Origin of the sequence: Streptococcus ovuberis, from assembly GCF_012396585.1 — a bacterium.
Taxonomy (GTDB): Bacteria; Bacillota; Bacilli; order Lactobacillales; family Streptococcaceae; genus Streptococcus; species Streptococcus ovuberis.
Window position 1 is genome coordinate 1 of the sequence record NZ_JAAXPR010000009.1, and the last position, 82355, is coordinate 82355.

Annotated in this window: 88 protein-coding genes, 2 tRNA genes, 1 other RNA gene, 4 pseudogenes and 1 riboswitch; of the genes and pseudogenes, 86 read left to right on the top strand and 9 right to left on the bottom strand. The window is 44.7% G+C overall.

Features of this window, described 5'->3' with window-relative positions; genetic code table 11:
- The first annotated feature begins 329 nt into the window (after positions 1 to 329).
- From HF992_RS05955 to HF992_RS06135, 38 genes and pseudogenes are all read left to right on the top strand, one after another.
- A complete protein-coding gene (locus tag HF992_RS05955; RefSeq protein ID WP_168549148.1) occupies positions 330 to 1688 on the top strand; it encodes a cobyrinic acid a,c-diamide synthase CobB in 1359 nt (452 codons plus the stop codon).
- A gap of 1 nt (position 1689) precedes the next feature.
- Positions 1690 to 2646: an adenosylcobinamide-phosphate synthase CbiB gene (cbiB, locus tag HF992_RS05960; RefSeq protein WP_168549149.1), complete on the top strand. Its 957-nt coding sequence runs from the start codon at positions 1690 to 1692 to the stop codon at positions 2644 to 2646.
- Positions 2646 to 3344 carry a cobalt-precorrin-8 methylmutase gene (locus tag HF992_RS05965; RefSeq protein WP_168549150.1) on the top strand — a complete coding sequence of 233 codons (699 nt, stop codon included), beginning with the start codon at positions 2646 to 2648 and terminating at the stop codon, positions 3342 to 3344. Before cbiB ends, HF992_RS05965 begins: the two co-directional genes overlap by 1 nt.
- Positions 3344 to 4027 carry a cobalt-precorrin-8 methylmutase gene (locus tag HF992_RS05970; RefSeq protein WP_168549151.1) on the top strand — a complete coding sequence of 228 codons (684 nt, stop codon included), beginning with the start codon at positions 3344 to 3346 and terminating at the stop codon, positions 4025 to 4027. The genes HF992_RS05965 and HF992_RS05970 overlap by 1 nt, the downstream gene beginning before the upstream one ends.
- Before the next feature lie 22 nt (positions 4028 to 4049).
- A complete protein-coding gene (gene cbiD, locus HF992_RS05975; protein ID WP_168549152.1) occupies positions 4050 to 5174 on the top strand; it encodes a cobalt-precorrin-5B (C(1))-methyltransferase CbiD in 1125 nt (374 codons plus the stop codon).
- Positions 5165 to 5779 (top strand): cobalt-precorrin-7 (C(5))-methyltransferase, encoded by a 615-nt coding sequence (locus HF992_RS05980; protein WP_168549153.1) that lies wholly within the window; start codon positions 5165 to 5167, stop codon positions 5777 to 5779. The genes cbiD and HF992_RS05980 overlap by 10 nt, the downstream gene beginning before the upstream one ends.
- The gene (locus tag HF992_RS05985; RefSeq protein ID WP_168549154.1) at positions 5769 to 6332 is read left to right on the top strand and encodes a decarboxylating cobalt-precorrin-6B (C(15))-methyltransferase; all 564 of its coding nucleotides are present in this window, start codon (positions 5769 to 5771) and stop codon (positions 6330 to 6332) included. The genes HF992_RS05980 and HF992_RS05985 overlap by 11 nt, the downstream gene beginning before the upstream one ends.
- A gap of 12 nt (positions 6333 to 6344) precedes the next feature.
- Entirely contained in the window at positions 6345 to 7118 is a 774-nt protein-coding gene (locus HF992_RS05990; RefSeq protein WP_168549155.1) for a cobalt-precorrin-4 methyltransferase, read from the top strand.
- Positions 7108 to 8166: a cobalt-precorrin 5A hydrolase gene (locus HF992_RS05995; RefSeq protein WP_168549156.1), complete on the top strand. Its 1059-nt coding sequence runs from the start codon at positions 7108 to 7110 to the stop codon at positions 8164 to 8166. Before HF992_RS05990 ends, HF992_RS05995 begins: the two co-directional genes overlap by 11 nt.
- Before the next feature lie 221 nt (positions 8167 to 8387).
- Positions 8388 to 9113, top strand: coding sequence for a precorrin-3B C(17)-methyltransferase (gene cobJ / locus HF992_RS06000; protein ID WP_168549157.1), 726 nt, complete (start codon positions 8388 to 8390; stop codon positions 9111 to 9113).
- A complete protein-coding gene (cobK, locus tag HF992_RS06005) occupies positions 9110 to 9856 on the top strand; it encodes a precorrin-6A reductase (protein ID WP_168549158.1) in 747 nt (248 codons plus the stop codon). The genes cobJ and cobK overlap by 4 nt, the downstream gene beginning before the upstream one ends.
- Before the next feature lie 18 nt (positions 9857 to 9874).
- Complete coding sequence (gene cobA, locus HF992_RS06010) at positions 9875 to 11323, top strand: uroporphyrinogen-III C-methyltransferase (RefSeq protein WP_168549159.1); 1449 nt, start codon at positions 9875 to 9877, stop codon at positions 11321 to 11323.
- Positions 11324 to 11327: 4 nt separating this feature from the next.
- The gene (locus HF992_RS06015; RefSeq protein WP_168549160.1) at positions 11328 to 12095 is read left to right on the top strand and encodes a sirohydrochlorin cobaltochelatase; all 768 of its coding nucleotides are present in this window, start codon (positions 11328 to 11330) and stop codon (positions 12093 to 12095) included.
- A 9-nt stretch (positions 12096 to 12104) separates the two neighbouring features.
- On the top strand, positions 12105 to 12800 hold the full coding sequence (locus HF992_RS06020; protein ID WP_168549161.1) for a cobalt-factor II C(20)-methyltransferase: 696 nt from the start codon (positions 12105 to 12107) through the stop codon (positions 12798 to 12800).
- Between the two features lie 10 nt (positions 12801 to 12810).
- On the top strand, positions 12811 to 13533 hold the full coding sequence (locus HF992_RS06025) for an energy-coupling factor ABC transporter permease (RefSeq protein ID WP_168549162.1): 723 nt from the start codon (positions 12811 to 12813) through the stop codon (positions 13531 to 13533).
- Positions 13530 to 13814 carry an energy-coupling factor ABC transporter substrate-binding protein gene (locus HF992_RS06030; protein WP_168549163.1) on the top strand — a complete coding sequence of 95 codons (285 nt, stop codon included), beginning with the start codon at positions 13530 to 13532 and terminating at the stop codon, positions 13812 to 13814. The genes HF992_RS06025 and HF992_RS06030 overlap by 4 nt, the downstream gene beginning before the upstream one ends.
- A complete protein-coding gene (gene cbiQ, locus HF992_RS06035; RefSeq protein ID WP_168549164.1) occupies positions 13801 to 14466 on the top strand; it encodes a cobalt ECF transporter T component CbiQ in 666 nt (221 codons plus the stop codon). The genes HF992_RS06030 and cbiQ overlap by 14 nt, the downstream gene beginning before the upstream one ends.
- 9 nt (positions 14467 to 14475) lie before the next feature.
- Positions 14476 to 15315: an energy-coupling factor ABC transporter ATP-binding protein gene (locus HF992_RS06040; RefSeq protein ID WP_168549165.1), complete on the top strand. Its 840-nt coding sequence runs from the start codon at positions 14476 to 14478 to the stop codon at positions 15313 to 15315.
- Positions 15278 to 16774 (top strand): cobyric acid synthase, encoded by a 1497-nt coding sequence (locus tag HF992_RS06045; protein WP_168549166.1) that lies wholly within the window; start codon positions 15278 to 15280, stop codon positions 16772 to 16774. The genes HF992_RS06040 and HF992_RS06045 overlap by 38 nt, the downstream gene beginning before the upstream one ends.
- Before the next feature lie 10 nt (positions 16775 to 16784).
- Complete coding sequence (locus HF992_RS06050) at positions 16785 to 17375, top strand: cob(I)yrinic acid a,c-diamide adenosyltransferase (protein WP_168549167.1); 591 nt, start codon at positions 16785 to 16787, stop codon at positions 17373 to 17375.
- A 1-nt stretch (position 17376) separates the two neighbouring features.
- On the top strand, positions 17377 to 17808 hold the full coding sequence (locus tag HF992_RS06055) for a precorrin-2 dehydrogenase/sirohydrochlorin ferrochelatase family protein (protein WP_168549168.1): 432 nt from the start codon (positions 17377 to 17379) through the stop codon (positions 17806 to 17808).
- 12 nt (positions 17809 to 17820) lie between these two features.
- The gene (hemA, locus tag HF992_RS06060; RefSeq protein WP_168549169.1) at positions 17821 to 19080 is read left to right on the top strand and encodes a glutamyl-tRNA reductase; all 1260 of its coding nucleotides are present in this window, start codon (positions 17821 to 17823) and stop codon (positions 19078 to 19080) included.
- Positions 19067 to 19975: a hydroxymethylbilane synthase gene (hemC, locus tag HF992_RS06065; RefSeq protein ID WP_168549170.1), complete on the top strand. Its 909-nt coding sequence runs from the start codon at positions 19067 to 19069 to the stop codon at positions 19973 to 19975. Before hemA ends, hemC begins: the two co-directional genes overlap by 14 nt.
- On the top strand, positions 19972 to 20682 hold the full coding sequence (locus tag HF992_RS06070) for a uroporphyrinogen-III synthase (RefSeq protein WP_168549171.1): 711 nt from the start codon (positions 19972 to 19974) through the stop codon (positions 20680 to 20682). Before hemC ends, HF992_RS06070 begins: the two co-directional genes overlap by 4 nt.
- Before the next feature lie 3 nt (positions 20683 to 20685).
- Positions 20686 to 21663: a porphobilinogen synthase gene (gene hemB, locus HF992_RS06075; RefSeq protein ID WP_168549172.1), complete on the top strand. Its 978-nt coding sequence runs from the start codon at positions 20686 to 20688 to the stop codon at positions 21661 to 21663.
- Positions 21660 to 22946 (top strand): glutamate-1-semialdehyde 2,1-aminomutase, encoded by a 1287-nt coding sequence (gene hemL / locus HF992_RS06080; protein WP_168549173.1) that lies wholly within the window; start codon positions 21660 to 21662, stop codon positions 22944 to 22946. The genes hemB and hemL overlap by 4 nt, the downstream gene beginning before the upstream one ends.
- Positions 22939 to 23523 (top strand): bifunctional adenosylcobinamide kinase/adenosylcobinamide-phosphate guanylyltransferase, encoded by a 585-nt coding sequence (gene cobU, locus HF992_RS06085; protein WP_168549174.1) that lies wholly within the window; start codon positions 22939 to 22941, stop codon positions 23521 to 23523. Before hemL ends, cobU begins: the two co-directional genes overlap by 8 nt.
- Entirely contained in the window at positions 23520 to 24239 is a 720-nt protein-coding gene (gene cobS / locus HF992_RS06090; RefSeq protein WP_168549175.1) for an adenosylcobinamide-GDP ribazoletransferase, read from the top strand. The genes cobU and cobS overlap by 4 nt, the downstream gene beginning before the upstream one ends.
- Entirely contained in the window at positions 24236 to 24829 is a 594-nt protein-coding gene (locus HF992_RS06095; protein WP_168549176.1) for a histidine phosphatase family protein, read from the top strand. The genes cobS and HF992_RS06095 overlap by 4 nt, the downstream gene beginning before the upstream one ends.
- 706 nt (positions 24830 to 25535) lie before the next feature.
- A complete protein-coding gene (locus HF992_RS06100) occupies positions 25536 to 26651 on the top strand; it encodes an NADH-dependent flavin oxidoreductase (RefSeq protein ID WP_168549177.1) in 1116 nt (371 codons plus the stop codon).
- 13 nt (positions 26652 to 26664) lie between these two features.
- The gene (nikA, locus tag HF992_RS06105) at positions 26665 to 28278 is read left to right on the top strand and encodes a nickel ABC transporter substrate-binding protein (RefSeq protein WP_168549178.1); all 1614 of its coding nucleotides are present in this window, start codon (positions 26665 to 26667) and stop codon (positions 28276 to 28278) included.
- Positions 28279 to 28483: 205 nt separating this feature from the next.
- Positions 28484 to 29434 (top strand): ABC transporter permease, encoded by a 951-nt coding sequence (locus HF992_RS06110; RefSeq protein WP_168549179.1) that lies wholly within the window; start codon positions 28484 to 28486, stop codon positions 29432 to 29434.
- Positions 29427 to 30233: an ABC transporter permease gene (locus HF992_RS06115; protein WP_168549180.1), complete on the top strand. Its 807-nt coding sequence runs from the start codon at positions 29427 to 29429 to the stop codon at positions 30231 to 30233. Before HF992_RS06110 ends, HF992_RS06115 begins: the two co-directional genes overlap by 8 nt.
- Positions 30221 to 31000, top strand: coding sequence for an ATP-binding cassette domain-containing protein (locus tag HF992_RS06120; protein ID WP_168549229.1), 780 nt, complete (start codon positions 30221 to 30223; stop codon positions 30998 to 31000). Before HF992_RS06115 ends, HF992_RS06120 begins: the two co-directional genes overlap by 13 nt.
- Positions 30997 to 31779, top strand: coding sequence for an ABC transporter ATP-binding protein (locus HF992_RS06125; protein ID WP_168549181.1), 783 nt, complete (start codon positions 30997 to 30999; stop codon positions 31777 to 31779). The genes HF992_RS06120 and HF992_RS06125 overlap by 4 nt, the downstream gene beginning before the upstream one ends.
- Positions 31776 to 32378, top strand: a complete 603-nt coding sequence (locus HF992_RS06130) for a flavin reductase family protein (RefSeq protein WP_168549182.1) — start codon at positions 31776 to 31778, stop codon at positions 32376 to 32378. Before HF992_RS06125 ends, HF992_RS06130 begins: the two co-directional genes overlap by 4 nt.
- 139 nt (positions 32379 to 32517) lie before the next feature.
- Positions 32518 to 32808 (top strand): hypothetical protein, encoded by a 291-nt coding sequence (locus HF992_RS11995; protein ID WP_246201250.1) that lies wholly within the window; start codon positions 32518 to 32520, stop codon positions 32806 to 32808.
- A gap of 18 nt (positions 32809 to 32826) precedes the next feature.
- A pseudogene (locus tag HF992_RS06135) lies at positions 32827 to 33459 on the top strand (site-specific integrase); the annotation flags it as partial.
- A gap of 135 nt (positions 33460 to 33594) precedes the next feature.
- On the opposite strand, the gene HF992_RS06140 reads toward HF992_RS06135, so the two are convergent.
- On the bottom strand, positions 33595 to 33807 hold the full coding sequence (locus HF992_RS06140) for a hypothetical protein (RefSeq protein WP_246201252.1): 213 nt from the start codon (positions 33805 to 33807) through the stop codon (positions 33595 to 33597).
- A gap of 203 nt (positions 33808 to 34010) precedes the next feature.
- Positions 34011 to 35564 carry a glutamine-hydrolyzing GMP synthase gene (gene guaA / locus HF992_RS06145; protein ID WP_168549183.1) on the bottom strand — a complete coding sequence of 518 codons (1554 nt, stop codon included), beginning with the start codon at positions 35562 to 35564 and terminating at the stop codon, positions 34011 to 34013.
- 1030 nt (positions 35565 to 36594) lie between these two features.
- Between guaA and HF992_RS06150 the strand changes: the two genes are divergently transcribed.
- The 7 genes from HF992_RS06150 to HF992_RS06180 are packed head-to-tail and all read left to right on the top strand — an operon-like array spanning position 36595 to position 40939.
- Complete coding sequence (locus HF992_RS06150; protein ID WP_168549184.1) at positions 36595 to 37293, top strand: GntR family transcriptional regulator; 699 nt, start codon at positions 36595 to 36597, stop codon at positions 37291 to 37293.
- Between the two features lie 20 nt (positions 37294 to 37313).
- A complete protein-coding gene (locus tag HF992_RS06155; protein WP_168549230.1) occupies positions 37314 to 37967 on the top strand; it encodes a uracil-DNA glycosylase in 654 nt (217 codons plus the stop codon).
- A gap of 2 nt (positions 37968 to 37969) precedes the next feature.
- Entirely contained in the window at positions 37970 to 38443 is a 474-nt protein-coding gene (locus HF992_RS06160) for an NUDIX hydrolase (protein ID WP_168549185.1), read from the top strand.
- A 17-nt stretch (positions 38444 to 38460) separates the two neighbouring features.
- Positions 38461 to 39036, top strand: a complete 576-nt coding sequence (locus tag HF992_RS06165; protein ID WP_168549186.1) for a 2'-5' RNA ligase family protein — start codon at positions 38461 to 38463, stop codon at positions 39034 to 39036.
- A complete protein-coding gene (rarD, locus tag HF992_RS06170) occupies positions 39033 to 39947 on the top strand; it encodes an EamA family transporter RarD (RefSeq protein ID WP_168549187.1) in 915 nt (304 codons plus the stop codon). Before HF992_RS06165 ends, rarD begins: the two co-directional genes overlap by 4 nt.
- 1 nt (position 39948) lies before the next feature.
- The gene (locus HF992_RS06175; protein ID WP_168549188.1) at positions 39949 to 40302 is read left to right on the top strand and encodes a MazG nucleotide pyrophosphohydrolase domain-containing protein; all 354 of its coding nucleotides are present in this window, start codon (positions 39949 to 39951) and stop codon (positions 40300 to 40302) included.
- A complete protein-coding gene (locus HF992_RS06180; RefSeq protein WP_168549189.1) occupies positions 40283 to 40939 on the top strand; it encodes a glucosaminidase domain-containing protein in 657 nt (218 codons plus the stop codon). The genes HF992_RS06175 and HF992_RS06180 overlap by 20 nt, the downstream gene beginning before the upstream one ends.
- Positions 40940 to 41221: 282 nt before the next feature.
- Here the strand turns inward: HF992_RS06180 and plsY are convergent, their stop codons facing one another.
- Positions 41222 to 41857: a glycerol-3-phosphate 1-O-acyltransferase PlsY gene (gene plsY / locus HF992_RS06185; RefSeq protein WP_168549190.1), complete on the bottom strand. Its 636-nt coding sequence runs from the start codon at positions 41855 to 41857 to the stop codon at positions 41222 to 41224.
- A 104-nt stretch (positions 41858 to 41961) separates the two neighbouring features.
- Between plsY and parE the strand changes: the two genes are divergently transcribed.
- The 12 genes from parE to rpsA all read left to right on the top strand — a co-directional run bounded on the left by parE (position 41962) and on the right by rpsA (position 52228).
- A complete protein-coding gene (gene parE / locus HF992_RS06190; protein ID WP_168549191.1) occupies positions 41962 to 43905 on the top strand; it encodes a DNA topoisomerase IV subunit B in 1944 nt (647 codons plus the stop codon).
- Positions 43906 to 44050: 145 nt separating this feature from the next.
- Complete coding sequence (gene fic, locus HF992_RS06195; RefSeq protein WP_168549192.1) at positions 44051 to 44653, top strand: protein adenylyltransferase Fic; 603 nt, start codon at positions 44051 to 44053, stop codon at positions 44651 to 44653.
- Between the two features lie 10 nt (positions 44654 to 44663).
- Positions 44664 to 45065 carry a YkvA family protein gene (locus tag HF992_RS06200; RefSeq protein WP_168549193.1) on the top strand — a complete coding sequence of 134 codons (402 nt, stop codon included), beginning with the start codon at positions 44664 to 44666 and terminating at the stop codon, positions 45063 to 45065.
- Positions 45044 to 45694, top strand: a complete 651-nt coding sequence (locus tag HF992_RS06205) for a hypothetical protein (RefSeq protein WP_168549194.1) — start codon at positions 45044 to 45046, stop codon at positions 45692 to 45694. Before HF992_RS06200 ends, HF992_RS06205 begins: the two co-directional genes overlap by 22 nt.
- Before the next feature lie 57 nt (positions 45695 to 45751).
- Positions 45752 to 48217: a DNA topoisomerase IV subunit A gene (gene parC, locus HF992_RS06210; RefSeq protein ID WP_168549195.1), complete on the top strand. Its 2466-nt coding sequence runs from the start codon at positions 45752 to 45754 to the stop codon at positions 48215 to 48217.
- Entirely contained in the window at positions 48214 to 48651 is a 438-nt protein-coding gene (locus tag HF992_RS06215) for a GNAT family N-acetyltransferase (protein ID WP_168549196.1), read from the top strand. The genes parC and HF992_RS06215 overlap by 4 nt, the downstream gene beginning before the upstream one ends.
- 61 nt (positions 48652 to 48712) lie before the next feature.
- Positions 48713 to 49162 (top strand): rhodanese-like domain-containing protein, encoded by a 450-nt coding sequence (locus HF992_RS06220; protein WP_168549197.1) that lies wholly within the window; start codon positions 48713 to 48715, stop codon positions 49160 to 49162.
- A gap of 55 nt (positions 49163 to 49217) precedes the next feature.
- Entirely contained in the window at positions 49218 to 50246 is a 1029-nt protein-coding gene (locus HF992_RS06225) for a branched-chain amino acid aminotransferase (RefSeq protein WP_168549198.1), read from the top strand.
- Between the two features lie 76 nt (positions 50247 to 50322).
- Positions 50323 to 50556: a DUF2969 domain-containing protein gene (locus HF992_RS06230; protein WP_168549199.1), complete on the top strand. Its 234-nt coding sequence runs from the start codon at positions 50323 to 50325 to the stop codon at positions 50554 to 50556.
- Between the two features lie 51 nt (positions 50557 to 50607).
- Positions 50608 to 50688: transfer RNA gene (locus HF992_RS06235), tRNA-Tyr, on the top strand.
- Between the two features lie 147 nt (positions 50689 to 50835).
- Positions 50836 to 50907 (top strand) — tRNA-Gln (locus HF992_RS06240).
- A gap of 121 nt (positions 50908 to 51028) precedes the next feature.
- Complete coding sequence (rpsA, locus tag HF992_RS06245; RefSeq protein WP_168549200.1) at positions 51029 to 52228, top strand: 30S ribosomal protein S1; 1200 nt, start codon at positions 51029 to 51031, stop codon at positions 52226 to 52228.
- Positions 52229 to 52808: 580 nt separating this feature from the next.
- Here the strand turns inward: rpsA and HF992_RS06250 are convergent.
- From HF992_RS06250 to HF992_RS06260, 3 genes are read right to left on the bottom strand one after another with little or no spacing between them, the layout of a single operon-like run.
- Complete coding sequence (locus tag HF992_RS06250) at positions 52809 to 53570, bottom strand: ABC transporter permease (RefSeq protein WP_168549201.1); 762 nt, start codon at positions 53568 to 53570, stop codon at positions 52809 to 52811.
- Positions 53571 to 53579: 9 nt separating this feature from the next.
- Positions 53580 to 54281: an ABC transporter ATP-binding protein gene (locus tag HF992_RS06255; RefSeq protein ID WP_168549202.1), complete on the bottom strand. Its 702-nt coding sequence runs from the start codon at positions 54279 to 54281 to the stop codon at positions 53580 to 53582.
- A gap of 1 nt (position 54282) precedes the next feature.
- Positions 54283 to 54648 (bottom strand): GntR family transcriptional regulator, encoded by a 366-nt coding sequence (locus tag HF992_RS06260; protein WP_168549203.1) that lies wholly within the window; start codon positions 54646 to 54648, stop codon positions 54283 to 54285.
- Between the two features lie 145 nt (positions 54649 to 54793).
- Between HF992_RS06260 and lepA the strand changes: the two genes are divergently transcribed.
- The 4 genes from lepA (at position 54794) to HF992_RS06280 (ending at position 58800) form a co-directional block, all read left to right on the top strand.
- Entirely contained in the window at positions 54794 to 56629 is a 1836-nt protein-coding gene (lepA, locus tag HF992_RS06265) for a translation elongation factor 4 (RefSeq protein ID WP_168549204.1), read from the top strand.
- 610 nt (positions 56630 to 57239) lie between these two features.
- Entirely contained in the window at positions 57240 to 57641 is a 402-nt protein-coding gene (locus HF992_RS06270; RefSeq protein WP_168549205.1) for a hotdog domain-containing protein, read from the top strand.
- Positions 57638 to 58270 carry a Maf family protein gene (locus HF992_RS06275; protein ID WP_168549206.1) on the top strand — a complete coding sequence of 211 codons (633 nt, stop codon included), beginning with the start codon at positions 57638 to 57640 and terminating at the stop codon, positions 58268 to 58270. The genes HF992_RS06270 and HF992_RS06275 overlap by 4 nt, the downstream gene beginning before the upstream one ends.
- A gap of 20 nt (positions 58271 to 58290) precedes the next feature.
- Complete coding sequence (locus HF992_RS06280; protein ID WP_168549231.1) at positions 58291 to 58800, top strand: YkgJ family cysteine cluster protein; 510 nt, start codon at positions 58291 to 58293, stop codon at positions 58798 to 58800.
- Positions 58801 to 59069: 269 nt separating this feature from the next.
- Here the strand turns inward: HF992_RS06280 and HF992_RS06285 are convergent, their stop codons facing one another.
- Positions 59070 to 59921, bottom strand: a complete 852-nt coding sequence (locus tag HF992_RS06285) for a metallophosphoesterase (protein ID WP_168549207.1) — start codon at positions 59919 to 59921, stop codon at positions 59070 to 59072.
- A gap of 159 nt (positions 59922 to 60080) precedes the next feature.
- Here HF992_RS06285 and HF992_RS12370 point away from each other — a divergent pair.
- From HF992_RS12370 to imm47, 10 genes and pseudogenes are all read left to right on the top strand, one after another.
- Positions 60081 to 60483, top strand: a pseudogene (locus HF992_RS12370) (SMI1/KNR4 family protein).
- Positions 60484 to 60869: 386 nt separating this feature from the next.
- Positions 60870 to 61688, top strand: coding sequence for a hypothetical protein (locus tag HF992_RS06300; protein ID WP_168549209.1), 819 nt, complete (start codon positions 60870 to 60872; stop codon positions 61686 to 61688).
- Entirely contained in the window at positions 61685 to 62056 is a 372-nt protein-coding gene (locus HF992_RS06305; RefSeq protein ID WP_343032957.1) for an AHH domain-containing protein, read from the top strand. Before HF992_RS06300 ends, HF992_RS06305 begins: the two co-directional genes overlap by 4 nt.
- Before the next feature lie 13 nt (positions 62057 to 62069).
- Positions 62070 to 62510 carry a DUF4274 domain-containing protein gene (locus tag HF992_RS06310; RefSeq protein WP_168549210.1) on the top strand — a complete coding sequence of 147 codons (441 nt, stop codon included), beginning with the start codon at positions 62070 to 62072 and terminating at the stop codon, positions 62508 to 62510.
- A 191-nt stretch (positions 62511 to 62701) separates the two neighbouring features.
- Positions 62702 to 63142: a hypothetical protein gene (locus HF992_RS06315; RefSeq protein ID WP_246201253.1), complete on the top strand. Its 441-nt coding sequence runs from the start codon at positions 62702 to 62704 to the stop codon at positions 63140 to 63142.
- Positions 63094 to 63243: an HYD1 signature containing ADP-ribosyltransferase family protein gene (locus HF992_RS12375; protein WP_425505593.1), complete on the top strand. Its 150-nt coding sequence runs from the start codon at positions 63094 to 63096 to the stop codon at positions 63241 to 63243. Before HF992_RS06315 ends, HF992_RS12375 begins: the two co-directional genes overlap by 49 nt.
- A gap of 11 nt (positions 63244 to 63254) precedes the next feature.
- Positions 63255 to 63539, top strand: a complete 285-nt coding sequence (locus HF992_RS06325; RefSeq protein WP_168549211.1) for a DUF6881 domain-containing protein — start codon at positions 63255 to 63257, stop codon at positions 63537 to 63539.
- A gap of 10 nt (positions 63540 to 63549) precedes the next feature.
- Positions 63550 to 64719 carry a polymorphic toxin type 15 domain-containing protein gene (locus tag HF992_RS12210; RefSeq protein WP_210729430.1) on the top strand — a complete coding sequence of 390 codons (1170 nt, stop codon included), beginning with the start codon at positions 63550 to 63552 and terminating at the stop codon, positions 64717 to 64719.
- Positions 64720 to 64729: 10 nt separating this feature from the next.
- A complete protein-coding gene (locus tag HF992_RS06340; protein WP_168549212.1) occupies positions 64730 to 65275 on the top strand; it encodes a T6SS immunity protein Tdi1 domain-containing protein in 546 nt (181 codons plus the stop codon).
- Positions 65276 to 65373: 98 nt separating this feature from the next.
- Positions 65374 to 66153 (top strand): annotated as a pseudogene (gene imm47, locus HF992_RS12010) (Imm47 family immunity protein).
- 43 nt (positions 66154 to 66196) lie between these two features.
- Here the strand turns inward: imm47 and HF992_RS06355 are convergent.
- Positions 66197 to 66574 (bottom strand): annotated as a pseudogene (locus tag HF992_RS06355) (S24 family peptidase); the annotation flags it as partial.
- A gap of 144 nt (positions 66575 to 66718) precedes the next feature.
- On the opposite strand from HF992_RS06355, the gene HF992_RS06360 reads away from it, so the two are divergent.
- The 3 genes from HF992_RS06360 to HF992_RS06370 all read left to right on the top strand — a co-directional run bounded on the left by HF992_RS06360 (position 66719) and on the right by HF992_RS06370 (position 69668).
- Positions 66719 to 67405: a YjjG family noncanonical pyrimidine nucleotidase gene (locus HF992_RS06360; RefSeq protein WP_168549215.1), complete on the top strand. Its 687-nt coding sequence runs from the start codon at positions 66719 to 66721 to the stop codon at positions 67403 to 67405.
- A 144-nt stretch (positions 67406 to 67549) separates the two neighbouring features.
- Positions 67550 to 69331, top strand: a complete 1782-nt coding sequence (gene uvrC / locus HF992_RS06365; protein WP_168549216.1) for an excinuclease ABC subunit UvrC — start codon at positions 67550 to 67552, stop codon at positions 69329 to 69331.
- Positions 69332 to 69440: 109 nt separating this feature from the next.
- On the top strand, positions 69441 to 69668 hold the full coding sequence (locus HF992_RS06370; protein ID WP_168549217.1) for a GyrI-like domain-containing protein: 228 nt from the start codon (positions 69441 to 69443) through the stop codon (positions 69666 to 69668).
- 95 nt (positions 69669 to 69763) lie between these two features.
- Here HF992_RS06370 and HF992_RS06375 read toward each other — a convergent pair whose 3' ends face one another.
- Positions 69764 to 70354 carry a TVP38/TMEM64 family protein gene (locus HF992_RS06375; RefSeq protein WP_168549218.1) on the bottom strand — a complete coding sequence of 197 codons (591 nt, stop codon included), beginning with the start codon at positions 70352 to 70354 and terminating at the stop codon, positions 69764 to 69766.
- Between the two features lie 74 nt (positions 70355 to 70428).
- Between HF992_RS06375 and ssrA the strand changes: the two genes are divergently transcribed.
- The 12 genes from ssrA to HF992_RS06435 form a co-directional block, all read left to right on the top strand.
- Positions 70429 to 70775: a transfer-messenger RNA gene (gene ssrA, locus HF992_RS06380) on the top strand.
- Between the two features lie 372 nt (positions 70776 to 71147).
- Positions 71148 to 71296, bottom strand: a riboswitch (adenosylcobalamin (AdoCbl) riboswitch).
- A gap of 571 nt (positions 71297 to 71867) precedes the next feature.
- Positions 71868 to 73001, top strand: coding sequence for a 1-propanol dehydrogenase PduQ (locus HF992_RS06385; RefSeq protein WP_168549219.1), 1134 nt, complete (start codon positions 71868 to 71870; stop codon positions 72999 to 73001).
- Between the two features lie 87 nt (positions 73002 to 73088).
- The gene (locus HF992_RS06390; protein ID WP_343032958.1) at positions 73089 to 73433 is read left to right on the top strand and encodes a BMC domain-containing protein; all 345 of its coding nucleotides are present in this window, start codon (positions 73089 to 73091) and stop codon (positions 73431 to 73433) included.
- Positions 73434 to 73457: 24 nt separating this feature from the next.
- Positions 73458 to 74033, top strand: a complete 576-nt coding sequence (locus HF992_RS06395; RefSeq protein ID WP_168549220.1) for an ANTAR domain-containing response regulator — start codon at positions 73458 to 73460, stop codon at positions 74031 to 74033.
- On the top strand, positions 74023 to 75459 hold the full coding sequence (locus tag HF992_RS06400) for a histidine kinase N-terminal domain-containing protein (RefSeq protein ID WP_168549221.1): 1437 nt from the start codon (positions 74023 to 74025) through the stop codon (positions 75457 to 75459). The genes HF992_RS06395 and HF992_RS06400 overlap by 11 nt, the downstream gene beginning before the upstream one ends.
- Positions 75460 to 75577: 118 nt before the next feature.
- Positions 75578 to 77011, top strand: coding sequence for an ethanolamine ammonia-lyase reactivating factor EutA (eutA, locus tag HF992_RS06405; protein ID WP_168549222.1), 1434 nt, complete (start codon positions 75578 to 75580; stop codon positions 77009 to 77011).
- Positions 77012 to 77034: 23 nt separating this feature from the next.
- On the top strand, positions 77035 to 78405 hold the full coding sequence (locus tag HF992_RS06410) for an ethanolamine ammonia-lyase subunit EutB (RefSeq protein WP_168549223.1): 1371 nt from the start codon (positions 77035 to 77037) through the stop codon (positions 78403 to 78405).
- Between the two features lie 16 nt (positions 78406 to 78421).
- A complete protein-coding gene (gene eutC / locus HF992_RS06415) occupies positions 78422 to 79351 on the top strand; it encodes an ethanolamine ammonia-lyase subunit EutC (protein WP_168549224.1) in 930 nt (309 codons plus the stop codon).
- A gap of 15 nt (positions 79352 to 79366) precedes the next feature.
- Positions 79367 to 80020, top strand: coding sequence for an ethanolamine utilization microcompartment protein EutL (gene eutL / locus HF992_RS06420; RefSeq protein WP_168549225.1), 654 nt, complete (start codon positions 79367 to 79369; stop codon positions 80018 to 80020).
- A 20-nt stretch (positions 80021 to 80040) separates the two neighbouring features.
- Positions 80041 to 80583, top strand: a complete 543-nt coding sequence (locus HF992_RS06425; protein ID WP_168549226.1) for a BMC domain-containing protein — start codon at positions 80041 to 80043, stop codon at positions 80581 to 80583.
- 17 nt (positions 80584 to 80600) lie between these two features.
- The gene (locus tag HF992_RS06430) at positions 80601 to 82082 is read left to right on the top strand and encodes an acetaldehyde dehydrogenase (acetylating) (RefSeq protein WP_168549227.1); all 1482 of its coding nucleotides are present in this window, start codon (positions 80601 to 80603) and stop codon (positions 82080 to 82082) included.
- Between the two features lie 50 nt (positions 82083 to 82132).
- On the top strand, positions 82133 to 82355 hold a 223-nt coding region (locus tag HF992_RS06435; protein WP_168549228.1), incomplete at its 3' end, for a BMC domain-containing protein.

The following is an 82355-nucleotide window of genomic DNA, read 5'->3' on the forward strand; positions in this document are numbered from 1 at the left end:
TGCCTTTTGTAGTATAATGGTTTTGCATCTCAGAGTTCCTTTTAATGTGTTTGTGGTGAACTACATTATATCTCTCTGAGATGTTTTTGCATACTCTCAACTGGCTAACTTCATTTTAGAACTTTCTTTTTGTAACTGATTTCAAAAAAATGTAACTGATTTCAAAAAAAGACTTGACCCAAAAAATGACAAGTAGTATAATATGTTTATCAAGATGCGAATCATTTTTACACAACGATGTGTCTAGTTATCAGTGAGCAACGGGGCTACAAAAAGCTATCTTTTTGTAGCCCTTTTTCTATCCAATTAAGTGATAATGGAGGTTAGAGATGAAACGGTTTATGCTGGCTGGGGTATCTAGCGGTGTGGGCAAGACGACAGTCACCTTAGGGGTGTTGAAAGCTCTCTCTAAAATGGGCTACCGTGTCCAGCCCTACAAGGTTGGTCCTGATTACATTGATACAGCCTATCACAGTCGGATTACCAAGCGTCCCTCACGTAATCTTGATAGTTTTATGATCCCTCATCAGGAGGCTTTAGCTTGGTCTTATGCGAAATGGCAAGAGGATGCTGATGTCGCTGTTGTCGAAGGGGTCATGGGATTATTTGATGGTTTGGGCACGGACAAGGATTGTGCATCTTCGGCTTTTATTGCCAAGCAGTTGGATATTCCTGTCGTGCTGGTTATTGATGGCAAGGCGACGTCGACATCTGCTGCAGCTATAGTGCACGGGTTTGCAACGTTTGACCCAGAAGTGACCATTGCTGGTGTGATCGTCAATCGTGTCGCTTCTGAGCAGCACTATGAATTGATTAAGGGGGCTATTGAGCGCTATACCTCTGTTGAGGTGCTCGGCTATTTTCCTAAGAATATCGCTGTGGAGCTGCCTTCACGGCACTTGGGTTTAATTCCTGACGTTGAGCTGGCTGGTTTGGATCAGAGTTTTGAGCAGTTGGGCGAGATGGCTTTGGCGCATGTGCGGCTGGAGCGTTTGTTGGAGAAGGTGGAGGCCCCACGTCTCTTGCAGGATAGCCCCTTTGAGGTGAAGAATGATACCCCCTTGCGCTTGGGTTATGCGCTAGATGAGGCTTTTCATTTTTATTATGAAGATAATCTGGATTTGTTGCGAGAAGCAGGGGTGACCTTGGTGCCTTTTAGTCCTCTGGCAGACCAGCAACTACCAGATGCAGATGCCTACTATTTTGGCGGAGGGTTTCCAGAGATGTATGCGGAGGCTTTGATGGCTAATCAGGCTTTTCGTCAGTCAGTTTTAGAAGCCCACGAGGCAGGCAAGCCTATTTATGCTGAATGTGGTGGGTTGATGTATCTTGGAGAGGCTCTGGAGACTGCTGATGGGGTCTATGAGATGGTTGGGATTTTTGAAGGGAAAAGTGTGATGACGCCACGTTTGAAACGGTTTGGTTACTGTGAGGCCAAGACGCAGGTGCCGAGCTTGTTTGGTCCCAGTGGAACAAGGGTCAGAGGGCATGAGTTTCACCATTCTGTCTTTGAGACTTCAGAACCAACAGTATTGGACCTGCATAAGGAGCGAGATGGGCAAGTCGTTTCACAGTGGGCAGGGGGCTATCAAAAGGGACGTACTTTTGCGAGCTATCTACATGTTCACCTCTACCAGAACCAAGACCTCTTGTCCAATTGGTTAGACTATATTCGTGAGGCGACTTGATATGGTGGTGTTAGCAGTGATTTTAGCGGTCTTGCTGGATTGGATCTTAGGTGATCCATACCACTGGCCGCATCCTGTCAAATGGATGGGGAATTACATCTCTTTTTGTCTTCGCTATCGGGCCAAGCGCCCCGTAACAGCCTATCTGTTCGGAGGATTGCTGTGGGTAACGACGGTTGGTTTGACAGTTGGTGTGGTTACTGCTGGGCTTTATTTGGCCCAACAGGTTCACGTTGTGCTCTACTGGGTGGTCTGGATTTACTTGGCCTATGCTAGTTTGGCGGGGCGTAGCTTGGCTGTTGAGGCTGTCAAGGTCTATCGAACGCTCCAAGAGGGGAGTCTCGAAGATGCTCGTTACCAGGTTAGTATGATTGTGGGAAGGGATACAACTTCTTTAAATCGAGAAGAGATTGCCAAAGCCACGATTGAAACGGTGGCTGAGAACACCAGTGATGGGGTCATTGGTCCCTTACTTTGTCTCTTTCTGGGTGGACCCGTTCTAGCCATGGGTTACAAGGCCGTCAATACCCTGGATTCTATGGTGGGTTATCGAACGGAAAAGTACCGCTATATTGGCTTTGTTTCAGCCAAGATGGACGATTTGGCGAACCTGCTCCCGGCTCGCTTGACCTGGGGCTGCCTTGTCTTGGCTAGTCACATGTTGCAGCTGGATGGGCGGTCAGCCCTGCGTATTGGCTGGCGGGACCGTTACCAGCATGCCAGTCCCAATAGTGCTTTTTCAGAAGCTGTGGTTGCAGGAGCTTTAGGCATCCGGCTTGGAGGGGCTCATGTCTACCATGGGGAGTTGATTGACAAACCTACGATTGGCGATCGGTTGCGGGCGGTTGTGCCCCAAGATATTTTGACCACAGTGTCCTTGCTCTACATGAGTACGACAGTTGCCCTGCTACTTGGTCTTTTGAGTTATATCAGTTTAAACATGATAGGAGTTATCTGATGTCATATATTCAAAATCCATCCTCTATTGAGGAAAAAAGTTTTCAAATTATCCAGTCTGTGATTGACGAGGAACATGCTGGTTATGTCTTTCAAACAGAGATGGAAGAGTCCATCATCAAACGTGCTATTCATACGTCAGGAGACTTTGATTACCTCTACACCATGCGATTTACCCATGAGGTGAATGACCGTATTTTAGAGGTTTTGTCGCAAAAAGGAACCTTGATTGTTGACTCTTCCATTTCCTTAAACGGCATTAACAAGCGTGTGCTGGATCAGATGGGGGTTCGCTATGAGTGCTTCATCAACCATGAAGAGGTGGTTCAGTTGGCGAAGGATAAGCAAATTACCCGAGCGATGGCTGCGGTTGAGTATGCCGCACGTTTGGAAGGTCCTAAGGTCTTTGCCTTTGGCGGTGCGCCGACAGCCCTGTCCTACCTGTTAGAATTGATTGAGGCAGGGCAAGCCACTGCTGATGCCATTATTGGTGTACCTGTTGGCTTTATCAATGTTGAAGAGTCTAAGGAAGCCTTGCTTGACTCACCTGTCCCTGCTATTGCTACCCTTGGTCGTAAGGGAGGGAGCACCATTGTTGTGGCGATTGTCAATGCTATTATCTACCAAATGAAAACCGTCGTAACGGATGATTATGTGCGTTATTCGACACCGACAGCGACAGAAGGAGGAAAAGGGTAATGTCTTATCTCAAGCAAGCACATCAGATTGAGGCAGCCAGTTTTGCTAAAATTCAAGAGATTATCGATCAGGAGCACCCGGATATCCGTTTTTCAGACCCTTTTGAAGAAGCAGTGCTCAAGCGGGTGGTGTTTACCAGTGCGGATTTTGATTACCTCTACAATATTAAATTTTCCAATGACGCTATCGCCCATATCATTCATGTTTTAACTCATCAGGGAACGATTTTTACAGATACAACCATGGTCTTGGGGGGCTTTAATAAAACCTTGCTGGATCAGCGTGGGGTCAAGTACCGTTGCTTGGTCAATGAGCCTGAAGTGTTCAAGGAAGCCAAAGAAAAAGGGATCACCCGTTCCATGGCGGCGGTTGAGTATGCTGCTAAGGTTGAGGGACCAAAGCTCTTTGTCTTTGGTAATGCACCGACATCAATTTTTAAGGTATTGGATATGGTTGAGGCTGGTCAGCTAAAACCTGATGCTGTGATTGGTGTTCCAGTTGGATTTGTGGGGGCAGCAGAGTCTAAATTGCAACTGCATGAGAGTGAGATCCCAGCGATTTCAGCTCTAGGACGTAAAGGCGGCAGTACCATTGCGGCGGCAATTGTCAATGCCATCCTATATCAGCTGAAGGACGAGACCCAAGATTACCAACGCTACAGTGTACCAACGTCAGCTGACTAAGCATTAAGAAAGGTGTGGTGAGATGGAAGAATACGTCTATGTCAATGGCAAAAAACTTCGGCGGGGCTACACAACAGGGACCTGTGCGACAGCAGCTAGCGTTGCTGCGGTCAGTATGATTTTGAACCAGGAGCTGGAGGAGAGAATTACTGTCCGGACAGCTTCAGGCGTGACAGTTACCATGACGGTTCACGCCCCTTCTTTCGATGGTCTGACAGCGACGGCTGCGATTCAAAAAGATGGTGGTGATGATGCGGATGCGACGCATGGGATTTTAATCTATGCCACAGTAACCCTTTTGCCTGATCAAACAGAGATTGAGATTGATGGGGGTCAAGGAGTTGGCCGAGTGACCCAGAAAGGGCTGGCCAACCCAGTCGGTATGGCAGCTATTAACCCGACTCCGAGAAAGATGATTGCCCAATCGGTTCGAGAACTAATCGGTCCAGAATGTGGGGCAAAAGTGTTGATTTTTGTGCCAGAAGGGGAAGAAATCGCCAAGCTGACCTACAACTCTCGGCTAGGTATTCTGGGGGGGATTTCCATTTTGGGCACGACCGGCATCGTTAATCCCATGTCAGAAGATGCTTGGAAGGCAGCCATTACCGTTGAGTTGAGCATGCTGCGAAACAATGGGCACAGCTCGGTCATTCTGGCACCTGGTAACTACGGTGAGGCCTTTGCCACCGAACAGCTGGGGATTCCTAAAGCGCATATCGTGAACATGAGTAACTTTGTCGGTCATGTGCTCAAAGAAGTTCAGCGACTAGGCTTTACTAAGGTCTTGATGGTCGGGCATATGGGAAAATTGGTCAAGGTAGCTGCAGGCACCATGTCCACCCATAGCAAGGATTCGGATGGACGCATCGAAACCCTAGTGGCCAATCTAGCCCTCATGGGAGCGCCGCTAGACATGCTTCAGCAAGTGGATGCTTGTATCACGACCGAGGCAGCAGCGGTCATTATCAAGGATTACGGCTATGAAGGGGTTTATCAGGTTCTGGCGGATAAAATCAAGATGAAGACAGAACGCTTGCTCAAATTTAAAAAACCAGCGGTCACCATTGAGGTGGTTCTGTTCGGTTCGGAGGATGGCTATCTCGCCTCTACGAAACCGCTGGAGGAGATTAAGGAGGAATGGACATGATTCATGTGGTCGGCATTGGTCCTGGAGATGCTCGTTTTTGCTTGGTGGGCCAAGAGGCCATTTGTGCGCAGGCAGACGTCGTCTTAGGCAGCGAGCGACATTTGGAGGTTTTACCAGCTGCCTATCGAGACAAGGGGAAGGTTGCCCCGAAAAAATTAGCAGAGCTGGATCAACTCTTGCGTTGCTATCCAGAAGAGACTCAGATTGTTTATCTGGTGTCAGGAGACCCCTTGATCTACGGTCTAGGTAAGTGGTTGTCTGAAAAATTCCCAGGTCGGGTAGCGATTCAACCAGGCATTAGTGCCATGCAATACCTGGCTAGCAAGGTCTGTCTACCAATGAATGACGCTTATTTGACTAGCAGCCATGCCAAGGTGCCTAATTTTGATTTGATCATGAGCCTCCCTAAGGTCTTTATGGTGACGGATCAGCAGGTTGGTCCCTACCAGATTGCCCAAGAGGCTGTCAAGCGAGGGTGTCGTAAGACGATTATTATTGGGGAACAATTAAGTTATGATGATGAAAGGATTAGCATTCTGTCGGCACAAGAGGTTGAAGATCGTGCCTATGAGATGAATGTGGTGGTGGTGCTCGATGAGGGATAGTGATTTTATTCGGACTAAGGTTCCAATGACCAAGGAGGAGGTTAGGGCTATCAGTTTAGATAAACTGGCCTTACACCGTGCCAAGCGCCTTCTGGACGTTGGGTCAGGGACAGGCAGCGTGACCGTTCAGGCAGCCTATACCTATCCAGAGTTGGAGGTTGTTGCGGTAGAGCAGAACCCTGATGCGGTAGCCTTGACCAAGGAGAATATAGCTCATTTTGGTTGCCAAAACATTACTCTCCATGAGGGCAAGGCACCGATTGCCCTTGATGGTCAGTTTGATGCCATCTTTGTTGGTGGTACTGGCGGTAACATGCAGGAAATTTTTGACTGGTGTGAGGAACTCTTGGTGCCTGGTGGGCGTCTGGTGCTCAACTTTATCCTCTTGGAAAATGCCTTGGAAGCAGTTACTATTGCTGAACAGATGGCTTGGGATGAGCTAGAGATGGTGTCGTTACAGGCTAGCCGTTGGACAGGGCTGGGTAAGGGGCATTACTTTAAGCCTCAGAACTCAACAATTATTGTGTCTTGTCAAAAAGCACAAGAAGCTTAGAAAGGAGCGTTTATGTCAATTGTTCATTTTGTCGGAGCAGGACCTGGTGATGTGGATTTAATTACCCTTAAAGGCTATAAGCAGCTGTCAAAGGCTGATGTGGTTATCTATGCAGGCTCTCTGGTCAATCCTGCCCTTCTAGATTATTGTAAAGAGGGAGCTGAAATCCATGATAGTGCCAGCATGCACTTAATGGAAATCATTGATGTGATGGAGGCAGGGGTCAAGGCTGGTAAGGAAGTCGTGCGCTTACAGACTGGAGATTTTTCGATTTATGGCTCCATTCGAGAACAGACCGAGGAGATGAAAAAGCGCGGTATTCCTTTTGATTGCACCCCAGGTGTCAGTTCGTTTCTGGGTGCGGCGTCAAGTATTGGGACGGAGTACACGGTACCAGAAGTTTCTCAGAGCGTCATTATCACGCGAATGGCTGGTCGGACACCTGTGCCTGATCGGGAATCCTTAAGAAGCTATGCCCAACACCGTACTTCCATGGCGATCTTCTTATCCATTCACGGGATTGATAAGGTTGTTGAGGAACTGGTGGCGGGAGGCTACCCTGAGACGACGCCGGCTGCTGTGATTTACAAGGCTACCTGGCCAGAGGAACGAAAGGTTTTTGGCACCTTGCAAGATATTGCTCAGAAAGTTAAGGAAGCAGGAATCAGTAAAACGGCTTTAATTTTGGTGGGTGACTTTCTGGGGCAGGAGTTTTATTACTCCAAACTCTATCACAAGGAATTTGAACATGAGTTCCGCCACGGGAAAAGTAGCCATGCTAAATAAAGTTGCCATTGTCGCTCTCACACCGACAGGTAAGGCCACTGCCTTAACCCTGCAAAAGGGTTTGGGAACGGGTCTGGTGTATACCCTGCCGAAATTGGCGGATGACGAGACGCTGGCCTTACAGGGGAGTCCTGTTCAGGCTATTGCTAAGCTCTTTAAGGAGGTTGATGTTCTCATTTGTATCATGGCGACAGGGATTGTCGTGCGTGCTATTGCACCTGTGGTGTTGGATAAGGCAGCAGACCCCGCGGTCATTGTCATGGATGAGAAAGCGACGAATGTGATCAGTCTATTGAGCGGTCATTTGGGCGGCGCTAATGAGCAAACCTTAGCGATTGCTCGTTTGATGGGGGCAAATCCTGTTATCACGACAGCTACTGATGTTCAAAATGTGGTGGCTTTGGATACCTTGGCCAAGTCGGTCAACGGCTGGCGAGATGACCTCCGCCCTCTGGTCAAGCCCTTTAACAGCTACCTCGGCAATCAGCAGCAGGTCTATTTCTATCAAGAAAAGGCTTGGGTGACAGACACACGAGGTTTGACGGTTATCACCGCTGAAGCGCTAGAGGATATTTTAGAGGGAACGGCTCCACTCATTATCCTAACGACCCGTCCCACTTCAGAAGTCAGGGAAAATGTGGCGGTCATCTACCCCAAACCTTATCTTCTAGGTGTTGGTGCACGTAAGGCAGTATTGCCTGAGGTTTTTCAAGAAGGGTTTGAGCTCTTTTGCCAGCAAGAAGGGATTTCTCCTCAGGAAATTGCTAAGATTGTCAGTATTGATGTCAAAAAAGAAGAAGAAGCCATTCTGTCTCTGGCGTCAAGCCTCGGCTGTCCCTTTGAGACTTTTACTAGGGAGGAGCTTCTTTTGGTTGCTGACAAGTACCCGCAGTCAGCCTTTGTCAAGCAGACGGTTGGGGTTGGCAGTGTCGCTCTTGCCAGTGCAGATCTTGCGAGCAGTGGTCAGGTGTTGACGGATCGTTTCGCCAAGGATGGCTGTACCTATGCTCTGGCCAAGGCTACTGTCAGTGAGTTGGGGAGTAAGTGACTGGAGAGGTAGTGACATGCCTATCCAAACGCGTTTCCATAAGTCGGTCAAATAATCTGCTTGTATTATTACGTTTTTATCAGAGAATCAGGAGCTTGAGTCTTTTTTAAGAGAGCGCCATCAGATTTGGTTCGTTTGAGCTTAGAGTAATCATCAGATTAAATCATGGCTCTCGTGATAGATTGCTATAATAACAAGTTTTAGAAATAAAGGAGAATAAGATGTTATACGTTATTGGCTTAGGCCCCGGTAAAGAAGAATTGATGTCGCGCGAAGCACTTGAGGCGCTTGAGGATTGTGAGATTGTTGTTGGCTATTCCACCTATATGCGTTTGATTCGTCATTTGGTCAAGGGCAAGGAGCATGTCACCACAGGTATGCGCCATGAAATTGAGCGCTGTCAAAAGGCTATTGACTTGGCACTTGAGACAGGGAAAAATGTCGGTGTGGTCTCTAGTGGTGACGCTGGGGTTTATGGTATGGCTGGTTTGATTTTGGAACTTTTAGGGGATAACAGTGAGTTAGATGTTAAGGTGGTTCCAGGGATTACCGCTAGCCTTGGGGCTGCAGCTGTCATGGGAGCTCCTTTGATGAATGACTTTTGTCACATTAGCTTGAGTGACTTGATGACCCCTATGTCTGTGATTGAAAAACGCCTGCATGCAGCTGCTAAAGGTGACTTTGTCATCTGCCTTTACAATCCGAGAAGTAAAGGGCGTCCAGATCATTTGGCCAAAGCTTTGTCCATCATTTCAGAATACAAGTCAGAAGACACGATCGTTGGTATTGGTAAAGACATCGGTCGCAAGGATGAGACTTATATTTTAACTACCATCAAAGATTTAGATGAGTCCTTGGTCGATATGACGACTATTATCATTGTTGGTAACAAGGAAACCTATGTCAAAAACGGTCGTATGATTACACCGAGAGGCTACACCCTATGATGAAGCTATTGTTGGGAGGAACGTCAGACAGTACAGATATTCTAGCCTTGCTCAATGAGCTGGAACTGGCTGTTACCACCTCTGTCGTCACCGATTATGGCAAGCATTTGGCTTCCAAATTTGGCCAGCCAGTGATTCAAGGGCGGTTGACTGCTGAGGACATGGTAGCCTTCATTCAAGCCAACGGTGTTGATGAAATTATCGATGCCACCCACCCTTTTGCGGATATTGTGTCCAAGGAGGCGATTAGAGCGGCAGAGTTAGCTGGGGTGTCCTATGTGCGGTTTGAACGTCAGGCAACTCTTGACTTGAGCGGGGCTATTGTCGTTCATTCTACCGAAGAGGCCATTCAGGTTATGAGGCAAAAGGGTTACAAGACGGTTTATCTAGGGACAGGCAGCAAGACCCTGCCGCTCTTTGTTGAAGGCTTGCCTGATAGCCGTATCGTGGTGAGGGTCTTGCCAACCTCGGAAGTGTTGCTAGCGTGTGAGCAATTGGGGTTGGTAGCTGATCAGATTGATGCCATCAAGGCTCCCTTTTCCAAAGAATGCAACAAGGAGTTGATCCTGCGCTCCAAGGCGGAGGTCTTTGTGTCCAAGGAGAGCGGTAGCGTTGGTGGTATTCGTGAAAAAATTGATGGTTGCCTGGAGCTGGGAATTGATTGTATCATCATTGCCCGTCCCCTGGTTGACTACCCGCAGAGTGTATCAACGGTAGAAGAATTGCGTGCCTATTTGGCTTAGAAAAGAAGGGAATAAGACATGACAGGTTTAGTCACTTTATTAGGAGCTGGTCCTGGTGACCAGGAGTTGATTACTGTGAAGGGCGCTCGTCGTCTAAAAGAGGCAGATGTTCTGGTCTATGATCGGTTGATTAACCAGGACCTGTTTAAGTATCTGAAGCCTGATTGCGAGACCATTGACGTTGGGAAGCAATCTGGGATGCCGTGTGTGCGCCAGGATGAGATCGAGGCGATTTTGATTGAGAAGGCCAGAGAAGGCAAAGCTGTCGTGCGGTTGAAGAGTGGGGATCCCTACATCTTTGGTCGTGGTGGTGAAGAAGCTTTGAGTCTTGTTGAGGCTGGTATTGATTTTGAGGTTGTTCCTGGGGTGAGCTCGGCTGTGGCTGGCTTAACCTATGCGGGGATTCCGATGACCTTCCGTGATGTGGCGACGAGTTTTCATGTTTTTACAGGGCACCTCAAGGATGAGACCGAACAGTTAAACTGGGAAGCCATTGCTCAACTCAAGGGCACCTTGGTCTTTTTGATGGGCATGAAAAACTTAGCAACCATCACTTCAGAGTTGTCTAGCCGTGGCTTTGCATCTGAGACGCCTGTGGCTGTGATCGAATGGGCGACCCATCCTCAGCAGCGTTCAATTGATGGGACACTGTCGACCATCACAGAGCTTGTGGCTGAGCATGGCTTGACAGCACCGAGCATCATTGTGATTGGCGATGTGGTTTCCTTCCGCCAGCAGTTAAACTTTCATGAGCACCTGCCTTTATCTGGTCGCCAGATTTTAATCCAAGCGTCTCCGACAGGCAAACTGCCTCGTCTCCTCAAGGATGATGGGGCAAACCTAGTGACCTTCCCAGGTCGAAACAAGGTGAATCCTTTCCCTTTTAAGCTTCCTGATGTAACAACTCTTGATGGCCTTTTGGTGGCGGATTGGCAGAGCTGGCTTCTCTTTTTAGAGGCTCTTAAAGCGACAGGACAAGACTTACGAGCTTTAGGGCATGTGAAGGTCGTTGCGGTAGGCCAACACACTTCTAAGGCGATGGGAGAGTCAGGTTTAATTCTTTATGCCAAGGGAGCTCACATTCACGGTGAGGACTTGGTTGAAACGTTGGCCAACGAAACCGGTAACTGGTACATTTTAGCACCTGACTATAAGCAGAAGGCCGTCCGTCGTTTTTATGAGTTACCTGTCCTTGTGACCCACACTGTCGATTTTGATGATGACTTGCCTGATTTATCGGAAGTGGAGCTAGAGGCGATTTGCTTGCCAAATTCTCTAGCGGCAACCAATTTTGTTGCCATGGCAGAGGAGCTAGAGGTTAAGCTTAACCATCTGCCGATTATTGTTATGGGTGAGACCACTAGGGCCGTTATTGAGCAAGCAGGCTATACAGAGATTATTGAGACAGACAAGCCGACCATTGCGGCCATTCGTGACAAGTGCCGCCAGCTGTTGACAGAGGAATAAGCGGATGACAAAAGCCATTTTAGTAGTGAGTTTTGGGACGACTTATCCTGAAACTCGGCAAAAAACGATTGAAGCCTGCGAGCAAGTTATTCAAGCACACTACCCAGATTATGCGGTTTATAGAGCCTTTACCTCAGGTGTGGTGATTCGTCGGATCAAGGCCAATGAAGGGCTGGATATTCCTAATGTTATGCAGGCTTTGGAGCAAATGACCTCAGAAGGTATTAGAGAAGTCTATATTCAGCCCTTGCACATCATTATCGGCGGAGAATACGACAAAATTCTCAAGCAATCAGAGGCGTTTGTCTCCAGCTTTGATGTACTCAAGGTCGGGAAGCCACTCTTGTATAGCCAAGAGGATTACAAGAGGGTCAAGGACCTTCTCCTCAACCGCTATGGACGTTTTGGCCAAAAAGCTGCGAGTGTCTTAATGGGACATGGCAGCCAGCACTATGCTTTTGTAGCTTATGCGGCTTTGGATCACATGTTGCAGGGGACAGCTGTTCGGATGGGGTGTGTGGAGAGCTATCCTTCTGTTGAATTGATTGAAGAGCAACTGCGTCAGACTGGGGTGACGGATATTCATTTGGCCCCCTTTATGTTAGTAGCTGGTGACCATGCAACCAATGACTTGCTGTCGGATGAGGACGATTCTTGGAAAACCTACTTTGAACGTCGTGGCTACACTGTCATTCCCCATCTGGTTGGCTTGGGAGAATACCCTGAAGTACAGGCGCTCTATCTGGAACATCTAAATGATATAATTGGTTAGGAGGAGATTATGGCGACATTTTACGGCATTGGCATCGGACCAGGTGACAGTGAGTTGGTCACTGTCAAAGCCAGTCGGATGCTCAAGCAACTTGATATTCTTTACACACCAGAAGCTAAGAAAAACGACAAGAGCTTGGCCCTTAGTATTGCAGAGCCCTACCTCAGTGAGCATTTGCAAATCAAGCAACGGCATTTTCCCATGGTGCGTGATCGCTCCTTGAAAGAAGGGCAATGGCAATCGATTGCAGAGGAAATTATCGCTGATGTCCAAGCGGGAAGCAATGTTGGCTTTATCACTTTGGGTGATCCGATGGTGTTTAGTACTTATGCTTATTTGTTAGAGATTATCGGGGATCGTATTGAGACCAAAACCATTCCAGGCATTACCTCTTACAATAGTATAGCGTCTGAGGTTGGTGTGCCTCTGGTCATGGATGAAGAATCCTTTGCAGTGGTGCCTGCTACCGCAGGCTTGGAACGTCTGGAGGCTGCCTTGTCCTTGCATGAGACAGTTGTTATCATGAAGGTGGCCAATTACCTGCCAACTATTTTGCCTCTATTAGACAAGCACGGGCTTTTGGACACGACGATTTTGGTTAGTCATGCTAGCACAGATAGGCAAGACGTTCGCCGTGGGGTGAGGGATCTTTCCTTCGATGAGAAACTGTCTTATTTTACAACACTGATTGTTAAGCGACCTTAAGGAGGTTGGTATGAAACATAAATTATCTCTTATCTTTTTATTGTTACTATTAGTTATTATGAGTGGTCCATCAGTATCAGCCATGCACATTATGGAAGGGTATTTGCCACTTGCTCACTGTCTCTTATGGTTCGCCTTATTCTTACCGTTTTTCATCTATGGGGTGATTAAGATTCGTCGGGTGATGGTTGAACAGCCCACTCAGAAGGTTTGGTTGGCCTTGTCGGGTGCATTTGTCTTTATTTTATCAGCCTTGAAAATCCCATCTGTCACAGGCTCAACCTCTCATCCTACCGGTGTTGGTTTTGGGACAGCCATGTTTGGTCCTAGTGTCATGGTGGTTTTGGGGACCATTTGCTTACTCTTTCAGGCCTTGTTTTTGGCTCACGGAGGATTGACGACTCTAGGAGCTAATGGCTTTTCAATGGCAGTTGTAGGGCCTTTTGTTGGTTATGGCATCTACCGTATTGCTCGCCGTTTTGGGGTTAATAAAAAGGTGGCCATCTTCTTATGTGCTTCCTTGGCTGATTTGGCCACTTATTTGACCACTTCCCTGCAACTGGCGATTGCTTTTCCAGATGGTCAAGCAGGGGTTTTGGGGGCTGCAATGAAATTCATGGGGGTCTTCATGGCTACTCAGGTGCCAATTGCCATTATTGAAGGTCTCTTGTCAGTGGTGCTCTATAACTTGGTGAGCAACTATTCTAAAGAAGTGGAGGTCTTTTCCGCATGAAAAAACAGAACTTATTCTTGCTCCTTACTTGTGTCTTGATTGCATTGGCGGCCTTTTGGTTAGCCCCTGAACAAGCTGAATTTGGTGGTTCAGATGGTGGTGCTGAAGCAGCTATTACCGAAGTTCGTCCAGACTATGAACCGTGGTTCTCCTCTCTTTATGAGCCAGCTAGTGGTGAGATTGAGAGTCTGCTCTTCACCCTGCAAGGCAGTATCGGTGTGGGGATTATTACCTACATTATTGGTTATCATAAAGGAAAGAAAACGCATGCTCATCTTTGATTATTATGCCTACCGCAACCGTTGGGTAGGTGTCAATCCAAAGATTAAAGTGTCGCTCTATGTGCTGTCGCTAGGGATTTCATTTTCTGGAATCCTTAGCTGGCAGCTGGGGCTGCTCAGTGTCTTGGTGCCGTTGACGCTCTATGTGGGACGTATCCATTGGCGGAGTTATGCCAAGTGGGTCGCAGTGTCTGTTCCCTTTGTTTTTATCAGTTTAGTAACCATTTTATTCAGTATCAGTAGGACGCTACCAGCTGAGACCTTGTGGTCATGGCGGTTGGGAAGTTATGTCTTGAACATTGAGCCAGCGGCCTATCAGCAGACTTTAGCCCTATTGGTTCGGGTCTATGTGAGTTTGGCAGCGACCTTCTTTTTGACCGTGACAACACCTTTTCCACAATTGATTAGCCTCTGTCGTAAGGCGCGTGTTCCTAAAGAGCTGATTGAATTGGTAGTCTTGATGTACCGCTTTATTTTTATGTTTTTACATGAGTTTCTGGTCATGCGAGACACTTTGGATTTGAAGTTTGGTTTTGGTGGTGTCAAGCAGAGTTACCAGACCTTGGGCTTGTTGTCCAGTCAATTGTTTACTAGATTGATACAAGCAAATCAGCATGTGGTTGAGATGCTAGAGATACGGTTTGATCAGTAGGGGATGAGAATGTTAGCAGTAGAACAAGTGACCTATTCTTATGACCCTTCTTTCGGGCATGCCCTCAATGAGGTGAGTATGACCTTTGATAAAGGAGGGATTATTGGTATTTTAGGGGCCAATGGGTCTGGTAAGTCGACCCTGATGAGGGTCATTATGGGGCTTTACCGTCCCCAGAGTGGCCGAGTGCTCTATGAGGGCGCTGGACTGAGTTACCGAAAAAAAGACCTTTATGCTTACCGTCAGGATGTCTGTATTGTGTTTCAGGATCCAGAGCAACAGCTCTTTTATGCGCTGGTTGAGGATGATGTAGGCTTGGCGTTGAAAAATCTAGGCTACCCAGCGGAAGTCATTGAGCAGCGTGTGGCAGAGGCCTTAGATGCCATGCATATTCAGCATTTGGCTAAGCGACCGATTCAGTACCTGAGTTTTGGTCAGAAAAAGAAGGTTGCGATTGCAGGTGCTGTCGCTCTCAAGCCCAGCTACCTCTTGCTCGATGAGCCGACGGCTGGGCTGGATCCTAAGGGGCGTTCGCATATGATTCGATTGATGAAAAAGCTGGTTCAGCAGGGGACAACCATTATTTTGACCAGTCATGACATGGATTTGATGTATGACTGTTGTGACTACACTTATGTGCTTCATCAAGGGCAGCTGATCCTTGAGGGTGAAAAAGACACGGTCTTTTTACACAGGGACTTGTTAGAGAAAGCGCGCTTAGGCGTGCCGTGGTTGGTGCGTCTCCATCAGGAGCTCGGTCTGCCACTCTGCTCTAGTGAAGATGAATTTTTTGAAAGGATGGGAAGTGGCAATGGCAAAATCACTCATGGTTCAAGGGACAGCTTCTGATGCAGGAAAGAGTGTGATTGTAGCAGGGCTGTGTCGGATTTTCAGACAGGATGGCTTATCGGTTGTACCGTTTAAGTCGCAAAATATGGCGCTTAATTCATTTATCACCAAAAAGGGGGATGAAATGGGACGGGCTCAGGTCTTTCAAGCGGAAGCTGCCAAGGTCGAGCCAGATGTTCGCATGAACCCTGTCCTTCTCAAGCCGACATCGGATCGAAAGTCTCAGGTTGTCTTTATGGGCAAGGTTTTGGCAGATATGGATGCGGTGACCTATCACGAGTTTAAGCAGGAGCTCTTGCCTAAAATCAAGGTGGTCTATGAAGAGTTGAGCCAGGAAAATGATGTGATTGTTCTGGAAGGGGCGGGTAGTCCAGCTGAAATCAACTTGAATGATCGCGATATTGTTAACATGGGAATGGCTCGCTTGGTGGATGCTCCAGTTATTTTAGTGGCTGATATTGATAAAGGCGGGGTCTTTGCATCAATTTACGGCACCATTCAGCTGATTCCAGAAGAGGATCGCCACCGCATCAAGGGGGTCATTATCAATAAATTCCGTGGGGATGTTGCCCTCTTGCAATCAGGTATTGATATGATTGAAGCATTGACCCAGGTGCCAGTTATCGGTGTTGTGCCTTATGCTCAGCTGGATTTGGATAGTGAAGATAGTGTTGCCTTGGTGGAAAAGAGTCGCCGTTTTGATCGTAAAAAAGACTTGGATGTGGCGATTGTCTGCCTTAAGCGCATGTCTAATTTTACCGATTTCCATAGTTTGGAAATTCAACCAGACGTCTCCGTGCGCTATGTCATGCCGGGAGATGCCATTGGTCAGCCCGATCTCTTGATTTTACCAGGTAGTAAAAATACAATTGAGGATATGGCTTACCTGCGTCAGTCAGGCTTGGAAGAGGAAATCAAAGAGAGCTTGAGTCGAGGCAGTCGGATTTTTGGGATCTGTGGGGGGTATCAGCTCTTGGGGAAAAAACTATCAGATCCCTTGCATGTTGAGTCCAGCATTGATGAAATAACAGGGCTAGGCTTACTGGAAACGGAGACCATTTTCCGAGCGGTCAAACGGACAACCCAGGTTCAGGCCGACCATGCGGGTTATTGCTTAGACGGTTACGAAATCCACATGGGAGAGACCATTCTGGCTGAAGGGGTTGAGCCTTTCTCGTGCATTCGTCTGCAGAATGGTGAAGAGACAGAGCGATTTGATGGAGCGATTGGGCACGATGGCTTGGTTCAAGGCACTTACCTGCACGGGGTTTTCGATAACTTGGCCTGGACCAGAGACTTTTTGAACCAGCTACGGCAAGCCAAAGGACTTGAGCCTATTGAAGGGCAGACCCTGACCATCGACGACTTTAAGGATAAGGAATATGACAAGTTGGCAGATATTGTGAGGGCTTCTGTCGATATGGACAAGCTCTATGCCATTTTAAATCAGAGCATCTAGGAGGCGACGAATGCGGATTTATACTAAATATGGTGATACAGGCTTTACTCGGCTGTATGGAGGTGATCGTGTGTCCAAGACTCATTGCCGCGTGGAGGCTTATGGGACTATGGATGAGGTGTGTTCGCTCTTGGGACGGATTGTATCAGAGATGAGGGACTACCCTGCTCTGGATGATTTAAGGGAAGAATGTGAGGAAATCCAGCAACACCTCTTTGATTGTGGGAGCGATTTGGCAACGCCAAGGGAGTTGCGTCCCTACAAGCAAGAAGAGGCCAATGTGACCTGGTTGGAGGAGAAGATGGATGCCTATATTCCGATTCCAGAAGCCTTGGCTTATTTTATCATTCCTGGTGGGCATCCTTTGGCCAGTTCCTTTCACATGGCCAGAACCATGACCCGTCGCTTAGAGCGTAAAATGGTGGCCGTCATTGAAGCTCAAGAAGCGGTCAATCCCGTCGGGCTCAAGTACATTAACCGCTTGTCTGATTATTTCTTTGTCATTGCCCGCTTGGTGAACCATCGTTTGGGGGTTCCAGATACAGTCTACAAGCGGAGTGCTAAAATTTTTAAATCTCGTCAAAGAAAAACAGGAGAGTAGCATGTATCCAGTCATGATCAATATTAGTGGGAAACGAGTGGTAGTGATTGGAGGCGGCAAGGTTGCCTCACGTAAAATCAAGCACCTCTTGGCCGAGAAGGCGCTGGTGACCATTGTCAGCCCAACCCTACATGAGAGCATTGAGCCCTCAACAGTAACTTGGGTGGCTAGAGAATATCAAAAAGGTGATTTGAAGGATGCCAAATTGGTCTTGGCCTGTACGGATCAAGAGACTGTTAACCGTCAAATCATGGCGGATGCCGCCCCTTGTCAGTTGGTTAATAATACGGGAGATAAGCACTTTTCAGATTTTTACAATGTGGCCGTTGCCCCAGCCAAGGATTTTTCGGTGATGATTTCAACTAACGGGCTGTCTGCTGCTAGAGCCAAGGAAGTTCGTCAGAAATTGCAAGCGATATTAGAAGATTTATAGTGAGGATAGCCCATGTATTTGCTTTATGTTGGCTTAACCCATAAGCAGACCCCATTTTCGCTATTAGAAAAGGTACATTTCTCTGATCAAGAACAAGAAGAAGCCCTGTTACGCCTCAAGCGGGAAAAAAGTGTGCTGGAAGATGTTATCATATCAACCTGCAATCGAACGGAGCTTTACCTAGTGGTGGATCAGTTGCATACTGGACGTTATTATGCCAAACATTTTTTGGCCAATTGGTTTCAGCTTCCAGTGGAAGAACTGGAACCCTATCTAGTGATGAAGGAGGCTGACACTGTTTTAGAACATTTGCTTCGGGTCTCAGTCGGCTTGGAATCTAAGATTTTGGGGGAAACCCAGATTTTAGGTCAGGTCAAACGCGCCTTTCAGCGTGCTAAGGAGGTTGGCACGACGGGCATGATGCTCAACGAAGTGGCTAGACGTGTCATTACCTTTGCCAAACGGATGCATGAGGTCTATCGGATTAATGCCCGCCCTATATCTATTGGACTAACAGCTATGCAAACACTCGAAGATTCTGGTTTTGATGTAGCAGATAAGCAGATTGCTATCGTTGGTCTGGGAGAAATTGGTCAACTGGTGACCAAGTATGCCCTTCAAAAAGACTTTGGATCGATTGTTTTGGTCAACAGGACGCTGGCTAAGGCGGAGCCTTTTTTGACGGATCAGCGGGTAGTAGCTCACAGGTTTGAGCAGTTGGAAGAGGCTGTTGCCCAGGCTGATATCGTTTTTTCAGCAGTTAAGACCAGTGACTATATTATATTTCCACATATGCTTAAGCCAGGGGCCATTGTGTTTGACCTCTGTCTGCCACGGACAGTTCATGCGGGGACTGCCCTCAAGCTTTATACCATTGAGCACCTCACCAACCAGCTGGATGCCTACCAGGAGGAGCGCCAGCGAATTGCGCAGCAAATGACCCTAGAGATCGCTAAAGAGTTGCTTGCTTTTGATGATTGGCGCCAGCAGTTGGGGATCGTTCCCTTGATTCAGGAGATTCGTGAGAAAGGGTTACGCATACAGGCTGCTGCTATGGAGAGTCTGCAGCGCAAATTGCCTGATTTGACCGAGCGTGAGCAAAAGCAGATTTCTAAGCACATGAAAGGGATTGTCAACCAGTTGATTAAGGAGCCGATTTTGCAGCTCAAAGAGATGGCTGTCGGGGACAATTCCACCTATGACATTGCCTTGATTTGTAAGATTTTCGGCTTGATGCAGGAAGAGATTGGAGGAAGTGATGAAGACCATTAAGGTTGGTACTAGACAGAGCCAACTGGCCATGACCCAGACCCAACAGGTGGTGGATCGGCTCTTGGCGCATTACCCAGAGGTGAGCATTGAGTTGGTGCCCTATAAAACGACTGGTGATCGTCTAGTTCATGTTAGCTTGCAAGAAATAGGTGGTAAAGGGGTCTTTGTCAAGGATATTGAGCAGGCTCTTTTGGATGGGGTGATCGACCTAGCCGTGCATAGTCTTAAGGATATGCCTGCTCGTTTGGCTCCGGGCTGTTGTCTGGCGGCCATTCCTGAGCGTGAGGATGTCAGAGACTGTCTCATTTTTAGTCAAGCGGGACTGAGCCTTGAGACCTTACCAGCAGGTGCAGTTATTGGTACTAGCAGCTTGAGGCGACAGGCACAGTTAAAAGCCTTACGACCAGATTTGGTATTTAGTCCTCTGAGGGGCAATATTGACAGCAGGATCAAGAAGGTTCAGGAGGGTCAGTACGATGCCATTGTTTTAGCCATGGCTGGGCTCAATCGTATGGGCTGGACCAGTAAAGATAAGGGCTTGTATCTGGAGCCTTTGACCACAACGGCTTGCTTACCAGCTATTTCTCAGGGTGCTCTTGGGATTGAGTGCCGTGAAGATGACCTGGCCTTACGTCAGCTTTTAGGTATCCTTCATGATGAGGTGACAGCCAGCTGTGTCGGACTAGAGCGAGAGGTTCTGGGCTTGATGGCGGCTGACTGCACCTTCCCGATTGGTGCACTAGCGACTCCTCTTGCAGACGGTTATGACTTGCAGGTTATGTTAGCAGACAAGGAGCAGCGTTGCTGTCGTGTCCGTGTCGCTGGTGCGGGTGTTGATTTAGCTGAGCAAGCTGTTGCAGACTTGACAAGACAAGGAGCTGTTGGCATAAGATGACCAAGATCGTGATAATAACTAGAGAGCAGGCTCTTGCCACAGACCTTGAGCAGCGCTTGGTTGCTCAAGGCTATACGGTGGCTCATCTGCCCTTAATCGCCTGTGCTGCTAATCCTATTCCAGAAAGGGTCTTACAAGTAGTGCCTCTTGCGGATTGGGTCTTTTTCACCAGTGCTGTTGCCGCAGAGTGTTTTCAGGCTTGTCTTCGCCCCCATCATCGCATTGCAACGATTGGTTCTCAGACCAGCAAGGCAGTGGAGGCGCTTGGTTATCCGATTACTTTTGAAGCGAAAGGGAATTATGCCCGTGATTTTTTGGAGGAATGGCTGGCGCTTGGCCTGTCTAGGCAGACCATTCTCTTGCCTCAGAGTAGCCTGTCCAATCCCTTGATGGCTGAGGTCTTGGTAGAGCAGGGGCATGAGGTCTTGGCCTTTCCCATGTACGAGACCAGACCTAATGTTGCGGGTCAATCACAAGTATCAGCCTATCTTGAACAGCCAGAGGTGATTTGGACCTTTGCTAGTCCATCGGCTTGGGAGAGTTTTTATCAAGTGGCGACTCGTTTACCAGAAACCCATGAGGTTGTTGTCATCGGTACGAGCACGGCTCAAGCCGTTCAGGCAGATGGTGTTCCAGTAACCGCCATGCCTGTATTTCCCAGTGTTGAACAGATGGTTCAACTGATTATTGACAGAAGGAGAGTCTAACAGATGTTCACTAGACACCGCCGTTTAAGGCGTTCATCAGCCCTAAGAGACTTGGTCAGAGAGACAGAGTTAAGGACGGATGACCTGATTTACCCCCTTTTTATTAAGGAAGGCTTAAGCCAGAAGCAAGAGGTTTCCTCGATGCCAGGTGTTTTTCAACTGCCTTTGGCAGAGGCGATTGCAGAGGTTGAGGAAGCTAGTCGATTGGGAATAAAGGCCATCATGCTCTTTGGTATTCCTGAGCAAAAAGATGCCATCGGTAGTCAAGCTTCGGCACCAGATGGCATTGTTCAGCAAGCGCTTAGATCTTTAAAAGCGGCCTGTCCAGAGGTTTTGTTAATTGCTGATACCTGCCTCTGTGAATTTACCAATCATGGTCACTGTGGTGTTCTGGATGGGGAAGAGGTTGATAATGACCGCTCCTTGGAGCGCTTGGTTGATGTGGCTGTTAGTCAGGCCAAAGCGGGAGCAGATATTATTGCTCCTTCAAATGCTATGGATGGTTATGTTGCAGCTATTCGTCAGGGCTTAGATCAGGCTGGTTATACCCATATCCCGATCATGTCTTATGCCGTGAAATTTGCGTCAAGTTTTTATGGCCCCTTCCGTGACGCTGGTGAGAGTGCTCCAGCTTTTGGTGATCGCAAAACCTACCAGATGGATCCAGCCAATCGGCTAGAGGCCTTGCGTGAGGCAGCGAGTGATGAGCGTGAGGGGGCTGACTTTCTCATGGTTAAACCAGCTCTGCCCTTTTTAGACGTCATTAGAGAAGTTAGACAGCAAACGGCCTTACCCTTGGTAGCTTATCATGTCAGTGGTGAGTATGCGATGATTAAGGCAGCAGCTCAAGCAGGGTGGCTTGATGAAGCAGCAGTGGTCAAAGAAAGCTTGACCAGCATTAAGCGGGCAGGTGCAGATCTCATCATCACCTATTTTGCCAAGCAAATCGCCCAAGAGTGGCAGACAAAGGAGGACAGATGAACCTAGAGCAATCTCAGCAAGCCTTTGAGGCAGCTAAGCAAATTTTCCCTGGTGGGGTCAATAGTCCTGTACGTGCTTTTGGAGCTGTTGGGGGAACACCGCGCTTTATCGACCGTGCTAAGGGGGCTTACCTCTACGATGTTGATGGGAACCGCTACATTGATTATGTGCTATCCTGGGGACCGATGATTTTGGGACATGCTCATGATGAGGTGCTACAAGCGGTCAAGGATAGTGTCGATAAGGGAACCAGTTATGGAGCACCTAGCCCCTTGGAAACCCGCCTAGGACAACTGCTCAAGGCACGCTTGCCCTATCTTGAGCGGTTAAGGATGGTGAGCTCAGGGACAGAAGCGACGATGAGTGCTATTCGCTTGGCGAGAGGAGTGACCAAACGGGATAAAATAATCAAATTTATCGGCTGCTATCATGGCCATAGCGATGCCTTCTTGGTGGCGGCTGGATCTGGCTTGGCCACTTTTGGGCAACCTAATTCTCCAGGTGTGCCGATAGGCACAGCGGCAGACACCATCACGTTGCCTTATAATGATCGTGAAGCGCTTAAGGCTTGTTTTGAGGCTCATGGTCAGGACATTGCAGGTCTGATTATTGAGGGGATTGCTGGCAATATGGGCCTCATCCCAGCAGATGAAGCCTTTATAAAGGATTGTCGTGAACTGACCAGACAATACGGTGCCCTCTTCATTCTCGATGAGGTGATGACTGGTTTTCGTGCCCACTATGGCGGTGCAGCTGCTGTTTATGGGATTGAACCCGATCTAGTGTGTTTGGGCAAGGTGGTCGGTGGCGGCTTTCCTATGGCGGTTTTTGGGGGTAAAAAAGTCTACATGGATCAGATTGCTCCACTGGGAGCCGTGTATCAGGCGGGGACCCTGTCTGGCAACCCGATTGCGATGACGGCCGGCTATGAAACCTTATCCCGTTTAAGCCCAGAGCTCTTTGACCAGATGGAACAGCAGGTTAAAATCCTTTGCCAAGGACTGCGAGAGCTGGCGGCAAAACATCAGGTTCCGATGCAGGTTGTTCATCGAGGGACCATGTTCGGCTTTTTCTTTAATGACCAGCCTGTTCGTCAGTTTTCTGATGCGGCGGAAAGCGATCATGACCTCTTTGCTAAAGTTCACCAAGGGCTGTTAAAGCGTGGGATTTATTTAGCGCCTTCACAATACGAGGCCAATTTTATCTCTGCAGCCCATAGTCCAGAAGATATTGAAGAAACCCTAGTAGCCTTTGATCAGGTGTTAGGAGATTGCCATGGCTAAACTTGTATTGGTGACGGGCGGTGCCCGCAGTGGCAAATCTGCCTTTGCAGAGGCAGCGCTTTGGGACAAGCCTGATGTCTGTTATTTGGCGACAGGTCTGTCTCGACAGGACGATCCAGACTGGCAAGAGCGTGTCCGCCTGCACCAGCAACGGCGTCCTGAGGCCTGGGTGACCCATGAACAATACGCTGGTCTAGGGGATTGGTTGCGTGGAGCTAGTCACCGCAACTATTTATTGGACTGTGTGACCATGTTGACCACAAACGTTCTTTTTGATACTGTGGCAGCCCAATGGCCAGATAAGGTCACTCTTGATGAGACCTGCTTTTTGAGTCGTACCGAACAGGCGCAACTGTTGGAGCAACTCCTGTCAGAGTGGCAGTCGATTATTGCTAGCCTGCGTGATAAAGATGGCGAGGTCTACATTGTGACCAATGAAATTGGGCTAGGGATTGTCCCAGATACGCCCTTGGGTCGGTATTTCAGGGATGTTCTTGGACAGGTTAACCAATTTTTAGCGAAGGAGGCAAGCGAGGTCTACCTAGTTATCTGTGGCCTTGCCCAGCGACTCAAATGATTTCAGCCCTGATTATCTATACGCAATTTTTTAGTCGTTTGGTGATTAACAAGTCTGTTGACTTGGAGCATTTACGAAAAGGTGTCCCCTACCTGTCCCTCTTTGGGTTATTACTGGGGTGCTTGACAGGAGGTGCCTATGCCCTCTTGGTGCTCGTGTTACCAGGTCCGATCGCTTGGGTCTTGAGCTTCGTCATTGATGTGCTCTTGACAGGGGGCTTTCATTTGGATGGCTTGGCTGATATGGCTGATGGGCTCTTTTCTTCCCGACATAAGGAACGGATGCTAGAGATTATGAAGGATAGCCGCATTGGCAGTAATGGGGTGCTGGCCTTGCTTCTTTATTACGCTCTAATGCTGATGAGCTACTCCTATCTACCAGAACCCAAGTGGTTACTCATTGCCTGCCTATCGATGATTGGCAAGGCTGGATTGGCTCTCCAACTCTATCAGATGACCTATGCACGTAGCAGTGGGGGGAGTGGGCAATTCTTTGCTGGAACACGTACACGGGATATTGCTCTGGCGCAGGTCTTGCCGATCCTTGTGCTTTATCTCGGTTTTGGTCCCAAGGGCTTGTTGGCCTACCTTCTAGTTTTGGTCGGTGCTATCTTTTACCGATGGTTTGTTTATCGAAAAATTGATGGGCACACTGGCGACACTCTCGGTGCTTTTGTGGAAATTGCCCACATGCTTTTAGTGATAGGATTGATGTGATGACCCTTTATATGATGCGACACGGTGAAACGGATTATAATGCCCAGCGACGCTTTTATGGCAGTAGTGATGTTCCACTCAATGCCAAAGGACGACAGCAAGCCATTGCCATGGCAGAGCAGGTAGTAGCTGTCCCTATAGAGCGCGTTTATGTCAGCTCCCTCAGGCGCACACAAGAGACTGCAGAGCTGGTCTTTGGAGGAGCCTACGCTCTTGAGGTGGTTAAGGATTGGGATGAAAAGGGCTTTGGGGCCTGGGAAGGGCTGACCGCAGACCAAATCGAAGCTGCCTATCCTAGCCAGTGGCTCGCTTGGTTAGAACGTCCTTTTGACGTTACCCCTCCAGCAGCCGAACCCTTTCATCAGTTTAGAGAACGCGTTCAAGCCGCTGCACGCGCTTTGAACCTAGGGGCATCTAGTGCCTCAGTGGCTATCGTTGGTCACTTGGGGGTCTTGCGCCTCTTATATCAAGAACTGGTTGACCCAGCAGCTGTATTTTGGGAGATTGACTTTCCTCAAGGTCAGGTCATTTGCCTCCATCAGGACGACAAGGGACAGTGGTCGTGTCAGAGCTTGGCTGGAGTAAACTAGAGGTGCAATCCTTACTCGGGAAACCTGTGTGACCAACGTATGACGCTTAGTGGTTGGCTGCTATTCCCTGACCATCTCAACGAGCTATCCTGAACAGGCCTGCTCACCTTATTTTGCAGGCTCTACGGTGAATTGGCGCGTGTTGTCTAGTCAGTTTAAGCCGTAAAAGATCGAGAGTTATTAGCTCATTCCAACATCCTTCAATCAGCTTATTGTGTTGTTTGAGGTGGTGGTTAATCAGTCATTGAATAGCACTAAAGTGCCTGATAACTGGTGTGGAGTAATGCTGGAATGAACAAAACACGTCCATCGTTGCTCTGATAATTAACTGATTAAATAAATTGAAGCTGGGACGATTTGCTATCCAAGCGTTTCGAATATTACGATGACAAGGATAAGATGAGTTCGGTTGACCGAGCCTTGTCCTTATTTAGGGGCGCTAGCCCCTCAATTGCCCAACGGATAAAACGTTGATTCTATCAGTTTTTGACCTAGAAAACATAGGAAAAGCTCGTTTTTAGGGCTCCCCTTTAGCCGTTAACGTCAACCGATCTGAAGATAGGGTTTGTTTTGACGACACCACAAGTGATGGTATCAGTCTCACTAAAGATCTAAACGATCATGTATCGCATAACACCTAAAAAGGCCTAATCATCAGCGGTCATTTTGGTGCTTTTAGATTAGTTTCAAAAAAGGAGAAGATGAGATGTTTGATAAGATTCAAGACCAAGTTCCTATTGGTCAAGGCTTAAAGACCCGCAATCGTGTGGTTTTAGCTCCGATGACCCTCAGTGCTTGTGAGCCTGGTGGTTATGTTTCGCAAGCCGATATTGATTTTTATGAGCGGCGCTCCTTATCGGCAGGTCTCTTGATTACAGGTAGTGCCTATGTTCACCCGCAAGGGCAAGCCTTTGCGGATAGCTTCAGTGCTGCTGAAGATGACAAGATTGAAGGACTCTCGCGACTCGCTCAAGCCATGAAAAAAAATGGCTCCCTGGCTATTTTACAGCTCTACCACGGAGGGCGCATGGTAGCGCCTCACTTGATTGAGGGACAGCCAGTGGCACCAAGTGCTGTCAAGGCTGAGCACGGCTATGTTGCTGAGCCTCGTGCCTTAAAGCATCAGGAGGTAGAGGCTGTTTTAGAAGCCTTTTTGGCAGCTACCAGACGTGCCATTGCAGCAGGTTTTGATGGTGTGGAGCTACATGGTGCCAATACCTACCTCATCCAGCAATTTTTCTCTCCCCATTCCAATCACCGTCGCGATAAATGGGGGGGCAGCCTCAATAACCGGATGCGATTTGCTAAAACCCTCTTGAAAAAGACCAAGCAGTTGGCTAAGCAAGCTGGCCGTCCTTTTCTTGTCGGCTACCGTTTCTCTCCTGAGGAGATTGAGGAGCCAGGGATTACCTTGGCAGATAGCCTCCAGCTGCTGGAACAATTGATTACTCTAGAGGTTGATTACCTCCATATATCGGCTAGTGCGGCTTTTCGCCCGTCTTTACGGCAAAAAGAAGCAGGCCCGCCGATTCTTCTTGACATTGTTAAGAAAATTAGAGATCGTGTCCCACTCATTGCAGTCGGAGCGATCCAGACAAGGCAGGATGCTCAGGCTGTTTTAGATGCTGGTGTGCCCTTGGTGTCCTTGGGGAGAGCCTTGCTCCTAGACCCTGATTGGACTGCCAAAGTCACAAGCGAAGAGGCGACTGACCTCATTACGGTTTATCGCGATGATTTACAGGAGCACCTCAAGTTACCAACCTCCTTTGTTGAAGACTTGAGAGATTACTTAGAAAATACTTATGAAGACCACCATATTTAGAAAGAAGGTTACGATGAAAAAAACACTAACTTTGCTCTTAGCAGTCAGTGCCAGTCTTTGTTTGGCAGCCTGTCAACCCACCAAGGAGGCTTCGTTCAGCAAGGTAGACGCTAAAGATACTCTGGTCATGGCCTGGGGAGAGGACTTTGGGGATGTCAATCCTCATCGCTACAACCCTGATCAATTTGTCATCCAAGATTTGGTCTACGAAGGTCTGGTTCGTTATGGCGACAATGGCGTGATTGAGCCAGCCTTGGCCGAGTCCTGGGATATGAGTGAGGATGGTAAAGTCTATACCTTCCACCTGAGAAAAGCCCAGTTTTCTGATGGTTCTGATTTTACCGCAGATAATGTCAAGCGCAACTTTGATACGATTTTCTCCAAAGAAAACATCGGTAACCACAACTGGTTTGGTTTAACGGAACAGCTAGACAGTTATAAGGTTGTGGATAAATATACCTTTGAGTTAACCCTCAAGCAGGCTTACAGTGCTACCATGTATGACCTGTCGATGATTCGGCCGATTCGCTTCCTGGGTGATGCTGGTTTTCCAGATGGGGATGACACGGCGACCAAGAGCGTCAAGGCTCCTATTGGCACTGGTCAATGGGTCGTTAAGGATAAAAAAAGCAACGAGTACATCACCCTGGCTCGTAATGAGAATTACTGGGGCGACAAACCAGCTCTGAAAGAAGTAACAGTCAAGATTATCCCTGATGCCCAAACCAGAGCACTGGAGTTTGAAGCGGGGAACCTGGACCTGATCTACGGTAACAGCCTGATTGGGTTGGATACCTTTGCCCAATATGCCAAAGACAAAGACACCTACACCACTGCTGTGTCACAACCCATGTCAACCCGTCTGCTCTTGCTAAATGCCAAGAACCCTATCTTCCAAGATAAGCGGGTCCGACAAGCCATGAACCATGCCATGAACAAGGCTTCTATTGCCAAGGACCTCTTCCGAGGGACAGAAACTCCAGCGGATACGATTTTCTCTAAATCAACCCCTCACGCCGATGCGGGTCTGACCCCTTATGCTTATGATTTGGCTAAGGCAGAAGCACTGTTGGATGAGGCTGGTTGGAAAAAAGGCGCGGATGGCATCCGTGAAAAGGATGGTCAGAAAATGGTTGTTCACATGCCTTACATCTCATCTAAGGCAACGGACAAGGACTTGGGAGAGTATTTCCAAGGCGAATGGCGCAAAATCGGTGTTGACGTCCAGCTCAAGGCTATTGAAGAAGATGATTATTGGGCTAATGCCAAGTCTGGGGACTTTGACATGATGCTAACCTTCTCTTGGGGAGCACCTTGGGATCCTCATGCTTGGATGTCTGCCCTAACCTCAAAAGCTGAGCACGGGCATCCAGAAAATATTGCGCTAGAATCCCTTCCTGTCAAGGCAGAAATTGACCAAATCATCAAGGCAACCTTGGTTGAGCCAGATGAGGAAAAAGTAGATGCGGGCTATAAAAAAGTGCTGACCCTCTTGCATGAGGAAGGGCTCTATATCCCAATGACCTACCAATCAGTGGTGTCTGTTTACCGTACAGGCGAGCTGGATGGGGTTCGCTTCGCTCCAGAGGAGAATGCCTTCCCCGTGCGTTACATTAGTAAAAAATAAGAACTGCTCGTGACGAACAGGTATGGTCAGTGTAATGAGTAGTTTAGCTTCCGCTTTGCTGTTACCAAACGAGGGCTCAAGGAATGGCAGTGCAAGGATAATCAAGCTAATCTATTTAGCCTCCAGGAATTGCAGGCCATTATCACCAACAACCAAGCGGTGCCTGTCCAGGTTATTAGTATAGGTATTAGAAAGAAAAGAAGAAATGGTTCTATCTCGTCTCCTAAAGCAGGTGTTGTCCTTCTTAGCAGCCCTCTTTCTCATCTCAGCCTTGAGTTTTATGCTGACCAAGTTGACCTCAGCCAACCCTGCGGAGAACTACCTGCGGGTATCTAAAATCGCTATCACCGATGAAACGCTGAAACAGGCAACACTCCAGTTGGGACTGGATAAGCCTTGGTTGGAGCAGTACCTGCGCTGGGGCAGACGGGCTGTGGTCGGTGATTTTGGGGTCTCTTATGTCTGGAAGACACCTGTCTTACCTCTGGTGAGAGATGGTTTCCTATCTACCCTGTCTCTTGGCTTCTTGTCTTTTTGTTGGGTACTCCTCTTTTCATTTCCTCTGGGGATCATCAGTGGTCTCTATAAAGGTACTTGGCTGGACAAATTGATTCAGTTGCTGTCGTTTACAAGCGTGTCTTTACCTACTTTTTGGTTGGGCTACCTCCTGATGCTGGTGTTCGGTGTTTATCTGAAATGGGTGCCTGTGTCAGGGAAATCAGGAGCAGGTCATGCCCTGCTCCCCAGCTTAACCCTGAGTTTTTCCCTGATTGGTCAATACACGGCGCTTATTCGCCGGACAATTAGTGAACAACTGACCAGTGTCCATGTGGAAAATGCACGACTGAGGGGGGTCAAGTTGCGCTTTATCATCAAAAATCATCTCTTGCCCAATGCCCTGCCAGCCATTACCACAGGGCTTAGCTTAACGGCTGTGCACCTTATGACAGGTGCTCTGATCATTGAGGAAGTCTTTTCTTGGAGTGGCTTAGGGCATGTCTTTGTTTACAGTTTACAGACCATTGATTTGCCAGTTATTCAGGCCTGCATGTTGCTCTTTGGTAGCCTGTTTTTATTAAATAATGTCTTTAGCAAATGGTTGGCAAACTGGGTTGACCCGCGTGTGAGAAAAGGAAGGAGAAGACCGCATGGCTAAACGACTATTTTTGCCTGGCACATTGCTTATTTTTCTCTTCCTTATTGCCTTGATTGGCCCTGCCCTTGTTTCCCATGATCCCCAGTACATTGATGTGTCGCAAAAATTACTAGCACCAACTCGTAGCCACTGGTTTGGAACAGATCAGTTGGGGCGAGACATCCTGTCGCGTTTGGTGTCGGGAGCTCGTTTTTCTCTCTTTCTTGCCCTGATAATTACGGTGCTTGAGGTATCAATTGGTAGTCTAGTCGGGCTATTGGTTGGCTGGTATCAGGGGCGATTAGAAGACGGTTTTCTCTGGTTGGCCAATGTGGCCTCTGCTTTTCCTAGTTTTCTGCTTTCCCTAGCTGCAGCTGGGATTTTGGGCCAAGGGATTGTCAACATGATGGTGGCTATTGTTATGGTCGAGTGGATTTTCTATGCCCGCTTGGTCGCCAATCTTGTTAAAACAGCCAAACAAGAGGCTTATGTGATGGCGGCAGAAATGATGGGCATGTCAACCGGCCATATCCTTCGTTACCACATCTTCCCATTTGTTTACAAACCAATTTTGGTTTTGGCTCTGATGAATATTGGTAATATTATCTTGATGATTTCGAGCTTTTCCTTTCTAGGTATCGGTGTTCAGCCAAATATTACTGAGTGGGGCATGATGCTCTATGATGCCAGACCTTATTTTCGGACAGCTTCGTGGATGATGATGGCACCTGGTTTAGCGATTTTTTTGACCGTCTTATCCTTTAATGTCTTAAGCGATGTGGTTGAAGAGAAAGGATGGAAACACCTATGGAAGGGCTAATGATTAAAGAGCTGACACTGAGCTTTCCAGAGAGCCTGGTTCTCAAGCAGGTCAATTTGAGTGTGGCACAGGGGCAAGTGGTCACCATCATTGGGGAGAGTGGTTCAGGTAAAACGCTTCTGACCAAGCTCATGCTAGGGATGGTGCCTGAGGGAGCAAGGGTGACCGGTGAGGTGGCTTACAATGGTGTCTCCCTCTTGTCTTTGTCCCCCAAGGCTTTGCGTCCTATTTTAGGTCGGCGGTTGGCCTATATGACGCAAAATCCCATGGCCATGTTCAACCCTTTTCAAACAATCAGGGAGCATTTTATTGAGACCATCCTTAGTCATCGCTCCTGTTCGCGTCAGGAGGCTTTGAACATGGCCTTACAGGCCATGAAAGAGCTGCGCTTAGGCCATGCTGAAAAGATATTACAGAGCTATGCCTTTGAATTGAGCGGAGGGATGCTCCAGCGTGTGATGTTGGCCATGCTGCTGTGTTTGGACATGGAGGTCCTGATTCTGGATGAACCAACGTCAGCCTTGGATGCCTATAACCGCGAAAATATGTTACGGCTTCTAAGTGCTCTCAAGGCGCAAGGGAAAGCTATCGTTACAGTGACCCATGATTATGATTTGGCTCGACAACTAGGAGGAGAAATGGTGGTGATGTCCAAGGGTGAGCTGGTCGAGCGAGGGCCAGCAGAGACGATTTTAACCCAGCCTAGCCACCCCTACACGCAAGAATTAGTGCTGGGTAATCCCTATGAAAGGTTGGTGGAGAGATGATTGATTGCCAGCAAGTCTGTAAAACCTTCGGTGATAAGGAGGTGTTAAAGGATTGTCAATTGACCATTCAAAAGGGAGAAATCGTTGGTATTATGGGGGAGAGCGGCAGTGGCAAGACCACGCTAGCCAACCTGATCTTGGGGTTTGAGCAACCCAGCAAAGGGCAAATTCTTGTCGATGGTAAGCCCTACGATGTCCGACGAGATGGGGTTCGGATTGTGGCAGTTTTTCAAGACGCCTTTCACTCGGTCAACCCCTTGTTTACCATTGAGGACATCTTGAGTGAAGCCTTACCGAAACCACAGTGTCGCAAGAACTTGGTGACAGCGTTAGAAGATGTTGGTCTGGATGAGAGTTACCTAACCAAAACAGCGCGTCAGTTGAGTGGCGGGCAGCTGCAGCGGGTCTGTATAGCGAGGGCGCTTCTTTTGCGCCCTGAGGTCATTGTTTTTGACGAGGCCTTTAGTGGGTTAGATCCTCGGATCCAAGGGCAGCTGCTGTCTTTGATTTACCGTCTACAAGCCCAATATGGTTATACCTATGTCTTTATCGCCCATGATTTTCACCTGTGTTATGCCATTTGCCACCGTGTGGTGGTCATGTTTGATGGGCGAATTGTTGACGAAATCACAGAATTTACCAGTCCCCTCGTTGTCCAGCACCCAGCTAGTAAAAACCTCTTGATCGAAAGTCAGAATCCCAAGTATTCCAAGTGTCAGATTCGGAAAATGGTGATTCAGCTAGAGCAGGAGAAACAACAATATGGAGAAACAACATGAAAAAAACATTTGAAACACGCAAGCTCTATTTTGGCTTCCCAGTCTTCTTTTTAGGCTACAAGGATGAGGTTCATGGTTACAACCTGACAACATCAAGTTCAGTCTATTCCTTAGGCAGCATGCTGGTCATGGCCATGCGTACCAAGGGGAATGCCATTACCCAAATCAGTAAATATGGTCACTTTACGGTCAATGTGCCGACCAAAGAACTTACTACAGCCTCTGAAATTGCGGGCTTCAACAGTCGACAAGACAAGTTTGCCCTGACGGGCTTGACTTATGAGTTGGGTGAAACCATCGATGCCCCTCTGGTTAACGAGTGCCCAGTCTCTATAGAGTGTCAAGTGGTTGAGATGGTGGCCTGTGGGGCTTTGACCAATGTGATTGCCCGAGTGACTAGACGCGTTGTTGATGAGTCCCTAATTGACGAAGAGGGTGCCTTTAAGAGTCAGGAGTTCTCGCCTATTAGCTACATTGGGGATGGTGCTGCTAGACAGTACCGTTACTACAATGATGAGGCGATTCAAATGGGATCTATTATCAAAGAACTCCGCCGTCAGGACGAGGGAGAGACGTCATCATCAACAGATAAGGTCTAGTGTGAAAGGAAGTACTTTCGATAATGCTTTTATAAAGTGATTTGGTTGAACGATGATTCGACCATGCATGGATGCTTGGAAATTGAATCAATTGTCAACGTTATGGAAAAACTTGCTAATCGAATGAAAAGTCAAGTAGTTGAGACTAAAGACAATCTCGAACCTAGCTGATTTAATGGTAACCAGCATTTTAAGATGGGTAGTCGTAAAAATAATCGGCCGTAATACTGATCAGTTTTGCTCAGTTCCACAGGTTAAGAAGTGGCAGAACTCCCTTTTTCAAGAAGGCTTATCCAATAACTATATTCGAACTGTTCATCAGATTTTACAGCAAGTTCTAGATTTGGCGGTCAAACTAGGTATGTTGCCGACTAATGTTGCTAAGACTGTCGGTAACGTGAAAAAAGACCGTCCGAAAGTTGACTTTTAGACTGTTGAAGAGTTTCAGCAGTTTATTAGTACGTTTGACAAATCTAATATCTATGATTTACTTTATTTCATGACATTTTGGTTTTTCTTTATGACTGGTGTCCGGACTAGTGAGTTACAAGCTATTGAGTGGAGTAAAATTGACTGGGAGGCTGGCTCTGTATTGATTGATTGCTCTATGTACTGTAAGAGTAAAAAAGAATGGTATATCGCAGTTACGAAGTCGTTTTCAGGTGTTCGCTTGATATATCTTGATGATAATACTTTACAGCATTTGAGGTATTGGCAGGAAGCACAGTCTCAAATAGGAAATCATAGATTTATTTTTTTCTTGACAGATAGCCTATTGGTAAAATCTACTTTGGGTCGTGTGTTGAAATCCTATAGTGATTATGCTAATGTTAAATCTATCCGTATTCATGATTTGAGACACTCCCATGCTAGTTTTATGCTTGCTCTGGGTATGAATGACCTAGAAATGCAAAATCGTCTTGGCTATGCGGATATAAAGACTACACTTGGGACATACTCTCATCTCCGACCAAATGCCATGAAAGAAGTTGCAAATCGCATGACAGGGCAAGTAGTAGTTGCTGAAAACAATATCAGACCAAGTAAGTTCAATGGCAATCAACATCGCCCAAATATTTAGTCGTGGCTTATGGTTATCTAGCGTAGTCTGATGACCATAAACGCAGACTGCAATTAAAAGCAAGCTAGTTCAGCTTGTTTTTAATTTTTTAGAACCTGTCCATAAAATGATTGTCCTAATTTTAGATGATAAAATTTATATTCGATTATTAAACATTTCTACATAGTCATTCCATGTTTCTAGCCAATTTTGACGATTACGTGCTATTTCTTTTTTTACAAACCGTATATCATAATCAGCTAAATCATTATCTTTAACAATTTCTCCTGTGATTATTGAAAATATACCTAATAATTCGCCATCATCATCGTACATTCTCAAAATCGGATTTTTAGAGTTTGTTCTCATATCCTCTTCGGATAACTATAAAATAGTTTGACCAAAACTTTCTCTCATGATTTAAATTCACTTTCTGAGTATTATAAAGTATTTACATATATTATAGCAGAAGTTAGTGTGAACTTTTTTGTTTATTGGTGCTAAAATGGTGCAGACAGAAAAATAAAACCGCTGAAACACTTGATTTCATGCGGTTTGTTGAGTGACTTATTCTATTCCCACTCAACTGTTGCGGGTGGTTTGCTGGTGATGTCGTAGACGATGCGGTTGACGTGGTCGACTTCGTTGACGATGCGGACAGAGATTTTTTGCAGGACGTCCCACGGGATTTTAGCAAAGTCAGCGGTCATGCCGTCGATGGAGGTGATGGCACGGATGGCGATGGTGTAGTCGTAGGTTCGACCATCGCCCATGACGCCAACAGAGCGAACGCCGGTATTGACAGTGAAATACTGCCAGATGTCTCGATCAAGTCCTGCCTTGGCAATTTCTTCACGCAGGATAGCGTCGGATTCACGGACGGTCTCCAGTTTTTCCTCGGTAATTTCCCCCATGACACGGATGGCAAGACCTGGTCCTGGGAAAGGTTGCCGCCAGACAATTTCGCCAGGCATACCAAGAGCGGTGCCTAAAGCACGTACTTCATCTTTAAAGAGAGTGTTGAGGGGTTCAATCAGCTCAAACTGCATATCTTCAGGCAGACCACCGACATTGTGATGGCTCTTGATGGTCTGGGCCGTTTCAGTCCCTGACTCGATAATGTCTGTGTAGAGGGTTCCTTGGGCGAGGAACTTGACATCCTTGAGTTTGCTGGCTTCATCATCAAAGACATAGACAAATTCGTTGCCGATAATCTTGCGTTTTTGTTCTGGGTCAGAAATGCCAGCTAGTTTATCGAGGAAGCGTTTGGCAGCATCAGCTTTAATAATCTTCAGTCCAAACTTGCCACCCAGCATGTCCATGACTTGGTCGGCTTCACCTTTTCGGAGCAAACCATGATCGACAAAGATACAGGTCAGTTGGTCACCGATGGCGCGTTGCAAGAGAACACCGACGACAGAGGAATCAACGCCGCCAGACAATCCAAGGAGGACTTTTTTATTTCCGACAGTTTCACGGATTTTGGCAATTTCCATATCAATGAAGTTGTCCATTGACCAGTCCTGACGGGCTCCGCAGATAGTAACTGCAAAATTTTTCAAGATGTCGTTGCCGTAGACGGAGTGACGCACCTCTGGGTGGAATTGGATACCGTAAACCTTGATGTCGTCATTTTCAATAGCGGCATAGGGACAGTCAGCAGAAACAGCTGTGCGGACGAACCCGTCTGGGATTTCCGTTACCGCATCACCGTGGCTCATCAGCACCAGCTGCTCCTCAGGCGTATTGCCAAAGAGGGCTGACGTCTTGTCGTGCTGGAGTGGAGCTTGCCCGTACTCGCGGTTACCGGCCTGCCCAGCAGGCACGACCTTGCCTCCCAAGGTTTGGGTAATCAACTGCATGCCGTAGCAGATACCCAAAATCGGAATACCGAGCTTGAAAATCTCAGGATCAATGGAAAAACTGTCCTTCTCGTAAACAGAGTTTGGACCACCAGATAGGATGATACCAATAGGGTTGATGGCACGTACCTCTTCAGCAGAAATCTTGTGGCTAAGCAATTCCGAAAAGACACCGAATTCACGGATACGGCGGGTAATCAGCTGATTGTACTGGCTACCGTAGTCAAGAACAATGATTTTTTGCAGATCTTGTGTCGCAGACATGAAAATCCTTTCTAAATAGAGAAAATTATTTTCTTAAGTTTAGCATATTTTTTAAAAAATAGCTAAAATCAAGAGGAATTACTTAGATAAGATTCGGGATTGTGTTCCCTGTTTTTAGCAACTAGGACCTCAATATTCTGTTTTAACTCATTCTGAAAATCATTTTATTGGCTAAAATAATTGACAAAAGCCTATGGGCAGAGCATAAAACCATGAAGAGACATGTAATAGTGGTAGGAGGGTAAAGGTGGCAAAAAAATAGAACGGTTTTATTATTTTTAGGCTTGTTCTTTGAACTCACTTGATTAGAAGCTAATAGGGCACTGGGTTTATATGGAGTATTCTAATGGTTTCCCTTTTAACCAAAATGAGCTTATCTTTCGTCTACAAACCCTTTACAGGCACTTCCAAAGACTATAAGGTTGCGACGGTCATTCCATCTTAATAACAAGGATGAGGATGGTTTGGTAGAGACCTTGGGAAGCACTCCGGCTCATCTACCCGATAGTTGCCATTTATATTGTCGATGATGGTAGTCCGGATTTATCTGGGTATGAGAAGAGTTCGGCTTATGCGGAGGATCCCCCCGATACCTGTCAAACTGTCATTGTCCGTGGTCTTGCGAAAAATGCTGGAAAGCGCCATGCCCAAGACTAGGCTGTCCGCCAATCGGATGCAGATGCCTTTTTTACCATTGATTCTGATTCGTATATCTATCCCAATGCGCTGGAAGAGTTGCTAAAAACTTTCAATAATCCTCTTGTTAATAACTTAGTCTCTTTCAAGGACCAGGCAGACTTGATTATTGGCCAACCGTTGGCATAGTGAGTTGTCAGATACCATTGACAAGGTCTATACTCGCGATATCTTTGAAATGGACTAAAAGCGTAACTGAGATGTTTTGTCTCAGTTATTTTTTTGTGGTATACTGAAACCATGATGAATGGGCGAAAAATGGAGGTTCAGTAGCTCAAGATCTCATCAGAGGATGTTTTACAGTACGATAAGCGAAAAGCAGGAAGGACTGGATATGATACCAGCATATTTAAGGATTCACCACCAGATAAAAGATGACATCGATCAGGGAATTTGGAAGATTGGTCAACGGTTACCGAGTGAGCGCGATTTGGCAGATACTTTTCAAGTTTCGCGGATGACCCTTCGACAAGCCATTACACTTTTGGTCGAAGAAGGCATTTTAGAACGTCGCATGGGTTCTGGGACTTATGTTGCTAGTAATCGAATTCAAGAAAGAATGCGCGGAACGACGAGTTTTACAGAGATTATTAAAGCGCAGGGAAAACTCCCTTCTAGCCAACTGTTGTCTTATCTGGAAGACAAGCCCAGTAAGAAGGAGCAAGCCCATCTCAATCTGAGGCATACTGATACTGTGGTTCGAATGGAACGGATTCGATTTGCGGATCAAGTTCCAGTTGTTTACGAGGTAGCTGTGGTGCCTAAGAAATTCATTGCAAACTTTGATAAAGAAGCAGTTGCCCAGCATTTTTTTCAGACCTTGATGGAACACGGCTTTAAGATTGGAAAAAGCCAGCAGACCATCTATGCTCGTTTGGCAGAAGAAAAGGTCGCTAAGTATTTAGAATTGGCGAAAGGACAGGCTATTTTGGGATTGACCCAGGTATCTTATTTAGAAGACGGGAGTCCTTTTGAGTATGTCAAGAGCCAATATGCAGGGGAACGGTTTGAATTTTACTTGGAGAATAATTAGAAGACAAGGAGCAAACAATGGTGCAGCATTCTGTGTGGCATGAGCGGATCAAAGAACGGTTACCAGATCATTATTTTGCCAGAATCAATGGCTTTCTAAAACAGGTTTATGAGACTGGAACCGTTTATCCGCCTAAAGATAAGGTTTTTGCAGCCCTACAGCATACTTCTTTGGAGGCTGTTAAGGTGGTCATTTTAGGGCAGGACCCTTATCACGGTCCAGATCAAGCACAAGGTCTTTCTTTTTCAGTGCCGGACACCTTGCCAGCTCCGCCATCTTTGCAGAATATTTTAAAAGAGTTGAGTGAGGATATCGGTGTCAAAGAAACGCACGACCTGACACCTTGGGCAGATCAGGGAGTCCTCTTGCTCAATGCTTGTCTGACTGTTCCAGCTGGTCAGGCTAATGGACATGCTGGCTTGATTTGGGAGCCGTTTACCGACGCGGCGATTCAGGTAGTAAACGATTTGGACCAGCCGGTTGTCTTCATCTTATGGGGATCCTATGCTCGAAAAAAGAAGGCCTTGATTACGAATCCTAAGCATCTGGTGCTGGAGTCGGCTCACCCTAGTCCTCTATCGGCCTACCGCGGTTTTTTTGGCAGTCGCCCTTTTTCAAGGACGAATGCATTTTTAATGGAAAATGGCAGAGCAGCCATTGATTGGTTGAGGTAAAAATGGTAAAACTAGCAACGATTTGTTATGTGGATAATGGAGAAGCTTTTTTGATGCTCCATCGGAATAAAAAAGAAAAAGATGTCCATGCCGGAAAATGGATTGGCGTGGGTGGAAAGTTTGAAGCAGGCGAAAGCCCTGAAGAATGTGCTAAGCGAGAAATTTTTGAAGAAACGGGACTGACAGCAACTAAGTTGGCATTGAAGGGAGTGATTACCTTTCCTGAATTCACTCCGGAAAATGATTGGTATACCTATGTTTTTAAGGTTACTGAGTTTGAGGGGGAGTTGACAGTTGATTGTCCAGAAGGTGATTTAGAATGGGTCCCTTACGACCAGGTTTTGCTAAAACCGACCTGGGAAGGTGATTTGACATTCTTATCTTGGCTGTTAGAGGATAAGCCCTTCTTTTCAGCTAAGTTTTCCTATCAAAACAACCTTCTCAAAGGTCAGAGTGTTATTTTTTATGAGCATTAGGCCAAAAGGAGACCGAAATGACGTATGCGATTATTGCTGGCTTTGATGGAATGACAGATCAAAAGGTTAGGCGGGTTTGGGAGGAGCTGGCCCAAGCTGGCATATCGGACTATGCGACCCAAATCCCAGATCGCCAACCCCATCTGACGCTAGCAACTTATGGCGATATTGCTGAAATAGACCGGTTTTATGATGCCCTTCGGCAATTTGCTCAAGCTTCTGAGAGAGTTCCTATCCAGATTAGCAGTATAGGGTCCTTTTTCCAGTCTGGAACCCTTTATTGGGCACCTCGTCTGACTAAACAACTGGCAACCTTCCACCATCAGTTGCATATGCATTTAGCAGCTTATGAGACAAGTGACCATCCATCGCTGTATCGCCCAGATGTTTGGTTCCCTCATATTACCTTAGCCAATTATCTTAACAAGGAGCAACTTAGCCAAGCTTTTTTGCATTGTCAAGGAAATCACTCGTCATTTGAAGGGGAGATTACCTCTCTGACGGTGCTAGCTTTTTCAGAAGGACATGCTCCTCAGCGCATGTTAGCTGTTTCTTTGGGAAGCTTGGCTCATAAAAGAAAGGGATTACGTTGAATCAGACACGCAAAGGCCTGTTATTGGTCCTCATTTGTTACTTGCTTTGGGGGATTTTGTCTCTTTATTGGAAGGCATTAGGAAGGATTGACTCTTTTACAGTCTTTTCGTATCGCATTGTTTTCACTGTTTTGACCATGCTGCTTTATATGGTACTAGCTGGTAAACAAAGAGATTATCGTAAGCAATGGCAAGGTTTACGGCAGGATAAAAACGGTTTGAGAAGGATGGTTCTGGCCAGTGTAACGATAGCTATCAACTGGGGAGTCTACATCCAAGCAGTGAGCCACGGTCAAGCAGCTCAAGCAAGTTTGGGGTATTATATCATGCCCCTAGTATCCATTTGTCTATCTGTCATCGTTTTGAAAGAAAAGATTAGCTACTATGGGAAAATCGCCGTCCTGCTGGCTAGCTGTGGTGTAGCGCTCTTGCTTTTTCAATCAAGGCAATTGCCTATGGTTGCCTTGACTCTGGCAATCTCATTTGGATTTTATGGCCTGCTAAAGAAAGAAATAGAAGTCTCTAGCGACTTTGCGATGCTTTTTGAGGCCTCCTGTGTGTTAATCTTTAGTCTACCTTACTTACTCATCAAAGGGGATGTATTCTGGTCTCACAGTCCCTTAGAAATGGCCCTGATAGCCCTATCAGGAGCTGTAACGGCAATTCCTCTATTGCTTTTTGCAGAGGGCATCAAGCGTGCGCCATTAAATCTGGTTGGCTTTATCCAGTACGTCAACCCGACCATCCAATTACTTCTAGCTATTGGGTTATATGGTGAGGTGGTCAATGCCAAGGAATGGCCTGCCTTTCTGCTGATTTGGGGAGCGATTGGTGTTTTTGTCCTAGGACAACTAAAGGAGTTAAAGTCCGCTAAAATGGACCGTCAGTCCATAGAAATAGGGAGAAAGTGATATGTTGAGCATCCAAGATTTACAAGAGTACCTGGCAGGCCATTATAGCCAGCACGGACAAGAACAAGGGCTTTTTATGAAACTGGTTGAAGAAATGGGAGAAGTGGCGGAAATTCTTAATCAGCGTGCAGGCCGAAAAGCGAAAGAGCAGATAGATTTGGATAAAGAACTTGCGACGGAATTAGCGGATATGCTTCACTATATTGTCGCTATTGCAGCTATTAATGGCTTGGACCTTTCGCAAACCGTTCTAGAAAAAGACAAGCAAGCAGCGCTAAAATACAACCATGAGGTTGACTTGGAAGCATTTTTAGAACGAAAAGAAAGGAAAAACCATGCCCGTCAGCAAACCTAAAAGGAGAATTGGCAAGAGCGTTAAGTCTCCGAAAAAGAAGTACCGTCTGAAGCATGCTCCCAAGACAAAGGTTAAACGTTACGGGCTGTTCGTTGGTCTTATGCTTTTTTTCCTGCTTGCCGTTCAGCAATGGCGTCTGAGAACAGAACAGGCAGCCTTTGAACGGGCTGATCGGTCTGCTTTTATTGAAATAGTTGGTACCACTGCCAAAGAGTTAGCAGATGCGCATGATCTCTACGCCTCTGTCATGGTGGCTCAGGCCATTTTAGAGAGCGATTGGGGGCAAAGTCAGCTGAGTAAAGAAGCCAACAATCTCTTTGGGATAAAGGGAGACTACTATGGGCAGTCCTACCAAATCGAAACAGCAGAGGACGATGGGACAGGTAAACTCTATACGATTGTGGCTAAATTCCGACGGTATCCTACCTATCATACCTCACTCAAGGACAATGCCGTACTTCTTAGCAAAGGCCTGATAGGAGCTCCTGATTTTTATGCAGGTGCCTGGCGGAGTAAGACCCAGTCTTATCGAGAGGCAACTGCTTATCTCCAAGGACGCTATGCCACCGATACGAGCTACGCCACTAAGCTCAATGAGCTCATTGAGCAATATGATTTAACGCGGTTTGATCACTAGTTTGTAACAGGACGGTACTCTAAGTAATCAGGCTATATGCTTTATCCCCTACATTTTTTAAAAGTTCTCTGGAAAGCTTATTGACGGAAGCAGTGTCTATTACTGGAAAAACGAAGATGCTTATGCATCTCAGTTATCCCCGTTTGGCTTGGCCGATTCCACAAGGTCTACTACTAACGCTGTCCTTGATTGGACTGCAAGGTTCAGGAGTACCGAATAGCAAGAGGGCGTTTCAGACAAGCTTGTCTATTTCTATGCAAAAAAATAAACGGCAACCACCGTTTATTTCTTTTTTTGTTTGGTCAGATTCAACCCCCAAGGGACGAGATTTTCAGTTTTGGTTCGGATCCGTTTTATATTATCGCGATGCCTAAAGATGACGATGCTTGCGACACTGATGACGATCGTGACGAGAACCCAGTCGCCTTTGGGTAAGAGAAAGCCAAGCTGAGGAAATAGAAGTACCGTTATAATAGCTGCAATAGCAGCTACTATGCTTGACATGGAAATCATTGATGTGAAGTAGAGCGTTGTGGCAAAAATAACAACTAGGAAGAGACAGTAGAGCGGGATGAACCCCATCAACATGCCGGCACTCGTCGCGACAGCCTTGCCACCTCTAAATTGGGCAAAAATTGGGAACGTATGGCCGATAACAGCTAACAGACCAAAAACGAGCGGTGAAACCCCTGAGAGCCCAAAGAGACTAGGAAGAAGGGTGGCAATAGTCCCTTTTAAAAAATCGAACAGAAAAACAACAATACCTGCCTTTTTCCCCAGAATACGAAAGGTATTGGTTGTTCCGGTATTGCCTGAACCATAATCACGCAAGTTTTTTTGGAAGAACACTTGTCCAATCCAGAGACCAGAAGGAATGGAGCCTAAAAGATAGGCTAAAATAAGAGCTATAATCATCATAAGCTCATTATAGCATAGGTACTCGCTTAATCACTAGCGAAAACTTTTGCAAAATTTTTTAAAAACCTGTAATATAGTAGAGATGACAAGTTTGGAGGTCATAGATGTCTAAGAAAGAGATTACGATTAATAATTACGGCGATGACGCCATTCAGGTGCTGGAAGGACTAGATGCAGTCAGAAAGCGGCCGGGCATGTACATCGGCTCGACCGATGGTGTGGGGCTTCACCACCTGGTCTGGGAGATTGTGGACAATGCGGTCGACGAGGCCTTGTCAGGTTTTGGGGACAAGATCAGTGTGACCTTAAATACCGATGGCTCGGTGACAGTGGCAGACAGTGGGCGGGGCATGCCCGTTGGTCTTCACGCCATAGGGATTCCGACGGTTGAGGTTATCTTTACCGTTCTCCACGCAGGGGGCAAGTTCGGTCAGGGAGGCTACAAGACCTCTGGTGGTCTTCACGGGGTTGGCTCGTCTGTTGTCAATGCCCTCTCCAGCTGGTTAGAGGTGGAGATTACCCGTGAGGGGAGCGTCTATCGCCAGCGCTTTGAGGACGGGGGCAAGCCCGTGACCACGCTTGAAAAAGTCGGCACCGCTCCTAAGTCCAAGTCTGGTACGACCGTTCGTTTCCTGCCTGACCCACGGATTTTTTCCACGGTTGAGTTTAAGTATGGGACAATCGCAGAGCGCTTAAAAGAGTCTGCCTTTCTCCTCAAAAATGTCACCATGACCCTGCTGGATCAGCGGTCTGGAGAAGAAGCTAGCTTCCACTATGAAAATGGGGTGCAGGATTTTGTCGCCTATCTCAATGAAGATAAGGAAACCTTGACCCCCATTATCGCCTTTACAGGAGAGGAGCAGGAGTTTCAGGTGGACATCGCCATGCAGTACAACGATGGCTTTTCTGACAATATCCTCTCCTTTGTCAACAATGTTCGCACCAAAGACGGCGGTACGCACGAGACAGGGTTTAAGACTGCCATTACCAAGAGCCTCAATGACTATGCGCGAAAAACAGGGCTTTTGAAAGAAAAGGACAAGAACTTAGAGGGGTCTGACTACCGTGAGGGCTTGTCAGCGGTCCTATCCATCCTTGTTCCCGAAGCCCATCTCCAGTTTGAAGGGCAGACCAAGGATAAGTTGGGCAGCCCCCTTGCTCGTCCTATTGTCGATAGCATTGTCAGCGAGAAATTGACCTTTTTCCTCATGGAGAATGGCGAAACGGCCAGCAACCTCATCCGCAAGGCCATTCGTGCCAGAGATGCTAGAGAAGCAGCTAGAAAGGCGCGTGATGATGCCAGAAGTGGCAAGAAAAACAAGAAAGACAAGGGGCTGCTATCTGGTAAGCTGACCCCAGCCCAGTCTAAAAACGCTCAGAAAAATGAGCTTTATCTGGTCGAGGGAGACTCAGCGGGCGGTTCTGCCAAGCAAGGCCGTGACCGCAAGTTTCAAGCGATTTTACCCCTACGAGGCAAGGTTATCAATACCGAAAAGTCCAAGATGAGCGACATCCTCAAAAACGAGGAAATCAACACCATGATTTATACGATTGGAGCTGGTGTTGGGGCGGATTTCAATATCGCTGACATCAACTACGATAAGATTATTATCATGACCGATGCGGATACAGATGGTGCCCATATCCAAACCCTACTCTTAACCTTTTTCTACCGCTACATGCGTCCTCTGGTCGAGGCGGGGCATGTCTACATTGCGCTGCCGCCACTCTATAAGATGAGCAAAGGCAAAGGAAAAACCGAAAAAATCGCCTATGCTTGGACGGACGGTGAGCTGGAGGACTTGCGAAAAGAGTTTGGGAAAGGGGCTCTTCTCCAACGCTACAAGGGACTAGGAGAAATGAATGCCGACCAGCTCTGGGAGACTACCATGAACCCTGAGACCCGCACCCTCATTCAGGTCACCATTGATGACCTAGCGCGTGCCGAGCGCCGCGTCTCCACCCTCATGGGCGATAAGGTCGAACCACGACGTAAATGGATTGAGGAGAATGTGCGATTTAGCTTGGAAGAGAATGGAGTGTTTTAGGAGAGGAGATATGGGGAGAAAATGGTATGATGACATTTATACCTCAACCCTATTTGTTATTCTGAGTTTAGAAGAATCTCGGATTCTTTCGAACCTTGACGAGTTGAAAAAATCTTAAGTTAATTAAATAGTGTATGGAGGCTTTATGGTCCTAGAAAACAAACTCGGTCTGACCAATAGTGCGGACTTGGCTCGTCAGGAGGAATTGCTCAGCAAGCAGGCCGCCAAAAACCTTTTTGATAGTGGCCAACTGTTTAAGATTGAAGTTGGCACTTTTGAGGGCTTGTCTGCCATCCACAAGGCACTCTTTTCGGACCTCTACGACTTCCCTGGAAAGATCCGTGATGTCAACATTGCAAAAGATAACTTCCAGTTTGCTCCTCGGATATTTCTTGAGCAGTCCTTGGCCTATATTGACAAACTCCCTCATCAGACTTTCGACGAGATTGTGGACAAGTACGCCGACATGAATGTTGCCCATCCTTTTCGTGAGGGCCATGGCAGAGCGATGAGGTTGTGGCTGGACTGTCTGCTACGAGTTAGTCTGGGACAGGTTGTTGATTGGAATAGAATTGATAAGGACGAGTATTTCAATGCCATGGTCAGAAGTCATGTCTCAACTAGTGAGCTTAAATATCTCTTGCTCAAGGCTCTGACAGACGATTTAAGCCAACAAACCTTTTTCAAAGGTCTAGACACTTCCTACTACTATGAAGGCTACACCTTGTTTAAGACAGAAGACTTATAGGAGAAACCTCATGAAAGCAAAACTATCAAAAACAGAAGCTCTCCAGCAGTTGCAAAATCGCTACAAAAAGGCAGAAGAGTTGCTCAAAGATGATGCTAAAATGGAACCTTTTTTGGAGAAATTGGAGAAGAAACTCAAGAGGATTCCTTTTGTCAGTCAGGAAATCAAATCGATTCCGATTTTGATTAGCATGGTAAGAAGTTACTGGAAAGGTGATTACAAGGCTGTGCCGACCAAGTCGATTATTGCTATCATCAGTGCTTTGATTTACTTCCTATCACCGCTTGATGTCGTGCCGGACTTCATTCCTTTCTTGGGGCAAATGGATGATGCTCTCGTTATCGCCACCGTCTGGAAACAAGTCCATAAGGACATTGAGAAGTACAGGGAGTGGAAGAGGGGGAGAAAGTAGTGGCTGAAGATTTGCTGAAACAAATTCTTCAAGAATTACAGAAAACAGATTGGTTAGGCTATGTTGTTGAACTGTTTGCAGCTATAATCCCTATACTATATATTTTACTGACATCTAAAAAAGATAAGAATGAGCTAGACAATCGTCAGAAAGAATTAGAAGAACGTTTAGATACACTAGCAAAAATTCAGATAAATTTAGTAGCTGTACAAGAAAAGACAGAGCAGAATTTAAGGGAGTTGACTTTTCTTGCCGAGGAATCACGACGCAATACACTTATTTCATTACACCAGTCGTATCAATTATTTTTTATATGCTTAGATAAATTTAATGATGATTATCGGTTAATTGAAAAAGCGGTGCTATTTAAGTCGGCCAGTGATGAAGAGCTGCAAGATTTAATTTTGGGATTTTTTGAAGATATTCCAGAATATGAAATCAATAATCTTGAGATTAGTGACATTCCTCCTTTATGTTACGATGAATTTTACCATTTCATTCGTACACTTAATGGTATAGGTTATAAAAATTTGGAACATTTTGGACAAAAAATGTGTAAGAAATTTATAAATCATGAATTTCCCAAATTGGCAATCGCGTATGAAGAATTGACAAGGGTTATAAAGTAATACCAGCTCTGCCATTTCCCAAAAACTAAAAAGAAATTTAAAAGATAGGAACTTCCTATGAGTAACATTCAACACATGTCCTTAGAGGACATCATGGGAGAGCGTTTTGGGCGCTACTCCAAATACATCATTCAAGAACGGGCCTTGCCTGATATTCGTGACGGGCTAAAGCCTGTGCAGCGGCGGATTCTCTACTCCATGAACAAGGACGGCAACACCCACGATAAGGGCTACCGCAAGTCGGCGAAATCTGTCGGAAATATCATGGGGAATTTCCACCCTCACGGGGACAGCTCTATCTATGAGGCCATGGTCCGCATGTCACAGGACTGGAAAAACCGTGAGATTCTAGTCGAGATGCACGGGAACAACGGTTCTATGGATGGAGATCCGCCAGCGGCCATGCGGTACACGGAGGCACGCTTGTCCGAGGTGTCCAGCTTCTTGCTCAATGACATCGACAAGAAAACCGTTCCCTTTGCTTGGAACTTTGACGACACCGAAAAAGAGCCGACCGTTTTACCTGCTGCCTTTCCGAACCTTTTGGTCAATGGAGCAACAGGGATTTCGGCTGGTTATGCGACTGATATTCCGCCTCACAATCTGGCTGAGGTCATTGACGCAGTGGTCTACCTGATTGACCACCCCAACGCCACGGTTGACAAGCTCATGGCGTTTCTGCCGGGACCTGACTTCCCGACAGGAGGCATCATCCAAGGGGCGGACGAGATTAAAAAGGCCTACGAGACTGGAAAAGGGCGGGTCGTGGTGCGGTCAAAAACTGCTATAGAGAGCCTCAAGGGCGGCAAGGAGCAAATTGTCATCACCGAGATTCCTTATGAGGTCAATAAGGCTGTCCTCGTTAAAAAGATTGATGACGTGCGGGTCAATGCTAAGGTGCCAGGAATCGCCGAGGTGCGTGATGAGAGTGACCGAGACGGCCTACGGATTGCCATTGAGCTCAAGAAAGACGCCGATAGCCAGACCATTCTCAACTACCTGCTCAAGTACACCGACCTGCAAATCAACTATAACTTTAACATGGTCGCCATTGACAACTTCACCCCTCGTCAGGTCGGCTTAGCCAAGATATTGACCAGTTACATCGCCCACAGGCGTGAGGTCATTATCGCTCGGTCTCGGTTTGATAAGGAAAAAGCAGAGCGGAGACTTCACATTGTTGAGGGGTTGATTCGAGTCCTATCTATCCTAGATGAGGTCATTGCCCTCATCCGTGCTAGTGATAACAAGGCTGACGCTAAGGAAAATCTCAAGGTCTCCTACGACTTTACCGAGGAGCAGGCAGAAGCCATCGTGACCCTCCAGCTCTATCGCCTGACCAATACCGACATTGTCACCCTAGAAGAAGAGGACAAGAGCTTGCGCGAGCAGATTGCGACTTTATCCGCCATCATCGGTGACGAGAAGACCATGTACCACCTGATGAAGCGAGAGCTCCGTGACGTTAAGAAAAAGTTTGCCAGTCCACGTCTGTCAGAGCTGCAGGCAGAGGCTCAGTCTATCGAGATTGATACAGCCAGCCTCATCGCCGAGGAGGAGACCTATGTCAGCGTGACCCGAGCAGGCTACCTCAAGCGCACTAGCCCACGCTCCTTCTCTGCCTCTACGGTAGAGGAAATTGGCAAGCGTGAAGACGATGAGCTGATCTTCTTGGCACAGGCCAAGACGACCCAACACCTGCTGGTCTTCACAGACCTTGGCAATGTTATCTACCGTCCTGTCCATGAGTTGACGGACACCAAGTGGAAGGACATCGGAGAGCACTTGAGCCAAACAGTGATCAATTTTGACCAGCAGGAGCAGGTGCTCTATGCTGAGATTGTTGATCAGTTTGACACGACGACCTACGTTGCCACTACTCAGTCAGGGCAAATCAAGCGGGTAGAGCGAAAAGAATTTACCCCTTGGCGGACCTACAAATCTAAGTCGGTCAAATTTGCCAAGCTCAAGAATGACACCGACCGTGTGGTTTCCCTCTCGCCAGTTGCCTTGGATGACATCATGGTCGTGACAACCAATGGCTACGCTCTGCGATTTAACGTTGAAGAAGTCCCAGTGATCGGCAGCAAGGCAGCAGGGGTTAAGGCCATCAACCTCAAGGACGGTGACCAAGTAGCCACAAGCTTTGTCGTGACCAGTAGCAGCATGTACCTCTTGACCCAGAGAGGTAGTCTCAAGCGGATGGCTGTCGCAGACATTCCAACCGCCAAGCGGGCAGGCCGAGGTCTTCAAGTCCTCCGTGAGCTCAAGACCAAACCTCACCGTGTCTTTGCGGCAGGCAGTGTCCAGTCAGAAGCCACAGAGCTGGATTTGTTCAGCACAGAAACCAGCCAGCAGACAGAGGTCTTGCAGGTGGTGGACCAAGCAGGAACGACTTATACCATCAACCTAGCAGAACTCGGTCAGTCCGAACGCACCAGCAACGGCAGCTTCATCTCTGACACGATTTCAGAGATTGGCGTCGCAAGAGCTGGTATAGTAGCTAATCAAGGTCAAACATGATTCGCTTAGAGACGATTACCCCTGAGAATTGGCGAGTAGACCTAGCCGTTTCGGCTAATCAATTATCTTTCGTTGCTCCTCGTGAAAGGATTTTAGCCAGAGCCTATGCCTATCGCGCAGAGCATAGCTGTGCGTTCATCATTTTTAATAATGATATCCCTATCGGGATGGTGCTCTACTATGATTACCCCAAAGGTCAGACCTATGAGCTTAGCCAATTTTTCATCGACGAAAGATACCAGGGACGAGGTTATGGGTATCAAGCCATGTTACAGGTTTTTGATGTCATGCTAGCAGACGGTCGTTACCAGCAGGTTCGGCTATGCTACACAGCTGACAATCCAGCCGCTAGGCGCTTTTATGACTCACTTGGTTTCCAACTAACCTCTGAAGGAGATGATGAAGAGATTGTGATGGTGCGACCTTTAAGCTAACGGATTGCTTCCATCTTCCGTAAGAGGCAATGGTTTTACTGAATTATGAACGGAGTATTTTATGAAAAAATTATCTAGCCTAGCCTTGATGGGGCTAAGCCTGACGGCCTGCGCTAGTAGCCAGGAAGCCAGCCAAACAGTACCAGCACAGACAGAGCAGGTGGCGATTGGCATTGATTGGAGCAAGGCAGGTCCTGATGCCAAGAAATATCAGATGAACTTTACGGATGTCGAGCAGGCAGTCGCAGACGGTGCTGTGTTCTATGATGTCCGCTCTAAGGAAGAGTATGACTCAGGCAATTTTGGCATCACCGAGAGTTTCCCACTCACCGATATGGAAGCTGGAAAACTGCCAGACCTGCCTAAGGACACCCCGATTTATGTCCACTGCCTCAAAGGTATTCGCTCAGCGCAGGCGGCGAAAATCTTGCGCGACGCCGGCTTTACAACCGTCTATGATATGGGCGGTCTAGAACATGTTGAGGCCATTGGTGGTGTGATATCCCCTTAATATATGACTAAGGGACTTATTGTGACAAACTAAAAAGTAGAAAGTGTGACTGCCTATGACAGTAAAGATTGATTGGGAAAACTTAGGTTTTTCCTATATGAAGTTACCTTATCGTTACCTAGCCTATTATAAAAACGGTAAGTGGGAGCAAGGAGTGCTGACAGAAGATGCGACCTTACACGTTTCAGAAAGCTCACCGGCTCTTCATTATGGTCAACAAGCATTTGAAGGTTTAAAAGCCTATCGAACAAAAAAGGGAACAATCCAATTGTTTCGGCCGGATGAAAACGCCAAACGTCTCCAACGCACCGCTGATCGATTATTAATGCCTCAAGTTCCTACGGAATTATTTATGGATGCCTGTAAAGAAGTGGTCAAAGCAAATCAAGACTACGTGCCGCCTTATGGCACAGGGGCGACCCTTTATTTGCGTCCACTCCTAATTGGAATTGGCGATATTATCGGTGTCAAACCAGCAGAGGAATACATTTTTACTGTTTTTGCGATGCCTGTTGGAAATTACTTTAAAGGTGGACTTCAACCCACTAATTTTCTCATTCAAGACGAATTTGACCGTGCGGCGCCAAATGGAACAGGTGCAGCCAAAGTCGGAGGAAACTATGCTGCTAGTCTCTTGCCTGGGAAGACGGCTAAGTCTAAAGGATTCTCTGATGTGATTTATCTGGATCCAGCTACCCATACTAAGATTGAAGAAGTTGGTTCAGCTAATTTCTTTGGGATTACAGCAAATGGACAATTTATGACACCTAAGAGTCCATCTATCTTACCGTCGATTACCAAATATTCTCTCCTTTACCTGGCAGAACACCGCCTAGGTTTGACACCCGTTGAAGGAGATGTCTTTGTGGCAGATTTAGACCAGTTTGTCGAAGCAGGTGCCTGTGGAACGGCAGCTGTCATTTCTCCAATTGGGGGTGTACAGCACGGAGAAGCCTTCCATGTCTTTTACAGTGAGACTGAAGTTGGACCTGTGACCAAACGCCTTTATGACGAATTAACAGGAATCCAATTTGGGGATATTGAAGCGCCAGAAGGCTGGATTGTTCCTGTTGAGTTAGATTGATTTTTTCTTGTTTTTACTAGCGCTGGAACTTGTCAGCCCTAGTGATTTCTTATAGAATAGAAGACGAGGTAAGAAAATGAGTAAAAAAGATAAAAAAATTGAAATTCAACTGGCAGATGCTAAGGTTGAAGTATCCGGACAGATTTACGAAGGCTATTCCTTGAGTATGGGCAAGAGAGATATTGGGCAGATTGCCGAAATTTCAGCTAATCAATTCGCTATTGTAAAAAATGGAACGATTGAAGCTTTTTTCAAAACACTTGAAAAAGCAGTTGAAACGATTATCGAAAATTATAATCTAAATCATTAAAAATCCTTGAAATGCCTCAAAATTCATGATATAATGAATTTTGTTGGTGCTGGAGAGATAGCGAAGAGGCTAAACGCGGCGGACTGTAAATCCGCTCCTTCGGGTTCGGGGGTTCGAATCCCTCTCTCTCCATCAGGTATGATACTAAGGGCGTATAAAATGCAAAGTAAAAATATAGGGAATTGGCAAGAAATTCTGATTTCTTAGACAATTTATCATTTTTACACAGCGCTTAACCCAAGTTCGATGGCTGAATGAGAAGGTATCATATAACTACTTTGGGGTATAGCCAAGCGGTAAGGCAAGGGACTTTGACTCCCTCATGCGTTGGTTCGAATCCAGCTACCCCAGTCAAGGTATCAGGCTTTGCCTGACGTCGTTTTAAAAGCGTTGTTGTCGTTGCGGGTGCCTTAAATAAAATATATTTTGTCAGCTAGCAATCGGGCTAGTTGATTCGGAGGATTTTTTAATAATGAACGAATTTGAAGATTTGTTGAACAGTGTAAGTGAAGTTAACACAGGCGATGTGGTAACTGCAGAAGTGTTGACCGTTGATAACGATCAAGCGAATGTAGTGATTTCTGGCACTGGTGTTGAAGGTGTGTTGACTCGCCGTGAGTTGACAAGTGACCGCGACGCTAACGTTGCTGACTTGGTAAAACCAGGTGAAAGCCTTGAAGTTTTGGTACTTCGTCAAGTTGTTGGTAAAGACACTGATACTGTGACTTATCTTGTTTCTAAGAAGCGTTTGGAAGCTCGCAAGGCATGGGATAAATTAGTTGGCCGTGAAGATGAGGTTGTGACTGTTACTGTAACGCGTGCTGTCAAAGGTGGTCTTTCTGTTGAGTTTGAAGGCCTTCGTGGTTTCATTCCAGCATCTATGATTGACACTCGCTTCACTCGTAACACTGAACGTTTTGTTGGCCAAGAAATCGAAGCTAAGATCAAAGAAGTTGATCCAGCTGAGAACCGTTTCATTCTTTCACGCCGTGAAGTAGTTGAAGAACAAGCGGCAGCAGCACGTTCTGAAGTGTTTGGTAAACTTGAAGTCGGTTCAGTTGTAACTGGTAAAGTAGCTCGTATCACAAGCTTTGGTGCCTTCATTGACCTTGGTGGTGTTGATGGCTTGATTCACTTGACAGAATTGTCTCATGAGCGTAATGTATCACCAAAATCAGTTGTAGCTGTTGGTGATGAAGTAGAAGTAAAAGTTTTAGCGCTTGATGAAGAAGCAGGTCGTGTATCCTTGTCTCTTAAAGCAACAACCCCTGGACCATGGGATGGCGTTGAGCAAAAGTTAGCTGCTGGCGATGTTATTGAAGGTAAAGTGAAACGCTTGACTGATTTCGGTGCTTTCGTTGAAGTATTGCCAGGTATTGATGGCTTGGTTCACATCTCACAAATTTCACACAAACGTGTTGAAAATCCAAAAGATGCTTTGACTGTTGGTCAAGACGTGACTGTTAAAGTTCTTGAAGTGAATGCTGAAAACGAGCGCGTATCACTTTCTATCAAGGCTTTAGAAGAGCGTCCAGCACCAGCTGAAGGCGAACAAGCTGAAAAACGTCAATCTCGCCCACGTCGTCCACGTCAAGAAAAGCGTGACTTCGAATTGCCAGAAACACAAACTGGTTTCTCAATGGCTGACCTTTTCGGTGACATTGAATTATAATCAATAACCAGAGTTAGGAAATTTTCCTAGCTCTTTTTCTTTCAGGGAGTTTCTGATTTGACCAATAGAGTCTGACCGGGGCAAGATAGTCTGGGAGAAATGACGTCGAATACCCTTTTCCATCATCTGAAAGGAGGGCTTTCTATAAAGATACGAGTGCGGGCTTATCCGTAATGTGACTAGCGCAGCTGCTAATTAGGAAAGTATAGATGGTTTCACCGGAAAAGGCATTCAGAGAAAGTCGCTAGAGTTTATAGAGTCTGTTTGTGATATGAAACAAAAATCAAAATCTGAGTGGTTAGGCAGGCATCGAGTAACTATTTTTTACCAATACGCCACCTCAAAAAATCACTGAAGAAACCAATAGGTTCAGAGTTTGACTTTAAATAAGTATAAAAGTAGTAGCTATATAAAAGCATTTAAAATTTCTTTGAACCGACGCATAAAATTGCTTACAATTCCTTGGTAAGTTTTTAATTGTTTTTATGTCTAAAATACAGTTAAAGTGACGTTCGGAGAGAGGAAGGTAAGATTTTTCAAGCGAAAAAGCTTCCGTCTTGCTAGAGGAAGCTTTCAGTGTTTATTGAATATTTAACTTGTATTTAATGAGATAATGGGTTGAGAAGTAAGCGATGAAACCAATCAGAAGTTGGAAGATAATGTTTATACCAAAGTAGAGATTGATGTCATTGATATTCTGAAGCAATCGGCCTAAGATGCTCAACTCTATGGTGGCTAATAATCCATGAATGAGGAAGTAGGCAACAAAGGATAGGAGCACACGACGGTCTTCTGCCATATGCCCGATAGCAATCGCCAAGTAAATGAGTAAAATAGAATTGATAAATTCTATGAGGACACTGAGGAGATAGAGGGGGGTTGTTGTGAAAGGCAGATTGTTTAAAAATTCAGTTAGATCGAGTCGTTGAAATATCGTTGGGTCAAGAATGAACGAGATAAGGCTGATTGTGATCAGAATCGTAACAGCGGCTAAGAAATTCCAGGCAGCCGCTGCAGTGAGTTTGCTGAGCAGGATTTGATGAGTAGTTGCTGGGAGAGTCATGGTGAGGTAACCTTGGCGACCATAAATATTTTCCCTAAAGCGACGAATAACAAGAAAGAGGGTAGAGAGTCCAAGGGAAGCAATCAAGACACCAAAGCCAACAAAAGTGAGAATAGTGACAATGGCAGGGAGTATGGAAGCACTGGCTTCAAGATTGCCTGCATTTATATGTTTAAGCCAAAACCCTAGTAAGATTGATGCGATAATGCTGAGGCCATAGAGAGCCAAATACCAATGCCCAACAGCTTTAAATTCATATTTTAATAATTTTCCAAACATAAAAACCTCCTAAGCTCTAAAATCGTCACGGAAGAGTTCATCGATGGACTCACCGTGTTGAACACGGAGGTCGTCCACATTTCCTTGGCGGACAATATGGCCACGATTCACAAAAATAACTTCGTCTAAAATGCTCTCAATATCTGAAATCAAGTGGGTTGAAATCAGGACGGAAGCGTCAGGTGAGTAGTTATTGATGATGGTCCGTAAAATGTAATCTCTAGCTGCAGGATCCACACCACCAATCGGCTCATCCAGGATATAAAGCTTGGCCTTGCGACTCATGACCAAGATGAGCTGGACCTTTTCTTTATTACCTTTAGAGAGTTTCTTAAGTTTGATGTCTAAGTTAATGTTGAGGTCTTTGAGGAGATTCATAGCCGTTTCTGAATCGAAGTCTTCGTAAAATGTCTTAAAGAAATCAAGCGCATCAACAACCTTCATATTATCGTTGAGGTAGGTGGTGTCAGGCAGATACGACACAATCTTTTTAGTCTCCGGGGATGGCGCCATGCCGTTGATAAGGATTTGGCCTTCATTGGGTTGCAAAAGACCGTTGAGCAATTTGATGAGGGTGGTTTTGCCAGAGCCATTTGGTCCTAAAAGACCAATAATTTTACCAGACATCAACTGAAAGCTGATGTTATTGAGGGCTGTTTCCTGTCCATAACGTTTGGTCAGATTGGTTACTTCTACAAGAGGTAGTGCCATATTATTCTCCTTTTAAGTGTTTTTCGAGTTCGGGGAGGATCTCTTCATCCTTGAAGCCGAGATTTTGCATATTGGTGACAAAGTTTGTCAGCTCTTCCTCAGCCAATAGATGGCGGGTTAGGCTGATTAGCTCTTGATTGTCTGTCACAAATCGGCCACTGGTCCGTTTAGCATAGACAAATCCCTGAGTTTCTAGGTCAGATAGGGCTCGTTGGATAGTGTTGGGATTGACTCCCGCAATGTCCGCAAGATCTCTAACAGAGGGTAAACGCTCGCCGGTCTGTAATTGCCCAGTCACGATTTGTAACTTGATGATATTACAAATCTGGATATAAATGGGTTGATTGTTATCGAATTTCCAAGCCATAGCAATCCTTTCTAAATTAATTGTATTTCTGTTCTAAATACATAATACATTAAAACAATAAAAATTGCAAGACCTTATCGTCAAAAAATGAAAAAAATAATCTATTTTTTGGTATAATAGGATTGATTACAGAAAAGGATAGATTATGACCACGATTGAAGCATTGAAACAACGTCAAGAGAAGATTCGGAACTTCTCCATCATTGCCCACATTGACCACGGTAAGTCAACACTGGCTGACCGGATTTTAGAGAAGACCGAGACGGTTTCTAGTCGCGAGATGCAGGCCCAGCTCCTTGACAGCATGGACTTGGAGCGTGAGCGGGGGATTACCATCAAGCTCAACGCTGTCCAGCTCAACTACACCGCTAAAGATGGCGAGACCTACACCTTTCATTTGATTGACACACCAGGGCACGTGGACTTTACCTATGAAGTCTCTCGTTCCTTGGCAGCCTGTGAGGGGGCGATTTTGGTCGTAGATGCGGCACAGGGCATCGAAGCCCAGACTCTTGCTAATGTCTACTTGGCCTTGGACAATGATTTGGAAATCTTGCCCGTTATCAACAAGATTGACCTGCCTGCGGCGGATCCTGAGCGGGTGCGTGGGGAGATTGAGGATGTCATCGGTTTGGACGCTTCTGAAGCTGTCTTGGCTTCTGCCAAGGCGGGCATCGGCATCGAGGAAATCTTAGAGCAAATCGTTGAAAAAGTTCCAGCGCCGACTGGTGATGTGACTGCGCCGCTGCAAGCCTTGATTTTTGACTCCGTCTATGACCCTTACCGTGGGGTTATCTTGCAGGTTCGTGTGGTCAATGGCATGGTCAAGCCGGGCGATACCATCCAACTCATGAGCAATGGCAAGACCTTTGACGTGACTGAAGTCGGTATCTTCACCCCTAAAGCGGTCGGTCGTGAGGTTCTGGCGACTGGTGATGTTGGCTATATCGCAGCTTCTATCAAGACCGTGGCGGACACTCGGGTCGGCGATACCGTGACCCTAGCTAGCCATCCAGCAGCAGAGCCCTTGGCAGGTTATAAGCAGATGAACCCCATGGTCTTTGCAGGGATTTACCCGATTGAGTCCAACAAATACAACGACCTCCGCGAGGCTTTGGAGAAACTCCAACTCAACGATGCCAGTCTGCAATTTGAGCCAGAAACGTCGCAAGCACTTGGTTTTGGCTTCCGCTGTGGCTTCTTGGGGCTGCTTCACATGGATGTTATTCAAGAGCGATTGGAGCGGGAATTCAACATTGACCTCATTATGACCGCACCGTCGGTGGTCTACCATGTCAACACGACAGACGGTGAGATGATTGAAGTGGCAAACCCGTCTGAATTTCCAGATCCGACCCGTGTCCAATCCATCGAAGAGCCGTACGTCAAGGCCCAAATCATGGTGCCCCAGGAATATGTCGGAGCTGTCATGGAATTGGCGCAGCGCAAGCGCGGTGACTTTGTCACCATGGACTACATTGACGATAACCGTGTCAATGTCATCTATCAGATTCCGCTGGCAGAGATTGTCTTTGACTTCTTTGACAAGCTCAAATCGTCCACCCGTGGCTATGCCAGCTTTGACTACGAGATTTCCGAGTACCGAACCTCTAAGCTGGTCAAGATGGATATCCTTCTCAATGGCGATAAGGTCGATGCCCTCAGTTTTATCGTCCACAAGGAATTTGCCTACGAACGTGGAAAAATCATCGTGGAAAAGCTCAAGAAAATTATCCCACGCCAGCAGTTTGAAGTGCCGATCCAAGCGGCCATCGGTCAGAAAATCGTGGCTCGTAGCGACATCAAGGCCCTGCGTAAGAATGTCCTTGCCAAGTGTTATGGCGGTGACGTGTCCCGTAAACGCAAGCTCCTTGAGAAACAAAAGGCCGGTAAGAAGCGCATGAAGGCGATTGGCTCGGTCGAAGTCCCCCAAGAAGCCTTCCTCAGCGTCCTGTCTATGGATGAAGATGAGAAGAAATAAGCGTTAAAAATGAAAATATTCTAAGAAGGTAGTGAGAGAAATTTCAAAAGGAAATAGTTCTCACTCTTTTTTATTGTCCGAAAACAGGAGCGGATTCATTAGAAGGACCTGCTGTTGATAGAGTATTTTCGCTTTCAAAATGGTCAAAATATTATTACAGTGACCCCTGTTACAACAATTGCTCTTAACACCTCTCATTAGCTGCTTCTGTTTTAAAAATGCGCAATGCTAACCATAATGAGCTAGTAATACTGCTGCTAAGCACTTAAAAATGACGTAGGGAGGAGGATTCAATATTGAACAATCTTTCTAAGATAGTCTGGTGGCGGACCGTTTTTTGATATTTGAGTCCAAAATAAAAAAGCTTAGAAAATTATTAGACTAAAAGGTTTGATTAACCGGGGAATCAAGCAGAGTTTTGAAAAGTGGCATAGCGATAAACAGTATAAAAATTAACTCGTTACTCAGCATCTTGCGGTTTGTTCATGAAAAAGCCTTATTTTACTGGATGTTGGTCTTAAAAGCAACGATATCACTGTTTCAGAAATAACGGGCTCCCTCCTTTCTTTATGATATAATAAATAGAATCAATAGAAAGAGGAGACTTCAGGTGAAGGATTTAAAATTAACTCAGATTGTAGCCTTTGATAATGCAATAATAGAAGAGGTTGGTGAAGGACATGTCTTGGTTTCAACGGTGGTTGGCCAGCAATCTTTGAATATTTACGGGCATGCTCACGGTGGCTATTTGTTTACCCTTTGTGATGAAGTCAGTGGTCTAACAGCCATGACAGTTGGATGCGACACGGTGACTATCCAGTCGAATATTAATTACTTAAAAGCAGCTAAAGTTGGGCAAAAGCTTTGGATTCAGTCGAATATGCTGCATAATGGCCGAACAACAAAAGTTATCGAAGTGACCATTAAAAACGAGGGGGCTAACCTCTTGGTTAAAGGAACTTTTACCATGTTTGTGACAGGTCTAAGAGATAGTAAGGAGGATGAGGTGTGATTGGCGTTTTTGAATATGAATCATCCGGCAAGAGGAAAGAAGTAAAGTCCTTTGTTCTATTGAGCGCTTCTCCTAGGCGTCAGGAATTATTGCGTTTTTTGGATCCTGAAGTCAGAGCGATAGCTATTGACGAGCGGAAAATAGAAGAAACCTTCATGGCGCATTATGCGAAGGATGAATTTTTAGTAAGGGCAGCGAAAACCTGTTGTGAGATTTCAAAGGCTAAGTCTAGTGGGCCTTTAGAAGAAGGAAAGCTCTATATTTCTGCGGATACGATGGTCATTTTGGGAGAAGAGGTTTACAATAAACCTAGGGACCTTGAGGATGCTAAGAGGATGTTACGTTCCTATTTTGGCCGTAGTCAGCACGTGGTCACATCCGTTTGTCTGAGAATGGAAGACTATTTGGAAGTGTTTTACAGTGTCGCCCAGATTGATTTTGTGGCTTATTATCCAGCCTTGGAAGAAGCTATTGAGGCTTACGTTGAAGAGAAAAGGCCTTTGGACAAGTCAGGGGCCTACGGAATTCAAGAATTGGACCCTAGGTTTGTCAAACAAGTGTTAGGGGATATTTACACGATTATCGGTCTTCCAGTCGCTGAGATTGCTTCACGTTTGTTTGGAAAATAAGTCAGGAAAGGAGTTTGGCAGTGGGACAGAGGGAATTAGACATCGAGCATTACCGCCAGTTGGCGATTCGAAAACAGAAAGAGCATCGCCTTTTTCTAGCGCAGTTAAAACGAAAACCTCCTAAGAATCTTGACAAGCTAGTCCAGGAGATTCACCAGGAAGTCTTTCAGGAAATTGATTGTACCCAGTGTGCTAATTGCTGTAAACAGCTAGGACCGCTATTTACCGAGGCTGACATCACGCGGATTGCCAAGCATTTTCGGATGAAATTGCCAGCCTTTGAGAGCATGTTCTTAAGGACGGACGAAGATGGTGACAAGGTCTTTCAAAGCATGCCTTGCCCATTTTTAGGAGAGGATAATCTCTGCTCCATTTATGACGTTCGTCCCAAGGCTTGCAGGGAATTTCCCCATACTGATCGGAAGAAAATCTATCAGATCAACCATTTAACCCTGAAAAACACGCTCTTTTGCCCTGCTGCCTATCTTTTTGTTGAAAAGCTACGGGAACGTTTAGCAATGATACGCTAAGCTAGTCGTCATGACTGTCAAAAAGGCTATTTTCGGTTAAAGCTATCTCTAAGGGGTCAATGAAAAAGAGTGTAACCTGCACTTGACCATCCGTTGGAATATGACTTCGGTTAGAATCTTTTAGGATTCAGGCTGAAAGATTCTAACCGAAACATAAGCTAAGCGGGGAACTGTTGGTTTCTCCAAACACTCGTGGCCTCAATGGTCTAACGAGCTATGTCTGGTCATTGTTTTAGCAAACCTCTGAATATTTTTCCTTTTGTGCTTTTTTAGTCAAATATGGTCATGGCAGCCTGTAATTCTTCCTTGAGGTGTTCACAGTAGTAGTCCTGAAAGATAGGCAAGTCTTTGATATGTCGGTAACGTTTAGCAAGCTTGTAGCCAGGATCCGTCTGATAGTCAGGATAGGCTTTTAAGAACTGTCGGATTAGGTCCCATTCGCGTTTGTACCCCAAGGGTCTAGCTTGGTAATGAATCCCATCGATGATACGGTCAATCCGATGGTGTAGATGGCCGAAGACAACTTCTTTAACACCGTGTTTCAAGAAGAGGTCATGGAAGGCTTGACTGCCTAAGAAGGCACGGAAGCGGTCAAAGTAGGCATGCTCAGGAATAAAGGCCGCATGCGGTACAAAATGCAGGGCAACAAGAGGAGTTGATGGGGCCTTCTCGAGCAGTGTTTCAAGCTTTTCTAGGCTTTCTTGGGTAAGCTCAGGATCGCTTTTTGGACGGTCGAGTTTGCGGTCAAACCAGAAAAATTGCTTGTCTCTTAGATGTTCTTCTGAACTTTTATGTGGATAAAAACTATAGTCATACCAGCCAGCAAGGTAGACGAGAGAACGCTTTTCCATTTCTAAAAGACCTCCGTCTAATTCTTGGCTTTGTGCTTCAGTCATGCCTAACATGTCATGATTTCCTAAGTTATAAGATAGGGTGACCACAGAAGCTAGTTGGTCTAAAAATGGCTTGGTCACTTGATCAAACTGATTGGAAATATCCCCTGCAATATGGAGATGTTGGATGTGTTGCTCTTGAAGAATACTTTTCAATGTTGCAATTTCCAATGTTCCAAACGTATTGTGGTCGATGTGGAGGTCGCTCATGATAGCAAGTTTAGTCATAGTTCCATTATAACAGAAAACATAAATTCATCGGGATGCATTTGCTCAATAGCATGATGGTTATTGTAAGAATAGAGGTAGCATAATATTAATTAGAGAGGTTAAAAAATGATTAATGATGAAAAAGCAACATCGTTGATTCTCGAAAATATAGATAGGATGGCTTATTTTGGTAATTGCCCCAATGATATCATAGATTTAGCAGAAAAAACGTTGGGCATAAAATACCCAAGGGATTATCGTGATTTTGTTCGTCATTTTGGAGCTGGTCATTTTGGTTCGTCAGAAATTTATGGTGTTTTTAGAGAGGATTTTTTAAATTCAGGTAGTTTGGTTAACTCTTTTAGAGAGAAAGGTTTCCAATCTTCCAGAGGATCTAGTAATCATTTATGCAGTGGGTAATGGGGAGCTATTTTGTTTCAATTACAATAAGTTGAATGTAAATGGGGAACCTACAATTGTATCCTTTACACCTAATAAGAATATTACTGAATATGAAATTGTGTATGACAGTTTTGGTGATTTTCTGCTAGATTGTATTACTAGGGAACTGGAGATGTAAACTTGTCATCATTCAGCTTAAGAGGATGCAATTGTCTTCTTTTTGAATATAGTATATAATATTAATGCATCAGTTAACCATGTCAAGAACTAGGCTACTCAGCAGAGGAATAATTATCAGTCAAGAACAAGTTATCATGCGTCTCCAGTAGGAGGTTATGGAGGCAGTTACGGTGGATATGGAGGGGGCATAGTTCAAACTCTTCCAGTCATGCCTATGTTCAGCAGCAACAGGCTCAAGCTAGAGCCCAAGCCGAGCAACGTCGTCAGCAACATATTCGAGACGAGTATAGTCAGTCAACAGGAATCAAAACGACACCTAAGACACGAGAAGCTAAGAGCCTGTTCCGTAACTGGGGTAAAGCCCTTAAGGAAATGTACACGCATGTGTGTAAAACAGCTAAACGTGTTAAGAAACAAGTTGCCAACTACGTTAAGAAAATCGACTGGAAGAAGGTAGCTGTCACAGCTGGTGCTATTGGTGTTGGTATTGTCCTCACCGTAGCTACCGGTGGTCTAGGTGCTCCTGTGGCGATGGCTATTGGAGGAGCGGCTTCTGGAGCCATTATGTCTGGCTATGATGCTTATAGCTCAGGTCAGCGTGGTTGGGCCTTGGTTGGCTCTACACTTAAAGGTGCTGGACTAGGAGCTATTACAGGTTTTGTAGGTGGACAATTTATTGGAGCTGGTGCCAATGTGGCCGCTAATGTGACACAAAACATTGCCAACCAGACCGTTCGTCATGTCGTTAGTGCAGGTGTTGAAGCTGGTGTTGAGACAGCCATAGATACGGGAATCTCCCTTGCGACAGGGAATCCAATTACCCTTAAGAATGTCGCGACAGACTATGGTCTCAATCTCATAACCAATGGTGCGGGTAGTGTTTCAAGTAAGAAATCTGCCAAAGCGGATGTATCGAAGAACAAGCCGAAGTCTGGGGATGTTGCAGTTACGAAGCCTCGTCAGTCATCTACTCCTGTTCAGCAACTGTCCAACCCTGGACCTAATAAGTCTAGAATCCCTGTGGAAGCTGTAGATGGCAATGGAAATAAGGTATATGGTGAACTTATAGAGAATCCTTCTAGGATGACTGCTCGTGATGTAACTTCCAGTCAAAAAGTAATAGGGGGACAACAGACTACCGCTACAGTTACTGGTGGAAATTCAACTCAACTTGGTAGGAATATGTTAAAATCAATGGGGTGAGTACAAATACTGGATGGAAGGGATACCAAGCTCAACATATTATTCCTGCAGAATTTACAAATCATCCTCTTATTCAAAAGATAGGCATGAATTTTGACGATGCTAGCAATGGAATTTTTTTACCTATTCCAGATACTAATGTAAGTGGGTTATCCAGACACAGGGGATATCACTCTACCTATAATACATTTGTTAAAAATCAACTTGATGCAATTGATATTAATCAACCGTCATCTATTATTCAACAGCAAATAATGGATTTGCAAAGTCAACTAAGAACCCTTCAACAGAATGGATTACCTTTATATCCTAGTCAAGGCGCAACAGTTGATTTATGGCAACGCTCATTAAATCGGATAAAAAAGTGAGAGGAGTAGAATGATGGAAGCGATTGATATTGTTAAGAAGTTATTAGAGACAGAAGATTTGGATATATTTTCTAAAAATATAAGTGATATTTCAAGTGAAGAAATACTATATTTATTTGTATGTAATTTTAGTTATGATGGTAATATTGATAAATTGTACTACATAATTGATCATCCATCATGTAGCATGAATGTAGCTCTAAAGATATTTTATTTATTAGATGGGTACTCATTCTTATTAGGGAATTTGGACATATTTTCTGATAGCACAGTGCTACTATTATTGGATAGGTTATATACTGGTTTAGTATCCAGTCAATTTTGTAAAGGGAATATTGAAATTCAATCAGAATTTACTAAGGTTCAGATATATAAATTAAAAAAATTAGATATCAATGTTCCTACCTACATATTGTTTGGCATGGAAGGGAATTATATTGATTCGACATTATAGTTATTCCAATTAACACCAATACAGATGACAATAACCGTCTGACGAAGCTAGAGAACAAGGCTGGTACAACGACCTATACTTACGATAAGAACGGCAACCGTACTGCGTCTAAGAAAAATGATGAGAAGCTAGATTATATCTACGATACGGAGAATCGCCTCCTTGCGGTCAAGGACAAGGAAGGTCTTCTGATGGCAGCCCTCTATGACGGCGATGACAACCGTGTTTTCACCGCTAGTCGAGCAGAAGGAAAGCATACTTATCAACTCTTCAAACGCCAAGAGAAGAAGAAATCGCCATATACTGCACCAAATGGAGAAGAAAACTCTCTCTTCTGGTATGGTTTTAGTCAAAATGTCCTGCAGGCTCTCTCAACACTTCCACAGACAGTCGGTACTATCTGGCATGATATCTTTGACGATGTGTCTACTGCTTACCATAAGAGAGTGGCTAAGGACAGGGCTAACGACGAAGGGCTTGTGGTCAATCCGCCAGATTTGGGGAATCTTCCAGGTGAGGGGGATGTGACCTATGCGTCACAGGTACAGGATATCCTCATCAATTATCATCAAAATTTATTACAATACCATTTCAAGGAAATAAATTCGCTAATTATGTCGAAGTTGATGTGACAGGCTTAGGTGTAATTAAAGGAAGGGATGGAGTATTTGTAGTTCCTAATGATAAATCACTCGATATTTCAAATCGCATCCTTAATTACGGAAAAAATTGAGGTAAATAGTTATGAAATATTATAGAACATATTGGTTACAAGACAAACCAGATTTTCCTACTTGGATTTTTTCAGAGGTTGGTATAGATAGGTTGGATACTAGAAGATTAGAAATCTTTAATAATGGTTCAGCAAAGTATTTTGATAGTCGAACTCCGTTTGAAATAGGCGTTTCACAATATCCTGAGAATCTTGATGAGCTTAATGATGGAGGGGAACTTTTCATAAAAGAGATAACCTTAGAGGAATTTGAAGAAGCTCTTTCTCATTATGATTTGAATAGTATTCTTTCTTAAGGAGTTGTAGGTGGATTTAGCACAGCCACTCCCTCCACCTACAACGACACCTAAGACACGAGAAGCTAAGAGCCTGTTCCGTAACTGGGGTAAAGCCCTTAAGGAAATGTACACGCATGTGTGTAAAACAGCTAAACGTGTTAAGAAACAAGTTGCCAACTACGTTAAGAAAATCGACTGGAAGAAGGTAGCTGTCACAGCTGGTGCTATTGGTGTTGGTATTGTCCTCACCGTAGCTACCGGTGGTCTAGGTGCTCCAGTCGCAATGGCGATTGGCGGTGCGGCTTCTGGAGCCATTATGTCTGGCTATGATGCCTATAGCTCAGGTCAACGTGGTTGGGCCTTGGTTGGTTCTATTGCCAAAGGAGCAGGACTAGGAGCTATTACAGGTTTTGTTGGGGGTCAATTTATTGGAGCTGGTGCCAATGTGGCCGCTAATGTGACCCAAAACATTACCAACCAGACAGTTCGTCATGTCGTTAGTGCAGGTGTTGAAGCTGGTGTTGAAGCTGGTGTTGAGACCGTTATAGATACGGGTATCTCCGTTGCGACAGGGAATCCAATTTCTCTTAAGAATGTCGTGACAGACTATGGTCTCAATCTCATTACCAATGGCTCAGGCAGTGTTTCAAGTAAGAAATCTGCCAAAGCGGATGTACCGAAGAACAAGCCAAAGTCTGGGGGTATAAATAGGACTCCAAAAGTGGAAATCCAGTTTAATAGAAATGTTAAACATGATGCTGATGAATTTTCGCGCCAACTTAAAAATCAACAAGATGGCATGAATAAATTTACAGTAGAAGATTATATAAAAAATAGAGGTGATTATCTAGCTAATGGTAGGTCATCTGCTGATAATTCTGCTCAAAAGGCTGCACGAGATAATGCTCTTACTGATAAGTATAATGAATTACGTCAATCTGGCTTGAATAGAAGCGAAGCTAAAAATGTAGCAGAAAGTTGGCTGAAGAAACAAGCGGCACTTCATGATCCAGATCAAATCGCTGGTGGTTTTGCTAAAAATATTACTGGTGTTGGTGATGCAGGGATTAATTCTTCAATTGGTTCGCAATGGAAAACTAGAATTGGAACAGTGGATGAAGTAGTTGATAATATTGTAAAAACTACACCGTATGAAGATTTAAGTAAGGTTTACTTGAATGTAAAATTGGTTCCATAGGGAGAAAATTATGTCACTAAAAATTTCCAAAGTTTCATCTATGCCAGATGATGTAATCGATAAATATCAGCAACAGATTCCAAAAGAATTATTGGAATTGTGGAAGAAAGAAGGCCAGTGTTTATTGCTTAATGGTTATCTAAGAGTTATTAATCCAGATGACTATTTGAAGTTTATTCAATGCACATATTTTAGAGGAGAACTTTCTATACCAATTTTTATAACCGCATTTGGAGATATTATAACTCTAGAAGAGAATAAATATTTGAGAATAGTTAGATATAAAGATGGAGATTTTGTATCTATTTTGGAGAATATGTATTATTTTCTACAAGATTTAGAGGATGAAGAACTCTTAGAAGATTATTTTGAGATTCAACTGTATGAAGAAGCGGTTGCTCGGTTTGGAACTCCAGGTTTTAATCAATGTTTTGGATTTGTTCCACTCCTAGCACTAGGAGGTCAGAAGCATATATCTAATATTGATAAAGTAAATACTTTAGAACATCTGAGTTTAATTACTCAATTAATAGGTGGTATCGGCTTTGATGATTGATTTAAGAGGGCAAATTTGCCCTCTTTAGTTACGAATTTTCAAAATCAGGTATTGAACTGGCAAAGAAAGAGTGGTTTGAGGTAATAAGTATGAATGAAATGTATTCTGGAATATGGTTAGGTGAGGCACGAGAACCGCATCATCTTCCTATTTTGCACCAACATTTGAAAAATTGTCATGATTCCAAAGAGTGTCTAGAAATAATTGTTGAAATACTTAAACTAGGTGATTTTACTGTAAAAGATTATTTAATAAAAATAATGAATTCATCTTCGAATTCTGAAATAATAGATTGTTGTGTACGTCTGTTTCTAATGGTTGGTAATCATCGAGATTTCAAAAATATTGATAATTTTCATTTTTTGGCGGATGCTTCAGAAGATATAGTTGAAACATTTGCAGTATATGCCAATAGAGGTGCGTCATACCAAATAGTTCCTTATCTATTATCACTTTTAGAGCTATGGGAAGGCACAAATTCTGAAATGATTTTGTGAGATTCGCTTGATAACCTCCTAGGGTTCTATAGTATTATTGGAGAGGATAGTTCTTTAGAGGAGATAGGAGAGTTCTTTTTAGATAAACTCCAAGAGTCTCAGATAGAGTTATATGTTTATAAAGGTTCATCAATGTTTTTAGGGAAATTATCAAAAGAATTATTACAGCGTGCTTATCAGATAATTGATACAGGAGAATCATTAAAAATGTCTATTATTCCAAGTATGCTATCAACTATTAGTGGATTAAAATGTCCTGTAGATTATTTTGATATCGTAGAATCAGAAATGATTGCTCATATTTATTCATATGTTGATAGCCTTATTGCCTTGGAGATGACAGAAGGGAGTAAATATTTTTATGGCCACTTGATAATATAGTGATATGTAAAAGCACTTGAAGGGACTAATGCTTCAAGTGCTTTTACTGTTCAATAGGTATAAAGTTTTCCACGATTTTTCCTACAATCCTTGATTCATCCTCTGCTGGGGCGAACTTGTCTGGATAGTCCTTGTTGATGGAGACGAGACGGAAGCCATTATCCTCAAGGTAAACTTTCTTGATGTAGAGCTGTTCATTCCATGCTACGGCGTAGACTGCTCCATCGTAGTCAAAGCCTCCTTCATGGATGAGGGCAACTTCCCCGTCTTGGTAGACAGGTTCCATGGAATGACCAGTAATCCAAGTTGCCACATCGTAGAGGTAGTCCTTGTCCATAAAGACTTCTCTGGTCTCATACTCGTCGTAGAAGCCAGAACCGTGTCCAGCGGATAGGGCAATGTTGTCGAGGACATGGACTGAAAATAATGGGACAACTGTTTGTTTCATGAGAAGGTTATGAGTTAACTCATAACCTTCTTTTTTGGTATAATCAATTAATAAAATGTATTACATGGATTTTACCTCCCTAAAGTTGATTACCCCTTAGAAAGGAAAAAATGAGAATTGGATTGTAAGTTTCTTCTCTTCGACCTAGACCATACCTTGCTGGATTTTGATGCGGCAGAAGAAGTAGCACTCCAGCAGCTCTTTGCGCAATATCATGTCACAGATATAGCGGCTTATAAAGCTGCTTATCGCACGATCAACAGTCAGTTGTGGCGTCAGTTGGAAGTTGGTAAAATTAGTAAAAAAGAGCTGGTGGACACACGATTTTCACTGACATTTGCCCAGTTTAACAAGTACGTGGATGGCAGGGAACTGGCTCATGCCTATGAGCAATACCTCAGTCAGCAGGGACAGATTTACCAAGGAGCAGACCAATTGTTGTCACATCTGCGTGCCTGTGGCTATCGGATTTTTGCTGTCACCAACGGTATAGCGAAGATCCAGAAAGGGCGACTCAAGGCTTCTGGCTTGCTCCCTTACTTTGAACAGGTCTTTATCTCAGAAGAGCTTGGAACCGCTAAGCCTTCGCCTGCTTTTTTTGAAAAAATGGCAGAGCAGATCGAGGGTTTTCGGCAAGAAGAAGCTGTCATGATTGGTGATTCTTTGACCGCTGATATACCTGGTGGTATTGCAGCTGGTTTAAAAACGGTTTGGGTTAATTTTAAAGGTCAGCAAAACCAGACCCCCTATCAGGCTGATTATGAAGTTAGAACTTACCAAGAATTGCTTCATTTGTTAAGCTAGTCTCTAGCGCTAGGTGAAAAAGTTTCGATGTAGCGCAGCTTTTCCTATCAGTCTAGCTTAGAAGCTATGTTATCTAAAAAATAAGGATTTCAAGGCAAACTATTTGCATTGGAATCCTTTTTTGGATTAGTGTATAATAGACCTATGAACCAACTGATTAAACATAAGCTAGAGCTCTTGCCAGATAGTCCAGGATGTTACCTCCACAAGGACAAGCAGGGGCAGATTATCTATGTCGGCAAGGCTAAAAATTTGAAAAACCGTGTCCGATCTTATTTCCGTGGTAGCCATGACACTAAGACCGAGCTCTTGGTGTCAGAGATTGCGGATTTTGAGTTTATCGTGACAGGGTCAAATACAGAGGCTCTACTCCTCGAAATCAACCTGATCCAAGAAAACAAGCCCAAGTTCAACATCAAGCTCAAGGACGATAAGTCCTATCCTTTCATCAAAATCACCAACGAAACCTATCCACGTTTGCTCATCACTCGTCAGGTCAAGCGAGATGGGGGGATTTATTTTGGTCCCTATCCAGATTCTTATGCGGCGCATGAGATAAAAAAACTCTTAGATCGGATTTTTCCGTTTAGGAAATGCACCAACCCACCTGAAAAGGTTTGTTTTTACTACCATATCGGGCAATGCCATGCCCATACGATTTGTGGGGTGACGCGCAGCTATTTTACCCAGATGGCAGAGGATGTCAAAGGCTTCCTCAATGGTCGAGACGACAAGATTTTGGAGGACTTGCGGCGAAAGATGGCTGACGCTGCCAGTTCGCTTGAGTTTGAGCGGGCGGCCGAGTACAGGGACCTGCTGTCCAGCATTGCTACTCTGCGGACCAAGCAGCGGGTCATGAGTGCCGACATGCAGGACCGTGATATTTTTGGCTATGCGGTGGACAAGGGTTGGATGAGCGTGCAGGTCTTCTTTGTCCGTCAGGGCAAGCTCATCGAGCGCGATAGCCAGCTTTTCCCCTACTACAATGACCCAGACGAGGACTTTCTGACCTATATGGGGCAGTTTTACCAGGACAAGCGGCACTTTCTGCCCAAGGAAATCTTTATCCCGCAGGGGATTGACGAGGAGCTGGTGCGTGCCATCGTCCCGACCAAAATCATCACCCCTCAAAAAGGGGAAAAAAAGCAGCTGGTGAACCTCGCTGTCAAAAATGCGACCGTAAGCCTTCAGCAACAATTTGACCTAGCGGAAAAAGACTTGCTCAAGACCCGAGGGGCGATTGAAAACTTGGGCAAACTTCTTGGAATTGCCACGCCCTATCGCATCGAAGCTTTCGACAACTCCAACATCATGGGAACCTCACCTGTGTCTGCCATGGTCGTTTTTGAAAATGGCAGAGCCAAAAAGTCCGATTACCGAAAGTACAAGATTAAGACCGTTGCTGGACCAGATGACTATGCTTCCATGCGGGAGGTCATCGAGCGGCGCTATAGTCGAGCGGTGCGAGAGGGAACGGTATTGCCTGATCTCATCATCATCGACGGTGGACAAGGACAGGTTAATGCGGCTAAGGCTAGCCTGGATAAGTTAGGCTTGTCCATTCCCATCGCCGGCCTGCAAAAAAATGACCGCCACCAGACCCATGAGTTGCTCTTTGGACAGCCCTTAGAAGTGGTGGATTTGCCCCGCAATTCACAGGAATTTTTCCTCCTCCACCGTATCCAAGACGAAGTGCACCGCTTTGCCATCACCTTCCATCGCCAAGTCCGCAGCAAAAACAGCTTCTCTTCACAACTCGACGGCATCGAAGGGCTGGGTCCCAAACGCAAGCAGCTTCTCCTCAAGAACTTCAAGAGTATCACCGCCATCAAAGAAGCTACTGTCGAAGATATCCGCCAGCTTGGCATACCAGAGCAAGTGGTGGAGAGGGTGGCGGAGAGGTTGAGTAGTCAAGGGGATGATTAGAAAAAATGAAGCACAACAATAAGGCTTATCAGTGTTAGTCCAGAGATGAGATGTATTCATTTGTTGGAAGGTCGTTTATGTTTATTTTTTAGACAAATTTGCTGGTTTTATGGCTTTGAGTTGTTACCATATTGGTTCTCTAGACCATACAGCAGAAACTTACCAAAGAATGGAAAAGTTTGCACAAGAGAATCAATATGAACTAAAGGAAGAATGCTTTGAACGTCATGTCATCGATTACTGGGTGACTGAAAATGAAGATGAATTTGTAACTGAGATTATTATGCCGGTTATGATAAAAGATGAATTAGGGATGAGCTCTATAAAAAGGAAGTAGTAAAGAAATTAACTATAGAGAATAGGCAGTTATTTGCAGAAATTAAAAAATAATCAGCATCCACAGGTCAGGATGCTGATTATTTTTGCTAAAATTCAAAGAAATTGCTGTATCCATTGGCCGCCATAAATCAGTAGATAACTGTAGGTAAGAATGGAGATGGGACGGCAGATGAGGCAAATAAGGGCGAATTTGCGGTAGGACATGCTGGTGAGACCAGTGATCATAACCACAATATCGGCAGGAGCCATTGGAGAAATCATACAGAGGATAAAGAATAGTTCAAATCCCCGTTTATTGTCAATTTTTCGCTCATATTTATCGAAAGTTTCCTCCGACATGAAGAGTAAACAAAACTTTTTACCGAAAAGGCGTGCCAAATGAAAGAGAATGATAGAACCGATAATAATCCCTACTGAATTCAGGATAAACCCTAAAATAGGCTTGAAGACTAGAAAGCCAACGACCGTAGTGACTCCTCCTGGAATAATGGGAAAAACGACTTGAATAACTTGAATCCAGAAGAAAGCAAAGGGAGCTATTACGGGATAACGAGTAACCCACTCTTTCATGCTATTTTGATCATTGAGAATACCGATATGATAGAGCCAAATTACCAAAACAAATGAAGCTATTAAGGTAACGATGCCCATTATTTTAAACGTTTTTTGCCAGAATTGATACATACCACCATTATACCATGCAAGTAAAAAAATTTGAATTTTTAACTGTATTTTGATATAATGAATTATCTCATTTTGGGGTCGTTACGGATTCGACAGGCATTATGAGGCATGTTCTGCAACTCGTGTGGCGACGTTAACGCTCAGTTAAATATAACTGCAAAAAATAACACTTCTTACGCTTTAGCAGCTTAATAACCTGCAGGCGTGACTGACGGCTGTTTGCTTACGGCAACCTGAGGTCTTAATTTAGTAAGCTGGTTGACAAGAAGTGTTTCGTACTTGTCAACGAGATTTAGAAACTCGCTGGCTACAGGCCTGAGTGGTGTGTCGGTGACCAGTTAAAACAAGACATCACCTATGGTTGTAGACGAATATGTTAGCAGATGTTTGGACGTGGGTTCGACTCCCACCGGCTCCATATTATTTTTATTATTTCCGATAGAAGGACAACATTGATTTGTTAATATGGGTGAAGGAAGGCAAACGCTCTTTGAAGTTTGCCTTTTTATCTCGTAGAGGTGATGAGACGCGTAGAAATCTCTAAAAGTTTTAGGAGCTTTTTATTGTTGATTACGAAAACCCCTATCCTTTTTGGACAGGGGCTGTAGATGCAATAAAAAGAAAGCTTTCCCATACAACGTTGTACCTTATTAATTAACCTTCGTTGGTTAACAGCAGCTTTCCCAATTATCGGCTCTGCTTCATTGCAGAAAGACAGTAAATGCCTTTAGAAAATGATACGTACTTAAACGTAGAGCCAATAATGGAGTATGCTGCGAATCGGTGCATTCCAAAATGACATCACCACCTTACATCGAGGCGTGAAATCTACTAAAATTTAAGAACAAAGACCTGACTTAAAGCTTAAAAGCTTATCACAGTGGCGGGACCGTGTTGGGATTTCACCAAGCTTCCATGTTCTTAAAAGTACTAAAATCATTCCTAGCGATTTTAGTATATCACCTTATGTGTTATTTGACAAGAAAAATGCTTATCAAAGAACTGAGTTAGGGGATATTTTTGTGATTCATACTTATCTTCTTACAAGTTCTAATTATTTGAGCACTATCAGATAGAGTTTTTCTATGTATTAAATTGAAAAATAAATTGTTTGTTGTCATTTGTCGCTACTAGAACCTAGGAAATCCTTAAATCAGTTTTATCTGCTAGTGTGATGTGCAGGCTTTTCATCGCCCTGGATACTGTTTAAAAAACGCGATGATGTTGTGTATACGAAGAATCTCCACTGTTAATATAGTAGTGTAGTGATCAAGTTGAGGTTTGATCAGGAAAATAGTTTTAGCTAAAGTTTCTTCAAGCGATTATCATGAAAAAATAAGGTAACCGTTGCCAATTGCTTAAGCTTGTGATACAATAGCATTGGGTACAAAGACGTACACATTTATCATCAAGCAATGTAGCTGTATGGAAAACTATGACGAATTTCGGTGTAGTTCTTTTCCTGCAGCTATTTTGGTTATATAACAGAATATTCATGTAGAAAGGAGAAAAAATGTACAAAATATTCTATAAAACAGAATTGTATGTGGGCAAGGGTGCCTTGGAACAATTAAAAGTCTATAAGGATGAGCATATCTTAGTGGTTGCAGATCCTTTTTTGAAAGAAAGTGGTCAATTAGATAAAATGTTGGCCTATCTAGACAGCAGTAATGATGTGGCTGTATTCACTGAAATTGTGCCAGACCCACCGATTGATACAGTTGTAGCTGGTATTCAAGCAGCAAATGGCAGGCGGATTAGTATTGTTTTAGCTATTGGTGGCGGATCTGCTATTGATGCAGCTAAAGCTATGTATTATTTTGCTCACCAGCAGGGACTTTTCCCAGATGCTGTTTTGGTTACTATTCCAACAACGAGCGGGACTGGTTCTGAGGTGACGGAATTTTCGGTAATTACGGATGCAGAGCAGGGAACCAAGTATCCTTTGGTTTCTCGCGAAATTCTACCAGATGTCGCTATTTTAGACTCAAACCTGGTATTATCTTTGCCTGCCAATATTACGGCTGATACCGGTATGGATGTGTTGACGCATGCTATTGAAGCTTATGTTTCAACTCAAGCCACTGATTTTTCAGATGCTTTAGCTGAAAAAGCGATTAAGCTAGTTTTTGACTATTTGCCTAAGGCTTATAAAAATGGTCAGGACAGTGAGGCAAGAGAAAAGATGCACATTGCATCTACTTTAGCTGGAATGGCATTTAACACGGCCTCTCTAGGGATAAACCACGGATTGGCTCATGCGGCAGGAGCCAAATTTCATATTCCCCATGGGCGCCTAAATAGTATTCTCATGCCACATGTTATCCAGTATAATGCTGGTATGAATAAAGGAATGCAGGTAACAGAAAAGAAAACCGCACACCGTTACCAAGAAATTGCTAAATTGATAGGCTGCAGTGCTCCCAACCCACGTATGGGGGTTCGTCAGTTGATAGATGCAATTAAGTCTCTTCAGAAAAAACTGGACTTACCAGTTTCTTTAAGGGCTTACGGGGTTTTACCAGAAGACTATCAGCTGTATAAGCAGGAAATCGCAGAGGCGACTATTCGTGATAAATGTACGGATACCAACCCACGTGTTCCTAACGTGTCAGAAGTGGTTTCAATACTTGAAAACGCGTTCTAGTTTTTAATTGCTATTTGAGGTTGCTTTTGGTAAAATGTAGCCAAGTACCTCAATGCTTATGTTAAAGAGCAAAGAAGGTAAGATAAAGTGGAAGAAAAGCAACGTATGATACAAGAGTATGTGCCAGGAAAACAAGTTACACTGGCGCATCTCATTGCTAACCCAGATGATGTCATCTATGATAAACTGGGACTGATAGTCGATAAAAAAGGTGCCATTGGCATTTTGACCATTACACCAAGTGAAGCGGCTATTATTGCTGTGGACATTGCGACGAAGGCAGCAGATGTACAAGTTGGTTTTGTTGATCGCTTTAGTGGATCTGTAGTGATGACAGGGGATGTTTCCTCAGTAGAAGCGTCTTTAGTAGCGGTTCTAGAAGGACTGGAAGAAATTTTAGGATTTTCAAGCACTATTGTCACACGGACATAAAACGATACATATTTGGAGAGGGATATGCGAGGAAGAGTACTTGTTGCAGATGATGATCCGATCACGCGATTGGATATTCGAACAATTTTGGAGGCGGCTGACTACGAAGTGGTCGCAGAGGCGTCTGATGGTTTTGAAGCCATTGAATTATGTCAAAAATACCGTTGTGATTTAGTCATGATGGATATCAAAATGCCACTCTTAGATGGTTTGACAGCTTGTAAGAAAATACTGGATGATGCGTTAGCATACAGTGTGATTTTATTATCTGCCTATAGTGACGATCCTCATGTTCAGAAAGCAAAGGCTTACGGTGCAAGTGGTTACCTTGTAAAGCCATTAGATGCAAAATCTCTTGTTCCGATGGTAGAAGTTTGCATTGAGAAAGGCAGAGAAATGCAGCACCTTTCACAGGAAATGGTCAAACTCACCAAAAAAATAGACGATCGTATCGTCATTGAAAAGGCTAAAGGAGTATTGATGCTACGAGATCAATTGTCCGAATCAGAGGCGTTTAAACAGATTAGAACTATCAGTATGCAAAAGAGAGTACCGATGGTGGAAATCGCTAAATTGTTTGTATTAAATGATGACCTATAGACAGCGGATTGTTGAGTTATGCCAAGACCAAACAGACTTGAGTCAAGAAGATATTTCCTGTATTCTATCAAAAGCAGATGAGCTAATGGCTGCAGATACAGAAGAACCGGAAGACATCTTTATTGATGTGAAGAGTCTTTATTCAGAACATGCAGTAGTAGTTTTTCACAAAAAGCCTAGTACTTGTGCGAGTTTATACGAGCGGACGGTAGTAGGAGATAAAGCTTATTTGGAGAAAGAACCAGGAGTCTTACGAACATTGGAGACAGGGGTTCCGACTATAGGATTGTCTGCAATTTCGCAAGAGGGCATGTTGGTCCAGCAAACGGTATTTCCCATCTTTCGAGAAAATAAAGTGATAGCCTGCCTTATTTTAGAGAGACAGGCTGATAAGATGAAGCCGCTACACTTTTCAATCAAGAAAGACAGTTATGGTAGTTATGAACTAGATGATCTTTTTTACGAGTCATATGCTCAGCAATTCTCTTTTCTGAAGTACATGGAGGATGGTGCCTTAGTCTTCAACCAAAATGGTCAGGTAATTTATGCTAATGATTCAGCAAGGGAGCTGTATCGCAAACAGTTAGCATACATGGATTCTATAGACGGGATGACCCATGACAATCTAGTCCTAGATCATATCAGCTTTCAAGACATTTTAATCAGTAGCCATCAATTGAAAGAACAGTACTCAAATCTGGTTGAAAGAGAGTACGGACGGTATTGGTTTTCGGTTAAACAGTATGTAATACCAGAGATGCAATGCTTAGTCATGATTTGTCGCGATATTACAGCCTTTAAGCGCCAGCAACAACAGTTGGTTATGACAGAGGTCGCACTTCGTGAAATGAATCATCGAGTAAAAAATCATCTGCAAACGGTTGTATCCTTATTGCGTTTACAAGCAAATCAATCACAAAGTCCTGAAGTTCAAAAAAACTTGATGGATAGCATCAATCGCGTACTCTCTATCGCGATGATGCACGAACGCTTGTCCATTCAAGATACAGATTGGGTATTGGTTGCCCCATTAATACAGGGTGTAGTACAAAATATTCAGAATTGCTTTGCAAGTGAAGAGATGAAGGTCATTGTTGACAGCAAAATAGACGCTAGTATTGAGCTGAATAGTGATCGGGCATTAGCCTTAGCTTTAATTATCAATGAACTGCTTCAAAATAGTTATGAACATGCTTTTCGAAGAAAAGTTGTTAAAAATCCAAGAATTCGTTTGCAAATCAGAAAAACAAATGATATAATAAGGGTGTTAGTTGAGGATAATGGAAGCGGTTTAGATTCTAGTGCTCTTCATAATCATCACTTGGGACTAATGATAGTTGATCGTTTTGTAAAAAGTCGATTATCTGGAAAGTGGCGTATGACTTCAGATGAAAGAGGAACTGCGACCATGATTACTTTTCAATAATATTTAGTAAACTACATAGGCTAACAACGATGTCGGTCTAAAAAGCAATGACGCTTAAAGTATGTAAGTACACAGGTACTTGCATTGCTTTGAGCGTCTTTTTTTGGAGATAAATATCATGTCAGATAAGATTTTGAGTGTCGGGATTGATCTTGGGACAGCAACGACGCAGCTTGTCCTATCAGAACTGACCATTGAAAATATTGCATCAGTTTTTACCATACCAAGAGTCTATATCACAGATAAGAAAGTTCTTTATAAAAGCGAGATTATTTTTACACCGATTTCTGAGAATTTGCTGATTGAAGTAGACAAAATTAAAGAATTTGTAACACGTGAATATCAGCGAGCAGGAATTGCGAAAAAGGATATCCAGATGGGAGCTGTCATCATTACAGGTGAAACAGCCCGTAAAGAAAATGCGAGTCAGGTTTTACAAGCCCTGAGTGGTTATGCTGGGGATTTTGTGGTGGCGACAGCGGGTCCTGATCTTGAAAGTATCATTGCTGGTAAGGGAGCTTGTAGCCATCAATATTCGCAAGAACACCATACTTCTGTTGTTAATATTGATATTGGTGGAGGGACTTCTAACTTGGCGGTCTTCCGCGAAGGAGATTTGATAGATACAGGATGTTTTGACATTGGTGGACGCTTGATTCGATTGGATCCGCTCACTCATAAAATCCTTTATATTGCTCCTAAGTTGCAGACTATTATCGCAGATAAAAAGTTATCGCTGGCGATTGGTCAAGTAGTTAACAGAGCAGACTTGGATGACTTGATTCATGAGATGGTCAGTGTCCTGGAACAATCGGTTGGCATTGTAAACGATAGTCCGTATTACCAACTCTTGCAAACTAACCATGGTCTCAAGCTAAATTACGAAATTAAATGTGTATCTTTCTCTGGAGGAGTAGCTGATGCTATCCTAGAAGAGCAACCATTCACTAACGAATTTCAGTATGGAGATATCGGTATCCTCTTGGGAAGAGCGCTCAGAAAATCAAAGATTTTTGAGCAAAAAAAGGTCATCAAATCAGCAGAAACCATTCGAGCAACCGTAGTAGGGGCAGGTAGCCATACGACAGATGTTAGTGGCAGTACGATTACTTATATCTCAGATGTCTTACCGATTAAAAATATTCCTGTTTTGAAGCTCGCAGCTTCAGATGAAGTGGCAACTCGAGAAATACTCGCAGGTATTATCCAGGACAAGATCCGTTGGTTTACCTTGGAAAATGAAGTGCAGCAAGTTGCGCTAGCTATTAATGGCGAGAAGAATCCAAGTTTTTCCCGTGTGGAAGATTATGCGATAGCCATCGTGCACGGCATGAAGGAAAGCATTGATAAACGAATCCCACTCATTATAGTAGTACGTGAGGATATGGCTAAAGTTTTGGGCCAATGTCTGTATGCCCAGTTGCCAAGAAATTATCCATTCGTTTGCATTGATTCGGTAGAGGTCCAAAATGGCGATTACATTGATATTGGAAATCCTGTGATCGAAGGTGCTGTTCTACCGGTTGTTGTTAAAACATTAGTCTTTAATTAAAAACACAAAGGAGGAAATCATTCATGATTTTGAAAACCAAGTTATTTGGCCGGGTCTATGAATTTGGATCAGTCAAAGAAGTATTGGCGAAAGCCAATGAATATAAATCAGGAGACCAGTTAGCTGGTGTTGCAGCAGGTTCGGCAGAAGAGCGTGTCGCAGCCAAGGTGGTTTTGTCTCAGTTGACATTGGCAGATTTGTTCAATAATCCTGTTGTTCCCTATGAAGAGGATGAAGTAACTCGTATTATTATTGATGATGTCAATCTGCGTACCTATGAGAAAATCAAACATTGGACAGTACAGGAATTGCGTGAGTGGATTCTGGACAACAAGACGACCAATACTGATATTCAATGGATTTCTCGTGGATTGACATCTGAGATGGTTGCAGCAGTTGCTAAGCTAATGACCAATTTGGATTTGATTGTGGCAGCTAATAAGATTATTATCACTAAGACAGCTAATACAACCATTGGTGTTCCAGGGACCTTCTCTTCCCGTCTACAGCCTAACCATACGACAGATGATCCAGACGGCATTATGGCTTCTACTATGGAAGGTTTTGCCTATGGTTGTGGAGACGCTCTTTTGGGGCTCAACCCTGTTGATGATTCGGTGGAAAGCACTAAACGTGTGCTTCACAAATTCAATGATTTCATTGAAGAGTTTAAAATTCCTACCCAACACTGTGTCTTGGCTCACGTTACTACCCAAATTGAAGCCATGAACCAAGGGGCGCCGACAGGACTTGTTTTCCAATCTATCGCCGGTTCAGAAAAAGGGAACGAAGCTTTTGGTTTCAATGCAGCAACGATTCAAGAAGCTAGAGATACAGCACTCAAGGTTGGTTCAGCCGCTGGTCCAAACGTTATGTACTTTGAAACAGGTCAAGGTTCAGAGTTATCATCTGATGCCCACCATGGGGCAGACCAGGTTACCATGGAAGCGCGTTGTTACGGCTTTGCTAAACGTTTTGACCCATTCTTGGTTAATACGGTGGTGGGATTCATCGGACCAGAGTACCTTTATGATTCTAAACAGGTGATTCGTGCTGGTTTGGAAGACCATTTTATGGGTAAACTATCAGGTATTTCAATGGGTTGTGACATTTGTTACACCAACCATATGAAGGCTGACCAAAATGATGCTGAAAACCTCTTGGTGCTCCTGGGTGCAGCTAATGTTAACTACATCATGGCCATTCCTCATGGGGATGACATCATGCTTAACTACCAAACTACTGGCTACCATGAGACAGCTACCATGCGTGATCTTCTCAACAAACGTCCGATTAAAGAGTTTGAAGAGTGGATGGAAAAAATGGGCTTGATGAAAGACGGTCACTTAACTGAAATCGGTGGTGATGGTTCGATCTTTATGAAATCAAACTAGTAAGGAGGATATCTTTGTGGACGAACTACAATTAAAAGAATTGATTCGCTCATTCTTGAGTGAAATGGAAACAGAAACAGCACAACCAATAGTTCCAGCTGGCAGTCTATCAGATGAAGAATCAGAAGAATCAGCTGGTATTTCCTATAAAACGTTACCGAACTCCAGTGCTTCTGTCATTGAGGATGACATGATTCCGGATATTACAGAAGTAGATATTCAGGAGCAATTTTTGATTCCTAATGCGATCAATGAAGAAGCCTACCGTAAAATTAAAAAATTTACACCAGCTCGTTTAGGGCTGTGGCGAGCTGGCAACCGTTATAAAACAGAAACGGTTCTTCGATTCCGAGCGGACCATGCAGCTGCTCAGGATGCTGTGTTCTCTTACGTATCAGAGGAATTTGTCAAAGAGCTTGGATTCATTCCGGTAGAAACTTGTGCTTCTTCTAAAGATGAGTACCTTACTCGTCCAGATTTAGGCCGTATTTTCCCAGAAGAAACCCAAAAATTCATCAAAGAAACCTGTAAGCCAAATCAAAAAGTCCAAGTTATTGTTGGAGATGGTCTAAGTTCATCTGCTATTGAAGCTAATGCTAAAGACTTCTTGCCAGCCTTGAAACAGGGGCTTAAGATGTTTGGCTTGGATTATAACGAAGTACTCTTTATTAAGCATGCTCGTGTTGGGGCTATGGATCAAATTGGCCAATTAACTGGAGCAGAAGTGGTGTGTATGCTGGTTGGTGAACGTCCAGGTCTTGTGACAGCAGAGTCCATGAGTGTTTACTTAGCCTATCGCCCAACGGTTGGTATGGCAGAAGCCAAGCGGACAGTAGTGTCTAATATTCAAAAAGGTGGAACACCAGCTGTTGAGGCAGGAGCCTACGTAGCAGAGATTGTTAAGAAAATCCTTGATAATAAAAAATCAGGTGTTGATTTAAAATAATAGGAGGACAAAACGGTGATAAATGAACGTTTAGGTGCAAATGTATTGAGTGCCCTAGTTATTTCAAACGTAGATGCTGGCCTTGCAGCTGCTTTGGAATTGAAACCGCATCATAGAAGTCTAGGCATTGTAACTTCTGACTGTGATGATGTAACTTATGTAGCTTTAGATGAGGCAACTAAGGCAGCGGATGTAGAAGTGGTCTATGCTCGCAGTATGTATGCGGGTGCAGGAAATGCATCTACGAAACTAGCAGGTGAAGTCATTGGTATATTAGCGGGACCAAATCCAGAGGAAGTCCGTAGTGGGTTGGATGTGGCTGTATATGAGATTGAAAATGGAGCAAGTTTCTATAGTGCTAATGAAGACAATAGTATCCCTTATTTTGCTCACTGTGTATCTCGAGCAGGTCATTATCTATCTGCAGGTGCCAATGCAGATGAAGGTACAGCAATAGCATATTTGATTGCTCCACCTGCTGAAGCTATGGTTGGCTTAGATGCGGCTTTGAAAGCAGCGGATGTGCAGGTTGGTGCCTTCTATGGTCCGCCAAGTGAAACAAACTTTGCAGGTGGATTGTTGGTTGGTTCTCAATCAGCCTGCCGTGCTGCGTGTGATGCATTTGCAAGGACTGTTGTTTCTATCGCCAACGATCCAAAAAGCTACTAACTCTGAGATGAGGTAGATAAATGACACAAAAAGCACTAGGTTTAATTGAAGTAAAGGGTTATCTAGGAGCTGTTGTTGCAGCAGATGCAGCGTTAAAAGCAGCGAATGTGTCTTTGCTGAATATTGAAACGGTTAAGTCCGGATTGAATACGGTTCAGTTAATAGGAGATGTTAGTGCTGTTCGATCAGCTGTAGATGCAGCTGTGGAAGCAGTCCAAGATCACCCATATTACCTGACCAGTCATGTTATTTCGCGGTTGGATGATCAAACAAAGGTTTTATTCTCTGGGGCTCGTGAAGAAAAGCAAGAACCTCACGTTGAAGTTGTGGAAACCGACGAGAGTCAAGATATTCCAACTAAAATAGCAAAAAAATCCGCTGAAGAAAGATCACCAAACGAAGCAACCTCGTTAACTATTAAATATAAAAAAGAAGAACTTGAAAAGATGAAGGTTGTTGATCTAAGGAGTATAGCTTACCGCGAAGAAACAGTTGGTCTCAGTAAAAAAGAAATAAAATTTGCAAACAAGCTTCGTTTAATTGAAGCTCTGACAAATCTATAAGAAAGGAGTCTTTTTAAATGTATTTAGAAGATAAAGATCTTGTATCTATACAAGATGTGCGTCATCTAGTTCGTAAAGCTAAGTTGGCACAAGCAGAGCTAGCAGAAATGAGTCAAGAGCAAATTGACACGATTGTTAAAGTTGTTGCTAAAGCTTGTTACGACGAACGCGAGCGCTTAGCGAAGATGGCTGTTGAAGAAACAGGATTCGGTCGTTGGGAAGATAAGGTCTTGAAAAATGCTCTGGCTTCCAAGGGGATCCTAGAGGAAATCAAAGATATGCGAACTGTTGGTATTCTTCGTGAGGACAGAGAAAAGAAAATTACAGAGGTTGCTGTTCCAGTAGGAGTTGTGGCGGGACTTATTCCGTCGACCAACCCGACCTCAACGGTTATTTACAAAGCTTTGATTTCACTAAAAGCCGGGAATAGTATCGTCTTTTCACCTCATCCAAATGCTTTAAAATGTATCGTCGAAACGGTTGAAATTATCAAAAAAGCTGCTAAACGTGCTGGTTGTCCAGATGGTGCCATTAGTGTGATTACACGTCCATCCATTCAAGCAACTAATGAACTCATGAAACACCCAGACACAAACCTGATTTTGGCAACGGGTGGTACTGCCATGGTCAAAGCAGCCTACTCATCTGGTACACCTGCTATTGGTGTTGGTCCTGGTAATGGTCCTGCTTTTATTGAGAGAACAGCTGATTTACCCAAAGCTGTGCGTCAAATTTTGGATTCAAAAACTTTTGATAATGGTGTGATTTGCGCGTCAGAACAATCGGTTATTGTTGAAGAAGACATGAAAGCAGCTGTCATCGCTGAATTTAAGAAACAGGGGGCTTACTTTGTTTCACCAGAAGATGCTAAGAAATTGGGTGCTTTCATTATCTTACCAAGCGGTGCTATGAATCCTAAGATGGTTGGTAAAACTCCACAGGTGATTGGTGAGCTGGCAGGCATTTCTGTTCCGGCAGGAGCTCGTGTCCTCATCGCAGAGGAAACAGGAGTTGGTAAGCAACATCCTTATTCAATGGAAAAATTGGCACCTGTTCTCGGTTTCTATACAGTTAAAAATTGGGAAGAAGCATGCAAATTGAGCATGAAGATTCTTCATCATGAGGGTGTAGGTCATACGATGGTGCTTCATACGCAAAACGAAGAAGTCATCCGAGAGTTTGCCCTTAAAAAGCCGGTTTCTCGTCTATTAGTTAATACCCCAGCTGCTCTTGGTGGTGTAGGAGCTACAACGGGGCTCTTTCCAGCCTTTACGCTGGGTTGCGGAGCTGTGGGTGGTAGTGCAACATCTGATAATGTTAGTCCACTTAATCTTTTCAACATACGCCGTGTTGCTTATGGAACAGGTGAACTGGCAGATTTGAAAAAGGCTGATTCAGTCGTTGCAGAAAAGGTAGAGAGTCCTATCGCTGAGAATATCGATGAAGAAAAACTTGTCAACCTTTTAGTTCAACGTGTCCTTGACAAGTTGTCTAAATGAATACATTCATAACACTTTATTATATATTAATATATTAGGAGGAAATAAAAATGGCAAATGCAAATGCATTAGGAATGGTAGAAACACGTGGCTTGGTCGGTGCAATTGAAGCAGCTGATGCAATGGTGAAAGCAGCTAACGTTACGTTGATTGGTAAAGAGCAAGTCGGAGGTGGCTTGGTAACAGTTATGGTCCGTGGAGATGTTGGTGCTGTTAAGGCAGCGACTGATGCTGGTGCAGCTGCAGCAGAAAATGTCGGTGAGTTGATTTCTG

Excerpts from the sequence above, each read along its gene's own strand:
- HF992_RS06315 (WP_246201253.1), top strand. The coding sequence starts at position 62,702 with ATGGCAGCCCTCTATGACGGCGATGACAACCGTGTTTTCACCGCTAGT.
- HF992_RS06375 (WP_168549218.1), bottom strand. The coding sequence starts at position 70,354 with ATGTATCAATTCTGGCAAAAAACGTTTAAAATAATGGGCATCGTTACC.
- HF992_RS06050 (WP_168549167.1), top strand. The coding sequence starts at position 16,785 with ATGCGGATTTATACTAAATATGGTGATACAGGCTTTACTCGGCTGTAT.
- HF992_RS06160 (WP_168549185.1), top strand. The coding sequence starts at position 37,970 with ATGGTAAAACTAGCAACGATTTGTTATGTGGATAATGGAGAAGCTTTT.
- HF992_RS06175 (WP_168549188.1), top strand. The coding sequence starts at position 39,949 with ATGTTGAGCATCCAAGATTTACAAGAGTACCTGGCAGGCCATTATAGC.
- hemA (WP_168549169.1), top strand. The coding sequence starts at position 17,821 with ATGTATTTGCTTTATGTTGGCTTAACCCATAAGCAGACCCCATTTTCG.
- cobJ (WP_168549157.1), top strand. The coding sequence starts at position 8,388 with ATGTTATACGTTATTGGCTTAGGCCCCGGTAAAGAAGAATTGATGTCG.
- HF992_RS05955 (WP_168549148.1), top strand. The coding sequence starts at position 330 with ATGAAACGGTTTATGCTGGCTGGGGTATCTAGCGGTGTGGGCAAGACG.
- HF992_RS05980 (WP_168549153.1), top strand. The coding sequence starts at position 5,165 with ATGGACATGATTCATGTGGTCGGCATTGGTCCTGGAGATGCTCGTTTT.
- cbiQ (WP_168549164.1), top strand. The coding sequence starts at position 13,801 with ATGCTCATCTTTGATTATTATGCCTACCGCAACCGTTGGGTAGGTGTC.
- HF992_RS06125 (WP_168549181.1), top strand. The coding sequence starts at position 30,997 with ATGATTGATTGCCAGCAAGTCTGTAAAACCTTCGGTGATAAGGAGGTG.
- HF992_RS05995 (WP_168549156.1), top strand. The coding sequence starts at position 7,108 with ATGCTAAATAAAGTTGCCATTGTCGCTCTCACACCGACAGGTAAGGCC.
- HF992_RS06225 (WP_168549198.1), top strand. The coding sequence starts at position 49,218 with ATGACAGTAAAGATTGATTGGGAAAACTTAGGTTTTTCCTATATGAAG.
- HF992_RS06110 (WP_168549179.1), top strand. The coding sequence starts at position 28,484 with ATGGTTCTATCTCGTCTCCTAAAGCAGGTGTTGTCCTTCTTAGCAGCC.
- HF992_RS06260 (WP_168549203.1), bottom strand. The coding sequence starts at position 54,648 with ATGGCTTGGAAATTCGATAACAATCAACCCATTTATATCCAGATTTGT.
- HF992_RS06150 (WP_168549184.1), top strand. The coding sequence starts at position 36,595 with ATGATACCAGCATATTTAAGGATTCACCACCAGATAAAAGATGACATC.
- cobK (WP_168549158.1), top strand. The coding sequence starts at position 9,110 with ATGATGAAGCTATTGTTGGGAGGAACGTCAGACAGTACAGATATTCTA.
- cbiD (WP_168549152.1), top strand. The coding sequence starts at position 4,050 with ATGGAAGAATACGTCTATGTCAATGGCAAAAAACTTCGGCGGGGCTAC.
- HF992_RS06430 (WP_168549227.1), top strand. The coding sequence starts at position 80,601 with ATGTATTTAGAAGATAAAGATCTTGTATCTATACAAGATGTGCGTCAT.
- HF992_RS06020 (WP_168549161.1), top strand. The coding sequence starts at position 12,105 with ATGGCGACATTTTACGGCATTGGCATCGGACCAGGTGACAGTGAGTTG.
- HF992_RS06230 (WP_168549199.1), top strand. The coding sequence starts at position 50,323 with ATGAGTAAAAAAGATAAAAAAATTGAAATTCAACTGGCAGATGCTAAG.
- parE (WP_168549191.1), top strand. The coding sequence starts at position 41,962 with ATGTCTAAGAAAGAGATTACGATTAATAATTACGGCGATGACGCCATT.
- hemL (WP_168549173.1), top strand. The coding sequence starts at position 21,660 with ATGAACCTAGAGCAATCTCAGCAAGCCTTTGAGGCAGCTAAGCAAATT.
- HF992_RS05965 (WP_168549150.1), top strand. The coding sequence starts at position 2,646 with ATGTCATATATTCAAAATCCATCCTCTATTGAGGAAAAAAGTTTTCAA.
- cobS (WP_168549175.1), top strand. The coding sequence starts at position 23,520 with ATGATTTCAGCCCTGATTATCTATACGCAATTTTTTAGTCGTTTGGTG.
- HF992_RS06030 (WP_168549163.1), top strand. The coding sequence starts at position 13,530 with ATGAAAAAACAGAACTTATTCTTGCTCCTTACTTGTGTCTTGATTGCA.
- HF992_RS05990 (WP_168549155.1), top strand. The coding sequence starts at position 6,345 with ATGTCAATTGTTCATTTTGTCGGAGCAGGACCTGGTGATGTGGATTTA.
- HF992_RS06040 (WP_168549165.1), top strand. The coding sequence starts at position 14,476 with ATGTTAGCAGTAGAACAAGTGACCTATTCTTATGACCCTTCTTTCGGG.
- uvrC (WP_168549216.1), top strand. The coding sequence starts at position 67,550 with ATGAACCAACTGATTAAACATAAGCTAGAGCTCTTGCCAGATAGTCCA.
- HF992_RS06070 (WP_168549171.1), top strand. The coding sequence starts at position 19,972 with ATGACCAAGATCGTGATAATAACTAGAGAGCAGGCTCTTGCCACAGAC.
- rpsA (WP_168549200.1), top strand. The coding sequence starts at position 51,029 with ATGAACGAATTTGAAGATTTGTTGAACAGTGTAAGTGAAGTTAACACA.
- HF992_RS06400 (WP_168549221.1), top strand. The coding sequence starts at position 74,023 with ATGACCTATAGACAGCGGATTGTTGAGTTATGCCAAGACCAAACAGAC.
- eutA (WP_168549222.1), top strand. The coding sequence starts at position 75,578 with ATGTCAGATAAGATTTTGAGTGTCGGGATTGATCTTGGGACAGCAACG.
- HF992_RS06055 (WP_168549168.1), top strand. The coding sequence starts at position 17,377 with ATGTATCCAGTCATGATCAATATTAGTGGGAAACGAGTGGTAGTGATT.
- HF992_RS06140 (WP_246201252.1), bottom strand. The coding sequence starts at position 33,807 with ATGAGAACAAACTCTAAAAATCCGATTTTGAGAATGTACGATGATGAT.
- cobU (WP_168549174.1), top strand. The coding sequence starts at position 22,939 with ATGGCTAAACTTGTATTGGTGACGGGCGGTGCCCGCAGTGGCAAATCT.
- HF992_RS06425 (WP_168549226.1), top strand. The coding sequence starts at position 80,041 with ATGACACAAAAAGCACTAGGTTTAATTGAAGTAAAGGGTTATCTAGGA.
- HF992_RS05970 (WP_168549151.1), top strand. The coding sequence starts at position 3,344 with ATGTCTTATCTCAAGCAAGCACATCAGATTGAGGCAGCCAGTTTTGCT.
- HF992_RS06120 (WP_168549229.1), top strand. The coding sequence starts at position 30,221 with ATGGAAGGGCTAATGATTAAAGAGCTGACACTGAGCTTTCCAGAGAGC.
- HF992_RS06340 (WP_168549212.1), top strand. The coding sequence starts at position 64,730 with ATGTCACTAAAAATTTCCAAAGTTTCATCTATGCCAGATGATGTAATC.
- parC (WP_168549195.1), top strand. The coding sequence starts at position 45,752 with ATGAGTAACATTCAACACATGTCCTTAGAGGACATCATGGGAGAGCGT.
- HF992_RS06100 (WP_168549177.1), top strand. The coding sequence starts at position 25,536 with ATGTTTGATAAGATTCAAGACCAAGTTCCTATTGGTCAAGGCTTAAAG.
- HF992_RS06045 (WP_168549166.1), top strand. The coding sequence starts at position 15,278 with ATGGCAAAATCACTCATGGTTCAAGGGACAGCTTCTGATGCAGGAAAG.
- cbiB (WP_168549149.1), top strand. The coding sequence starts at position 1,690 with ATGGTGGTGTTAGCAGTGATTTTAGCGGTCTTGCTGGATTGGATCTTA.
- fic (WP_168549192.1), top strand. The coding sequence starts at position 44,051 with ATGGTCCTAGAAAACAAACTCGGTCTGACCAATAGTGCGGACTTGGCT.
- HF992_RS06370 (WP_168549217.1), top strand. The coding sequence starts at position 69,441 with ATGGCTTTGAGTTGTTACCATATTGGTTCTCTAGACCATACAGCAGAA.
- HF992_RS06115 (WP_168549180.1), top strand. The coding sequence starts at position 29,427 with ATGGCTAAACGACTATTTTTGCCTGGCACATTGCTTATTTTTCTCTTC.
- hemC (WP_168549170.1), top strand. The coding sequence starts at position 19,067 with ATGAAGACCATTAAGGTTGGTACTAGACAGAGCCAACTGGCCATGACC.
- HF992_RS06325 (WP_168549211.1), top strand. The coding sequence starts at position 63,255 with ATGAAATATTATAGAACATATTGGTTACAAGACAAACCAGATTTTCCT.
- HF992_RS06215 (WP_168549196.1), top strand. The coding sequence starts at position 48,214 with ATGATTCGCTTAGAGACGATTACCCCTGAGAATTGGCGAGTAGACCTA.
- guaA (WP_168549183.1), bottom strand. The coding sequence starts at position 35,564 with ATGTCTGCGACACAAGATCTGCAAAAAATCATTGTTCTTGACTACGGT.
- HF992_RS06220 (WP_168549197.1), top strand. The coding sequence starts at position 48,713 with ATGAAAAAATTATCTAGCCTAGCCTTGATGGGGCTAAGCCTGACGGCC.
- HF992_RS06310 (WP_168549210.1), top strand. The coding sequence starts at position 62,070 with ATGGAAGCGATTGATATTGTTAAGAAGTTATTAGAGACAGAAGATTTG.
- hemB (WP_168549172.1), top strand. The coding sequence starts at position 20,686 with ATGTTCACTAGACACCGCCGTTTAAGGCGTTCATCAGCCCTAAGAGAC.
- nikA (WP_168549178.1), top strand. The coding sequence starts at position 26,665 with ATGAAAAAAACACTAACTTTGCTCTTAGCAGTCAGTGCCAGTCTTTGT.
- HF992_RS06015 (WP_168549160.1), top strand. The coding sequence starts at position 11,328 with ATGACAAAAGCCATTTTAGTAGTGAGTTTTGGGACGACTTATCCTGAA.
- lepA (WP_168549204.1), top strand. The coding sequence starts at position 54,794 with ATGACCACGATTGAAGCATTGAAACAACGTCAAGAGAAGATTCGGAAC.
- HF992_RS05985 (WP_168549154.1), top strand. The coding sequence starts at position 5,769 with ATGAGGGATAGTGATTTTATTCGGACTAAGGTTCCAATGACCAAGGAG.
- cobA (WP_168549159.1), top strand. The coding sequence starts at position 9,875 with ATGACAGGTTTAGTCACTTTATTAGGAGCTGGTCCTGGTGACCAGGAG.
- HF992_RS06285 (WP_168549207.1), bottom strand. The coding sequence starts at position 59,921 with ATGACTAAACTTGCTATCATGAGCGACCTCCACATCGACCACAATACG.
- HF992_RS06250 (WP_168549201.1), bottom strand. The coding sequence starts at position 53,570 with ATGTTTGGAAAATTATTAAAATATGAATTTAAAGCTGTTGGGCATTGG.
- plsY (WP_168549190.1), bottom strand. The coding sequence starts at position 41,857 with ATGATGATTATAGCTCTTATTTTAGCCTATCTTTTAGGCTCCATTCCT.
- HF992_RS06130 (WP_168549182.1), top strand. The coding sequence starts at position 31,776 with ATGAAAAAAACATTTGAAACACGCAAGCTCTATTTTGGCTTCCCAGTC.
- HF992_RS06180 (WP_168549189.1), top strand. The coding sequence starts at position 40,283 with ATGCCCGTCAGCAAACCTAAAAGGAGAATTGGCAAGAGCGTTAAGTCT.
- HF992_RS06385 (WP_168549219.1), top strand. The coding sequence starts at position 71,868 with ATGTACAAAATATTCTATAAAACAGAATTGTATGTGGGCAAGGGTGCC.
- HF992_RS06200 (WP_168549193.1), top strand. The coding sequence starts at position 44,664 with ATGAAAGCAAAACTATCAAAAACAGAAGCTCTCCAGCAGTTGCAAAAT.
- HF992_RS06410 (WP_168549223.1), top strand. The coding sequence starts at position 77,035 with ATGATTTTGAAAACCAAGTTATTTGGCCGGGTCTATGAATTTGGATCA.
- HF992_RS06025 (WP_168549162.1), top strand. The coding sequence starts at position 12,811 with ATGAAACATAAATTATCTCTTATCTTTTTATTGTTACTATTAGTTATT.
- HF992_RS06255 (WP_168549202.1), bottom strand. The coding sequence starts at position 54,281 with ATGGCACTACCTCTTGTAGAAGTAACCAATCTGACCAAACGTTATGGA.
- HF992_RS06165 (WP_168549186.1), top strand. The coding sequence starts at position 38,461 with ATGACGTATGCGATTATTGCTGGCTTTGATGGAATGACAGATCAAAAG.
- HF992_RS06395 (WP_168549220.1), top strand. The coding sequence starts at position 73,458 with ATGCGAGGAAGAGTACTTGTTGCAGATGATGATCCGATCACGCGATTG.